Genomic DNA, 115,343 nt, shown 5'->3' with positions numbered 1-115,343 from the left:
ACTATGTTAAACTATAGAAATATACTCTGATATAAAAATATGTAAAATAGCAAAACATCATAAATTACAAATATCAAATCCGATAAAAAATATCTTATCTGATTAACTATTACTTTTCTGATAGATTGTTTAAATGATACAATCTAAAAAAACGAAGTAATTCATACTTTACTAAAAGACTTCTATATTCCATACAACACTCAATAACCAACTATTTTACAGCTACATATTTCATAAAATAATAGCGACATAGTTACATTGATCAAGATATGTAGTATAATTTTATGAATTTCGTATACATCAGTAATTTCTTTAATACAACTTTTTTATCCAAAGTAATCCCTTGTTGTCTTTAACCAAAGATTCAGATGGCAAATTATCTATGTTACCAAACATCAAGTCAGTAACATACAAAAACAATCCTTTCCATATTCAGCTGATTATAAATCATTTAGAAAGAACAACTTTAACATTATCACTATCAGAAATTCAATATTACTTTTTCTATTTAAAACGACAATAAGAAAAGGACTCTTTTGACTTACCTTTTAATTCTATAAGTTTACAAGATAGTTTCTTATAATATTTTCTAGACTCAATATTCCTACAAATCAATATTTTTCTTTACCATCGCTACCAAATCATTCGTTTCCTCCTCTACCCATCTATCCGTACTTATTAGTTCGTTAATTAAATGAATCTCTTTGGAAGTAAAATAAGATTGTTCCAAACCTGAAAAAGGAAGCGTAGTTTTCCACTTACTATTATGTTTTTTCATATTGACTAGATATTTTTTAATTGGTTCTGAAGGATAAAGTAGCTTTATATCACAGCCTTTCTCCTGAAATATTTTTTTTAACCGAACATAGATTTCCAAACCATTATAATCCCAATCACAAGAATAGAATAAGAGTTTATCCAATTTCTTTTCATCAATAAAATGAGTTCCTTTTGTATTATTTCCACCTACATACCATAACTCGATTTTATGCTCACGAGCAACGCGAGGCATTTTCAGAAAATTGAGGTTTTCACAAAGCACTATACAACGCGGTTCACCGACATCTACAACGAATCTCCACTGGTGCATTTTAGGATCTTCCAATGGGTAATCCTCTACTCCCAAGATGGAAAGTACCAAATCGTTCAGACTTTGATAAGTATCCAAATGCTTGCTTCCACCATGTTCAAAGAAGTCTTCACTAAATGTATGTCGAGTCGTGAGAGAGTTCCGGATTTGTTCCCTGTTATCTGCAACAAACTGTAAAGAGCGGATATCATTAACCGTATATGTCTGTCGACCAGTCACATCTGGTTGTACAGACTTCAAAAAACGATCATATTCCAAATAATCTTCCAGATAGCGTTTAGCAAAATAAGCATCGTACTTTTCACTTTTAATCAAATAATTATGATTGCCTGGCTGATATTGCACCAACTTTCTACTTATCAGGTTTCGGAATTTATTATCACTTTTCTTTGTCGCCGGTATTTTATTCCCCTCATAAAGAGAATACATTGCAGTGAGCGTTCTCCAGGTCAGTTCAGCTTCCATAATCATTTACATTTATAAAATTTGCCAATTCCGAATCAATATCATTTCGACTACGTATTTCTATCGGAGCATAATTAACTTCTTCTTCTACGTCAGGATTACGATTGAGGATATATACATGCTGTTCATTATATTTTCCCAAAGGATTAATTGAAAAAGTCAGTATCTGATAATCATATTCTTCGGCGATATCACTCAATAAGTCAAAATTACTACCTAACCCCTCTGCCTCATCAATGGGCATAAACCGCAATCCATCTTCTTGTGCATTGTTTTTGTTACCAACAATAGAGAGGCGGGCTATACACAACAGCGCAATGGCAGCATACGTCTGCCCGGTACTTCCTTTATTATTCCGTCCAGCACGATTTTTCATATCAAGGCTCAGTTCTATATATGAATTAGGATTCAGTAAGTCTTCTAACGTTATGTCATTGGAATTATTATTGGTTATTTCACAGAAAGCTTTCATGATTTTTTCACGAATAGATACTTGCGTATTTAATTCGTTCAAAATGGAGACATCGAACATATCTGTCATATTATCTAAAGTTGTCTTATGTTTAAATTGGCTTAACCAGCTAACAGGAAACCGTAAAGAATCTGTTTTTTCAAGTTTCATATTATATGCACCAGATATCTTCTTTTTACTACTCGTAAAGAAGCGATTTATACGACGAATCTCATCCCATTGTGCTTCTACTTGGCGTTTCACTTCGGTTAATAGATCCTGTATTTTACCTATTTTCTTACTATTCAGTTCCCTGTTTTTTTCATTAATATCTTCAAGCCTTTTTTTGATTCTACCGACAACTTCCTCTTCAATAATCATATCTTCTGGGAATAAGTCAGGTAACAAATTTGCTATTAATTCTTTAAAATTATGGCTAGTTTCAAATTTGTATTGTTCATTTGGCATAAAGCTTTTTACCATATTTACATACTGATTAATATAAGTGGTGTTCTTTTCGAGATAAAACACTTTTGCTTCTTCCACCGACTCCTCGCTCACCGCTGGATAACTATCGATGGAAGGCAAATCCGTATAAAGTGATATATATTCAGTTTGAATCATATTCAAGTAATTCTCCTGATTTTTTAAGTTCGTCATCGACTGTATTAATTCATCGCATTTATCCAAAGTGTTACTTAAAATAGTTAATTCATCTTTAAAGAACTCAGTTTTATTATCAGCATTTATATAATCATCTTCTTTATACGCTTGAATAGTCTGTGCTACCAAAAAGGTATTCCACTCTGCTTCATACGGTTTTATTTTCTTTGATATTGAGATTAATAAACGGGTAGCCTTTTGTATAAGATCAGGAAATATTTCAACTATATTTTTAAGTTGTATAAATTGGTTATACAATAATATTTGTTCTTTTTTCGCATTTTTCACAGACTGTTCTATTAAGTCTTTTGTTGCTAAGCTCTTCACAGACTGCTCCATTTGTTCAGGAGAGATATTTAAAACTTCTATTTCCTGAAATTTTTTTATTTCGGGCTTATGGAAAAATATATCTACAGAACGAGCAGGAGCATCAAGGGTATTTACTATATCATATAGTTTTTTCCAAAGCTCCAATTCTTCTTCAATTGCTTTTTTCTCTTGTCCTATATTGGCCACCTGTGATTGAAAATACTGCAAGATCGTCTCTCGATCATTATTGAGACTTTGCTGTTTTTCTGTTACGTAGTTTACAAATTCGTTTACTCCACCGAAGCTTATCCAGAATCCATCTGCATCAGGTTCTATGTTTGTGTTTCTTAGTAATTCTTCCGGGGAGCAAACATAACGGTCAAGGGGTTTAGGCTGATTAGGTTTATTCATTCCATACTTCTGAAAATGATAAATTAGGCTTTCTTCTTCTTTTGTAAAATTACGTCGCAACGATAGAGCCCAACGGATAAGTGAATTAGGATTATTTATATCATGAAACTGCTCTACCACGTGCAATTGTGATAAACGGTTACGTAGTTCATCTGTCTTTTGGAGGTAAAAATCATTTCCTGCTGCTAATCCGCCTTTCCAGCCTGAATTTGCAAAAAGATCAATCACACGTGAACCAACTAATTTGTCCTTCAATTCTTTATAGTAAATGTATTCTTTTTTTTGAGTTCTGTATTGTTCATAATAAGTTGCCAAGTCTCCAGGAAGAATATTTAACTGTTCAATCATTTTATTAACATCATCCAGCAAATTTTTCTTTTGTCTCCATTCATCATAAATATCCCTTATTTTTTCATAAGCAGACTCTTTCTTATCCCGACATCTTTGAGCCTCTTCTAACTCGTGCCGGACCAAAACTTGTAATCCTAATAAATCTTCCTGGGCCTGTAAAAATGTATAGAGTTCTTTTTTAAGAATTTCTTTATTTGAATAATAAGCTCTTAGCAAAAATACATATTGAGAAGTTCGATATATTTTTTCTGCTTCTTTTTTTTCGATCAACACTTTATATAGATCACTAACTTGAAAGCACTTTTGTGTCAACAAAAGAATTTCATTGTTATTTCTTCCATAGTCCACCGCATTTTTTTCTATTTCTTCTACAATTGACCTGTATTTATTCATGAAGTCTTTACCCCTTTCTTGCCCGAATAAGAAATCCAACAAACTAGAACTTCTTGTAGTATCAAGTTCTTTCCCCCTCGAAAATGACTGAATGATCTTCGCATAATCTTTTAATACTTTATCTTTGTCGGTGAGGTCAAGTGGTAGTATTTTATTCTTATATAGCACTTTATGAAAAAAAGAAATCCGTTGCCAATCCTTAAAAACTAAGTTTTTTTCCTCCATGTATTCTATAATATCCTCTAATGGAATAATACATTCGTCATCCTGAAAATCGGCAGCATAAAGAGGTTTTGTCATAGGGGTAAACTCACCTTGTTCAATAGCAAGCCCTGCCTGTACAACAAAAGGGTGTGTGGCTTTGGAAGTACTTTCAAGATAGGCTCCTGCTGTAATAAATTGCCCATCGGCAACTTCTATATTCACAAATGCATATCCATAATCCAATGATTTACCAGGTGATCGCAAAACGAGGCCATCAGGTTCCCGTTTACCCTGAACCGGAATGGTTGCGGAACGGAAAGCGGAAGCCCCTACAAATATAAGTTGTAGTAAATCGGCTATGATACTTTTACCAGAACCGCTATCACCAATAAAATCGGTACGGGCAGGATGAAAAATGTAATCGTTTTCCTGATGGTGTATGATACCGACAGTAGACAAACTGTAAATACGAGGATATTTTTTCATATTTATTCTTCTTTAAGCCATTTGTCAATATAATTAATATAATCAGCAAATTCCCGCGTTATACGCTGAAATGCAGGGAGGATTGTAAAATCATCTTCTTTCAAATCAATCCATCTTAACTTATGAAAATTCTTGAATGCACGTTGTACTTCTTGATCAATACGAGCATCATTTGATTCAGTAAAACGTTCTTTGGTGCCTTTTGTCTTTACCAGTAGACGCTGCACATGCTTCTTAAGATCAGGCATATCTACGCGTATTAGAGCAACAAACTTTTTTACAGAAGTTAATTCTATGTTGTGATCAATATAATAAGCTTTGTACAGCAATAAGGCAATAAGAATATGTTCTTTAGGTAAAGACGACCGTTCAACAGAATAATTACTTCTTGATACAGGGTGATAGAGTGGGAAATAATAACTATCGTTTCCACTACCGGATGGAACGATAGTTATGTTCTCATGTCGTTTGAAATAGACAGTCAGATTATCTATATATTTTTCCAGATAAAGAAAAAGCTTCTTATCTCCTTCATATTGTATATGAGCACCTTTTTTCAGAGCGTCGACCAATTGTGAAAACAGCTCCGCACCGTCTTCACATTCGAGGAAATCATATTTTTGAGTCATTTGCGTTTCATCCATATATCAGATATTGTATGTTTTGAACTGGGATTATCTATTTTTTCACTTGTATCAATCTGTATTTTCCAATGTGGATCTTCCTTATATTTTTTAATACTCTGGTCAATCACCTGTATAGCGAGTTGCAAATCATTATCGTGTTTTTCCAGAATGTCGAAGAAGATTTCAGAAAGATGTATGACATCGGTTTCCAAAGATTTCCGACGAATAAACTCCAGCCACCATTGGATATGAATCTGGCGCATCATTTGCACATGACCTTTCTGATATGCTTCTTGTTCTTTTCGCGGGTCTTTTTTATATTCGGAACGCAGTTTTCGTTCCGGAGGGAAAAGACTTTCAGGTCTATCCACAGAGATAAAAATGGGAAATGAATCTGCCAATTGAATTTTTCCGTCATAGGGAAAAGGAAACTGTATCTGTTTATCTGTTACATGGCTTTTTTCGAGCAGGAAATACAAAAATTTCTCGACTTTGGTATTAAATATATCTCGGTTGAGAGAGGCAAAAAACTGTTTTATTTTAGGCTGTATTTTATCAATACGTGAATCTACCATCGCTAAACGGAGATGGATACCTTCAAAATACGAAACGGCCTCACTAATGAGATCATCTATTTCTTCACTTCTGTCGCGTACCGGATGTGAAATAAGAATATCATTCATGCGATCAGTTTCCCGAAAAGCTGCTCTTAACTCCCTGTTTTGCTGACGTATGGTATCAATTTGCTTTTCTATTTCCTGTAAAGCTACAAGCAAAGTTTCTTTACGCCTTTTAGCTTTTTCACTTAAAGCTGTTACGGAACGGTCAATCTGTTGATTAAGATAGTCGACTTGTTCCAATAAAAGAGTTCGAGACTTGAACAAGTCTACTGTAAGCCAATTTTTTATTTGTTCTTCTGTGACGGCAACTTCAAGCTTCTCATATAGTTCCTCACAGGTCATTTCGATAAAGGTGGGATTAAAGCGCTGAGATATTAGACGATGTATCTTATCACATATCTGAAAACCAAAATCAGTAAACATATAGGTCTGATTTTCATCATTATATATAAGATAAAACTCCTGTAGTTCTAGAATATAAGCTGTATAAGTCCCCCATTGTAACCGTATAGGCTCACGTTCGATAAGACTTACAGCTTCAAAAGCCCGATGTATATCTTTTTCCTTAAAAACCCCATGTTCAAATTCTCCATTCTTCACCCGTTCATACAACCAAATTACAGCCAATCCTTTCTTTTTCTCTGGAAAAAGATGTTCATAGGTCTTTTCTATTTTTAATTGCTCGAATAAAGATTGCATTATAGTAAAGATTAAAAGATTATTTTCTCAAACACCATTACCACAAATTTACTAAAAAAAATATTGAAAGAATCATCTAGAAAGAAGAAAATAACTGTTTTCGTTTCAATCAGGTCATTTTGTATAGCTTTTACACTCGAACACTTACAGAAAAAGTAGATGGTCTAAAAAGAGCTTCCCTGTGACAGGATAGAGCAAGCCTATTTATACGTTTTAATTACATATAAATATATAGTACACTTTTTTAATCTTAAATTGAGACATTGCGATCTACAAAAGTCTAATGAGTATAATCTAAAAAACGAATACCCTCAGGTAAATCATTCTCAATTAACATTTTCATTTTCTTGGCGAAAGGGCATGGGTAACCTAATGGAGTACCTTTCTGAATACACGAGGCAAATGCAATAGTATCGGCACCTCTTTTCACAAGCTCTCTTGCCCTTAGTAGAGATTTCTTTGCAGGGCATCCTCCACAATTGCAGAAACCGACAATTTCTATATCTTCTGTTATACCTTCAAACGCCCCTTTTCTTTCTCTGATCACCTTAAAATCTGTCGTACCCGGACAGTAATCTTCTGTCTGCATACATCTGATAATTCCAACTTTCATAAGTCATTATTTAGATTCTATTTTCCACTCCTCTATATTGCGTGTCTTTGCACTGAAATTCACTCCTATCTTAAATAATTGACGGGGATCGGCTGCAAAAGGAAGCGCATAACCTTTCTCATTGATTTGGCGCAGAGCGTCATCGGCTGTTCCATTCAGTTTGAATTCCATCAGGTAAATAAAACTGTCCGTTTGTAATACCAAGTCAATACGACCTTCCGAAGTATGATATTCTGCTTTTACATAGAAGCCAATCAACTTGAACACAATAAACAGGACATTTTGGTAATGTAACTCCAAATCACGAACCAACTCGTAAGGAGTATCAGCAAAAAGACTTTGCAAACGACGGAAGAAGGAATCATAATCGCCGGAACGTATCTCACGAACAAACTTCTGAATATGGAAAGAAGAATCGACTTTATCCGTATTAGCATAGAAAGGAAGCAGATATTTCATAAAACCCTCCTCCACTTCACGATTAGGAAATCCCAGACGATAAATACCAAATTCACGATCATATCCTTTGATGGTAAGATATCCACTCTGATAAATCACAGGTATTGGATTAACAGATGTGGAGTCAATGCCATTCAAAACATCGGCATCCGTTTCCGTATGCGCCATGTTATACAGGTTATAATGAGAGTGCTTTAACAATTTCACCAAATAGGTTGGTGTACCTGTTTCAAACCAATAGCTACCGAATTGTAAATACTTAAAGGTATTAAGCAAACTGAAAGGATTATACATACCAGGACTATTCGGCACAAAATGATAACCGTCATAACATCCTTTTAATTCCGTACAGGCTTCTTCATTTGTTAGGGAAAGAGATGAAGCAAGAGCTTTAATATCTTCATCAAAATATTCGTGCAATTCATTTTCAGTAATACCACAAATAGAGGCAAAAGGTCCTTTCATCGAAATATCGTCCAAATTATTCAGATCACTGAACACACTTACTTTCCCGAACTTAGTTACCCCCGTTAGGAAAGCAAACTTGATATCCCCATCCATGCTCTTCATCACTCCATAAAAAGCCTTCAAAGTATCACGATATATCTCTTGCAGTTCATCATTATCCAATGCCTGCAACATCGGCTTGTCGTATTCGTCAATCAGGATTACAACGCGTTGACCGGTCTGCTTGGCTGCTCTGCGAATTACTCCTTTAAAGCGCAGTGAAAGCGTCGTTTCATCCGGTCCATGACCATAAAGTTCTTCCCACTGAGTCAACTGATTACTTAACAAAGCATCCAGACGCTCAGGACTGTCAAATTTTTCGGCGTTCAAATCCAAATGAAGTACAGGATATTCCAACCAATCTTTTTCCAGCTTTTCGATAGCCAAGTCTTTAAACAACTCCTTTTTTCCCAGAAAATAAGCTTCCAGGGTAGAAATAAGCAAACTTTTACCAAAACGGCGTGGGCGATTTAGTAAATAATAGCATCCAGTTTTCACTAATTGATAAACCAGCTCCGTTTTATCAACATAGATATATCCATCCTCACGAAGACTCTCAAAATTCTGTATACCGATAGGATAAAGCTTTGCCATAATTTATCTGATTAAAATAATACCTTTTACGCAAAGTACGTAACAAAGATCGGCATTTACAAAAAAAGGACAGGTTAATTGGAGGTTATTCAAATCAAATTATGGTACAGGAATCCGAAGAGACCTGCACCATATAAATAGGAATATCAAAACGCAATGCGATAAACAGAGAAACTTAACGGGCGAAGTACTACTTCTGCAGCCGGAGCTTCCAGTTCGATTTCTGAAACAACAGGCACTATCTGGTCCGGTTTGCAGATCGTATTTTTAACTTCCAGATCAGAGGCGTGAAGTACGGTTACTGTACCTTTATGTTTTCCACCGGAAAGGCCGTTTAAATCCAGTTTCACTCTTCTGTTTTGAATGCCGGTATTGGCGATCTTAATGATCAACTCATTTGTCTTCTTATCGACTGCTGCTGTTGCATACAGATCATTTTGTCCGGTAACCGGTTCGTTCTGCATAGTCAAAGGCACGACATTCGTACCGACATTATGACCGTAAAGTTGCTGCACATAATAATTCGGCGTCTTCACCAAAGAAAGATTATCGAACCAGATCAAATCCGGACGCCACTGCCAGGCATCCACATGGGCAAACAGAGGTGCATAAGTACAGATATGTACTACATCAGCATTACGCTCAAAGCCAGTCATAAAAGCAGCCTCAGCCAATGCTGTCAGGAAACTATTCTCGCGATTGTTCGGATGACAGGCATATTCACCGGCAAAAACCTTAGGACCGTTACGATCGTATGAATCATAGCGTTTGGCACCATTCAGGAACCATTCGGGAGAACGATAAAAATGTTCATCGACCAAATCGACTTTCATCCGATTCATTTCAGGCCATAAGAAGTCGAAATCTTCCCCTTCCGCTTGTGGACCGGAACTACCAATAACGTTAATATCCGGATATTTGGCACGAATAGCCTTTACAAAAGGTTCCAGGCGTTCAGTAAACAAAGTACCCCACTGCTCATTACCAATAGCAATAAACTTCAGGTTGAAAGGAGCCGGATGTCCCATATCGGCACGCAGTTTTCCCCATTTAGAGGTTACAGAACCGTTGGCGAACTCGATCAGATCAAGGGCATCGTCAATATAAGGTTGCAATTTATCGACCGGACAGTTTTCTTTCGGATCATCATTTTCATACTGACAGGAAAGACCGCAGTTCAATACAGGAAGCGGCTCGGCACCAAGATCCTCACTCAACTGGAAATATTCGAAGAAACCTAAACCGTAAGACTGATAATAATCGGAGAACTTCTTATGAGGAAATGTATAATTCCAACGATTGATATTGATCGGACGGTTTTCGACCGGACCAACCGTATTTTTCCACTGATAACGGGTGGCCAGGTTCGTTCCTTCCACGATACAACCTCCGGGGAAGCGGAATACACCCGGTTTAAGATCTTTCAATGCCTGTGCAAGATCGGCACGCATACCGTTCGGACGGTTATTGAATGTTTTCTGAGGGAATAAAGATATATGTTCCAGATCCGCCGTTCCCTGTGTAAGCATCGTGATACGTAAACGGGAATGGGCTTCCGTTGCCTCAGGAGTCAGGACTACGGAATACTTTTTCCAATCCTTACCGTTTATCTCAACTTCCTTTGTTTCATAAATATCATGCTCGCTATTTACCAGATTTATACGAAACTTGATCGGGCCGTTAGTTACCGTACGGGCATAGAAAGAGAAGTCATACTTCTCCCCTGCCTTAATACCAATGCCTTTAAAACCTTCGTTATCCAGCCCTGTACCGGTCAATTCTTTATTATAAGAAAGACGTACATAATGCGGGTTCTTGTCAAAACAGGGGGATTTGGTCTGTACCGTTACATTTCCAAAAGGAACCCAGCCCCCGAAAGGATTTTCAAACTCAAAAGAACGGTTCTTAATCAGCTCTGCATACAATCCTCCGTCTGCTCCGAAGTTGATATCTTCAAAAAAGATACCGTACATGGTGGATTGGATAGGCGCACCCGTTTGCTGCACGTCTATTTTGAACTCATTAGTCTGTGCCATCAGACTACTTACCCCCATACTTAAGAGGAACAGGAAGATAGCGTTTTTCATGCTTCTTCTCATATCAAGTGTTTTTCCGTAAATAAAAGATTTATTTAGTTGCAAATGTACACTAAATACATATTTAAAAGGTGGACTAATACACTAAATTGGTAGACAAAAAGCGGCTTTATGCTCTATAACATCTTTTCGTGCATCCTATTTACGAAGAAGTAGGCTAATTTTACACGCAATTTTGATAACATTACATACATGAAGAACAAGAATACACTGTCTGGCTTGACTGTGGCTAATTTCAGCAAGCAAATAGACGGGAAGGAGACGATGCTATGTATCCTGACCAATAAGAAAGGAGCAGAACTTACCATTACCAACTACGGTGCAAAAATTGTATCGCTTATGGTACCGGATCGGTCCGGCAAGTTAACCGATGTTGTTACCGGACATAATTCAATCGATGATTATCTGGTTTCTGAAGAGCCTTACTTCGGAGCTATCTGCGGTCGCTACGGGAACCGTATCGCCAAGGGTTCATTTACACTCGACGGCGTTGTGTACGATAAGTTGGCCATCAACAATGGCCCCAACAGCCTTCACGGAGGACTCAAAGGTTTTAATTCTGTTGTATGGGATGCCAATCAGACCGATGACCAGACCGTAGAACTGAAATATACGTCAGCAGACGGTGAAGAAGGTTTCCCCGGAACATTAAAAGTGACTGTTACATACCATCTGACAGACGACAATGAAGTCGTAATCATGTATCATGCCGTAACAGACAAACCGACCGTATTGAACCTGACCAATCACTCCTACTTCAACTTATCAGGAGCAGGCGATCCGTCAGTAGCAGATCATACACTGACAATCAATGCCGATCAATATCTTCCTACGGATGAAACAGCCATACCTTACGGAGCACCGGAAAAGGTGGAAGGTACCCCGATGGATTTCCGTACCCCTTATCTGGTAGGTGCACGCATAGACGAACCGACCGACCAGTTGACTTGGGCAAGAGGCTACGACCATACCTATATATTAAATAAGGAAGAAGGCGAACTGGGTTTCTGTGCCCGTTGTCAATCGCCGAAGACCGGTATTGTCATGGAAGCATATACAACCGAACCGGGTGTACAATTATATACAGGTAACTGGATGACCGGTAATTTCGAAGGAAAGAATGGACAGCGTTACCCGGCAAGAGCTGCTTTATGCCTGGAAACACAACATTTCCCCGACAGCCCGAACAAACCGGAATACCCCTCTACCGTACTCCGTCCGGGAGAAGTTTTTGAAAGCAAGACCATTTATAAATTCTCTGCTGAATAACAAATAACAAAATTAATATATCAATAATAATAAAAATATCAATCAATGACTCAAGAAAAAAAACAATGGGGTGCCATCATCATTATGATTGCACTGTTTGCAATGATCGCATTCGTGACTAACCTTTGTTCACCAATGGCTATTATCGTAAAGAACGACTTCGGGGCTAGCAATGTTCTTGCCCAAATTGGAAACTATGGTAACTTCATTGCCTATTTGGTAATGGGTATTCCTGCCGGTATGCTTATCGCCAAATATGGCTATAAGAAAACAGCTCTTATCGGTCTTGTTGTAGGTATCGTAGGTATTTTAGTTCAATGGCTGAGTGGTCATGTGGGCAAGGAGAGCGCTTTCCTGGTTTACCTGGTCGGAGCATTTATCAGCGGTTTCACTATGTGTATTCTTAACTGTGTGGTTAACCCGATGCTTAACCTGCTCGGTGGCGGTGGTAACAAGGGTAACCAGCTTATCCAGCTCGGCGGTGTATTCAACAGTACTGCAGCCGTTGCCTGCTACATCCTGATGGGAGCTCTTATCGGTGACGCAGCCAAAGCACATATTGCCGACGCAACACCGGCATTGATGATCGCTCTTGCTATCTTCGTTATCGCATTTGTAGTTATCGTATTTACTAAAATTGAAGAACCTGAACAGGCACCTGTTGACACCAGCTTGATCAAGGGCGCTTTGAGCCATCGTCATTTTGCACTGGGAGCACTCGCTATCTTCCTTTACATGAGCGTTGAAGTAGGTACTCCTACTTATATTCTTCAATACCTTACAGCAAAAGGTATACCGGCCAGCACCGTGGGTCTTATCGTAGCTGTTTACTGGCTTATGATGCTTATCGGACGTTTCGTAGGAGCTAGTATCGGAGGTAAGGTTTCCAGCCGTACGATGATCACCATCGTATCGATTGCAACTCTTCTATTGGTTAGCTTCGGTATGTTCTCACCTGAAACAAATACAGTTGAAGTTCCTGGTGTAGACTGGGCTTCATTAAGTGTGATCTGGCAGGAAGTTCCCGTTGGTATTCTGGCATTCCTTCTCGTAGGTCTTTGTACCAGCGTAATGTGGGGTGGTATATTCAACATGGCTGTAGAAGGATTAGGAAAATATACAGCTATTGCCAGCGGTATCTTTATGACAATGGTATTCGGTTGCGCTGTAATGGTTGCTGTTCAGGGTTGGGTTGCCGATATGACTGATTATATGACCAGCTACTGGGTTGTACTCTTCAGTGCTGCTTACATTTTATTCTATGCGGCTATCGGTTCTAAACCATCGAAAAAATCAGAATAAAATAAACAATATGCCAATTTATGAAATTATCCGGTTTTACCTTATAACCGGATAATTTCTTCATTTATAACCTTTAAAAGAAATAATATCATGCAGAAAAAAATTAGAAATAAATTTCAGGAGTTATTTAATACAGAAGGTAGTGTATATGCTTCTCCGGGCCGTATCAACCTGATCGGTGAACACACAGACTATAATGGTGGTTTCGTATTTCCGGGTGCTATCGATAAAGGCATGATCGCTGAGATCAAACCGAACGGCACAGGTAAAGTTCGCGCATTCTCTATCGACCTGAACGATTATGCAGAATTCGGACTGAACGAAGAAGATGCACCAAAAGCAAGCTGGGCAAGATATATCTTCGGTGTATGCCGCGAGATCATCAAACGTGGCGGTCAGATCCAGGGATTCGATACCGTATTTGCAGGCGATGTTCCTCTGGGTGCCGGTATGTCTTCATCAGCCGCTCTGGAAAGTACCTATGCTTTTGCTTTGAATGACCTTTTCTCTCTGGGTATCGACAAATTCGAATTAGCTAAGATCGGTCAGTCTACAGAACACAACTATTGTGGTGTTAACTGTGGTATCATGGACCAGTTCGCTTCCGTATTCGGTAAAGAAGGCAGCCTGATCCGTCTGGATTGCCGTTCTTTGGAATATAAATATTTCCCGTTCAATCCGGTTGGCTATAAGTTGGTATTGCTGGATTCCGTAGTTAAACACGAACTGGCTTCTTCTGCATACAACAAACGTCGCCAGTCTTGCGAAAATGCAGCAGCTGCTATCCGTCGTAATCATCCGGAAGTAGAATTCCTGCGTGACGCTACAATGGACATGCTGAACGAAGTGAAAGGCGATATCAGCGCAGAAGACTATATGCGTGCCGAATACGTAATCGAAGAAGTACAGCGCGTACTCGACGTTTGCGAAGCTCTGGAAAAAGGCGACTACGAAACTGTAGGTCAGAAAATGTACGAAACTCATCACGGCATGAGCAAGTTGTACGAAGTGAGCTGCGAAGAACTGGACTTCCTGAACGATGTAGCCAAGAAATGTGGCGTAACAGGTTCACGTGTGATGGGCGGTGGTTTCGGCGGCTGTACGATCAACCTTGTAAAAGACGAGTTGCATGATGATTTCATCAAAGAAGCATTCGAGTCTTATACAAAGAAATTCGGTCACGAACCTAAAGTTTACGAAGTAGTAATCAGCGACGGCGCACGCAAACTCGCATAATAAATTAATTCAATATCCATAAAATATCATGACAGCCGCATTTTATCAGAACGAAGTCAAATTTTTTGTTGCAGTAGATTGTATTATTCTGGGATTCAACAGTGGTGAACTCAACGTATTACTTTACAAACGGAATTTTGAACCACTAAAAGGACAGTGGTCTCTGATGGGCGGCTTTATCAAATCGGGCGAAAGTGTAAACGAAGCGGCTTCCCGCGTTCTTACCGAATGTTCCGGTATCGATCGTCTTTTTATGGAGCAGGTAGGTGCTTACGGAGATGTTACCCGCGATCTTGGAGAACGGGTTATCTCCGTAGCATACTATTCATTAGTCAATATGAACGATTTCAATCCGGAGTTGCTGAAAGAACATAATGCCGAATGGGTTAAAATCAGCGATATTCCCGAACTAATCTTCGACCACAACCAAATGATCGACGACACCCTATCGCTCCTGAAGAAAAAAGCAGCGACACGCCCTGTCGGATTTAACCTTCTTCCGGAAAAATTTACCCTCCCCCAGCTTCAAAGCCTATATGAAGCGATCTATCAGACCCCGTTAGACAAACGTAATTTCCGTAAGAAGTTAAACTCGATGGACATTCTCGAAAAACTGGACGAGAAGGATAAAAAGAGTTCTAAAAGAGGCGCTTTCTATTATATGTTCAATAAAGAGAAATACGACCGTTTACTGGATCAAGGATTCTATTTCTCCTTGTAACATACCATCCGAATCGCGAAAATCGCCTTGCATATCCGGCTCTCTATGAGAAATATCGCTAATTAGGAAACTTTACAGAAAATGAATTGTTTGTATGATATAGCGGTCTATAAGAAGAGATTCCCTATCTTTGTGCAAAAATTAAAATAATTCATCAAAATGAACGATATCAAAGTAATGAACAGAGCAGCGGATAATATCCGCGTCCTGGCAGCGTCAATGGTAGAAAAGGCTAAATCCGGTCATCCGGGCGGTGCAATGGGTGGTGCTGATTTTATCAATGTACTATTTTCAGAGTATTTAGTCTATGATCCCAAGAACCCGGAATGGGAAGGTAGGGACCGCTACTTCCAGGACCCGGGACACATGTCTCCGATGCTTTATTCAGCCCTCGCCCTTACCGGCAAATTCACGATGGAAGAGCTGTCGCAGTTCCGCCAGTGGGGAAGTCCTACTCCGGGCCATCCTGAAGTAAACGTCAAGCGAGGAATCGAAAATACCTCAGGTCCGCTGGGACAAGGCCATACTTACGCAGTAGGTGCTGCGATCGCTGCCAAGTTCTTGAAAGCCCGCCTGGGAGATGTAATGAACCAGACTATTTACGCATATATATCCGATGGTGGTATCCAGGAAGAAATCTCACAAGGTGCCGGACGTGTTGCCGGAACACTGGGACTGGACAACCTGATCATGTTCTACGACTCCAACAACATCCAGCTTTCTACAACCGTAGAAGAAGTAACGACTGAAAATGTTGCTATGAAATACGAGGCATGGGGCTGGAAAGTGATCAGCATCAATGGAAACGATGTAAATGAAATACGTAAGGCTTTGGATGAAGCGAAGGCTGAAACCCAACGTCCTACCCTGATCATCGGTGATACCATTATGGGTAAAGGTGCCCGCGGAGCCGACGACAGCAGCTACGAAAACAAAGTATCCACACACGGTCAACCCTTGTCTGCTGCAGGTGCATCGATCGAAGAGACAATCAAGAACCTGGGAGGCGATCCTAAGAATCCGTTTACTGTATTTCCGGAAGTTGCCGAACTGTATGCAAAGCGTGCAAAAGAACTGGAAGCTATCGTAGCCGAACGTTATGCTGCTAAAGAAGCATGGGCGAAAGCCAATCCGGAACTGGCTGAGAAAATGCAATTCTGGTTCTCCGGCAAAGCTCCTAAACTGGACTGGGAAGCTATCGAACAGAAAGCAAACCAGGCAACACGTGCCGCATCCGCTACCGTATTAGGCGTATTGGCAACCCAGGTTGAAAATATGGTTGTTTCATCTGCCGACCTTTCCAACTCGGACAAGACAGACGGTTTCCTGAAGAAAACACATTCATTTATAAAAGGAGATTTCAGCGGAGCTTTCTTCCAGGCTGGCGTTTCCGAATTGACCATGGCATGTGTATGTATCGGTATGTCACTGCACGGTGGTGTGATCGTGGCTTGCGGTACCTTCTTCGTATTCTCCGATTATATGAAGCCAGCCATCCGTATGGCAGCATTGATGGAGCAGCCGGTTAAGTTCATCTGGTCGCACGACGCTTTCCGTGTCGGTGAAGACGGACCTACTCACGAACCGGTTGAACAGGAAGCACAGATCCGCCTGATGGAAAAACTGAAGAACCACAAGGGACACAACTCTATGCTGGTTCTCCGTCCGGCCGATGTTATTGAAACGACAATTGCATGGAAGATGGCAATGGAAAATACCGCCACTCCTACCGCTTTGATCCTTTCCCGTCAGAACATTAATGACCTGCCCGCAAAAGGAAGCCGTTACGACGAAGCTCTGCAGGCAGAAAAGGGTGCTTATATTGTAGAAAGCGATGAAAACCCGGACGTTATCATGGTCGCTTCCGGCTCGGAAGTAGCCACATTGGTTGAAGGAGCTGCATTGCTTCGCGCCGATGGCGTAAAGGTTCGTATCGTATCCGTTCCGTCTGAAGGACTGTTCCGCAGCCAGAGCAAGGAATATCAGGAATCTGTTATTCCGACAGGAAGCAAGATTTTCGGTCTGACAGCCGGTCTGCCGGTCAACCTGGAAGGATTGGTCGGAGCCAACGGTAAGGTATGGGGACTCGAATCATTCGGATTCTCCGCTCCTTACAAGGTTTTGGACGAAAAACTGGGCTTCACCGGACAGAATGTATACAATCAGGTAAAAGAATTATTAGCATAAGAAACTATTAGTAAAAAGGGGTGTAACAGCCCCTTTTTGTCTACCTCTAACAGATAAAGATGAAAACACTAGGTTTATGTTGTGACCACGCAGGTTACGAACTAAAAGAGTATGTGAAACAAATACTGGACTCCAAAGGATTATCCTATAAGGATTTCGGAACCTGTTCAACAGAAAGTTGCGATTATCCCGATTTCGCCCATCCGTTGGCTTACGCTGTAGAAGCCGGGGAAGTATATCCCGGAATAGCGATCTGCGGATCAGGAAACGGTATTGCAATGACTTTAAACAAACACCAGGGAATACGGGCCGCTTTATGTTGGCAGGAAGAGATTGCACGACTGGCTCGTGAGCACAATGATGCCAATATACTTGTCATGCCCGGTCGGTTTATCAGTCAGGAGGAAGCTACCCGCGTTGTCGAAGCCTTTCTGGACACTCCTTTCGAAGGCGGTCGGCATATACGAAGAATAAATAAAATCCCGTTGTAAAAACAACGGGATTATTATATTAGTGTCAACCCCTGTGACACTATAGAGTTAACAGTTGTAGGATTATAGGGCTGATACCTATAGGTATATAATGCCAACAGCCCCATAGACCTTTGTGCCTAGGAAAACATATTATCCTTGAATTTTTCCTTTTTACGTTTCGTCAGGAAATTACGGGCCGACATCGGAAAGAGTTCCAGCAACAAGACTTCTTTCTCATTTTCGGCTACCAGGATACCGACTTCATCTATCATCGGGTTTTCCTGCATCTCATAATCCGAAGCATCATAACATTGTTCTTCCCGTTTGCCGGTTATTTTCAAACGAAATTCCGGATCTATCGGTAAAGGTGTTTTTCCAAACTCTCCCCGGATCAGGGAGATAAAAGGATATACAGGTTTACTGTAGAGAGGGCGACCATTCAGCTCATCCAATGCACAGGCAACAGCCTGCGAAGCGATCACCTGACTTACCGGGGTAACCAAAGGAGGTAAACCGGCATCCATACGTACCTGAGGAATCAGCGACATCGCTTTCTCCAACAATTCAGGATGTCCCTGTTGCTTCAACAAAGCTACAATCTGATTATACACATTTACCGGAATCTGCGACTTCTGAACCAATTCATTCGGTTCGGGGAAGTTGAAATATTCCTCGATAGCACGACAGAAAATGATCAGGTCGTCTTCCTTGTCATGGCGGGCAGCTTCGATAGCGTCATTGAAGAAACGGTCTATTTCGGTAGGTAATTTATCGGTCAGAGGGTTAAAGGGATTAGGAAGTTCTTTGGCGGAATCGTAAGCCCGCAGCTCCTTGCGTATCTTGAAAAGTTCGGCATTGATACGGGCGACAGCTTCCATATCGATCTCCAACTCTATTCCCATCTTCTTGCAGAAGACATAGATCAATTCGATAGCGGGTGCAGAGCAACCTCCGGCAAAATACCAGATATTCGTATCGACGATATCCACACCGTTGACAATAGCAGCCAGCATAGAGGGTAGGCCGTATCCGGCAATACAACGGGTATGGAAGTCAACGGGAGCCTTCAGATTCTTCTTGAAAAGACGTATCAGCTCGGCTGTCTTTCCCGGAGTGATCAGGCCGTTGGCATCTTCCAGAGTAATAATGTCGGCACTATAATTTTCCATTTGCCGGGCTTTTTCCAGGAAATAGTCATTCTTAAAGATCGGCTTATGCAACGGGCGGCCATGCAGGGCGGCTTCTATCCGTTCCAAAGCGGAATGGTGTGGATCGATGGCATAGCAGACGGCGCAATCGGCCATTCCTCCATAACGATCGGTATATTTGATAGCCGGCTTCATATTGTCGACATCGTTCATAGCATCGAAGATACGCATAATATTAATGCCCGACTCGACAGCGTTACGGCAAAGACCTTTGACGACATTGTCCGGATAAGGATTGTAACCGAACAGGTCACGCCCACGGCATAAAGCGGCGAGCTTGGTTGTCGTACCTACGGCTGCTTTTATCTTTTCCAGTCTCTCCCAGGGATCTTCATTCAGATATCGCATGGCAGCATCGGGAACTGCCCCACCCCACACTTCCATTGCGTAGAAACCAACCTCTTTATAGAAAGATAATACACGGTCGATTTGTTGTTGTGACATGCGTGTTGCAAATGCTGACTGCTGCCCGTCACGGAGGGTGAGGTCGCGGATTAATAATTTATGTACCATATTTGTGTTTGTTTAATTTTACTTTTCTCTTGATAGAAAAGTAAACAAAAGTAGTTAATGTTGATTCCACCAAAGCGGGGTTGTCGTCAGATCCGGTCCCCCCAGCAATTCCAATGCCTTCTGATACCCTTCCAGGTTATTTGTCTGGATATTGGCAGGATAACGGTAGCGTTTAGGGTAGAAATCCCAGCGACATTCTTTGGCTGTTGCCATGGTCAGAGGAACCTGGTTCAATGGGTTGTAGTCTTTTTCTACAGCTTGATTCTCAAAGAACGGCAGACCGAGACGGCGATGATCGCTCCAAGCTTCTTCCGGTAACCAGGGTACCTGTGCAATGTATTTCTGAGTGATAATCTTCGTCAGTGCATCGTTGTTGTAAGAGCCACCGCGATAGATGGAATTCTTCGGATAATTATATGTCATTGTCTTATTTTCCTTTGTATAAGGATCGACATAATTGACTGTGTACGGTTGCGCTTCTGTCGTATGGTCGAAGCTGACAGAGGTACCTACACGATTATAATCCGTCGATGTCAGATATTGTGCAACCTGGTTTTGCAAGCCATGATATTCGAAACTGGCAGTGATGCCACTCTCATAATTCGACTTGGCGGTACCCGGAACCGTCCAACCCTTCAGAGCAGCTTCCGCCAACAGGAAATAACTTTCCCACGGACCGAAGAAGACACGTTTCTGAGTATTCATACGATACTGTTTCGACATGGAAGGATAGTTATAATTCTTTCCTGTCAATGCACTGACCAGACCGGATAGATTATTCCATTCTCCGGCTACCCAGGTACCCCAGGTATAACGAGGATCGACCGTCAGCATCGGTTTAGCATTATCGTTCGGGTCCATCAATTCGACCGGCTGTACTTCACTAGCTGCACCGATATAATCGGAATAAACAACCCCGTCATTCCAGCCTACCACGCTGAACAGTTTAGGTCCACGCGGATCGACATACTGAGGGATCGCATCAAAATAGAATCCGGCACACGGATCGTTCGTCTTCAGCGGGAAATGTTTGTCCAGATATAACCCCATATAGGTATGAGGATCTTTCAGATGACTCTTCAGTGAGTCGGGAACGGGAAATTCGATACCGCCTAACCCTTCTGCCAGATTCTTGAAAGTGACAGACATCGCCTGTACATTCCAGGTACGCGACATGACACTTGTTAAATCGTTCCAACCATCTTTTTCCTGTACGCCAGCCAGGTCGTTCAGTGAAGAGATAAAGGTCTTGCCCGCCGCATCTTCGAACTCAGTCTTTGCCAGTTCCGGAGAGACAGCCGAAATACGCATGGCGTAACGCATACGCAAAGAGTTTGCATATTTCTTCCATTCATTGATATTTCCGGCATAGAAAGCATCTTCACCAGCCATCGGTTCCATATTGATGGAAGGATCGAGAGCGGCTTCCGCTTCTTTCAGCTCTTTCAGTATAAAGCCGTAAATAGCTTCTACGCTATCATATTCGGCAGGTACACCCGTGAAAGCCGACAAAGCCGGGATCGGTCCGAAGCCATCCGATACTTCCGCATTCAGGTAAGCACGCCAGATACGTGCCATCTGTATCACATTCTTATAATAAGGATACTGTTCGGCTTCGCCTTCGGCAACCTTCTTTTCACCCAGTTCGATCGCCTTGGTGGCTTTGTTCAACCAACCTACAGCATATGAGTTACTCAGATATAGGGTAATATAGTCGTTATTGTCCGTTCCGATCGTAAAACCGCTACCCCGGTTGAAGCGGGAAGCACGGTTCCACTCGGCAATGAAGATACGTTCGGCAATCTCCGGGTTCATCTGTGCTCCGACAATAGAGCCGTTCAGGAACCATTCAGGCTTCACTTTGTCCTCACCTACCTGGTTAGGATCTTCATTTATTTCCTGAAAATCATTACAGGATGTAAACAAAGCGGCTATCGAGAACATGCCTGCCAGTAATATATTCTTGGTGTTCATCTTGTTTTATTTCTTTATTGTTCTTATTAAACCATCTTTAAAATCCTACCGTAACGTTGAACGTAAATGAGCGGCTGGTCGGTGCAGCCCCGTTTTCAAATCCGGTGGCATTCGTATTGGTTGCCGATACGGATTCGGGGTCGATACCCGGCAGGTTATAATGGATCATCCATACATTGTTACAAGTGGCCGACAGACGCAGGCGCTGGAACGGTGTCTTTTGTAACATGGCCCGGTTAAAGTCATAGCCAAGCGTGATGTTACGCAGACGGATATTGGTAGCATCATACGTAAACATTTCAGGCAAACCGTAGTTTCCGGTCGAACCGATACGTTCCCAATAGTTCTGATGAGTTACAGGGACTTTATTGTCCGCATAACCGTTAGAGGTCTGTACCACAGAGTTAGGGACCACGAAGTCCTGACGATTACCGTTGACTACTGTTCCGGCAGCATTACCACGGACATACAGGTTGGAAGCCGTAGCCGAATACAAGTCACCACCGATACGGAAGTCTACCAGGAAGCTAAGATTGAAACCTTTATACGCAAAGCTGTTCGTCCATCCCAGCATCCAGTCGGGACTTTGATTACCGACCTTCGATTTGCCGGTCGTGATCAGCGGCAGACCGTCTTCACCTACAATGATCTTACCATAGTCAGGATCGTTCTTATCTTCTACACGCTGGAATGTTTGTCCGTAGATATCACCGTAATAACTACCTTGTACGGCTACGATCTGGATAGCATCCAATGTTTTTATATCATAGAGGGTAACACCCGGATACAGGTCGATGATCTTGTTCCGGTTCAGAGAGAATTGCGCCGTTGAATTCCAGCTCAATCCTTTCGGATTATCGAGGATCGCACCGTTCAATGAAATTTCGATACCTTCGTTCTGGATATTACCGGCATTTACTTTCCGTGAACTATAACCGGAAAACGGGTCCATCGGGAGGTTCAGCAACTGACGGGTGGCGTTTGTCTTATACCAGGCAGCATCCAATCCCAAACGATTATTGAAGAAGCGAACATCGAAACCGGCTTCCCATGATTTGATCAACTCACTGCGTACCGTAGAATCAAAGAGTACATTACCCGGAGCAGCCGTCGTATTCCCATTCTCATCTTTTCCTACCGTAAAGTTATTGTATAACTGATACGGATCGAGGTCGTTACCTACTTCTGCATAAGAAGCTCTCACCTTGGCAAAAGTAAACCATTCAGGCATCTGCCCGCCCAACTTCGGAACCATATCGGAGATAACGCCCGACAAGCTGACTGACGGATAGAAATAAGAACGATTGGCTTTCGACATAGTAGACGACCAGTCGTTACGTGCCGTCACATCGAGGAACAGATAACCGTCCCAGTTCAACTGCAACGATCCATACAGCGAATTCATCTTGCGGCGGATCAGTTCGGAGGTGACTGTCGGTTTATTGATACCATTGTTCAGGGAGAAGAGGTTCGGGACAAGCAGTTCGCCTGCCGAAGCATTCATCTTCGTTCGTTTCTGCATCATCAGGTTACCACCGAAAGAAACAAATCCACCCAGACGGTCGATCAGGTTATCCTTACGGGCCGTAGCCAGGAAACTATAGTTATTTTCGTAGAATGTTTCAGAACCTTCGTTGTACAGACCACTTGGCGTTGTATTTCCACCGGCATATACTTTTTCATTTTTAGTAGTCGTATAATAGTCGGTCCCCCCTCGGAGTTCAATATCGAACCAGTTCGTTGGAGCGTATTTCAATGCGATATTACCCAGCAAACGGTTACGGGTATCGTTGTTTTGCCGGTATTTGGTTACCCAGTACGGGTTTTCCTGCGGATTCTTCGAGGCATCCCACCAGATCATGTTTCCCTGTTCATCCACATCCTGTTTGAACTCAGCGACATTCAGTGAACGGGGCAAATTATAGATCGTGTTGAATGCATTGGAAGGATTGACACCCTGGATCGGGCGGTTGTGGGCATTCATATTGATGTAATTCACTTTGGCATCGATCTTCCACTTTTCGGCTTCATCGAGGAAAGTGGTTGCACGCAAAGTAATATTCGTCTTGTTCAGTTTTGATTCGGGAGTGATACCGGCATCATCCGAACGGTTGATAGAAGAGAATACCGATGTCCCTTTTATATTCTGCTGGAAGCTGACACCTTCATTGAAGGAAGTCCCGGTATTGAAAAAGGCATCTATATTATCATAAGTCTTTAAAGGTACCTGACGTCCGAGCCAGTCGGAGACCATCTGTCCTTCCGCTTTCGGTCCCCAGCTCAAACGCGACTGGTTATCGTAAGCACCGACCGAACCTTGTCCGAAGCTGTTCTGCAGATCCGGTTTAAGGAAAATCGACTCAGTCGTGATACCGGCATTGACCGTGATACCCAGACCTTCGTTTTTCTTTCCCGACTTAGTGGTGATCAGGATCACACCGTTACCGGCACGCGACCCGTACAAAGCGGCTGCAGAAGCACCTTTCAGCACCGTCATCGATTCGATATCTTCGGGGTTGATATCGGAAAGACCGTTACCCATATCGGCACCGGAGTTACCCCATACATCATCGACGCCGCCTGTGAAGTTATCCATCGGCGTACCGTCGACTACGATCAGCGGCTGGTTACTACCGGTCAGGGAGTTGTTACCACGCAGAACGATTTTAGAAGAACCTCCTACCCCATTACTGGAGCGCACGATCTGCAGACCGGAGACTTTTCCTGATAATGAATTGGCAAGATTCGGTTCGCGTGACGACAGCAATTCGTCACCTTTCAGTTCCTGCATCGCGTAACCCAGTGCTTTCTTGTCACGTTTCATACCTAAAGCGGTCACAACGACTTCATCCAGCTTCTGGGCATCTTCTACCAGTTTCACATTCAATGTAGCTTGTCCGGTGTAAGGAATATCTTGTGTGGCAAAACCAATAAAAGAGATTTGGATAATGTCTCCCTTCTTTACGCCTTCCAGAGTGAAATGACCATCCATATCGGTCATAGTACCTGTGGTAGTACCTTTTATTACAACAGAAGCCCCTGCGACGGGTCCGAACTCATCTTCTACTGTTCCCGTTACTTTCGTATCCTGTTGGGAAATGTCAATAGCAAGATTCCCGGTATTCGGATTGGCAAAGGCGTTTCCGTTGAAACCCAACGCGCCCGCCAGGAGAATCATGCTGACAGATTTGAATCTTTTCAACATACTGATGTTTTTTGTTTAATTTATTAGATTAAATGTGTTTGGCGTCAACCAACGTCATTTGGTAATATAAACAGAAAGAAACAAGCGTTGTTGCAAGATTAACATTGGGGAACAACGGGATTTGTTCCCCTTAAAAGCCTTCCCGGCGAAAGGCACAAGCTATAAATCAAAAGGAGGATGAGAACTCTTTTTGATCGGTTATTCAATCAGAGCATAACTTTTTTTTATTTTTAATCACAAATACTTGTAACGGATTTGTGAAAATAAAGAAGAAAGAACCTTCTTCCTACATAGTCTGGCAAAGAACTATCAATTTAGCTACTTGCCATGGATCATCAAAATGAATGGATTGCTCTTTTACCAGCTGACGGATGGCTTTCCGATGAGTATCGGGATAGAGTTTTAAGAATGATTTGAGGTTACTGAAAGATACTTGCTGTCCATCCAGATAAATTCGATAGGTATTTTGGTAATCCTTTTTATATACACTGTTATCCGGATTACTAAGTCCTTTGTTTTGCATCAAAGACATATCAAAAGATGCTTGTCCTCCGGCTTGAGAGACTACTCCCATAGCACCACGTTTACCTTTATAATATAACTTTATTTTCCAATCGACCAGCAATGTTCGGTTTCCGGCTGGAATACATTCAAAGAAACGGACACCTTCATGAGCCGGAACGAACTTCCGGTTCCCGATCCAGAGAGTATCTATATTCGAAGTGTTGTACATCATTTGGTATTCATTACCATCTTTGTAGTATAATTCCTGTTTTTCACAATCATAATTGAACTGAGTTTCTATATAGCTCTTATCGGTCAACAAGATCTTTCCATTGATAAACCGATCGAACAGGAAAACATCCGAAGACATTTCTACTGTTTCTTGCGCACTTAAAATGAAAGGGAATGTAAACAAAATAAGGAGCGTTTTGAAAAGAAAATATATTGTTTTCATTGTATATTATAGATTGAAATCACATTTATATAATGAAATAAAGGCTGCCGAAAATTTCTCGACAGCCTTTGTTATTATATAGCATTATGCTAATGTTTATTACAATGCATTACCATTATGATTCTCAGCAGCAGTTGTACGCCCTGTCCACCACACCGGTGTGTCATACGTATTTTTATAAGCAACCTTTGCAAAATTTTCTGCATTATTAGTCAACTCACTGGATGGGTAGAACATACGTTCCTGGAATACAACGTTAGGAGTAGCAACAAATGGCAATTCTCCGTCAAAGTCTTTCACCAAACGACGTGCTTCATTATAAATTTCATATGGATTCATGATATTCATATGGCAGAACTTCTGGTCGAAAATAAATTTTAGTTTATCCTTTGTTGATGCCAAAGCAACAAATTTATTAGCTGCGAATTCTTCATAATCAGCCAAATGTTCTTCATCCAACTCCGGAGCCTTAGCCTTTGCTTGAACGTACAAAATACTTGGCAGAGAAGATTCATTATAACTCATTGTTTTATTCACATTGTAATAGAAGCGAGTAGAAGCATCAATAGCTTTCTTAATACATCCTTTAACATCAATACTACCAAACTCACCCGGCCAACGCACTGCGGCTTCAGCTAATAGCAAGTTTGTTTCCGTTGAACCCATCACTGGAAATTTCATATCAAAATTGAAATAAGTACGACGATTATACATCGTAGGAATACGTTCCGGATTCCACGGATTTGTAACCACATCGTTAAAATTATACATATCAGTCAATTCCTGTTCTGTATAATATTTAGGAAGCTCTGCTTCTGCTTCTTCCATTGTTAATGGCAAACCTATATAACGTCCATGAATATCAGTTTGGAACATGGCATACAGACGTGGGTCAAAATCGTGACGAGTGATACCATTTTCATCGCCCGGTTGATATTCATAATTCATGATATCTTTAATAATTGTTGCCGGTGCCCCTGATTCATATCCACGTTCATCCAACCCACGGAAGAATGTCACCTCGAAAGCATGTGTCTTATCTTGTTCTTCAAAACCAAGATCATGTGAATATTCTGTCAACATACGATTTTCGGCAACCAACTCTTTAATAGTCGAAAGAGCTACATCCGATTTCACATGACAGAGACGCATTGCCATACGCAAACGCAAAGAATTAGCCATACGAATCCATTTGTCCAAATCACCATTACACAAAATATCTACGGATGAGAACTTCGACTTTTGTGCATCAGTCTGAAACTGGAAAGCTGTTAAGTCGGCAGCTGCACTTTTTAGAGTTTCCATGATATTCATGTAAATCTCTTCCTGCGTATCGTATTTAGGATAAAACAGTTCTTGAAAAGCACCACCGGCTTCCGAATAAGGCATATCGTCGTACAAGTCTGTTGCACGCTGGAATGCATAAGAACGGATGATATCACTACAAAGCATATACACTTTGTTTTGTTCCTGTTCCTCCTCCGTCATGTCTGCATATAATAATTTCATGCCACTGAGTTCTTTGCTATAATTGGTACAAGTCTGCGTAAAAATAAACTCATTAAATGGAGTACCTGACCAACCATCCCAAGGACGAACAATCGTATTATTTTGGGTCTTATCCAAATATAATGGGCTGACACCTAATCCCAACATCTTACCAAAGCCTCTCATATAATGGTAAGTCGCACCATAGTCATAACGGAACAAATGCCCTTTTGTTTGAGCAGATGCAAACAACAAACTGAAGTCAGCTTCTGTCAATTTATCCGGATTATAAAATTTTTCATCCAGCGTGTCACATGACACCATTGCTCCAGTTACGGCAACGCCCAAAGCTAAACTGGTTATATATTTTCTGATTGTATTCATACTTTGTTATACTGATTTAGAATGAAACATTAAGACCCAAACCAAAACTACGGACACCAGGGATACTACTAACCTCTGTAAACGAGTTAGTACCTTGTGTAGATTCCGGTGTTACATTCGGAATTGCCTTATAAATATAGCACAAGTTGTTTGCAAAAGCATTGATACGTGCACTTTGAATCTTGAATTTTGACAAGAAGCTTTTCGGTAAATTGTAATTAAACGACAAAGAACGCAAAGCTATATAATCACTTTTATAAATCTGATCTTCTGACAAATCCATACCTCCTTGCCAGTATAACTGGCTATAATATTGTTCAGCAGTAATCAGTTTTTCATTCTGTTTTCCATCACTCGTTACACCCGGTGTGATTACACCATCATGCAGGATGAATGGATAAAATGAATCAGCAGGAACAGCTGCAGAGTGGCTATCTAACAGGATACGCTCTCCAGCAGTATTCACATAATAAGGCAGACCGCCACGTGCTTCATCACGATACTTTAATGATTCAACACCGGAACCATTACCCAACAAAAACATGTTTGTCTGAGAAATCATAGTTGCCCCGAATTGGAAGTCAAATACAGCACTCAAAGAAAAATCTTTATATGAAAGACTAGTTGTAAGACCACCAACAACATCCGGAGTAATTTTTCCAACTTTGATCATCTGTGTTTTATCAAAGTCCCAAACACCGGTTCCCTGATTAACGATACGGTTGCCATTTTCGTCACGCTGATATGGATAAATATAGATTTCACCATATTCACCATTAGGAATACTCCGAACAGAAGCACCCGTTGCCCCCCACATATCCAACTGATTGATACCTTTACCTAACTTCTTTACTTTTGTTGAATAATTTGCCAAATTAAATCCGACTTCCCATGTCCAGTCTTTAGTCATGATCGGCTTTGTATTTACAGAAAATTCAATACCACTCTGAGCGATATCACCAGCATTCATACGAACCTCTGTCAAACCAGAAGAAGAAGGTACTGTTAACTTTGTGATCTGGTCATAGGTATTATTATGGAAGAAAGAGAAATCTACGCCGATACGGTTACCTGGTAAAAATGCACCTTCCAAACCAATTTCATATTCACGCTTACGTTCAGGTTTCAAATTGGGAACCGGGAATCCGCCATTGGCAGAGGCGAAGTCTGCAGGTGGCAAATAATCCGGTAAAGACATGGTAGGCTGTCCACCATACGCACCTAACGAGAAGTCTACGTTTCCATAATAACGAGGTCCAGGGCGACCTACATCGGCCCAAGAAGCACGTACCTTACCAAAGTTCAAGCTTGGAATATCGAATGCTTCCGTGAAGATCCATGATAAACTGGCTCCTGGATAAAAATAATGATTATTTTCAGGAGGAAGAATAGAAGACCAGTCATTACGAGCCTGAATTTCCAAGTAAACCTGGTTGGCATAAGCTAATTGAGCAGAAGCGAACACACTTAACAACAAATCATTTCCACGGGTACGACTTGAACGAGGACCAAAATCCTCACGAGTATTACTCAAAGAAAACCAGTTTTCAATAGCGAAAGTTTCCTGCACAGATTGTTCCTGATATTCTTCTTTATTATACTTAACAGCACCACCGACCATAGCTGACAAATCCCAAACATCATTAAATGTCTGATTGTAATTAAAAGAAGACTGGCCATACATAATCATATTACGTTTACTTGCAATCTGATACCAACCTTGCTTATTTTCATAAGACAACGGTTTGCTGACATGTTGCTTAATTTCCTGATCAGAGACCGTCCAGTCAATACCTCCCAACGTAGTCCAGGAGAACTTATCATTGAATGTAACATCAACGTTCAATGACTGAATCAAGTGATTACGGTCATAGTCATTTGAATTACGTAATTGTGACCAATAATAACCAGAGAAATAACTAGTATAAGGAGCCATCTGCGTAACTGAATTATTCATGCTGAAATAATTGTAACCTTCATCTGTCAAATACATATCTTTGATCAGGTTAACATCCTGTTCACGCGGGAAACCATAGGTTGCAAAACTTTGCATGGCGTACGGAGCATTATGATCCTTCGTATTCGAAAAGTTGGTGTTCATTTTCACCTTAATCCAATCGTTTGCTTTCAGGTCTGCAGCAAAACTAAATGAGTGAGCTTTGTTATCTGCACCATAAGAGATAGCATTGTAATCACGATAGTTGTATGACAAACGGAAAGATCCCAAATCACCTCCATTGCTCAATGCAAAATTCACATTAGTCTGACCACCTGTACGGTACAAATCCCTCTGATTATTTTTCTGAGCAGAATAAGAATGATACTGTCCATCCCACCATAATAACTGACGGCCATCCAAACGCGGACCAAAATTATAACTGGAACCTCTCCACAATGACTCAACTGTTTGTCCGGTATTTGGATCGGTCATTGTATAGAAACCATCTTTAGAGATTTCTTTTAAAGCAGCAGTACCTGCACTCGAACCTGTACCGAATTCATTCTGTAATTCAGGCAGATAAGCAGCAATATTCCAAGAATGATTGATACCAAAATCAATACCTAATCCTTTTTTACCGCCGGTTTTGGTAGTAATCAACATAACACCATTAGCACCTTCCGATCCATACAAAACGGCCGCTTTCGCACCTTTCAGGATTTCAATGGAAGCGATGTCTTCCGGATTAATGTCATTCAAACCTGTACCATGGTCACCACCGGTACGGCTGTTAGTAGACTGTCCTGTATTTTCATCATGAATAGGAATACCATCCACAACAATCAATGGACGAGTAGAAGAATCTTCTGTCAAAGAAATAGCATTACGAACTTTAATGTTCATACCACCAGAAGGACCGGAAGCAGTAGATTGTAACTGCAAACCAGAAGTTTTACCATACAAAGCTTGCATAGCATTCATCGGCGTACCAGCTTCAGTCAATTCTTCACCTTTCACACTACTTACAGAATAGCCTAACGCTTTTTTTTCGCGCTTAATACCCAAAGCTGTTACAACGACCTCATCCAATTTTTGAGCGTCTTCAGCTAATTTTACTTTCAATGAGGGTTGACCCGTGTATTTGATTTCCTGGGTAGCATACCCAATGAAAGAAATCAGAATAACATCACCACTCTTTACTCCTTCCAATGTAAAATTACCGTCCATATCGGTAATTGACCCATTAGTCGTTCCTTTCACTACGACAGACGCTCCGGCAACAGGGCCGAATTCATCTTCTACTGTTCCCGTAACTTTTCCGTTTTGTTGGGAAATGTTAGTACTTGGCATCGCTGTAACCGTATCCGCAAACATATATCCCGGAAAACCCAGGGTACCAGCTAACAGCAATAAACCTACAGGCTTAAAGTTTTTCAACATAATTGATGGTTTTTATTGAACATAAAATAGACACTGCTTTGGCGAAACAATGTTCTGTTCTAAAATCTCTTTTAGATATAATTCGCAGAAATCCTTATAGTACTGGCGTTTTTAGTTGGCGTTAACCTTAGTTCTAAAAGAACTCTGTACATTTTATATCCGCAGCAAATATATAAAATAATTATTACACAGTGTTATTTTTCGTCAAGAAATTATCATAAGATTACGTTTTTAACACATTGGCTAACAATAATCCATCGTAATTAAGTTAATAGAACAGTTGAATCATGGCTTATATGTTAATATAATTTTACGAGAATGCCACCTTGAAATAATATTGCATTTCTTTCTTAACATTTATAAAGCCACTCTATTTTACTCAAAAATCGGACAAAAACTAAATCTGTTCATAAAATAATATTTGAAGCGGATTTTGTATAATACTACAAAACAGAGATTTGCGTAACAAGCACATTTCTATATAATTAGCAATAAGTACTAAAGTTCTTTTAGTACTTATATCCATATTTTTATTTTCCTCTTGAATAACTATAGTTCTTTTAGTACTATGAACGCTCAAAAACGCCAAATCATTCAAGCGTTCAACAACAAAGTCTCTTCATAATTATATCAAATTAAGTTCAAAAGTGCTTTTTACGCCAAAATAGCACTGGAGTATTCTAAAAACCATCAATTATGTTGAAAAACTTTAAACCAGTTAGCTTAATTTTGGTTGCAGGGGTGTTATGTTTACCTAAAACATACGCCGAGACAACACCAGTTAGGCCGGAAGTGAATTTTTCCCAGCAAAACGGGAAAGTCACAGGAACAGTTGAAGATGAATTCGGTCCTGTTGCCGGAGCGTCTGTCGTAGTGAAAGGAACAACCAACGGTAACATTACCGACATGGACGGTAATTTTACATTGGAGGGAGTAAACAATGGTGACATCATCCAGGTCTCTTTTATAGGATATGCCACTCAGGAAATTCAGTATACAGGACAAGCATCTCTGCAGATTAAATTAGCAGAAGACACTCAGAAGCTGGACGAAGTCGTTGTGACGGCTTTAGGTATGAAACGTTCGACGAAAGCTTTGGGATACGCCATGACAGAAATGAAAGGCGACGACTTGAACAAGAATGTCATCAACCCGGTATCCGCTTTGCAAGGGAAGGTAGCAGGTGTGGAAATCTCCGGCTCTGATGGTGGTATGTTCGGTTCTTCCAAAATTTTGATTCGCGGTGCTTCTACATTAGGAGCGAACAACCAGCCTATATACGTCGTAGACGGTGTCATCCTGGATAACGGAATTAAAGACGGAGATCCTGAATATTCTACGACCGACGCCGACTATGGTAACGAACTGAAAAACTTGAATCCGGACGATTTCGAATCCATCTCTGTATTGAAGGGGGCTGCTGCAACCGCTCTTTACGGTTCACGCGGTCTGAACGGTGCTGTCGTTATTACGACAAAAAGCGGTAAAGGCATGAATGGTCTGGGTATCAATTTCTCTCAGACTGTCGGTATCGACCATATGTATAAACAACCGAATCTGCAGTATGAATACGGACCGGGACAATATGCTGGTAACGTTTCTTACGGCCAGACAGACGGCTCTGGTAATTACTATAAATGGGACAACATCGGCCAGTTCATGCTGAACAGCGCAGGACAGCATACCTTGATCGGTGCCAGCGGACGTCACTGGGGACCGAAATATGACGGTTCAGCAATCGAAATGTGGGATGGTTCTATGGGCGTCTACAGTCCGTATAAGAACAATATGAAAGATGCCTACGACCTGGGAGTAAACTCGAATACGAATATCTCTGTCAGCGGTTCAAACGAAAAGACCTCTTTCTACACCTCCCTTTCTTACAAATATGCAAACGGAACATTACCGAACAATAGCTTCCAACGTTTGTCTTTCATGGCAAAAGCTTCCCACAAAATCACCAACAAGGTCGAATTGGAAGCATCCATCAATTTCGCCAACTCAAATCCGAAAAATGCACAGCCTAATATCGGTGAATATTTTGTAGATACAAACTTAGGTCCGTTCGGCGGTTTGTATGACACCCGTCACTGGAGAACCCGTTATAAAGGTTCACACGGTGGTCTGGCCAGCTCTGCTTATGGGGATGAATATGCCAATATCCCTGGTATCGGATTATGGTGGAACATTTTTGAAAATGAATACAGCCAAAAAGAAACCTCTGTCCGTCCGGGATTAATCCTGAATGTAGATATTTTGGACTGGTTAAAGTTCCGTGCCGAAGGAAACTACAACTATTATTACAAACGGCACGAAAGCAAACAACCGGGTACAGGATACGCCAATACGAAAACCGGTTACTATGCATTAGGTTTATATAATAAAGAACAGACCAATTTCAATGCTATGTTTACCGTAAATAAACAAGTCGGAGATTGGAATTTCGGTGGTTTCTTACGAGGTGAATATTATAACAACTTCGAACAGACCATGAGTATGAATACTAATGGCGGCCTGGTTATCCCCAATCAGTATTTCATCGAAAACTCCATTAACCAGATTTCATATTCAGGTAAAGTACAGTATGAAAAACGAATGCTGTCGGTTGCTTTCCAGGCCAGTGCCAGCTGGAGAGATCAGGTATTCGTCGATGTAACCGGACGTAATGACTGGTCGTCTTCATTGGTTTATTCAGACACACATGGTAATTATTCTTATTTCTATCCGTCAGTAAACGGATCCTGGCTGATTTCCTCTACATTCCGGGATCAGTTACCGGAATGGGTATCTTTCGCTAAAGTACGTGGTTCATGGGCACAGGTAGGTAATGATACGGAAGCTTATATTATCAACTCCGCTTATTCGCTAAACACATCTACAACGGCGAACGGATCCAATATTTATGCATTGGAATTACCGACAAAAGCTTATTCTCAAGATCTGAAACCGGAACGTAAAAACGCCTGGGAAATCGGTTTGGACTGGCGTTTTATAAACAACCGCATCGGTCTTGACCTGACCTATTATAAGGAAAACACGAAAGATCAGATCATGACAATCGACGTACCCTATGTATCAGGTATCAGTCAGCAATTGATCAATGCCGGTAACATCCAGAATAAAGGTATAGAAATCGCGTTGAACACAACACCCTACCGAAACGATGACTGGCAGTGGGATTTGAATTTCACTTATACGAAGAATACGAGTAAAATCGTAGAACTGCATGAAAATGTAGCTGACTATATTACTTTAGACGGACAGGTGAGCGGAGGTAACTTCCGTATCGGTTCTGTTGCTAAAGTAGGTGAATCTTACGGTCTGTTGATGACTGACTCGAAACCGAAAGTAGACAAAGCGACAGGCTTACCGATACTGGACGCCACGACTCAATATGGAGCTATGCATGCCATGTATTACAAACGTTCGGGTACTGCCGAAATTATCGGCTCACTGGTTCCGGACTTCTTAGGTTCGGTCAACACTACTTTGAGATATAAAGACTGGAGCCTCAGTGCTTCGTTCGATATGCGTTTCGGTGGTTATATCGCTTCTTACGGTGACCGTTACGGTACGGCATACGGTATGACGGAAACATCTTTGAAATGGCGTGACTCAGAACATGGCGGTATGACTTATACCTCTATCTGGGACGGACAAACTTACCATGACGGTTTGATCCCGGTCGGTTTGGTTGAAGGCGGAACTTCTCTGCCGTTACCCGATGGTACGACATATACGGTTGCTGACGGAGGTGAAACTTATCAGGCTTTGTATGACAAAGGCTTGGTAGACCCGCAACATGGTTCTGCATGGCATTTCTTCTCTAACGGATGGTCGCAAGGTACAATTAACGACAGTTGGTATAAAAAACTGAACTATATCGCCCTGCGTGAATTGTCGTTAAGCTATCGTGTCCCGAAAACTTTCTGTGAAAAGTTCCATGCTAAGAATCTGAGCCTTTCATTTACCGGACGTAACTTAGGTTATTTGCTGAACTCAATGCCAAACAAATCGAATCCGGAATCCGTACGTGGTACTTCTGCATCTGAATTCCGTGTTCGTTCTTTCAGTGGTCTGACAGCCAGCTATATGTTTACATTAAATGTTGGTTTCTAAAATACAAGGTAATAAGAATATGAAAAAGATAAATAATTCAAAAAAAATATTGGTTGCTGCTTTGATGGGGGTGACCGCACTCACAAGTAGCTGCCGGGATGATTTTGCGGATATCAACTCAAGCCCGTCACAGGTTACGACAGCAGAACCGACCTACCTGTTTGCCCAGGCAGTATTGAAGTTTGAGCCATCCGGATATTTATATTGGTTCTATAACGCCCCGATGATGTATTCATGGGCACAGATGGCAACACCGACCAACGGATTCACTTCTACCTTTACAACAACGACGGCGACCGGACAACAGGGTACACAGTATCTGGAAACACTGAAATACGTACGCGACCTGGAGCACTACCGTTCAACGCTGAGTGAAGAAGATGCCGCTAAATATGCAAACATCGCCGCCTGCCTGGATGTCCTGACTGCTTATTTAGGCATTTTCGATACAGATATGTATGGAGATACACCCTTTACTGAAGCAGCAAGGGCCATTCACGGAGGTACATTGACACCGGCTTACGACACCATCGAAAGTTTGTACGACCTGTGGCTGACTCAGCTGGATGCAGCCATCAATACACTGACAACAGCGACCAATCAGATCGAGTTATCGACACAGGATGTAGTCTTCAACGGAGATGTTGCCAAATGGGCTAAGTTGGCCAACACACTGAAACTTCGTATTGCATCCCGCCTGATCTCACAGAATAAATCACGTGCATTGGAAATAGCACAACAGGTTACATCTGCTTCCTGCGGCTATATCGACAGTGCCAATGACGCGATGTTGTTCAACAAGGCTATGACGAATACAAGCTCTAACGACTATGTTTACCACTGGAGTAACGGCTTCCTGGAATCAACTGCCGGTAGTCAGCGCGTACTCGATTTCATGCTTGAAAACAAAGACCCCCGCGTTCGTTTCTGCTATAGTAAAAATGAATGGAACTCCATGATTATACAAGCTTTCTACGATCAGAAAAGAGAAATTCCATCTTACGTAGAAAAGAATGTTGAATATACGACAGATGCAAACGGCAAGAAAACATTCGTAAAATGGAAAGGCATGGGTGAACCCTGGGTTCGTTACTACGGTATACCGGTAGAATTCAACGCACAGGACAATGCTGCTTTATACGGAGATTACTTCAAGCCTGAAACACGTTTCAGACTGACAGAAGAAGGCGGTACGGCTAGTAAATATTATACGCCTTATTCTATGTTCCAGCGTCAGATGGTTATCGGTCGTAACTATAACTTTACCATGCCGACACCTCCGGGCGGACCGGTTATCGAAAGAAAAGAGGACCGTCCCTGGTATGGCTTATACTTCGGTGCCGCCGAAGCAAACTTGTTCCTGGCTGAATTTAAACTGTTGGGTGCAAACCTGCCTCAATCTGCCGAATATTATTACAACCGTGGTGTCAGATTCTCTGTAGAAGAATATGATAAACTGGCTGAACTGAACCAGATTGCTTATTATGGTACAACCTACGATTACGACCCGCATGAAGTCTCCATTGAACTGAAAGACGGCGAAATCGATACCATGATGGAGAATGAAGATTATAAACTGACAGGAAATGCAGCAGAACAATTAGAAAAAGTGTATATCCAGCAAATGCTGAATTATACGCTTTATCCGGATGAACTGTACGTAACAGCCCGTCGTTCAGGTTTACCCAAATTCGGATCGAATCTGATTTCACGTGAAAACTTCTCATTGGTACCGGTGACAAATATTCCTCGCCGACTGGATACAGACCTTCCTCTGGAAACAGACTTGATGTATAAAAACAAAGTAGAAGCATTCCAGCGCCAGGGCTTCACTCCTACCGCTGCCGGTCCGAACGGTCCGACTTTGAATGCCGAACGTGTATGGCAAGACAAGGGAGCTCCTCAATGGGGAGAAGGTCCGAAAGAATAAGGTTCACCTGTTTCTTGGATAACAGAAACAGTCCGATATTCAATCTATAGAAAGGTGACGCTGTCTTGTCGGGACGGCGTCACCTTTTCTTTTATGCTTCACCGGTTTTCTTCCTCTCCTATATTCGACTCCACCACCAGCGTATCCGGTAGTTCCACCGGCTCCGGTCGCCGGGTATAGATGCACATCCGTCGGGTCCCGTCCTCTATCAGAACACCGTCAGCCACAAATTGTCGGAGTTCTTTCCGCGCCATATATTGCGTGCAGCCATTCAATCCCTGATATGCCAGGGTCGTGATATAAGCATGACGTTCCAAATAGTGTAACAATCGTCTCTCCTTCTCCTCCAGTGAGAAGTCGGTCTTTTTAGGTTCCCGGTAACGCTCCAGATGCATCGTCTTCAACTCCCACTTCAACTGAGCACAACAACGGAAATTCACATTCTTGAAATGTACCGATTCACTGCGTAGCTCTTTCTTGTCTTCAACCGGACGCGATTGAAGGGAGACACTGAAATAACCGATCCCATCGAGATTCACATTATATCCCTCCTTCAATTTTTCCTTCAACAGATCGGCGATCAGCCGGACCGCCCCCTTCAAGTCCCCTCCGGTATAGGTGGAACGTGAAGAAGCCTCCTTGATCAAATGATCCGTACTCACTGTATCCCAAGGTATTATACGAGGATGCAATACGACTTTTTTCCCTGAACCCTTTTTCGGCGGGTTCTTCTCCATTTTGTAAACTGCTGTCATACTAGTGAACTTTTATCATTCGTACTATATACTTTTAAGGCTAAAGAAGTGACTCATTAAGTTTTCGACCCGGGCCAACCATATATTCGACCTGGGTCGAACTTCAATTTGACCTAGGTCAACTATATGTTTACCCCTGGTCGAACAGTTAAGAACATATGACCAAAGATACAAAATATAAGTACATAAACAACAGCTCTCCCCTTTATTTACAACAGATGAAATAAATGCAATATGCTTGATAATGATCGGCCCCAACATGCTTCAAACCGACACTCCGGCACTTACCTTTGAGAAAAAATCAATAAAAAAAAAGCCTATGAAAACAACATTATTCAGTGCCAACATGAAAGCACAACGAACTATCGGAATGGAAAAACTGATCGAACTGATCAGAAACGGGTACAAAGCAAAGCAGGTGACAGCCCTGCGCGAAGAGCTATGCCACACCCGACACGGGGTTTCCGTCAAACAAGCCAACCGGATACCGGTGGTCTACTTCTGTTCTACTTTCAGAAAGCAAGAAAAGAAGTTGGTGAGAAAAGAATACAACGGGTTAATTCTGCTTAAAATAAATAATCTGACCAACCGTAATGAAGCGGAAAAGGTACGCCGGCAGGTTTCCGCTTCTTTGCAAACGATGATCGCCTTTATCGGTTCGGGCGGGAAAAGTGTCAAAATCGTTATACCTTTCAGATTACCGGATAATACTGTCCCTCAGAATGATACCTTGATCCGATTCTTCCATGAAGAAGCATATAACAGGGCTTCCGCTTACTACAGGGAAACCTTGCAACAGGATATCGCCGTCGAAGAAAACGAATTGGATGCAGCCTGCCGCCTCTCTTTCGATCCGGATATTTATTACAATCCGGACGCACTGCCTATCCGGATCGAACAACCATGGAAGCTACCGGAAAAGCTACCCGTATCTACCCTGGAGCATACCGTAAAAGACCCGTTGCAGCGGCTCGCTCCCGGTCATGAACGAAGCCGCATCATCTCACTGCTCTTCGAAAATTCATTGCAGCAAGCGATGGAGACAAGCGGCTACCGCAGGGAAGAAAAAGACATCAAGCCTTTTCTGACCTGCCTGGCCGAAAATTGCTTCCGCAGCGGTATACCGGAAGAAGAAGTAATCAAATGGCTCCTCATCCATTCTCATTTCCGGATCTTTGAAACGGAGATACGGACTACGATCCGGAATGTTTACCGACTTTCTTCCGGTTTCGGTAGAAAGCCCTGCATCCGCCCGGAACAGGCACTGGCCATGCAGACGGATGAATTTATGAAACGGAGGTATGAGTTCAGATACAACCTCCTGAAAGAGGATGTCGAATACCGCGAAATATCCTGCAAAAACCGGTCATCAATGCCCGCCGGCCTTACAAGCGCAGTGTCCAGTCGATGAAGAGATACGCCTCTTTCATTGCGACCTCCAACAATGCAGACCTACTGAGCGACCCGACCGGAAGCCGCCGTTTCATCTGTATCGAACTGAACGGGACTATCGATCACAGCCTGTCGGTTAATCATAGCCAGCTGTATGCCCAGGCGGCTGCCGCATTACGTACTAACGAACGGTATTGGTTCACATCCGACGAAGAGACAGCCATTATCCGCAATAACCACCAGTTCCAGCAGATCCCGATTGAAGAACAGCTCTTCTTCCAGTATTTCCGACAGCCGGAGGTCGGAGAAAAGGGCGAACTTCTTCCTGCCGCTGAAATATTAAGGCGGATCGAACAACGCAGCAAAATAAAAACGGGTATCCGCAATATGGCTTTGTTCGGACGAATACTGCTAAAAAACAATGTGACCAAAAAACATACCAAAACAGGCAATTACTATCATGTGACAGAGCTTTTATAAAACAAGAGGGGTGACGCTGCTTTCTACCAGGGCGTCACCACCTATTTCACTATATTACAAGACATTAAAACCACTTCATTAAAGGGTGACGCCCAATTAAGTAAAATTTATATAAATAGTGAAAATCCGGACGTTGCCTCTTCTCCCAAAAATCGTTTAATAAATATTTACTAAACAAAATGTTCTCAAAAGCTGCAAAAAAGGTATGAACAGCGCTTGTTTTAAATGCAAATAAGTGTTTAATAATTTTACGTAAGCATTGAAATTCAGCTATTTAAATTGTTAATATCACCATTGTTCTTTTAGAACTATGAGGATCACTAATGATTTTTTTACACAGACGTTAAATTACATAGCTTAATACATTATTATCATTTTAAATAAAGAAGTGCTTATTCGCCAAAATAACACTTCAGTAATCTAAAAACTATCAATTATGTTGAAAAACTTAAAGCCTGTCAGCTTAATTCTGATCGCTGGCGCACTCGGTTTCTCCGGAAGCGCATATGCAGATCTGATGCCAAGTAAGCAAAGTTCCGGGATTACCCAACAGAATGGGAAAGTCACCGGAGTAGTAGAGGACAACTTCGGCCCCGTTGCCGGAGCCTCTATCGTTGTGAAAGGAACCACTAATGGTACAATTACCGACGTGAATGGTAATTTTACACTGGAAAACGTACAAAACGGAGCCACTATCCAGGTCTCGTTTATCGGCTACGCCTCACAGGACATCCGGTATACCGGACAGCCCTCCCTACGCGTGTCGTTAAAGGAAGATTCACAAGCTCTGGATGAAGTGGTTGTTACCGCTTTGGGTATGAAACGCGAAACGAAAGCATTGGGATATGCCGTTACCGAATTGAAAGGTGAAGAATTGCTGAACAACGCAATCAACCCGGTTTCTGCTTTACAGGGTAAAGTGGCTGGGGTTGAAATTGCCGGTTCTGACGGTGGTATGTTCGGTGCGACCAAGATTCAGATCCGTGGTGCATCTACACTGGGTAAAAACAACCAGCCTATTTATGTAGTAGACGGTATTATCCTGGATAACGCCATCCGCGACGGTGATGCAGACTGGAATGCCAACAACTACGACTACGGTAATGAGCTGAAGAACCTGAACCCGGATGACTTTGAAACGGTATCTGTACTGAAAGGTGCAGCCGCTACCGCCCTGTATGGTTCACGCGGTTTGAACGGCGCGGTCGTTATCACGACAAAATCGGGTAAAGGCAAGCAGGGTATCGGTGTGAATGTTTCACAGACATTCGGTATCGACCATATGTTCAAACAACCGAAGTTACAGAACAAGTACGGACGCGGACAGTACACAGGTAATGTCAGTTATGGTGAGACGGATGCCAGCGGCAACTACTACCTGTACGACAACATCGGCCAGTTCTATCTGAACTCAGCAGGTAATCATACCCTTACCGGTGGAACAGGTCGTCATTGGGGACCGGCGTTCGACGGAAGCAGCATTGAAAACTATGACTATTCAACTATCGCCTATAGCCCGGTAGAGAATAACTTTAAAGATGCGTACAATTTGGGATTCAACAGCAATACCAACGTATCTGTCAGCGGTAGCAGCGAAAAGACCTCTTTCTATACTTCTCTGTCTTATAAGTATGCAAGCGGTACACTGCCGAACAACAGCTTCGACCGTACATCGTTCCTGGCTAAAGCATCGCACAAGGTAACCGACAAGATTGAGGTGGAAGCATCCATCGCCTTCGCCAATTCAAATCCAAAGAACGCACAGCCGAATATCGGAGAGTTGTTCGTAGACGGTACCTGGGGACGTACGTATGATACCCAGTATTTCCGCAAACGCTACAAAGGTACTCACGGAGGTCAGGCCAATTCCGGCTATGGTGACGAATATGGTAATAACCCGGGAAGAGGTACCTGGTGGAATATCTACGAAAACGACTATCGTCAGAAAGAGACTTCCGTACGTCCGACATTGGTATTGAACGTGGAGCTGACCGACTGGATGAAATTCCGCGCGGAAGGTAACTACAACTATTACTACAGACGTTATGAAGAGAAACAGCCGGGAACAGACTATGCAAACAAGCGAAGCGGTTATTACGGAATGGGACTCTACTCGAAAGAACAGACCAACCTGAATGCTGCATTTACATTCAACAAGAGCGTAGGTGATTTCACATTCGGCGGGTTTATCCGCGGTGAGTATTACAACAATATACAACAGACTATGGCTGAAAATACAAACGGTGGTCTGGTTGTTCCTAACCAGTATTTTATTGCCAACTCTATCAATACACCGTCTTACAGCGGTAAGATAGAAGGGGAAAAACGTATGTTGTCCATATCCTTCCAGGCAAGTGCAAGCTGGAGAGATCAGTTATTCCTGGATGTGACCGGACGTAACGACTGGTCGTCTGCCCTGGTTTATTCGGATACACATGGTAACTACTCCTATTTCTATCCGTCTATTTCGGCCTCCTGGCTGGCTCACGAAACGTTCCGCGAACAGCTTCCGGAATGGATCTCTTTCGCCAAACTGCGCGGATCATGGGCACAGGTAGGTAATGACACGGATGCTTATACAATCAATTCGGCTTATTCATTATTGACAGCCCAGCTGCAAGGTGGTGGCAACGTATACGCGCTGAGCATCCCATCAACGGCTTATTCCACAAATCTGAAACCTGAACGTAAGAACGCTTGGGAGATCGGTTTGGACTGGCGTTTCCTGAATAATCGTATCGGTATCGACATGACTTATTATAAGGAAAATACAAAAGACCAGATCATGTCGATCAGCGTTCCGGGTATCTCCGGTATCAGCAGCCAGTATATCAATGCGGGTAATATCGAAAACAAGGGGTTGGAAATTGCCTTGAACACGACACCGTTCAAAAACAAAGACTGGCAGTGGGATTTGAACTTCACATACACCAAGAACAACAACAAAATCGTTGAACTGCACCCGAACGTAGCCGATTATATCACGTTGAGTGGTGAGGTGGCTTACGGTAATTACCGTGTCGGTTCAGTTGCCAAGGTGGGTGAATCTTACGGGGTATTGATGAGTGACTCGAAAGCCAAGATCGACGAAAAGACCGGTCTGCCTATATTGAACGCGACTTCTTATTACGGTGGCGACAGAGGTATGCATGCCATGTACTACCAGCGTAGCGGCGAAGCAGAAAAAATCGGTTCGATGGTTCCCGACTTCCTGGGTTCCGTAAGTACTTCGCTTACGTATAAGAACTGGAGCCTGCGCGCTTTGTTTGATATGCGCTTCGGCGGTTATGTTGCGTCTTATGCAAACCGTTATGGTCTGGCATACGGCTTCACGGAAAGCTCTCTGAAATGGCGTGACGCAGAAAACGGCGGTATGAGCTATACTTCCATCTGGGACGGCCAGCAGTATAACGACGGCTTAATCCCTGTTGGTCTGATCGAAGGCGGAACATCTATTCCTCTGCCGAACGGAAGTTCTTATACGGTAGCCGACGGTGGCGAAACCTACCAGGCGCTGTACGACCAGGGACTTGTTGACCCGCAACACGCTTCGGCATGGCATTACTGGAACAATGCATGGGGAACAGGTACAGTAAACGACGACTGGGTGAAGAAACTAAACTACATCGCAGTACGTGAAATCACCGTATCCTACAGAATGCCTAACAAGATTGCGCATAAATTGGGTGCACAGCATCTGAACCTGTCGGTGTCCGGACGTAACCTGGGCTACCTGCTGAACACGATGCCGAATAAGATCAATCCGGAATCTGTCCGCGGTACATCTGCTTCCGAGTTCCGTATCCGTTCTTTCAACGGCTTGACTGCTAACTACACATTTACTATTAATGTCGGATTCTAAACTAAACAAGAAACTTTAAATTAATTGAAATATGAACAAATATAGTAATATATTAATGGGATTCGGCCTGGGTGTAGCCTTAGTGTGCACGACCGGATGCCGTGACGATTTCGCAGATATCAACTCCAGCCCTTCGCAGGTGACTGTGGGTGATCCCTCCTATCTGTTTGCAATGGCTGTGATGGATTTCGATCCGTTTGATTACACCTACTGGTTCTACGACGCACCGATGCTGACATCATGGACGCAGATGGCGGTACCGACAGGCAGCTTCACGGAAAGTTCTGCACTGACAACCGTTACCGGTGGCGTTAATTATGTGAGAGTATTGAAACTGGCTCACGAAATTACCTACTTGCGCTCCAACATGAGCGAAGAAGATGCAGCCAAACATGCGACAACAGCCGCTTGTGTGGATGTGCTTACAGCCTATCTGGCTCTTTCCAGCAGTGATATCAACGGGGATATTCAGTTTACGGAAGCGGGTAATGCCCTGCATGGCGGTACGCTGACTCCGGCTTACGACAGAATCGCCGACTTGTACACCTTGTGGCTGAGTCAGCTGGACAATGCCATCACCGTATTCACTACGGCTTCTGCTACCGAGCAGATTTTTGAAAGCGAACAGGATATTGTCTTCAAAGGTGACCGTGCCAAGTGGGCAAAAGCGGCCAATTCAATGAAACTGAAAATCGCAGCCCGTCTGATTTCTCAAGATAAGGCACGCGCACTGACGATTGCTTCGGAAGTGGCCAATGCCTCTTGTGGCTATATCGACTCTTTGGCTGATGCCATGCTGTTCAATAAAGGTATCGTAAACTCAAGCAATAATGATTACATTTACCACTGGAGCAACGGCTTTATGGATGGAATGGCTTCCAATCAGCGCATAGTCAATTTCATGCTTAAAAACAAAGACCCTCGCGTTCGTTTCCAATACCGTAAAAACGACTGGAACTCTAAAATCGTTCAGGAATTCTACGATCAAGGCAAGGCGATTCCTTCTTATATCGAGGAAAACGTTGAATATACAACCACTGGCGGAAAGAAAACATTCGTGAGATGGAAAGGAATGGGCGAACCTTGGGTACGTTATTACGGTCTTCCGGTTGAATATAATGCCAGCAATAATACAGCTGTCTACGGTGAATGGTTTGACTATAGCAACCGCTACAAAATTACTGACGAAAACGGTCAAAGTGCAAAAACGTATCGCCCCTACTCCATGTATCAGCATCAAATGGTTATCGGACGTAACTATAACTTTACAATGCCGACTCCTCCGGGCGGTCCTGTAATCACTAAAAACGACAGCCGTCCCTGGTACGGACTGTACTTAGGCGGTGGTGAGGTAAACCTGTATCTGGCAGAGTTCAAATTATTGGGAGCCAACCTGCCTGGTACGGCTGAAAGCTATTTCACACAGGGTGTCAAACTGTCTGTTCAGGAATACGATAAAGCAGCTGAATTAAACCAGATTGCTTACTATGGTACTACGTACGATTATGACCCGAACGAAGTTTCCATCGAACTGAAAAGCGGAGAGATCGAAGCGATGCTGGCATCAGCCGATTATCAGCTGACCGGTTCAACCAGCGAACAACTGGAAAAAGTATACTTGCAGCAGTTGATCAACTTCACCATGTATCCTTATGACCAGTTTGTTACAGCCCGCCGTTCAGGCTTGCCTAAATTCAATTCACAGTTTATCAGCCGTGAGAATTTTGCATCTATTCCTGTGACCAATTTCCCTCGTCGTTTCCAGACAGGTGTTCCTAACGAAACGAGCCAGTTGTATCAGATCCAGAGAGATGCCTATGCAGCACAGGGTTATACCATTACAGGTGCCGGCGATGCAAACACATCTATTCTGAACTCAGAACGTACCTGGCAGGATCAGGGTGCTCCGCAATGGGGTGAAGGACCAAAGAATTAATTCTTTTATTAATAACCGCGGAAGAGTAGTTACAGAATTGTAACTGCTCTTTCCCATATTCTACTACAATGAGAACATACCTGTTAATCACCATCCTGTGCTGTATAGCAACCGTAGGTAGTGTTAATGCACAGAAGAAACGTCAGATGCTTTTTGAAGATTACTCGAAAGGTGTCGTGTTAATGAAGAACAACTCCAAGACAATGGCAGAGCTTAACTACGATGCCGGCAATCAGAAGATGATGTTCAAAAACGGTTCGGAAGAAATGCTCCTTACCAACGTTGCCCAGATCGATACGGTCTATATTGGGAATGCCAGATTCATTCCGACCGGATCCGGTTTCTATGAGATACTGCAGATACCGAATGGTCTTATCGGTATAAACTGGTTGTTGAAGAATGCATCCCAGGGATATAAAAATGCTTTCGGCGTAACGCAACAGGCTAAAGTGGAAACTCTGAATACGAATCAGTTAAACTATAGCACTTACGAAAATCAATACACTGAAGTTTATAAACTCGCCAATCAGAATGAGTATTGTATTTTCCGTGATGGCACTCCGCTCAAATTCAAAAATAAGAAATCGCTATTAAAACTCTTTCCCGGCAAAGAGAACCTCATCGAAACTTATATCAAAGAGACGAAAACAGACATGAAGAATGCAAAGGATGTCATCACACTTGTTAATTACTGCCTGGGATTATAATCAGGTTAAATAAAAAACGGGTGACGCTACTTGCACACAGTGTCACCCGTTTTTTATTCTATATCGAATTCCAATTACTTAAACTCTTTCACTGTAAAAGTAAACTGAAGCGTTGAACACAAGGGTATATATGGATTGGAATAATTTTTTTCCCCGTATCCCAACTGATAAGGGATTATAGTTTCTACCCTCTCTCCTTTACGAATTTTTAGTAAAAGAGCAGATAAACCTTTAATAAGATTCGGACTATCCAAATCCAATTCTTCATCTATCGGATTTCCATCTTCGGTGCCCACGATAATCGTCTTTGAAACTGGAAGTATTCCCAACATAGAAACTTTTACTTTAGAATCTAAAGTCGGAAAAGAATCTACCTGGCCAGTTTCCAGTATACGATACAAGAGTGTGTCTTCTTCTACTACCAATCGGCTATACAACAATTGCCCATCATCTTCCAAGTACTCCTTTCTTTCCTGAAAATATTTCTGATTATCAGCAATCCATAATTTCTCTTCTTCCGTATGGGCCGGTATTGTTTTCCCATCGTCATCACTACAAGCCGGTAAACCGAGCATCATCACCACCACCCAACATAGGGCCACATAAATTGATTTCATTCTTTACTCACATGATTAAATTCAACATTAATATTTCTTTTCATTCGCCAGATTCCACATGTTAAGGAAAGAGGCTTTCGTTATATCGACAATCTTGTTCCAGTTAATCTTTTCGACATGGTCGCTTGGCATGTGATAGTCCGGATGGCCGTTGGTATGATACCAGATAATAGGTATCTCACGTTTGGCAAAAGAACCATTGTCGCTCCCTCCTACCGGCTTGTCCCAGGCATGATAGATCGGCTTCAGGTTCAGACCGTATTTCTTGATGTCATTCTTCAGCCAGTCGCCGAAAGCCTTGTTGGCTTCCGTATAGAAATAATCGACCTGTTCGGGAACTGATTCATTCGAGTTACGGCCGATCATATCATAGTTCAGATATCCCTTAATATCTTTCAGGAAAGAACAGTTCTGTACAAAATATTCGGAACCCAGCAATCCCTTTTCTTCCCCATCCCAAAAAGCAAAGATCACGGTACGTTCCGGTTGCTGGCCCGATGCCAGAAAAGCTTCCGCTACCTGCAGAACTGCCGATATGCCGGAAGCATTATCGTCGGCACCGTTATAAATCTGATCCCCCTCCAGCATCGGATCGAAACCCAGGTGATCATAGTGTGCTCCGATGATAACGTATTCATTCGGATTCTTTCCTTCTATCTTTCCCAGGATATTGCGCAAGGATAATTTCTGATGTACGCCTTGTTTCAACTGCGTGATCGAATCCGGATGCACTTGGAAACGTCCTCTCTTCTGACGTTCCTTATTATAAGCTTCAAAAGGCTGATAATAAGAATCATTCAAAGGGGCAATCCCCATGGTCTTCAGATTGGAAACGATATATTCAGCGGCAATACGTCCTCCCTGAAAACCGGCTTCACGCCCTTCCAGTTCATCACTGGCCAAAAAACCGATATATGCCTCAGCATTCTCTTTATTGATTACATTCAGTCCTTTTTCAATAGGCGACTGTGCCCAAAGGGTTGTAGATAGCATGACGGATGCTACAAATAAACCTGCTCTTTTCATCGTATGATTGTGTTTTATAGATTTGTTCCGTGCACAAAGATAGAAGATAAATTGAAGAATTGTAAGGGCTATAAAATAAAAAAAGGCTAATCTTCACTGATCTACCAGTGTCGAATGCCCATCTTTTGTCTCTCACCAGTCTTTAAAAGACTTTGGTGAAGAGAAAACATCTAATAATATACTAATCTTTTTGTTTAATTTTTTGCGTTAGCGCCCATTTCTTCTAATAGGCGGCGGATTTCAGCATTTACTCGCTGACTCATTGTACCATTTCTCATTGACTGATAACGATCAGCCTGATAACGCAACATCGCTAAAGCACGAAGATTTTCTTCATTTCTACTTGTCATCATAATCTTTACATTTTTATGTTTCCCACGCTTGGGAAACTTATTAATAATTAACCTAAACTCTAATCTTTTCTTTTTGTTTACAATGCAAAGATAGACACTTTATTTGAAACTATGCTATAAAACATATAAATAATTTCTATCTTTACATTTATTTAATTTATAGTCAGATCTTTTTAGATGCTAAACATTCTGTTTTACCTCCGTCAATTCGCCTGTAACAGAATCAATTACAAAGCCTCTAACCGTTACATCGGAGGGGATCAGCGGATGATTGACAACCTGGTTTACTGTATTCCTCACAGAGCCTTCAGACGAATCAAAACCATGCAGCCATTCTTTAAAGTCGACTCCGCAATAACGTATCATATCGATACGATCTGACGGAATACCCCGCTTCTTCATGGCTTCTATCATGGTATCGCTGTCCATATGTTGTGCCCCGCAATCCGAATGCCCGATGATCATGATCTCAGTAACTCCCAAATCATAAATGGCAACCAGCAGACTGCGTATCACACTACCAAACGGATGCGAGATAACAGCACCGGCATTCTTGATCACTTTCACATCACCATTCTTGACCCCCAGTGAGGCAGGAAGAAGTTCTGTCAGACGGGTATCCATACAGGATACGATCGCTATTTTCTTGTCCGGATACTTATTCGTGATAAACTTTTCGTATCCTTTGTTCTTTACGAACTCTTTATTAAATACTAGTAATTCGTCAATCATATGTTTACTTCTTAGTATAGAAACAACTTACGATCAGATAATGTTCAAATGTTTTAATGCTTTGAATATTCCGTCCTCATCGACAGAATCGGTTACATAGTCGGCATATTGTTTCACATCGTCCTCTGCATTGCCCATAGCCACTCCTATCCCGGCATGTTCAAGCATCGCCACATCGTTACCACCGTCACCGAATGCCACGCATTCGTTTAACGGTATCCTAAAATATTCCAGCATTTTATCGATCCCTATGCGCTTGCTGCTTCCGGCAGGCACCACATCTGTAAACAAAGGATTCCAGCGAGTGGATTCACAATGCGACAATATCGGCATGATCTTTTTTTCCTGGTCGGCAGTAAAGAAAGAGACAAGCTGGTAAACAGTCTCACCGCGTATCTCACTCATCGGGCGGATCGGCGGTTCCGGGAAGTTCAGCATATTGAATATCTCTTCTACTGTCTCATCTTTATAATTCATATAAATATCTTTCTCCCGGACAAAGGCACACGGGAAAGATTCTTCCGTCTCCATATACCGGATCAGGGCTTCGACATCCCGGTCAGGGATACTGTGCTTATAAATGACTTTATCACCAGCAAAACAATATCCACCGTTCAACGTTACATATCCGTCAAAGTTCAAATCGCCCAGATTATTTATGGAACTGAAATGCCGCCCCGTAGCTATAAAAACCTTAATACCCTTCTTTCTTAAAAGATCCAACGCTTCGATAGTAGATTGCGGTACTTCGTGAGTTTTAAAACTGACCAATGTTCCGTCTATATCGAAAAAAACTGCCTTAACCATACTTTTTATTATAACCTAAATTTGATACAAAGATACGAATAAATAAATACATGCATATTTTATATACCTTTGTAAGTAAGATCTTAATAACAATTTAATAGGTAAGCTATGGAATACAGACAATTAGGAGGTTCAGGGCTATATGTACCCGTACTCTGTTTAGGGACTGCCACTTTTGGAGGCACAAACGGTTTTGAAGGTTGGGGTCATACCCAGGTGGAAGAAGCCAGACGCATGATAAACCGCTGCCTGGATGCGGGCGTAAATCTGTTCGATACCGCAGATGCATACTCTGACGGATTATCTGAAAAAATATTGGGAAAAGCAATGGAAGGGCTGAGAAACAAATTATTGATCTCAACCAAAGCGACATTCAACCTGAACCCGGAAAGCCGCAATGCGATGGGTTCTTCCCGTTTTCATCTGATCGAAGCTTGCGAAGCCAGTCTGAAACGGCTGAACACGGATCATATAGATATTTATCATATGCACGGATTCGATGCCAATACGCCGGTAGAGGAAACGCTTCGTGCACTGGACGATCTGATCACGGCAGGTAAGATACGGTATATCGCCTGTTCCAATTTCTCCGGATGGCATCTGATGAAAGCTTTATCAGTATCCGAACGATATGGCTGGAGCCGCTATGTGGCACAGCAGGTTCATTATTCTTTGCTGAACAGGGAGTTCGAATGGGAGTTGATGCCGCTCGGTATCGATCAGAAGGTTGGCTCTATCATCTGGAGTCCGCTTTCTGCCGGCCGCTTAGGCGGGAGATACAGAAGAAACAATCCGATACCGGCTGACGGACGTGTAGCTCGCGGCGGCAGCCCTATTCCTGACGAAGCGACATCTTACGAACGGTTGTACAATATTATGGATGTATTGGATGAAATAGCCGAAGAGACGGGACATACTGTTGCACAATGTGCGTTGAACTGGTTATTGCAACGTCCTACTGTTTCCAGCCTGATTATTGGAGCCAGCACAGAGGAACAATTAAAACAAAACCTGGAAGCTGTCGGGTGGAATCTGACACCGGAACAGGTAAAACGTTTAGATGAAGCCAGCCAGGTCACTCCCGTTTACCCGTATTGGCATCAGGCACAATTCCCGTTCCTGAATGCACAGATTCAGTTTTAGAAAATAGTGACCCCGCCCCTACGGTCGAACCTGCCTGTTCCATTGTGACGGCGCCTGTAAGGGCGGTTCGCGAACCGCCCTTACATTCAAAACTGATCCTTCCGCTCTTATTCCAACCTCTTACACCAAGAACTATAATACTTCTGATTACGTTCATAGATATCGATCAACTTTCTTTCTCTGAGAGGTTTTTCTTTAGCGAGTATATCTTCTTTCACGACTTCCAAAGTTCCACAGGACATTTCATCCACATCACAAACTTCAAAAAAGTCCTCGATCTCCGGCAATAACTCCTCAGGGCAAATATCCAGCATCTCAGCTATCATCAAGCCACCCAATCCGGCTGAATAGATTGAAAGATCGGTCGCATTCTCCTTAAAAAATTGCATCAACTCGCGGTACCACTCCAGTACATCTTCCCGCCTTCCAGGTTCATCGGATATCAAATTCATTGCTATGAACACGACGAATTTGAAATACATATACAGTCCGGGTTCCTTGACAAATGCCAGTAACTCCGGTAATTTGTTACGCCCTACATAATAAAGAGTCAAACCCAAAACATCATCGGTCGAATCTCCAAAATTGATATCCATAAACTCAGAATCCTGACGCATCACTTCGAGGACTGTGTCCAAAGCCTCTTCCGCCCTCAATTCCCCCAGGAAGAAAAGAGCATGGATCAACGCAACATCCCCATTATTCTGTCCGATCATATACAATACCATTTGCTGCAAATCGGCTATCAGACTTTCACGAGGAAGGGAAAGGATTTGCTTTATATCCTCCGTCGATAATAGAAAATCATTGTGTGAACCTAAAAGAATCTGCAGTTCCTGATGAAACAGATTCAATTCAGACGGATACATCGGAGGATCATAAGTATAAGGTGTTTCCGGATATTCTTTAAAATCAGGGAATAAATCAGAAAAATCATCTTCCTCCTCATCTGCTATCATTAGTCTAAAATTACCATTCGTACTCTTTTCCAGAGCAGGAAGATATTTGCTTGCTTCCAGATTGCTCTCTACCACCAGATAAGGAGAACCATCCCTGCCATATTCATATTCGATTAAAGGAATATCATCCGTATCTTCTTCCAATATATATTGTGTCAAATCAAAACTCTTATCTGCTTTAATCCCCAGATCCTCCGCATAAGAAATCGCTCCGTAAATAATATTATGAGCCTCATTATAACTTATCTCAGTATGATTTTCCACCATCAGATCCTCTAGTATAGAATCAAAATCAGCCGGTGTTATATTAAACTTAAATATAGAATCTTTCAATCCGAGACAGAGAGTATCGACCAAATAGATCCCGAATGTATAATTTCCACCGGTATGACGACGGGAAACAAGAACTTCTGCTAATCCGACCTCTTGCCAATCAGTTGAAACAAAACACTTGTCTATTGATAGATTCCTGGCTTTCAGGCGAATGTATTTTTCAGGTGAAAGCTGTTGCTGCTGTTGAGCTGGTTTACTTTTCTTCTTAGCCATTTGCTTATTTGTTTAGTCCGTTAAAGATACGATGATTTATTTACTCTATAAAAAAAGCGGGACCTTCTTTCGAAGATTCCGCTTTTACTATTTAGATGATCATTAATCAATTATTCCTCAACACCCCATTGCTGTTTAGCCAGACGCTTGTAGTTATTAAGTCTCCACTTAGCGTTGTCTTCAGCAGCCTGGAACAATTCGCCAGCTTCAGCCGGGAACTGTTTTGTCAGAGATGCGAAACGTACTTCACCCTTCAGGAAGTCCTGGAACTTACTCCAATCCGGTTCTTTGCTATCCAAAGTGAACGGATTCTTGCCTTCAGCTTCCAATGCAGGGTTGTAACGCCACAAATGCCAGTAACCGCATGCTACTGCATCAGCTTCTTCCTGCTGGCTCTTACCCATACCCTTCTTCAAACCGTGGTTGATACAAGGAGCATAAGCGATGATCAATGAAGGACCGTCGTAAGCTTCAGCTTCGCGGATAGCCTTCAATGTCTGTGCCTGGTCAGCACCCATTGCGATCTGAGCAACATATACATAACCATAAGTTGTAGCCATCAGACCCAGGTCTTTCTTACGTACTCTCTTACCAGCAGCTGCAAACTTAGCGATTGCACCGACCGGAGTAGCTTTAGAAGACTGACCGCCTGTGTTAGAATAAACTTCAGTATCCAGAACCAGGATGTTGACGTTCTTACCGGAAGCAATTACATGGTCGAGACCACCGTAACCGATATCGTAAGAAGCACCGTCACCACCGATGATCCACTGTGAACGTTTTACCAGGAAGTGAGAAAGTTCCTTGATCTGTGCGCTAAGCGGACAGCCGTGAGTGATACCTTCTTCAGCAATAGCGATTATCTGAGGAGCCAATTCTTTTGTCTTATCCGCATCGTTCTGGTTTTCAACCCATGCTTTAAGTACTTCTTTTACTTCAGCAGGAGCATTTTCACCAGCAATAATTTCGTTCATTGCATTCGTCAGACGAGCACGCATCTTTTCGTTAGCCAGTTCCATACCCAGACCGAATTCACAGAAGTCTTCGAACAATGAGTTAGCCCAAGCCGGACCCTGTCCTTTATCATTTGTTGTATACGGAGTTGAAGGAACAGAACCTGAATAAATAGAAGAACAACCTGTTGCATTAGCTACCATTTCACGGTCACCGAACAACTGAGTTACCAACTTCACATACGGAGTTTCACCACAACCGGAGCAAGCACCGGAGAACTCAAACAACGGAGTTGCGAACTGAGAGTTCTTCACGTTAGCTTTGATGTCAACCAGGTGTTGTTTGCTTGAAACCTTTTCTGCACAGAAATCCCAGTTCGGAGCTTCAGCCAGCTGAGTTTCCAAAGCAGCCATCTTAAGTGCTTTACCACCCTTCTTCGGATTACCCGGACAAACATCGGCACAGTTACCACAACCCAGACAGTCAAGAACGTCAACCTGGATACGGAACTGCATTCCTTCAAATTGCTTTCCTGTAGCTTTCAAAGAGTTAGAGAACGGAGCAGCAGCCTGTTCAGCAGCATCCAACACAAACGGACGGATAGAAGCATGAGGACAAACATACGCACACTTGTTACACTGGATACAGTTGTCCGGTTCCCAAACAGGAACAAAAGCAGCTACACCGCGTTTTTCGTATTTAGCTGTTCCCTGATGCCATGTACCGTCTTCGATACCTTCGAATGCAGAAACCTTCAACAGGTCGCCATCCTGAGCATTGATAGGACGAACTACTTCGTTGATGAAAGCAGGATCGTTGTTTGCTACAACCTCATCATCCGGCAGGTTAGCCCATGACGGATCGACAGCAAGCTGAGTATATTCGCCACCACGATCGACAGCAGCATAGTTCTTATTAACTACATCTTCACCTTTCTTACCGTAAGACTTCACGATGAATTTCTTCATCTGTTCGATAGCCAGGTCAACAGGAATTACACCTGTGATACGGAAGAATGCAGACTGAAGGATTGTATTGGTACGGTTACCCAAACCGATTTCCAATGCAATCTGAGTAGCATTGATGTAGTAAACAGTAATGTTTTTCTGAGCGAAATAACGTTTTACCTTATTCGGCAGGTGTTTAGCCAACTCTTCGCCATTCCATACGGTATTCAGCAGGAATGTACCGTTTTCACGCAGACCACGAGTTACATCGTACATACGCAGGTAAGCCTGAACGTGGCAAGCAACGAAGTTCGGAGTATTTACCAAATAAGTGGAACGGATCGGATGGTCACCGAAACGCAGGTGAGAACAAGTGAAACCACCAGACTTCTTAGAGTCATAAGAGAAATATGCCTGGCAATATTTATTTGTATTGTCACCGATGATCTTTACAGAGTTCTTGTTAGCACCAACAGTACCGTCAGCACCCAAACCGTAGAACTTAGCTTCGAACATACCTTCGCCACCCAAAGCGATTTCTTCTTTCTGAGGAAGAGAAGTGAATGTAACGTCGTCTACGATACCAATTGTGAACTGGTTCTTCGGCATCGGCAATGCCAGGTTTTCATAAACAGCAAGGATCTGAGCAGGAGTAGTATCCTTAGAACCCAAACCGTAACGGCCACCCACAATAACAGGAGCGTTTTCTGCTCCGTAGTAGCAGTCTTTTACATCCAAATACAAAGGTTCGCCTGTTGCACCCGGTTCTTTTGTTCTGTCAAGAACTGCGATTCGTTTTGCAGTCTTAGGAACAGCAGCCAGGAAGTGCTTAGCAGAGAACGGACGATACAAGTGAACTGAAACCAAACCAACTTTTTCACCCTGAGCTGTCAGGTGGTCGATAGCTTCACGGGCAGCTTCCGTTACAGAACCCATTGCGATAATTACGCGTTCTGCATCTTCTGCCCCGTAATAATCGAACAAACCGTATTTGCGGCCTGTCAGCTTGGAGATTTCGTTCATATATTCTTCTACGATAGCAGGAACTGCTTCATAGTATTTGTTTGAAGATTCTCTGTGCTGGAAGAAGTGATCCGGGTTTTCAGCCATACCGCGAGCTTCCGGTTTTTCCGGATTCAATGCACGTGCACGGAATTCAGCCAACGCCTTCTGGTCGATCAGCGGAGCCAGATCCTCATTTTCCAACGCTTCGATCTTCTGGATTTCGTGTGATGTACGGAAACCGTCGAAGAAGTTCACGAAAGGAACGCGAGACTTGATAGTAGCCAAATGAGCTACACCTGCCAAGTCCATAACTTCCTGAACAGAACCTTCTGCCAACATTGCGAAACCAGTCTGACGTGCAGACATAACATCCTGATGGTCACCGAAGATACACAAAGCGTGTGAAGCCAGTGTACGGGCAGACACATGGAATACGCAAGGAAGCAACTCACCAGCGATCTTGTACATATTAGGGATCATCAGCAACAATCCCTGAGAAGCTGTGTAAGTTGAAGTCAGGGCACCAGCCTGCAAAGAACCGTGAACTGCACCTGCAGCACCACCTTCTGATTGCATTTCCTGTACCAAAACCGTTTCGCCGAAAATGTTCTTACGTCCGGCGGCAGCCCATTCGTCTACATATTCTGCCATTGTAGACGACGGAGTGATGGGGTAAATAGCGGCTACTTCGCTGAACATATATGAAATATGAGCAGCAGCCTGGTTACCATCACAGGTCAAAAATTTCTTCTGTTTTGTCATAGACTCTTACTATTAGTATTTAAAAGAATTTTATTAGTATAAAAAGCCAAAAAGCCAAAGCGGGATCATATTGCCATCTCCTACTTCAACCTTGTCTATTGCATAGTATAAATCGGGATTATTTTTCACCTTCATACTCTCCTCTATCCTGAAATTATACTTTTCATTTACCAAAAAGTGAGCGTTCTTAATTCCTTCGTTCAGTTTATTGTCTTTCAAAAGCTGGTTATAGAAAAAAGATTCGCGCACAGCCTGTATGTTCACCTCCATCGGACGGATGGGGTACATCAGATTCGAATTGTACATATATACGGTAGAGGGTTTTTTCGGAAACGATTCGCCTACCGGATACAGCATATTCATCAAACGGGCATCGGTCAGATATTTAATGTAATTCATCACAGTTGCCCGTGAAGTTTCTATGTCTTTACTTAACTGGCTGACGTTTGGCGTACATGGCGCACTGATCGCCAGCAAATATAATAATTTTCGGAGCTTCGGCAGATAACTTTGCTCGATTTGTTTAATATAAAGGACATCTACCTCCAGCATCATATTCATTGTCTTTAGCAGATTCTCCGAAAAATTACGTTTCTCCAAGAAAAAAGGATAAAAACCATGGTGCAGGTAATCCTGAAAATAAGCCATCGGTTTGGCTACCGAGCAGATATTACGGGCAATTTCCTGATGCTTTTCGATCACTTCCTCAAATGTATACGCCGGAAAATTATTTCCCGACATCAGATTCAGAAACTCACGGAAAGAAAAACCACGTAAATTATAAGAAACAACTTTACCTGAGAGATCCGGATTTTCCTCTTTCAGCCGCATTACAGACGAACCGGAAAAGATAATCTTCAGATCTTCAAAATTATCATAACAGTAACGTAACTCTTTCGACCATCCGGAATATTTAAAAACCTGGTCGATCAACAAAACTTTCCCTCCTTTCGCCCTGAACTCAGAAGCAAAATCGACTAAAGTACGTTCCGTAAAATAAAAATGATTCAGATTAATGTATAGGCACTCCTTATTATCAGCACCAAAATGTTCGCGAGCATAATCCAGTAAAAAAGTAGTCTTTCCTACCCCACGAGAGCCTTTGATACCGATCAACCGGTCATTCCAGTTAATCTCATCCATCAGCCCCCGGCGTACCGGTGCATGCAAATGTTCTACAAGGTATTTATGTGTTTTAAAGAATGCTTCCACCTTACTGTCTTACTATATAGGCCACAAAGATAGAAAATATCCGCTACTTTGCAATACCGAGATAGCAATTTTATTTTCAGTTGGCAATCCAAAGTTAACAATGCGTATTGACGTTTGAGAATTCGGAGTTGGCAGTTAATGGTATTTTTTAGAAATAACCACTAACTGTCAAACCTTTATCTTATTTATTCAATTATCGTTACCCATCCGTATGTATCAGGTTCATCACCATACTGGATACCACGCAGTTTATGATATAATTTTTCACAAACAGGTCCCGGCTTGCCATCTTTAGCAATTACATAAGACTTGTTGATGTCCAGATCGTCGATTTGTGAGATCGGAGCGATAACAGCTGCTGTTCCGCATTCCGCTGCTTCATCAAATGTTGCGAGTTCTTCCACCGGAACCGGACGACGTTCAACGGTCAGTCCCATATCTGCAGCTAATTGCTGCAAACTCTTGTTGGTGATTGAAGGCAGGATAGAATGAGACTGCGGAGTGATATAGCTATTACCACGGATACCGAAGAAGTTTGCCGGACCACATTCGTCCAAGTATTTCTTTTCTTTCGGATCCAGATAAAGAACGGCTGCATATCCTTTTTCCTTTGCTTTTTCACCGGCAACAAGGCTGGCGGCATAGTTACCACCGACTTTGATCGTACCTGTTCCCTGAGGCGCAGCACGGTCATATTCACGCATGATACAAACCTTCGACGGTTTGAAACCACCTTTGAAATAAGGTCCTACCGGTGTTACGAATATCATAAACATATACTCGGGAGCCGGCTTCACACCAACCTGTGCACCCAGACCGATCATCAGCGGGCGGATATATAGGGCTGCTCCACTCTCATAAGGAGGAACAAAACGTTCGTTCAATTTCACTACTTTGCGAACTGCTTCTTCAAACATTTCTACAGGAAGTTCAGCCATCTTGATGCCACGGCTGGAAGCTTGCATACGTTTGCCGTTTTCATCCATACGGAATACACGGATCTTCCCGTCTTTCCCCTTGAATGCTTTCAAACCTTCAAACGACTCCTGTCCGTAATGGAGGCAGGTTGCTGCCATGTGGATATTAATAATTTCAGAAGAGCTAACTTCCAATTCACCCCACTTACCATCGCGATAGTAACACCGTACATTGTAGTCTGTCTTCATATAACCGAATGCAAGATCAGACCAATTCATATTTTCCATATCATTGTCGTAATTAGATTATGAACGCAAAAGTAAGCTATTTCAGATGATAATTGTTACTTTTGCAGCAAAAATAATTAAAATATGAAAGTAATTGATCTGATCAACGGCAGTAAAACGACTGCTTTCTCATTCGAAATACTTCCGCCCTTGAAAGGGAACAGCATACAGAAAGTGTACAATGTGATTGATAGACTGAAAGAATTCGATCCTAAATACATTAATATTACTTCCCATCACAGCGAATACATTTATAAAACGCTTCCCGACGGAAGTTTTCAGAAAGTGAATATCCGCAAGCGTCCGGGATCGGTGGCTATTGCTTCCGCCATTCAGAATAAATACGGCATTCCGGCGGTTCCACATATTATATGTAAGGGATTTACGAAGGATGAAACGGAATATGCACTGATCGACCTGAATTTCCTGGGCGTATACGATTTGTTATTGCTTCGCGGAGACGTAAAAACACTGGAAGCCGGACAGAACACCGATTTGTATCATGAGCATGCTACCGACCTGCAGCAGCAGGTGAATGATTTCAATAAAGGGATTGCTATAGACGGTTCTACTTTTGAGGCTAACGAAACGCCGTTCTCATACGGTATGGCTTGTTATCCGGAAAAGCATGAAGAGGCTCCGAATATGGAGTCGGATATCTTTTATCTGAAAGAAAAAGTGAAGAACGGGGCTGATTATCTGGTTACGCAGATGTTCTTCGATAATGAAAAGTATTTTTCGTTTGTGGATCGTTGCCGGGCAGAAGGCATTACGGTTCCGATTGTTCCGGGAATCAAGCCGGTCGTATTAAAAAGTCAGCTGACTGTATTACCGAAGATCTTCCGCTCAGACATTCCGGAACCTTTTGCAGCCGAATTGCGCAAATGCAAAAATGACGACGAAGTAAAAGCCGTTGGTGTTGAATGGTGTATCCAGCAATGTAAAGATCTGATCGCTCACGGAGTTCCAAGCCTGCATTTCTATACGATGATGGCTACGGACAGTGTCTATAAAGTAGCGAAAGAAATTTACTAAACAATAGGAATAAACGCTATTGAGCATCCGAATAATCCGCCTTTCGATAATTATGGAAAGACCTTTTGATAGCTTTCGAAAAGTCTTCCCATAGTTGTCGAAAAGCCTTCCCATAGCTATCGAAAGGCAGATTGTTCGAAACTATCTGAAAACAAACAGGATAGTTTTATTAAACAGTACGATTTAACTCCTTATCTTCGCAATTAAAAAAACCGTCAATACGAATGTTGTTGTTCACACCAATCTCAACAACAGCAAAACTATTATTCCCGGGTAACTCTCCCTCTATCATCCCTCTCATTGTCCAGTAATGGATATTATTACGGAAGCTGTAATGCCCCGAATGATGATGCCCCTGAAATACAGCAAGTATATTTCCATTTTCTTCCAGCAAGGGAACGACCTCATCCGCATTGCCGACACAAAGCGCTTTACTTATATCAGAGAAACTATCCAGCAACTGATGTATAAAAATCAGGATCGGCTTGTTTTTATCTTTTAATTCTTCCTGCAGCCATTGGATCTGGTCTTTAGGGATAAAAGCTTTTGTCCAATCAAAATTACCTTTATCGTAAGGTGTTCCGTCCGGATTATGATTTGCATCCAGAACAATGAATTTTACCTTGTTACAGGTAAATGAGTAATATGTTTTCTTATCGGCATCACCATGATTGGAGGTATGTTGTAAAAAGTCTTCCTTGGAAATACTATCCATGTCGTGGTTACCCAACACATGATAAACAGGTCCCCGGAAAGTTTGGAACTCTTTTTCTATTTCATCCAGATAAGTAATTGTCTGCTCTCTCTGAGGAACATTGTCCTGATCCTTCAGATCCCCCAGCTCTATCACAAAATCCAAGTTTGAGTTATTAAAGACCTTTATAGCTTCTTTCAACTTCTCCATAGTTTGAGGGAAATAACGTGTTCCGTAAGGTTCACGCCTCGAATAATGCAAATCGGTAACAACCCCAAAACGGACTGCCCGTTGCTGCTGATCGCAGGAAATCAAAGAAGGAGAAGCAGCCAGAAGCAACACTCCTCCACAGGTTCTTTTTAGAAATAAACGTCTGTTCATCATATTGTCAGTCTCATGGATTTGAAATAAGACCATAAAGTTAAGAAAAAGTGAATATGACAAACACACAGAACGGTTAAATCATTAATAATTATGCCTGACTCAAATCCTAATGCAGCTTTTTTATACCTTTGCGCGTCATTTATGTATAAAAATCTGTTATACCGATAGGGGTTTTTGAAAGATCTCTGTCTTACAGATAAAATTTAAAAGAAGACAAAAATGAAATACGTATTATTTATTGCAATGGACCTTGCAGTATATCCTTTCCTATTGTTATTCTATGTCGCAAAATGTATCTTTGAGAAAATACAACCGATACACTAATGACTATTTCTTATTTCTCCCGATTATTCGTACCTTTGTTCTGACAACACAAAAGGGACATTCATGTATTTCAAAGATATAATCGGTCAGGAAGAAATAAAGAAACAACTTATCCATTCGGCACATACAGGTGTCGTACCACATGCCCAGTTATTTACGGAACAGGGAGGTGCTGGTGCTTTTCCTTTGGCTCTGGCTTATGCCCGCTACCTGAATTGCACCCACCGGACAGAGACGGATGCTTGCGGAACCTGTCCATCCTGCCTGAAATATAATGAACTGGCACACCCTGATTTGCATTTTGTCTTTCCTATCGTTGCCAAAAAAGAAAAGAAAAAAGAAGTCTGCGACGATTATCTGAGCGAATGGCGTGGTTTCCTCAAAGATCGTCCCTATTTCAATATAGACGGATGGCTCGACTATATCGATGCAGGCAACTCACAGGCTATCATCTATTCAAAGGAAAGCGACGAGATCATCCGCAAGCTGAATCTGAAAATATATGAAGCCACTTATCGCATCCTGATGGTCTGGCTGCCGGAAAAACTACATCCTACCTGTGCGAACAAACTCCTGAAAGTGATAGAGGAGCCTCCTTTGAACACCGTCATATTGATGGTTTCGGAAATACCCGATCAGGTATTGGGCACTATCCTGTCACGTGCCCAGCGGATCAATGTCCGTTCCATCCACCCCGAAGCGATAACGGCTGCTATGATGGCACAATTCGGTTTGGCTTCAGACGATGCCAAGCATGTGGCTCATCTGGCAAACGGCAATTACCTGAAAGCCGTGGAAGCGATCAGTCTGAGTGAAGAGAACAGCTTCTACCTGGAGCAATTCAAAACAATGATGCGCAACTCCTGGGCGCGGAATGTAAAAGGGATGAAAGCAATGGGAGATATCCTTGCCGGCATCGGACGCGAACGCCAAAAGAACTTCCTGCAATATTGCCAGCATCTGATCCGCGAAAACTTCATGTACCGTTTCCAGTCGCCCGACTTAAACTATATGAATATGGATGAAGCCGGCTTCGCCGTCAAGTTCGCTCCTTTCGTAAACGAACGGAATGTGTTCGACATCATGGAAGAACTGGCTAAAGCGGAACGCCACATCACACAGAATGTGAATGCCAAGATGGTCTTTTTCGATCTTTCATTGCGGCTTACGGTTTTGATAAAACGATAATATTTATATCATAACCTTTTATTTCGCCAGTTTCCTTTCCACAAATAAAAGAAAGAAATCAGCAACATCATATTATAAACATGCTCCGTTGTCCAGCAAACGGCAACATCGGCATGTAACCAGATACCGACCATAAACGTGTAGGACACATACACAAAGATACTTGCCATATCGATCCATAAAGCCACCTGCGTATTCCCCGTACCCGAAACACTGAAAAAATAAATGAACGCCGGTACGGCTAGCAGATAAGAAGAAAGCATCACCCACAACGAGGGTACAGAATTTTGGATCAGATCCGGATTATCCGTATAGATGCGCAAAACCAAATCCGGGAACAAGGCGATCAATATAGCTAACGGCAGCACGAAGAAATAACAAAGCCGTATCATACGTCCGCATAATCCCAGGACCTGATCCGATTTACCGGAACCGATCAGGTTACTTACCAGCGAGCTGGATGTGGAAGCAAACGCATTCACAAACATAAAAAGAAAAGAAGAAATACTCCTCACCACATTCGTAACAGCCAACGGACGTTCTCCCTGATGCTCCATCACCACAAAGAAGATAAACCACCCCACGAATGCAATACCATGCTGTACCATAATCCAGACAGACACATTCAATATTTGTTTGAGCATCCTGAAATCGATCCCCACAAAACTGAACATCGCATATTTCTTATAATCGATCTTCTTCCAGGTATAAATAATAAAGAACAGGACCGACACCGCCTCTGAAATAGAGGAAGCAATCGCAGCACCGGCAATTCCCAATGCAGGAAAACCGAACTTACCGAATATCAGGATATAATTCAGGACAACATTGGTCAATACCATCACGACTGAATTGGCAGTCAATATCTTTGTCTTGGTGATACCCACATAAAATGCCCTGAACATGACGGCAATAAAAGAGAAGAAAAAGCCATACACACGCCAGTCGACATAACTCATGGTAGCCCGATACACATCGTCCGAACCAATCAGTTTCCTGAGGATCAACGGAGAATATAAATGAGATGCGGTAAATAAAACCGCCGCAAGTAACAACAGAAAAAGTGTCCCTTGCATAAAGACCGGACCGATCCGTGTATAATCGTGAGCACCGTTGCGCCGGGCAATCAGAACCTGCGCTCCGACACTGAAGCCGAACCCCAACATATAAATAACCAGGTAATACACACCGGCCAATGCCGATGCACCTAATTCAACCTCTCCTACCCGACCCAAATAAGCCGTGTCGGTCAACCCGATCATGTGCTCCATCAGCAAACTGATAAGTACAGGATAGGTAATCTGCCAGATTTGTTTATTCGTAAATTGCATAAAGGATATTCAAAAGGATTGCAAAGGTAGTAATAAGAAGTTTTCCACACAATATAACGGATAAATATCCGTTTACCAATTTAGTCATGTAAGCATTCGATGTAACGCATAGTCATATCCCTACATAAAAAGTGTTTCACCCTGATGAAACAGTTGTTCCACCTAGGAGAAACAGTTGTTTCATTAGGGTGAAACACTTTTGGGAATACTATCTTCACATCTTCATTTGACCATATAACATAATAAAGATAGAGCAATGAATTGTAAAACACTCCTGACATTCCTTATGATCGTCTGCTTTTGTAGTTGTAACGGACAAAATACAAACGCAAACAATATCACGGATGCGACTCCGATGCCTGTTAACCGGTTCGATAAAGCGTTGTATGAACTGATTTGTTCCGATGACACCACGCTCAATCAGCAGTTATTAAATCAATATCCTCAAATGACAGAGATTCTGGGGAAAGGTATTCTGAATATGCAGTCACCGGATCTGCCCGGCTTTTTCACCAAGTTGGAAAACTTTTATTCGGAGCCGACCCTGAAAAAGCTCTATGCGGATGCTATTGCAAAATACGAATCGGTAACAGAGATGGAACAATCACTTAGTAATGCATTTGCCTGGGTACATGAAAAATTTCCGGCAATGCAGATTCCGGCTTTATATATGCACGTTTCCGGTTTAAATCAGAATGTGCTGGTCGGAGATAGTCTATTGTCTATTTCCATCGATAAATATATGGGGCAGGATTATCCGCTATACCAGGATTTTTTCTATGATTATCAACTTCGCAAGATGCAACCGTCACATATAGTTCCCGATTATGTCGCAGGTTGGCTGATGTCCGAATATCCTTTCACCGGCAAAGAGAATGTACTACTCGACCGGATGGTCTATGAAGGTAAGATCAAATATCTGGTTTTATCTGCCTTACCGGATATGTCTCCCGCCCAATTGTTCGGTTACACGGACGAAGCATGGGAATGGTGCAAAAACAATGAAGCAAATCTTTGGAAAGCGATTGTCGAACGTAAACATTTGTACACACCGGATCAGATGGCTACTACAAAATATTTTGAAGATATGCCCGCACAATTCCTGGCAAGCGATGCTCCCGGCAATATCGGAAGCTGGGTAGGACTGCAAATCATTCTGAAGTATATGAATGAAACCAATGCAACCCCCGAAGCACTGATGAAAAACGAAAATGCACAGGATATACTGACTCTATCCAAATATAAACCATAAGACATAAAAAAACCGCCCTATTCTCACGAACAAGACGGATAACCTAATCTAACTTAATTCTAATACCATGAAAAACACTATATCTTAATAACAGGGGTTGAAGAAAAAAGTTCAACGAACCTGTTTATTTTTATTTCTTTCACAAAGTAAAGATCGTGCGAAACCAAAAGCACTGTACCATTGTAGTCCTTGATGGCCGCTGTTATTATACTAACACTCCGGATATCCAAATTGTTCGTTGGTTCATCCAAAACAAATATATCCGGCGTGCTATTACTGACCATCAGGCAGCAGATAGCAAGCCTCATCTTCTCCCCACCGCTTAATTTTGAACAGTTTTTATCCCATGTACCGACCGGAAAAAGGAAACGGCTCAGGATCATTTTTAACTCATGCTCCGGTTTGGCGAACAGGTTGAATTGCTCCAACTGTTCAAAAACCGTCAGGTGAGGTTTCACGATCGAATATTCCTGGTCGATATATACATATTTGAAGTCTGCACGGGTAATCGTTCCCTCAGTCGGTTCCAATTCGCCCAGCAGCAACTTCAGCAATGTCGTTTTTCCCGCTCCGTTATTTCCGCTGAACTGGATACGGTCGCCACTCCGAACCTGCAGGTTCAACGGTTCTTTCCATAAACCATCCTGACCATAGCCAAAGTTCATATCCTTTACAGTGATCAATATTTTACCGGTATGAAGATTGGGGGAATTGAAATCCGTCTTCATCTGTTTCATATCCGGCAGCGTGTTCTGGATATCCGTAATGGTGGAATTGATCGAACCCATTTTCTCATCGTGTATATCCTTCAATTTAACGGTACTTTGTTCGGCATGCTGCTTCATGGCCCCCATCATTATCCGGGGAATGCCTTTCTTTATGGCGGCTTTCTCCCCTCTTACACTCGATTTGCTCTTTCTTTCAAGTGTTTCCCGGGCAATCTTCTTTGCCAACCGCAACTCTTTTTCTTTCTCGCTCAATTGATTCTGCAAGGCTGTCAATGCGACCTCTTTCTGTTCTTTATAAAAGTCGTAATTTCCACCATACAATGTAATCTTACTTCTTTCCAGTTCACAGGTGTAAGGCAGCAGGTTGAGCAGTGTCCTGTCATGGCTGACAATAAGCATGGTGGCACGGCTCGACTCGATAAAGCTATAAAGTTTCTTTCTGCTATTTACATCCAAATGGTTGGTCGGTTCGTCCATCAGGATGATCTCAGGAGAATGTATCTGAATACCGGCTAAATACACTTTCGTCTTTTCACCGCCGCTCAATGTACTCATCGATTGGTCCAGCCGGATATGTTCCAATCCCCAGGAGGAAAGAGCGGCCAAGCTTCGTTCTTCAATATTCCAGTCATCATCCAGAACGGTAAAATTATCGGCCGACGCATCTCCCGCTATAATGGCATGTAATGCATTGATTTTGGATTCGACCAACAAGGCTTGTACCACAGTCAACTGATCGTATTGACCGAAATGTTGCGGCACATAATAGGGTTTGGAAGAACAAACGACCTCCCCGGAGGAGGGTTTCAAACTTCCTTCAATAATACGTAGCAAAGTTGATTTACCGGAACCGTTATTTCCCACTAATGATAATTGCTCCCCTTCGTTTACCGTCAAACTGATATTTTGAAATAGTGGTTCTTTATCCGCATGGATATAGCAAAGCTGTTGTACTGATATGCACATAGTCTATCTGCTTTAAAAATGTTAGAAACTAAAATCTGGAAATAAAAAATGCGCCAGGATACAGCGCAGGACATAGCCGGAAGGTTATACAGAAACTTACTCCCATTCGGATCGGGAGCTACTCATAAATATGTTCTGAAACCGGCTTACTTGGATATTTTCATCGGACTATTTATAAAATTATGGGGCAAAGATAGGCGTTTTTTTGAAATAACAAGAATGTTCTGCACTAAAACCGTAAAATACACGATATTATCAGCAGGATCAGTGCGATTCCTGCTAATATATATCGAAGATTTTTATTTGTCACCGTTGCCCCTAAACAGGCTAATGCCGTAGCAAATGATATACATTTCAATGTCATATCATATTCTTTAAATATACTTATGGCTATACTTGATAACGCTATCAGTATCAATATTATATTTAATATTATCTTCATATTATCCCTACTATCTGATATTCTTTACATTCCTCATTACCCTTTCAATAGCATCATCCATCTGGGCAATCGACTCCAGGCCGAGCGTCATACAATGCAAATTGCTCCCGGTAACAGCAAAACGGATCGAACGTTCGCGTTCATCGTCTGCAACATGCTTTCCTTCACCAAATATTTTCATACCCATGATACCTTTCCCATTCTCGCGCGCTTTACCTAAAAGAGCATTCACATCTTCAGGTGTTCCGTCCATATGGCTTTGGAAAGGATTCAGACGGGCCAGAATAATATCGCACCACGGATTATCGGCTGCTTCCTTCATAGCCTCCCAGTTATGGCAAGATATTCCGACAGCCTTCACAATACCCTCTTCTTTTGCCTGGGCAAGACCGTCCATATAGAATTTACGTGTTTCAGGCCAGTCACCGCTGGTCATGCAATGCATCAGTAAGATATCGAAATATTCGGTACCGGCTTCCTGACGGAAACGGTCGAGGGTTTTCCTGACTGGTTCTCTTTTCTCCGATCCATCATCATACGTCCACATCTTTGTCATCAGAGTTACTTTTTCACGAGGCAGTTCTTTTAAGGCCTTACCCACGAAAGGCTGGGAACCGTACATATCGGCCATATCGAAGAAACGGATTCCCCTTTCATAGCCGTGATGAGCCAGTTTCAGGAAATTATCCATTCCGATACGGGTTTGGTTGGATTCATAATTCCATCCTTTTGTTCCGGTACCCAAAGCGATACGGGAAACTTCCAGTCCTGTTTTACCTAACTCCACTTTATCGACCGTCACATCGGAAGGAAGTACCCGCTGCATATCAGCCCAACCAACCTGTGCCAGCGACAAACCAGCTACTCCGGCAACACCTGTCCGGATAAATTTTCTTCTGTTCATCATTTTTATGTTGCTCATGGTAAAAGAATATTGAGTATTATTTTAATACAACCAAGACATTCATCGGTCCATGTGCACCGAATACCAATGCCTGTTCTATATCGGCTGTTTTGGACGGACCGGAGACAAAAAAGCCATATTTATAGTCTGTACCTTCCACCCGCTGATAAGCTTCGTGCATATTATTAACCAAATCTTCCTTATTGATAAGGATCACCAATCCGGTCGAGATGAAATAAAGTGCTTTATGTTTTACTTGCTGCGTAATCCATACGGCACCATTCTCGGCAACCCCGAAACAACCCTCCACAATAGCAAGGTCCGTATTATTCAATTCCCTGGGGTCGGATACCGAATCAGGATCGAAAGTGGCACAAGTTATTTTAGACAGATTCGACGCAATACGTTTCGCGTCAGGAAAATGTTTCCGGATCAGCTCATTGATATCTTCCCCCACTTGCAGAACAACGGCCGCACCACCCGCAGCCTTTAACGATTCGGAAAACTGTCCGGTTTTATCTTCATAATGAATGGCATCCAATGTGATTTCCGGCTGCTCGTAACGAGTACCGGTATGACTACGGATACGGGATAATATAGATTCTTTACTACTCATTCTTTCCTATGTTTTTACAGGCAGGCAACCCCTACCCCTACGGTTTTTGTATCTTGTTTTTCTTCCACATATCATTGAACGATTCTTTGGCAAAGGTCGGTAACTCACGCCCCTTTCCCCAGGCATTCAATCCATTATAGATCATAAAACGAGGTGATTTATTTACCAGAGGAGCAAACTTCAATGATGTATTGAACAGTGCCGGACGTTCCATCAGGAACTTCATACCGCCCGACATTACTTTCTTCTCCGAGCTAGCCTTTCCAATCTTGTCCAGATCCTGACGCCAACGGTAAATCTGTTCGCCCAGGTCTATCTTTACAGGACAGACATTTGAACAGGATAAACACAGGGAACAAGCCGAAACATTATCAGAATACTCTTCCGGATTTTTCAACATGCCCAGATTGATGCCGATCGGACCGGGTATAAAATAGGTATAGGAATAACCGCCAGTCCGACGATATACCGGGCAGGTGTTCATACATTCGCCGCAACGGATACAATTTAGCGTACGGATATGATCCGGCTTTGCCAAAATATCGCTACGCCCGTTATCTACGATGATTAGATGAAACTCACCGCCATCCTGAGGTTTACGGTAATGAGAAGTATAAGAGGTTATCGGCTGTCCGGTACCGGAACGGGCGAGCAGGCGGGTAAAGACGCCCAAAGCCTCTTGGTTGGGAACGATCTTCTCCATCCCGAATGTAGCGATATGAACTTTAGGGAATGAAGTCCCCATATCTGCATTTCCCTCATTGGTACAAACCACAATCTCACCGGTCGAAGCAACGGCAAAGTTGGCTCCCGTCATAGCAACATCAGCCGTCAGAAATTTTTCACGCATATTCTTACGAACAGCATGTGTCAGATAAGTTGGATCTGAATTGCCTTTCTCCGTACCCAGCACACGTTCCATCATCTCGCCAACCTCCTGGCGTTTAATATGGATAGCAGGCATCACGATATGGCTCGGATGAAGGTGCATCCATTGAAGGATACGTTCACCGAGATCACTCTCGACGATGTCATACCCCTTCCCGAACAGATACTCATTCATACCGCATTCTTCCGTCAGCATGGATTTGCTCTTGATCAGCGTATGCGCATTATGCTGCTGAAGGATCTTTTCGACGATCTCATTGTGCTCCTTCGCATCTTTCGCCCAATGTACGATGGCTCCGTTGGCTATGGCGTTCTTTTCAAACTCTTCCAGCAACGTATCCAAATGGCTGTTGGAATACATTTTGATATCACAGGCCAACTCACGCAAACGCTCCCATTCGGGAAGCGAATGACTCATCTTATCTCTTTTGACACGTACCATCCAAAGGGTCTCATCGTGCCAGGCTTCCTGTTTCCTGTTAGCTATGAAACGGGCAGCTGCTATTGAATGTTTCGTACTCATAATCCTGCGGCTAATATTTGAGTGATATGAATGGTCTTTATCGGCAGGTGTTCACGCTCGATGACACCCTGCATATGCATCAGACAGGAACTATCGGCTCCGGTGATATATTCGGCCCCGGTACTCATATGGTCTTTCACCTTGTCATGTCCCATACAAACAGAGACTTCCGGCTCTTCAACGGCAAACATTCCTCCGAAACCGCAGCATTCGTCGATGCGCTTCGGTTCGAGTATCTCGATGTCTTTTACCAACTGCAACAGATCACGCAGTTTGGAAAAGTATGGGATATTCATTTCGCTGGGAGATGACAGATGCAACTCGCGCACCCCGTGGCAACTGTTATGAATACTCACTTTATGGGGGAAAACAGAAGGCAGTTCTTCCGGTTTCACTACATCATGCAGAAACTCGCAGATATCGTATATCTTACTGCTGTTCTGACAAACATGTCCGGCCTTTTCCAGGATGCCGGGATGATTCTCTTTTACGAATGCAACACAACTGGCAGACGGTCCGACCACATAGTCGTACTGTTTAAATAAATCTTCCATACGGAGAGCCAGTTTCAGGGATTCGTTTTCAAAACCGGCATTTGCCATCGGCTGGCCGCAACAAGTCTGGTCTAAAGGATAATCGACGTCCAGGCCCAAATGCTTCAAGAGTTTGTAGGAGGCTACGCCAACCTCCGGATACACCGCGTTGATATAACACGGGATAAATAGTCCTATCTTCATATTGGTTGAATTATAACATAAGTATAACTGTTCTCTCTTAAGAGATGTTTTCCAACAAACTACAAAATTAAAATAACTTCTTAACTATTCTCCATATATTTGTGCAACTAAAGCTAATAAATTTAAATGGATATTTTAATTTTATATGCAAACCCATATCATCGGTTTCCACACCATCCGAAAGGATGATTCAGCTTCCATAAAGTTACATAAACCATTTGCTGTAATTCTGTTTTGATATCTCATGCGGTGTAAAATATTATACTTACATTTGTCGCATAGTATAAACAACTTAATCTATAATCTTTATGACAACAAAGCCTTACAAAAATGAGAACAAGCCATCCGACAAGGTTTCCGAACCTATAGCATCTTATGCCAACCCGGAAAAGACCAGCATAATAGAAACCTATTGGGGATTATTGAAAAACCTCAGTACAGACATAAAGCTAAAACTAATAGCCAGACTTTCTAACTCTATCCTGGAAGATAAAGCAAAAGAAGAATATAAAGATTTGCCTGATAAATTTTATGGAGCATGGGAAGATGATAAAAGTGCCGAAGAGTTAATCAACGAAATACGTAACAGCCGGGTATTAGGAACACGCTAACAATCTAGTTATGGTCACTGATAATGAAAAGCATTTTGATCGAATATCGAAACTTACTGTTATTAATTGGATTGAAAGATAAAACAAAAGGAGGATGCTGTAACATCCTCCTTTTCATTTCGTTCTTACCTATATTCCTGCCAGCTCTTAATCTGTATATCATCTACCGTCAGCGTACAGAACGCTTCGATAAAGGCACTTGCCAGACGGGCATTTGTGATAAGTGTCGTATTCAGGTCGATAGCGGCACGACGGATCTTATAGCCGTTATCCAACTCACCGGCGGAAAGGTCACGCGGGATATTTACTACCATGTCGATCTTTTTTTCGTGGAGCATGGTGAGTGCCTGCGGCTGTTTACCTTCCTCGCTCGGCCAGTAAACACGGGTGCTCGGGATGCCGTTCTCTTTCAGGAAACGATGTGTTCCGCCTGTCGCAAAGAGATTGTAACCCTTTGTCGCCAACATCTTGGCAGCATCCAGCATCGCCACCTTCTGTTTCGGCGTACCGGTCGAAAGCAGAATATTCTTTTCCGGGATACGCAGACCGACGGAAAGCATACTCTTCAGGATCGCTTCGGAGACATCATCGCCGATACACCCCACCTCACCGGTCGAAGCCATATCCACACCCAGTACAGGGTCAGCTTTCTGTAAGCGGTTGAAAGAGAACTGGGAAGCCTTGATACCTACATAATCGAGGTCGAACTCATTCTTATTCGGCTTTTCGACAGGCAAACCCAACATGATACGGGTAGCCAGCTCGATAAAGTTTATCTTCAGGACCTTGCTCACGAACGGGAAGCTGCGCGAAGCACGGAGGTTACATTCGATCACCTTGATCTCGTTGCCTTTAGCCAGATACTGGATATTGAACGGGCCGGAGATATTCAATTCCTTCGCAATCTGCTTGCTGATACGTTTGATACGGCGAACCGTTTCCACATACAACTTCTGCGCCGGGAACTGGATCGTTGCATCACCGGAGTGTACGCCTGCAAACTCGATATGCTCGCTGATCGCATACATCACGATCTCCCCATGATCGGCTACGGCATCCATCTCCACCTCCTTGGCATGTTCGATGAACTGGCTTACTACCACCGGATGCTTCTTGCTGACGTTAGCCGCCAGTTGCAGGAAGCGTTCCAGCTCCTCCTGGTTGGAGCAGACATTCATGGCCGCACCACTCAGTACGTAACTCGGACGAACCAATACCGGGAAACCTACTTCCTCCACAAACTGATTGATATCTTCCATACTGCTCAACTCTTTCCAGCGAGGCTGATCCACCCCGATACGGTCGAGCATGGCTGAGAACTTCTCACGGTCTTCCGCATTATCGATACTCTTGGCCGATGTTCCAAGGATATTGACATGCTGTTCGTCCAGACGCATCGCCAGGTTATTCGGTATCTGGCCTCCGGTAGAGACAATCACACCGTGCGGATTCTCCAGTTCGAGAATATCCATTACACGTTCGAATGTCAGCTCGTCGAAGTAAAGACGGTCGCACATATCGTAGTCGGTCGAAACCGTTTCAGGATTGTAGTTAATCATAACGGAGCGCCAGCCCTCCTTGCGGATCGTGTTGAGCGCCTGCACACCGCACCAGTCGAACTCTACCGAACTACCGATACGGTAAGCCCCCGAACCCAGCACCACGATGGAGCGTTTATCTCCCAGATAATGCACATCGCTTTCCGTACCGCTGTAAGTCAGGTACAGATAGTTGGTCTGTGCCGGATATTCGGCAGCCAGTGTATCGATCTGTTTCACCACCGGAAGGATGCCGCGGTATTTACGGTCCTGACGAACCTGAAGGATCGCCTTTTCACCGTCTTCCATCTGATCTTTGAAGATAGCACGGGCAATTTGGAAATCAGAGAAACCTTGCTTCTTCGCCAGACGGAACAGATTGTCGGGGATATCGACTATCCGGCTAAAACTTTCCAAAGCTCCTGCGGTCTGGATAATATTATATAGTTTCTGAAGGAACCATTTGTCGATCTTTGTCAGGTCATGGATCTGGTCGATCGTATAACCGGCACGGAAAGCCTTGCTTATTACGAAGATACGATGGTCGGTCGGCTCATTCAGCGCCTTGTCGATATCCGGGATGAGCAGCTCTTTGTTTTCCACAAAGCCGTGCATACCCTGACCGATCATACGCAGACCTTTCTGAATAGCCTCTTCAAATGTGCGGCCGATAGCCATCACCTCTCCTACCGACTTCATGCTGGAACCCAGTTCGCGGGCAACGCCATGGAATTTACCCAGGTCCCAACGCGGTATCTTGCAGACCACATAATCGAGTGCCGGTTCAAAGAAGGCACTGGTCGTTTTCGTTACCGAGTTCTTCAGGTCGAACAAGCCGTAGCCTAAACCTAATTTAGCAGCGACAAAAGCCAGCGGATAACCTGTAGCCTTCGATGCCAATGCCGATGAACGGCTCAGACGGGCATTCACCTCGATCACTCGGTAATCCTCGCTTTCAGGGTCGTAGGCATACTGCACGTTACATTCTCCCACAATTCCGATATGGCGAATGATGCGGATAGCCAGTTCGCGCAGTTTGTGATAATCCGTATTGTTCAGTGTCTGTGAAGGAGCGATCACGATCGATTCGCCGGTGTGGATTCCCAGCGGGTCGAAGTTCTCCATGTTACAAACCGTGATACAGTTGTCGAAACGGTCGCGCACTACTTCGTATTCCACCTCTTTCCAGCCTTTCAGGCTCTTCTCAACCAAGACCTGCGGAGAGAAAGAAAAGGCTTTTTCAACCAGTACATCCAGTTCTTCTTCATTATCGCAGAAGCCCGAACCCAAACCACCCAGTGCATAAGCGGCACGCACGATCACCGGGTATCCCAGTTCACGAGCAGCACGGCGTGCGTCTACGATGTTCTCTACCGCTTCGCTCTTGATCGTCTTCACATCGATCTCGTCGAGCTTGCGAACGAACAGTTCGCGGTCTTCCGTATCCATGATGGCCTGTACCGGAGTACCCAGCACACGCACGTTATATTTTTCAAGCACGCCGCTCTGATAGAGAGCCACCCCGCAGTTCAGCGCCGTCTGTCCGCCGAATGCCAGCAGGATACCCTCGGGACGTTCCTTTTCGATAACCTTTTCTACAAAGAAAGGAGTAACGGGCAGGAAATAAACCGTGTCCGCAACCCCTTCCGAAGTCTGTACCGTTGCAATGTTCGGATTGATAAGCACCGTCCGGATACCCTCTTCCTTGATGGCTTTCAACGCCTGGCTGCCTGAATAATCGAACTCGCCCGCCTCACCGATCTTGAGAGCGCCGGAACCTAATATCAGGACTTTCTTTATATCTTCTTTCATATTGACCTTATTTTCCTTGTTAACACTTTTTAGGCGCACCGACTAACCAACGTTGGTGAGCTTGCCTCACTGCCTCCGGAGAGACACTGTCGCTGCCCCCACTTAGGAGGTGTCGCTGCCGTTAGCGAAGATGCTTTGCTTGTTCACGCAAAGGTGTGTTGCCTGATCGCGCAAAGATGCATCACCTGCATTCCTCTTTATAGTAACTCGACAAATTTATCGAACATAAACTCTGTATCCGTCGGCCCGCTACAAGCCTCGGGATGGAACTGCGACGAAAAGAAAGGTTTCGTTTTATGCTTGATACCTTCATTCGTACCGTCATTCATATTGATAAAAAGCGGTTCCCAATCGGCACCCAGCGTCGTGTTATCCACCGCGTATCCATGATTCTGCGAGGTGATGAAACATTTCTCCGTTCCAACCATCCGAACCGGCTGGTTGTGGCTGCGGTGTCCGTATTTCAGTTTATAGATAGAAGCACCTCCCGCTTTTGCCAGCAACTGGTTTCCCATACAGATACCACAAATAGGTTTGTCGCCTGCCAGCGCTTTGCGGATATTCTGAACGGCTGCGTCGCAGGTATCGGGGTCGCCGGGACCGTTACTAATGAACAGGCCGTCATATTCCAGTGTATTGAAATCATAGTTCCAGGGGATCCGGATCACAGTCACATTCCGTTTCAGCAGGCTGCGGATGATGTTATGTTTCACGCCGCAATCCACCAGGACAACCCGTTTCTTTCCTTCACCTTCCCCATAAGTAATGACTTCTTTACAAGACACTTTGTCTACATAATTCACATTTCCGTATTGTCCGAAATCCGTAAGGTCGGTCTTTGCATCACCGATCACGATCTTTCCCATCATGACACCGTGCTCACGCAGTTTCTTGGTCAGCGCACGTGTATCGATTCCGTAAATTCCGGGAACACCCTCTTCTTTCAACCAGCTTCCCAGGCTTCCGACAGCATTCCAATGACTGTATTCATGACTGTAATCACTTACAATAATCGCCTCCGCATGGATCTTTTCACTTTCCATAAACGTGGCGATCCCGTCCGGACCGAATGTACGGGGAGGTACACCGTAGTTACCCACCAGCGGATAAGTCAGAACCATCAGCTGACCGGCATAAGAGGGGTCGGTCAAACTCTCCGGATATCCCGTCATGGCCGTGTTGAACACTACTTCGCCGGTAACCTCCTTCTCGCTGCCGAAAGAAAGACCGCGAAAAACAGTCCCGTCGTCTAAGATCAATGTTGCTGTTTTTTCTGTTTGCATAAACTTATGTTTGAGTTGACAGTTATCTGATTAAATATTCTTCTTCCATATAATTGATAAAAGCCTTGTTCACCATCCGTGCACCGCCCGGTGTCGGATAATCACCGGAGAAATACCAGTCTCCCGGATGATTCGGACAGGAAGCATGCAAGCCGTCCAATGTCTGGTAAACGATCTCTACCTTGGCACGTGTACCCGCCGGAGTAAGCAAATCGACCATCTTGCCCGAAATCTCCTCATCGGTGAACAGTGCGTAAATTTCCTTTACAAAATTCACAATCGTACCGTCCTCCTGTGCCTGTTGTTTCTTGGCTTTCCAATAAGCATCCGTTATCACCGACTCCATTCCCCGCTCTTTCAGCAAAGCCACCGCTGCCCTGAAAGCGATAAACTCGTTCATCCGCGACATATCGATCCCGTAATAATCCGGATAACGCACCTGCGGAGATGAAGATACGATCACGATCTTCCGCGGATGCAGACGGTCCAGGATACCGATGATACTTTGTTTCAGGGTCGTTCCGCGAACAATGCTATCATCTATTACAACCAGATTATCAACGAATGGTTCGATACTTCCGTAAGTAACATCATACACATGGGCTGCCAGGTCGTTACGGCTGTTACCTTCGGCGATAAAGGTACGCAATTTTATATCTTTTATCGCTACTTTTTCAGCACGAACGCGCATGGAAAGTATCTGATCCAGTTCTTCTTCCTGCAAAAGATGGCTGCGGTCGGCGATCCATTCTTTTTTCAGTTTGTTCAGATAGTTATTCAGTCCTTCCTGCATACCGAAATAGGCGACTTCCGCCGTATTGGGAATGAAAGAAAAGACAGTATGTTTGAGGTCGTAATCGACAGCTTTCAGTATCGGGTGAACCAGATTCTCTCCCAACTTCTTACGTTCGCGGTAAATATCCACATCGCTACCGCGGGAGAAATAGATACGCTCGAAAGAGCAGGCTTTATTCACCTTCGGCTCCACGATCTGCGAAGTGCGGAAACGGCCGTCTTTACTGATAAACATCGCTTCGCCGCGTTGCAATTCCTTTATATCTTCGGCCTGCACGTTCATCGCCGTCTGGATGACCGGACGCTCGGAAGCCAGTACCACGATCTCATCATCCGCATAATAGAACGCCGGACGGATTCCCCAGGGGTCACGCACGCTGAACGATTCGCCGCTACCGGTCAGACCGCAGATCACAAATCCGCCGTCCCAGGTCGGAACACAACGTTTCAACACGTTCGACAGATCGACATGTGCCTCGATCGCATGAGTTATATCCATCCCTTTCAGTCCTTCGTCTTCATACTTCTGGTACAAACGTTCGATCTCCCGGTCCAGACGGTGTCCCGTCTGTTCAAGCATGATATACGTATCGGCAAACTTACGCGGATGCTGGCCGATCGCTGTAATTTCTTTAAAGATGTCGTTTACGTTTGTGAGATTGAAATTTCCGCAAAGAGCGAGGTTCTTGGCTCTCCAGTTGTTGCGGCGTAAAAAAGGATGGACGTAGGAAATACCGGACTTACCGGTCGTACTGTAACGGAGGTGACCCATATAAAGCTCTCCGGCGAAAGGAAGATTTGATTTTGCGAAAAGCGGATCATTCAATTTACCGGGCGGTAAATCTTTGTAATGTTCATGAACGGCGGCGAATATCTCGGTTATAGCTCCTGTTCCCAATGCTCTTTCCCGAAACATGTATTCTTCACCGGGGGTTGCTTCTAACTTCACGCAGGCTAAACCGGCTCCTTCCTGTCCCCTGTTATGCTGCTTCTCCATCAGTAAATAGAGTTTATTCAGCCCATACATCCAGGTACCATACTTTTGATGATAATATTCTAAAGGTTTCAGTAACCGGACCATGGCGACTCCACACTCATGTTTAAGTTGTTCCATCTGGTTCTATCTTGTTTATTTCGATCACAAAGATACGCACTTTATCAAACACAATGTTCATATTAATGCAAAATAATTGACACATTAATAGAAATAATCATTTTATCCGGCATTTAGTTAAAATATTATATATTTCCGTATTGTTTCGACAAAGTTACAATTACATAGCCGAAAACCACTCCCGACATAAAATTTGTAAGGAGAACGGGGATATACGATATAATTAATAACACTTATTTATAATAGCTCTTCCCAATCCTTATCCGTCAGCGACTTGAACGGGTCGTTTTCCGTAATAAATGTTTCAGCCAGCTCATTCTTGGATTCCTGGAGGTTGCGGATCTTTTCCTCGATCGTATCGGCAGTGATGAAACGGTAGGCAAAGACCTGTTTATCCTGCCCGATGCGATGGGCACGGCTTTCCGCCTGCATCTCAGCCGCCGGATTCCACCAGGGATCGATAATAAATACATAATCGGCATCCGTCAGGTTCAGTCCTACCCCACCCGCTTTCAGCGAGATGAAAAAGGCGGACACATCCTGGCGGGTTGAGAAACGGGCAATTTCGCTCTCCCGGTCCAATGTACTGCCGGTCAGCATCGCATACTGCCATCCATGTTGCGTAAAAGCATCCGCCAACAATTTCAGGTGTGTGACAAAAGAAGAAAAGATCAATACTTTATGCCCTTCGCTCACCAGTGTTTCAAAAGCATCCAGCACCTGTTCCATCTTTCCCGAACCACCCGTATATTCCGGTAAAACCATTTGCGGATGATTAGCCAGCTGACGTAAACGGGTGATACCATTCAAAGCGACAAAAGAATTCTTGTAACGTTCCTGCAAGATCGTGTTCCGCAACGCATTCTTTTCTTTCTGATACACTTCGCGTTGCTCCGGTGTCATTTCGCAATATACGACCTCTTCCGTCAATGGCGGAAGTTCCGGTGCCACCTGTTGTTTGGTCCGTCGCAAAAAGAAAGGACGGATAATTTGTTGTAAACGTTTACGGGCATTCTCATTCCCCTCCCTGGTAATCGGATGGATGAAATGTTTCCGGAAACCGTCTGCCGATCCCAATAAACCGGGATTGATAAAATTGAATTGTGCCCATAGATCTTTCAGTGAGTTTTCGATAGGTGTTCCGGTCAGTACCAGCCGGTGTTCACATTGCAGACGGACCACCGAATGATAGGTCATGGAAGCCGGATTCTTTATGTTCTGGCTTTCATCCAGTATCACATAAGTATAACGATACTTCTCCAGCAGCTCGATATCACGCCGCAACAGTCCATAAGTGACCAGCACGATATTATACCGGTTGAAGTTTTTACAGGGATCTTTCCTTTTCTGATCTCCGGTATAAGTATAGACACTCAACGTACTGAACTTGCGGATTTCCCGTTTCCAGTTAGGCAATAAAGAAGTAGGTACAACAATCAGGGAAGCGGGAATAGTCGCTGATTCTTCCTGTCTGTCCTTCACTTCCTCATAGGGTTTGTCATCCGGCGAATCTGTTCCGAAAAAGGAAAGTTGCCCGCTTTGATCGACTGTAACATTCTCCGAAGCGGATGGAGAAATCGTAACCTCTTTAGGTTCCTCCGGATCATATATCTGTTGCAGCAAGGTAATAGCCTGCAATGTCTTCCCCAATCCCATATCATCCGCCAGACAACCACCGAAACCATTCGCCGCCAGATGGACCAACCAGGAAAAACCTTCCTGCTGATACGGACGTAACGTCGTCTTTATCTTTGGTGGAATAGCAACCGATTCTTTCTGCACATACTCCTTCGATACGGATTCATCCTGCTCCAAGGCAGAGACAATTCCCAAATGCATCTTACGGACTCTGATCTCCCCGGGCCGGTCATCGCCGAAAGCAAACAGATCGCTATATTTCTCAAACCAATCTTCTGGCAATAAGGCGACTTGCCCGTCCGGTAAAACAAACTCACGCTTCCCCTCCAGAATATGTTTTCTGAAGCGGATAAAAGGGAATTGAAAATCACCCATACGAACCGTGATACGAATATCGAACCAATCGGGAGAAGGGGAAATTTCCTGTGTCAGCGAAATATCTCCCAGATAGAACCGCAGAGAGGTATCGGTCTGCACAAAAGAGAAACAAGCCTCCAACTCACTTTTATGTTGTTGCAGCCAATCGATAAATGTATAACCACCCGCTTCTGTGGTCCGAACGAACTGTACATCGGTTATCTGCTTGAAATGCCATTGTTCAAGTAAGCAGATGTACGTTTGTTCCAATTGCAAATCACGTGTAAAATAATAAATGACCGGTTTCCCTTCGACATGTTCCAACCGGGGATAAGCGAACTGGTTTCTTTTTCCCGGCGAAAAAGAACGTTCTCCATACCTGAAACGCAGTTGAAGTGCCGGTTCATCATTGATAGAACGCTCCACAGATAATTCCGGGACACAAGTGCGGGGTTCATGGATCATATCAAACCCGGAAGAACTGGCCGGATAATCGCTGATCAAAGGAAGTGCCACCAGTTCCAGATATTTTTCAGTCTCAGCCAACGAAACTTCCACGTATTTCCGTGAAAGGAAAGGTGTAACTTTCGCCGCTTCTATACGTTTGAATGCTAACAACTGGTCATCCAGCAGGAATATAGCAGGCTTTGATGACAACAACAGAAACCGCCTCTTTTTCAATAAAGACACTTCCACTCCATTCATGTGACATAAGGCTGTATACCGAAAAGAATGATCTGTTATCTCAAAACGAAAAGAGATCTCGGCCTCCTCCCCGGAAAAGCGCACCCGGTCATGTTCATAAAGCAACTTACTTCCTGCTTCCTTTATATATACAGACAAATGGTTTGCCTGTATCAACCGGACCATCTCCCTTATCTTCTTATCGATGAACGGTCGGAGTTGTTTCTTCAGCATCTCCGGCGTCACCGAATTCAGAAAGCCGGTAACTGTCTGTTGCCGGGAATACACCTGCATCAGTTTCTTTTCCGAGTAACTCTGTGCAATCGCGATTGCCCGTTTCTCCATATCAGACAACCCCGCTTCATTTCCGGCATGCGTGGCTTGCTCTTCCACGCTGATCACTTCCGGCGATACAGTTCTGGCAAAATAAGGAATAAGCAAAGGTCCCAAAACAGGATGGTTACTTAACGCAATGATCAATATCTGATTTTCGGGCATCAACGGTTCATTTTTATTAAAACTACAAAGTTACAAGAAAAACAATTATCTTTATCTCCCATAACAAACAAAACAGAATTTATGTCCTATTGCGAATATGTAAAAACATCTAAGGATTCAGCCATCGAGCTTAATAAAGCCTATCATGATACAAGTTACGGTTTCCCTATCGAAGACGATAACGAGTTATTCGGCAGACTTCTCCTGGAGATCAACCAGGCGGGCCTAAGTTGGTCGACGATATTAAAGAAAGAACCGAGCTTTCGTTCTGCTTACGATAATTTCCATATTGAAAAGGTTGCAAACTACACGGAAACAGATGAAGCCAGACTTTTATCCGATTCCGGCATCATCCGGAATAAATTAAAAATCAAAGCTGCCATCCACAATGCCCAGGTCATTGTACAACTGCAAAACGAATACGGCTCATTCAAAAACTGGCTGGACCATCATCACCCTAAAACCAAAGATGAATGGACCAAATTATTCAAAAAGACATTCAAATTCACCGGAGGTGAGATCGTCAACGAATTTCTGCTAAGTACCGGCTATCTTGAAGGAGCCCATACACCGGATTGTCCCATATATCAAAAGATTCTGGAAAAGAATCCGGCATGGAACAAACGGTAAAAATGAATGACATCCAAATTATAGTACTCCATATTATAAGTTTTGCCATCTCTTGCAGTTGTCGCAAAATTTGCGACAACTGATAAATTCTTTAATTCTTCTTTTAAAGCATTATTGATATGTTTACCTATTGTTTTGATATCACGTTTGAATAACTCTGCCATTTGATGGCGATTAAGCCAAACAGTCTCGTCTTCTAAACGAACTTCTATTTCGAGGGTATTTTCGGGATGGTAAAGAATGATTTCTCCTTTATTTTTCATAGCCTAACGTTTTTGTTGGCTACAAAATTAAAACTATTTCCGAATATATTTAATATTTTATTCGGTTTTTAGTTAGACATGTTTTCTCATTGCCGGAACAAGGAACAGGACTGCCCCCAATAAGAAAAATAAAGTCCAAATAATTGTAGAAACTTCTCCCTGTTTCCAAAATACAAATTGCTGAACTACCCTGACAAACCAAAACCCTGCACTACCTATCAGGAAACACTTTCCAAGTTTTGTTGTCAGAAGTTCTTTCGGAAACACAAAGCAAATAAAACTATTTTGTTCTCCATTTTTTAATTCCGCCGATCAGATATAATAGTCCAACGAAAACAGCTATCAATGAATAACAAGTATCTAAAGTAGGATATTTTGATTGACTTGCAATTATGGGAATAAATCCAGCGATACCTCGAAGTAAATAGATTCCCGCAATTATAAAAATAGCCGGTTTCAAAAATGGTAACTTCCTGAATTTGTCGTCAGCCGACAAACCATATAATCCAAAAATAAGAAAAGCGACCACAACTAAAATAGTCAGTAAATATGGCAGCGTTGAATGTATTTGCATTAGATATGCCATCTCATCAGCAACACCTGTCAATTCAAATACTTGCTCAGCCCACAAAAGGCTGACTACATGCCCGATTGCTATTAAAATATTAATATATCCTCCAAGTTTCAGCATAACTTATTATTTAAATTTTGTTGTGATGAATTGAGTGCTAATCATAATGCAAAGATATGGAAGGCCGATAGTATGATTATTGAAAATAAAGCCATATTTTTGTCCTTTTACGACAAAAATGATTTCACATGAAGAATGTCTCAGTAGGATTACTCAATGTTTTCTTAACGCAATTTAGAGAGTTAAATATTGATCTGAATCGGATTTTAAATGAGTTCGAAACAAATCGAAGTGTACTCGACAATCCAATCAACCAAATAGAGATGGGAATCTTCGGTCGTTATATGGAAGAAATTGTAAGATTATCCGGGAATCAACATGTTGGTTTTGAAGCAGGTTTTATGATCCCGTTTATGGTGACTACCACCTACTTCAATTTATACCATGATTGCAAAACGGTCGCCGATTTTTTCGATAAATTAGAGAATATCGAAGACGTTGATTCAATAACACGTCACAAGACATTTACTGATGGTGAATATTTTCATTATCAGATCATTTCCTCCGAAAGTTTTACAGAAAAGTACCCCGTCGCCGCACGACAATGGAACGAAGCCCAGTTTGGTATTGGACTTCAATATGCTTACGGTTATTCCGGTAGATTCTTACGACCTAAATTTGCATATACAATTTATAGCGAAGACAACAATGACAAGCTGATAGAGGAGTATCTGGATTGCCCTGTATTCTATGAAAAAGAACGGATGGGTATGGCATTCAAAAAAACGATCTTGAATCTTCCTATTCGAACTGCAAACAAAGAGTTATTGCCGATCTTTGAAGAAATGATGGCAGAAATGAAACATATGCAAAACAAGGACTTGCTGTCGAGTAGTGTCCGCAGATATCTTACACATAGCCTTTTAACGTCTGACCTTAACCTTAAACCAATCGCAGAAAGATTCAATATGAGTGAACGAAATTTCCAGCGAAAACTGAAATCAGAGGGAACTTCGTACCAACAAATTCTTGATAATTTGCGTATAGAATTAGCTCGGAAATACCTTCGGGAAAGAATACCATTAGTTGAAATAGCTTTTTTGTTAGGATTCGAGAGCCAAAGTGCCTTCAACAAGTTCTTCAGCAAACATTTTCATACAACACCAAGCCAATTCAAATAAATAGATTTATTGATGAGTTATCTAAATACCCCTTCATAGGCAATCTCATCTTTGCCAAGATACCCGCCAAGCGTACCGATCTTGCTGCAAATCTAAAAACAGATCAAAAATGATTACGCACTACCCGATACAGATCAGCCGTACTTTCATCGCCGCAGGAACGTTTATCCTCTTCCTGCAACAGCATCTGTCTATAAAAATCTCTTTTTTTCATACTCTTCCTCCATTTTATTCGGATTAATCAAAAAGATAAAGATAAACATTCATTGCTTTCAGAATGTTCGATTTTTACTATTCAGGCTAACAGCGGTTTTCAGTCACATACCCGTTCCGGAAGAAAAACCCGCCTTATCAGCCTGTTTTCCACTCTTCATAACTTCTCCTTTCGGAAATCATTGTAATGATTCTTCCCTATCATCGCAATGTCCGGACGGAGTCATCACAATGACTTCACGCACTCATCACAATGAACCGGAACAATCATTGTGATGAAAATTTAACACTACAAAATATAAGGAAATTATCTTCGGGATTATACTCTAAAACCAGGTTTACGTGTCTTTCTGAAAGCTAGAAGCTCTTTCTGAACAGTTCATTTTCAGTTGACAGATTGCAGCAAATTTTGCTTTTTCCCTGTCACTAGCCCTGAAATCATCACGATGATTGTTTTATTGTCTTATTAAATTTCTTTTCTATCTCCTACAAAAATCTTTATGATAAACCTCAACCTCTGCTAAGGCCTCCCAAGAGCATTTCTCACCTACCCTTCTCCATACAAAGCAAGAAAATTAAGGGATAATTATCAAAATGACAATCTGTAATGATTAGACGAATCGTTAGGACGTGAGACTACTTTAAATTATCTTTGCAGCCATAATAAGAAATAAAAATTCAGACATGATAAAACCTCTTACCTCGTTAAGGTTTATATTTGCATTGATGGTATTTGCCGCACATTGTTATGTGATCGATCCTCATTTCTCCCATTTTTTATATAAAGAAGGGTTTGTCGGGGTAAGTTTTTTCTTTGTATTAAGTGGTTTTATCATCGCATATAATTATCAACGAAAATTTGAATCCAGAAATATATCTCGTCGTGAGTTTTGGATAGCCCGCTTCGCACGAGTTTATCCATTGCATATCGCCACTCTTATGTTGTATCCTCTGGTCGGAGGGGCTCTATTGGCTATGAACTGGGACACGGTATTAAAACTTGTGTCACAATTATTTTTGGTTCACCCGTTCATTCCGCAAACAGACTACTTCTTTGCATTCAACTCCCCCTCCTGGAGTTTGGGATGCGAACAATTGTTTTATTTCTTATTTCCATTTTTAGCTTTATGGCTAAACGATACCCGTAAGTTATTTTGGATATTGATTGCAACAGGTTTAATAGTTGCCTGTGGTATGTATTTCACTCCTGAAGAGCAGATACGGGCTTACTGGTATGTGAATCCACTGACTCGACTACCGGATTTCCTGGTGGGAATGTTGCTATTCAAGCTTTATAACAAAAGTACCGGTAATTGGAGTGTAAACCGGGCGACATGGTTTGAAATCGGGGCGGTAGCATTATTCATTGCGTTTTATTATTGCGGTTCAGCCGGTGTACTACCTAAAGTATATCGGTATTCGGTATATTATTGGTTGCCTGTCTCTTTGCTTCTTTATGTCTTTGCAATAAACAAAGGAATAATTTCCCGTTTTCTGAGTAATAAATATCTCGTAATCGGTGGCGACATAAGCTACGCCATGTACCTTATCCACCTGTTTATTATAGAATTATACAAAAGTACCGGATGGAATTATCCATGGCAAATAGTAATCCCAATATTACTCTTGATTACCATCTGTTGCAGCCTACTGTCGTACCGCTATTTTGAAAAGCCGGTGAATAAGTATATTCGGAAACATTTAAAATAGAAATCAAAAATAAGACAAATACGAACTCACACATTTATTACGATGTGTTAAATATAGATATTTACCCACTTTATAGTTGAATTTTATTGTCTATTTCAAAAAATAATTCGATCTTTGTCTGTTACTAAGTTAATCTATATGGCAACAGAAGATGAGGTCAGACAATTTTTAAGTCAGTTTCAAACTAAACTTACTATATTCAATATAGTATTTGTCGATCGAGAGAAAAACCGAAATGCACTAATGGAGTTAGGAATCACCAGTAATATGAGACTGGAAGTTATAAAAAATCTAGTTGTCGAGGATTACTCCCACACAATAACCGATAACCTGTTATATGGATACGGTGAAATGTGGGTATTTGGAAAAGATCTCAACGGAGAAGAAATATATATTAAAATTTCTCTCGGTAAAGCTAACAAATCAACGATTTGTATATCATTTCACAAAGCAGAGCAAAAGATGGCATATCCATACAAAAATAATTAATCATGAAAAAGGTTATTGAAAGTCCGTTTGCTGAAGGTAACGCAACTTTAGTGTATGAAACGAAAGAAGTTGAGTTCAGAGGTTCAAAATATATTGTAACGTCCTGTTATTACAAATGTGATACAACCGGTGAAGAGTTCACCACAACCGAACAAGATGAATTATGGATAACTCAACTACATAATCAATATAGAGAGAAATATGGTATTCCCTATCCTGATGAGATTTTTAGCATGAGAGAGAAATATGGTCTATCTTGCGCTAAGATGTCCAAAATTCTAGGTTTTGGAGAGAATCAATATAGTTTATACGAAAAAGGATTACTTCCTAATGAAAGTAATGGTAAAACATTATTCAGTATACAAGATCCTAAAGTTTTTAGAGCTCTAGTGGAGAATTCTATACACCAATTCACAGAAAAAGAATATAAAAATATAATCTGTAAATTAGATAGAATACCACAAACACCCTGCAACAAATTTGAAAGACTACTAATATTCAACAAATTACAAAGATCTATCAAAAATGGATATGTAAAACAAGATATAGTTAAACTAAAAAATATAATTACCTTTTTTCTGAATAAAAGCGGTTCCCTTTGTCCTACCAAACTTAATAAGTTATTGTTTTATGCTGATTTTTATCATTATAAAGAATATGCAAAAGGTTTGAGTGGTTTGGAGTATGTAGCATATCCTTATGGATGTGTACCCAATAAATATCAAACAATCTATGACAATATTGGAGGAATAGAAAGAGAGGCTGTCGAATTTGCAAATGGAAATATTGGAGAGTTATTAACAACAAAAGAATTTGTTGATGAAAATATATTTTCTGAAAGTGAATTAAGTACTTTGAATCACATATATGAAAAATATAAAAACTATACTCCCCAAATGATCTCGGATGAAAATCACAAAACGAAAGCCTGGATTGAAAATGTTAGAAATCAATCTATAATAAAATATGATTATTCTTTTGAAATAGAAGAATAAAACAAATAAGAAAAGAAAGATGGCATACCCTATAGAAAAAAAACTTGTAATAGCAGTTGCATCAAGCGCCCTCTTTGATCTAACTGAATCTGACAGCATCTTCAAAGCTCAAGGTGTACAACCATATAAAGAATATCAGAAAAAATATATAGATAAGCCTTTTGAAAAAGGAGTTGCTTTTCCATTTATAAGTCGTTTACTTCGATTAAATGAATCATTTCCAGATGAGCAACCCATTGAAGTGATTCTCATGTCCCGTAATAGCCCCGAAACAGGGATGAGAGCATTTAACTCTATAAAGCATTATCAGTTAAATATAACAAGAGCTGGTTTTTCTTCAGGTTCATCTCATTTCCAATATCTTCCAGCATTCAATGCTTCACTTTTTCTTTCAGCCAATGAAGCTGATGTCAAAAAAGCATTGGATAGTGGAACTGCAGCAGGAAGAGTTCTAAACAAAACCGCAGTTATGGATGATGAAGAAGATAAAGAATTAAGGCTTGCATTTGACTTTGACGGAGTTTTAGCTGATGATGAAGCCGAAAAAGTATACAAGACAACAAACAGTCTTCAGACATATCACAAATACGAAGTAGACCACGCTGCTGAACCTCTAAAAAATGGTCCTGTCATAGAATTATTAAAAAAAATCTCGGTTTACCAGAAATTAGAACAAAGAAAGGCAAACCAAGATCCCCAATATCAACGAATTTTGAAAACAGCCATTGTGACTGCCAGAAATGCACCTGCACATGAGAGAATGATTAATACTCTAAACTATTGGGATGTAGATGTTGATGAAGCTTTCTTTCTTGGAGGAATAGATAAGGCTAGAATTTTGAATATAATGAAACCTCATATATTCTTTGATGATCAAATGGTTCACCTAGATCATATAGATAAAATCCCTGCTGTTCACATTCCTTTTGGGGTTGCCAATAAAGAACCCACTCCCTAATAAAAACAGTTTAAAATCTATATTATCATAATCAAACACTCAATCCTTTCAATTTGCAAAAATAAGGTTGTCCCAACCAAACCTTTCCATCACCTACGGCTACGAACCGTAATTTAGCACGTGTCAAAGCCACATTCAGCAAATTGGGTTTGGATGAAGCCCAGGCAGCAGCGCCTTTTGTCTTTTCATCAAGTCCCAAACATAAAATGACACCTGCAGCCTGTTTTCCCTGGAAAGTATGGACCGTTCCGATATGAGCATCCAGCCATTTCTTTAGCTCATCATCTCCGATCGGTTTAAAGGGGGCAAGTGCTTGCTTTATCGGTTGACGCAATTCTTTTTTCAGGACAGATGGTATTTCCGAAAATGGAGAGATGACAAACAAATCCGGTAAATCCTGTAATTGACGGATCTCATCCATAATCATCAGTTTGATGACAGTTCCTTGTTCCGGCACATAATGACGACCACGCACCTGACCCTCAACCTGTACAAATCCATTCTGCATCATCAAATCAGACGAACCTCCCTGAGTCGAATTATACATCATATTATTATATGCGATCTCATTAGCAATGGAAAACATCGGATCGATACAACGGCGGTGAACCCGTAAAGGTGAACCGGTCCAGGTATCATTAGTAATCCAGCCATACGGATTCGCACGGTCAGCCATCGACTGAACGGAAAGTGAAGTATGTATCTGCGTCTTATCCAGTCCAAAATAACGGCTAAAATTATTGATGATCTGCTCCGGTATCGTTACGACAGGCTCTATCTGGAAAGGGTCACCTACAATAACGGCCCGTTTCGAACGCCAAATAGCCCCGGCTGCCGCCTGTGGAACGGCCTGTCCAGCCTCATCTACAAATAACCACGGAATAGAAGCCGCACCCAACGTACTGAACATACGCTGGATAGATGCAAAAGTAGAAGAGACGACAGGAACAACCAACCAAAACGTATTCCACATCGCCTGTATCTCCTTTTCGGTAAGGTCGCCACCCGTTTTCAGGTAATTGAAGAAACCATCCAATGTCGTTTTTATCCGACTCGATGTTGCATTTGCCCGGAGTATAAACAGTTCGTTCACCTTCATCGCTTCGATGAACAATTCGGATTGCAACTGCTTCAGTTTCTGAGAATACCAGGGAGAGGTTTCTTGTGTTTCCTTCGATTCGATTTGTTTCCAAAACGCAGCATCAGCATAGGCTCCTTTTAACTCCTGACGAGCTTTTTCTGTAGAATCTACCAGCTGAGTATATAATGCATTTACTTTATCATAATCCTTTTTACTCTTCTCCTGTCTCTTTTTCAGCTTCTCTATTTCTGAATAAAGCGCCCGTAACCGGGCTTTCTGCTCTGCAATAGTCTCTGTCTGCCTATTGTATTCCGACAAAACAGAAGCCACAGCCTTTTTATATTGAGTTCGTACTTCCTTGCTGAACCAATATGTAAAAAATCCGGGACGAGTAGACTGCAACAGTTGCATTTCACTCTTTATTTCATCCCTTCTTCGCATACCCTCTTCTATTTCAGCAGACAACAGAGCAGATGCATTTTCCCGTTTATTCAATTCTTCCTTATCAAAAGTCAAACGGTTCTCTGCATCTTCACACTGAATCCGAATCTTCTCTCTGTTTTCCTCATCTTTCATAAAACCGGTCAGACGGGATTTCTCTTCCCCGACTTCATGGAGCTTCTTTTTAAAAGACGATACAACATTTAACCATTCTTCTTCTGTGGGTTTATAATCGGCTAACTGTTGCTTTAGCGTATAGGTTTCCTTCTCCGAATTCCCATTCCAGATGCTACCGATCAGTTTTCGTTGATTTTCTTTATTTCCTAATACAGCAGCGATTATTCCCCAATATTGTTCATCCAGACATTCCTCACTAACCTGCCGGAAATATCCAACCTGATCAGAATAACCTTTTACTTCTCCTTTTAAGGGTAGTTCTTTTGAGATATTTTCTACCGCTCCATTATTCGAAGAAGCAACAACAATACCTCCATCACTGATGGAAGGATCCGGTGCATAAATAAACGGAGTATATTTATCACTGACCTGTACCTCACCTATTTTACGGAAAGCCTTTGCCGGATCAGTAAAACCAACCATCTTTTTAGCACGCTTCACCAGAATTGCAGCAATAATATCCCTTAGCAAGGTTGTCTTTCCTGTTCCGGGAGGTCCGTTTACAGAAAATAGTCCCTCTTGTTTCTCGCCGGCCAACTCTTTATTGACAGTATTTACAGCAAACTGTTGCATCAAACTTGCCCCATAAGGAGACGGCCAACAACCATCCGGGTAATTTTCCGGAATCAGACTTTCTTTCAGAATCTCAGGATGCAGGGATAGGTCCGAATGAGCGAAATCTTCATTCAAACAGGCACTCAAATAATTCTTAAATGCTGTATTATAAACTTCTTTTTCATAAGAAGCAATTATCCGCTCCAAATCGTCAATATAGAAACTGTTCAATATATCAGCATTCGATTCATCCGGATCCGAAGGATTATTTTTCTTGAAAACTTCTTCTGTCCGGATGTATATTTCCGTTTCAGGAGAAGTACTCCACTTCAGTTTCCGTATGATTAATGATTGAATATCTTGTAGATTTTCGAGTGTCTGGGTATTTGACAAATAACTCAGAAAGTCTTCAGCCAGTTCTTTCCGGTTCTCGGTTAATTGCTCAAACAGATTAGATTTTAACTGATTAAAATCCTCCGACCAAGTATCGGTTTCCACCTTATCTTCTTCCAACTGTTTCAATGCCCAGGGCATCGTAGAAAGGCCAAATGTATTTTGTATGTATATACCCTGACAATCCAGTTTAAAAGAAGCATAACAAACCTTGGCATTAACCGAATTTGGGTTGACGCTTTCATCCTTAAAGATTTTTTTCACAAAATCGGAAACAGATGTCAGAGAAAAGACACCCAGATAAATAGTGTATTGAATCGTCTTTCTCGGATCTTTTGCTTCCAATGGACGCATCCATGGAAGCTCCTCCCCCAAACGTTTTACACTATTATCTTTCGGAAGAAGAGCCGGAGAAAAATGTTCCAGTTTGTGCCAACAGGAAAGTATATGTTTATAATCTGGCATTGTATTATTTGTTAGCTGTTTCAATTAACCACCAACAAAATTACTAAATCATTTTAAATACAATGCATAGAGGTTTATACAATATCAGAATTTCTTTATTCCATCCTGGCTTTTACCTTTCCCCAGGCATGCGTATCGAACAAACAGCTACTCCGCATTGTATCGTACATTTCCCTGAAACGTGACATAGGTATCATAAAACTTAAAATATCCGGTTCAAAATAAGGACGTACGGAAGGATCGAAGAATCCGATAAAAGTGCGCTTTCCCCCTCTCGCATTCTCAATAACGGCTTGTGTGACTACAGAGCAACAACCGGAGCCAAATAAAGAAGTAACGGCATCCTGTGAATTATTATCGAAAAACGCCCAGGTAGCTAGGCCGGAAAGCATATCGGGTGTTGCCAGAAACAGAATTCCTTCGAGATTATCGAAATTCTCTACTTTATCCATTCGGGTAAAGTTCAGATAATCCATCTTTGCTCTCGGAACTTGCAATTCCTCCAAAAACTCAGAAACGCCTTCAGGGGTTTGTTTGTATTTTTCTTTTAAAGACACAAATCCGGGAATCCGTTCGGGCATCTCTGTAAAGCCGGTATAGAATTTCCCGCCGCCACAACCGATATTTTCCACACTCAAAGTAACCGTTTGCCCATCCCTGACATCCTTCATACATTTGAATAAACATCCTCCGATTTTATCAACAGAGTTTACCGGTTGCTCTGAATACCAAAAGACGATTGGAAGATCCACTTTTTCACCAAATGCTTCACGATAATTATTGAGAAATACCTTTATGTCCATGATCTGATTATTTATTGGTTTTGTCAAATATACGAAAAATTAAATTCTATAGAGTATCTTTGTATTTCCGTAAGAATAAAATTTAAGATTCTTGCGGATAATCACTTTAATAGAATATATAGTATACAGGAAAAGCATTCATTCACCCCATTAAATACAACATCATGAAAATTATATCTGTAAAAGAAAATCCGGCCTACAAAGACATAGCGATCAACTATCTGCAAAGTAAATGGCCTTCTGTGTATCCTGTCATGTATGAGGATAGCATCAATCATTGTATAGATTCTCCGAGTTCTTTTCCACAGTGGTATTTGTTGGAGAAAGATGATCAGATCATTGGCTGTGCTGGACTGATCACGAACGATTTTATCAGCCGGATGGACTTGTATCCGTGGGTTTGCGCAGTGTATATAGACGAAACCCAACGAGGAAATTTTTACAGCAGTCTTTTATTGGAGAAAGCCAAAGAAGATACGGTTAAAGCTGGTTTTAACAAATTATACCTCAGCACTGAGCATATAGGCTTCTATGAAAAGCTGGGATTCAAATATATAGGACAAGGATACCATCCCTGGGAAGACGAATCACGGATATACGAAATAGAAATAAAAGCATAATTCCAACAAATAAAAGATACATTAATTAAATTTTTCGGTAAAACTTCATGCTTTGATTTTGAATAAATACATATATTTGCTTCTAATAAAAATAAAGTTTATGAGAATCACGTATTTTATTATCACCCTCGCAATTTGTTTTTGTACTTCGCTTTTTGCGGAGAACAAAGCAAACGATTTAATGAAACAGGCACAGAACAGCCTGGAACAAAAGGACTTTACCAAAGCCCGTTATCTTTATATCCAAGCTTACAAAGCCTTCTCGAACGAAGGAGACTATACGCAAGCCATTGATTGTGGAACAAAAGCGACATATCTTTATTACCGCGAAAACTACTATCAGGAAGCGTTTGAGCTTTGCCGGCAAATGACCCAGTTTCTGTTGACCGAAGAACAAAAAGCACAGAAAACATTCTACGACCAGCGTTTCCAACTGACAAAAGAACGGCTACAAATGTACATCAAGCTCAAAAATGCAGCGCAGGCCCAACTTCAGTTGAATACTCTGGATAACCTGGTCAGTCAAGCCGGTAGCGACAAGCTCGCCGAAGATTTATTATATACCCAGGCAAGCTATTATTATACCTTCGGACAAAACGATCAGGGAGACGCCAGTTTTAACAAACTGATCAACCAGTTCAAAGACAAAAAAGAATACGACAAAGTGAGTGAATGTTACAGACATCTGATCTCCATTGCCCGTACGGCAAATAATGCTCCGTTAATGGAACGTACCTATGAAAAGTATATCGTCTGGACCGATTCAGTAAAGGCACTCAATGCACAGGATGAACTGGGTGCATTGCAACTGAAATATGATGAAAGCCAGAAAACCATACAGGAAAAAGATGACAAACTATCGGGCAAACAATACATGATAGTAGGTCTCTGCACATTGGTGGTTATTCTTATCGCGGCTTTGGCTTTACTTGCCTTCCTGTTGTTACGTTTCATTGTACTCAACAAAAAGCTGAAAAACATTATCCAGACAACCAACGAGCATAGTGAACAGCAAACCAAATTTATTCAAAGTATTTCCGAACAAATGGAGCCTACACTCAATATGCTTGATATGTCGGCTGGAGAATTACGTAATACAGCTCCCCAACAAGCAGCTTCTATCCAGAAACGTGTAGATGCTTTGAAACAATTCAGCCTGAACATTCAGGAACTTTCTTCTCTTGAAAGTTCTTTAATGGAGACTTACGAGACACAATCCTTCAACATGGGAAGTTTCTGCAAAAAAGCGATGGATAAAGTAAAGGATAAAATACACCCTGATGTAGAAGTGATCGTAGATGCTCCTCAATTGGAAGTAAAATCAAATCCGGAACAGCTGGAACGTGTCTTACTACATTTGTTGAATAATGCTGCTTCATACACGACATCCGGCAAAATATGGCTGGAATTCAAGAGAAAAGGAGCTCATCTTTGCCATCTTATCGTAACAGATAACGGTACAGGAATTCCTGATGAACAAAAAGAGAACCTGTTCAAGCCATTCAACGAAGTCAAAGACCTGGCAGATGGCGACGGACTCGGATTGCCAATCTGTGCTCTGATCGCCAATAAACTGAATGGAAACCTGTCGATCGATAAAGACTACAAAAAAGGATGCAGGTTTATTCTGGTATTACAGATCTAAGAGAAACATTAATCACTTTATTTTCTATATAAAAGCCTTTCAGGAAAACTGGAAGGCTTTTTTGTTATTTATTTGATCATTTCAAAAAGAACTTCTTTCAGATTAAAAGCAAAAAGAACTATACACATTTCACATTGATACCAAAACAACAATTATCATATCAAATAAAAACCATCCATTCAGATAAAGCAAAAAAACGTCACACTTTAACACCACAACGTATATCACAATGAAAGAAACATTCTATATTTGTAAAACAATTTGACAACAAAATAGGCATTACACAAACATAAGGTCAACAAACAATGAAAGAACAGATCTATTTGAATAGAAAGCAGGGATTATATGATCCAGCGAATGAACATGACGCCTGCGGTGTAGGAATGTTGGTAAACATTCACGGAGGAAAGTCGCACGACATTGTAGAGTCAGCCCTTAAAGTATTGGAAAATATGCGTCACCGTGGTGCAGAAGGTGCAGATAACAAGACGGGGGATGGTGCAGGTATTCTATTGCAGATTCCTCACGAATTTATTCTGTTGCAAGGGATTCCCGTACCGGAAAAAGGGAAATACGGTACAGGTCTGGTCTTTCTTCCTAAAGACGAAGCACAGCGATCCGCCATCCTCAGTATTATGATCGAAGAGATTGAAAAGGAAGGACTTACCCTGATGCACCTGCGGAAAGTTCCGGTCAACAGCGATATATTGGGGAAGGATGCCCTGGCAACTGAACCGGATATCAAGCAGCTCTTCGTGACCGGATGCGATAACCAACAGGAACTGGAATTGAAGTTGTACGTTATCCGTAAACGCATTGAGAATAAAGTAACAACCTCTGACCTGCCAGGCAGAAATGACTTCTATGTGACCTCGTTATCCACTAAAAATATTGTATATAAGGGAATGCTGGAGTCGATGCAACTTCGTCATTATTTTCCCGACCTGACAAATAATTATTTCACAAGCGGACTGGCATTGGTTCACTCCCGCTTCAGTACGAATACGTTCCCGACATGGAGCCTGGCCCAACCGTTCCGTCTGCTGGCACATAACGGAGAGATTAATACGATCCGTGGAAACAGGGGATGGATGGAAGCACGGGAAAGCGTACTCACCTCACCTACGATCGGGAATATAGAAAGTATCCGTCCGATCATTCAGCCCGGGATGAGCGATAGTGCCTCACTGGACAATGTGCTGGAGTTTCTGGTCGCTTCCGGATTGAGTCTGCCTCATGCCATGGCGATGCTGGTACCGGAAAGTACAAATGAGAAGAATCCGATATCGGATGAACTGAAAGCGTTTTATGAATATCATTCTATCCTGATGGAACCGTGGGACGGACCGGCAGCTCTGTTATTCAGCGACGGACGGTTTGCCGGAGGTATGCTGGATCGTAATGGTTTGCGACCGGCACGTTACCTGATCACGAAAAACGACATGATGCTGGTAGCTTCCGAAGTGGGCGTAATGGATTTTGAAGCAAACGAGATCAAAGAGAAAGGCCGTCTGCAACCGGGAAAAATATTGATGGTCGATACAGAGAAAGGCGAAATATATTATGACGGCGAACTGAAAAAACAACTCGCCGAAGCCAAACCTTATAAGACATGGCTGTCAAACAACCGCGTGGAACTGGATGAACTGAAATCAGGACGTAAAGTACCCCATACAGTCGAAAACTACAGTAAAATGTTACGCACCTTCGGGTACAGCCGCGAAGATGTGGAAAAGATCATCATGCCGATGTGTACCGGAGGTGCCGAACCGGTCGGTTCTATGGGGAATGATACGCCATTGGCCGTTCTATCCGATCGTCCGCAGTTATTGTTCAATTATTTCCGTCAGCAATTTGCCCAGGTGACCAATCCTCCGATCGACCCGATCCGAGAAGAACTGGTCATGAGTCTGGAAGAATATATAGGAGCAGTAGGTAATAATATCCTTGTGCCGAGTGAAAGCCATTGTAAAATGGTACGGCTGAATCATCCGATCCTGACCAACACGCAATTAGATTTGCTCTGCAACATCCGCTATAAAGGATTCAATGCAGTCAAACTGCCTATGTTGTTTGAAGTGGAAAAAGGACGGGAAGGCTTGAAAGCAGCCCTCGACGAGCTGTGTAAACAAGCGGAACAATCCGTTACCGACGGTGTGAACTACATCATCCTGAGCGATAAGAACGTAGATGAAAAGAGGGCACCTATCCCGTCGCTGCTTGCCGTCAGCGCCGTACATCATCACCTGATCTCCGTACAAAAACGTGTACAGACAGCTCTGGTCGTTGAAACCGGTGAGATGCGCGAGGTTATGCATGCCGCCCTCCTGCTGGGGTACGGAGCAAGTGCCATCAATCCGTATATGGTTTTTGCCATCCTGAAAGAGCTGGAAGGGAAACATGAAATCCAGCTGAACTACGAAACGGCACGCAAGAATTATGTAAAATCCATTTGCAAAGGACTTTTCAAAGTGATGAGTAAAATGGGGATCAGTACTATCCGCAGTTATCGCGGAGCCAAACTGTTCGAAGCCGTCGGTTTGGATGCCGGACTGGCACGCACCTATTTCGGCGGTACGACCAGCAACGTCGGCGGTATACGCCTGGATGAGATCGCCCGCGATGCGACCGTGCTACATCAACAAGCTTTTAACCTTCCGGTTGATGAGATGCTGGAACATAAAGGGATATACAGCTTCCGGAAAGACGGGGAGAAACATGCCTGGAACCCGGAAACCATTTCTACCCTGCAACTGGCTACACGCCTGGGCAGTTACAAGAAGTTCAAAGAATATACCCATATGGTGGACGAAAAAGAATCGCCCATCTTCCTACGTGACTTCCTTACTTTCAAGAAACAAAAATCTATTCCGATCGAACAGGTGGAACCCGCCTCCGAAATTATGAGGCGTTTCGTCACAGGCGCCATGAGCTTCGGCTCCATCAGCAAAGAAGCACATGAGACGATGGCCATGGCGATGAACAAGATACACGGCCGGAGCAATACCGGTGAAGGAGGTGAAGACCCGGCACGTTTCACGCCACGTAAAGATGGCTCGTCACTCCGCTCCGCGATCAAACAGGTGGCATCCGGACGTTTCGGCGTTACTACGGAATATCTGGTCAACGCGGATGAGATACAGATTAAGGTCGCCCAGGGTGCCAAACCGGGAGAAGGCGGTCAGTTACCGGGATATAAGGTCAATGATATCATTGCCAGGACTCGTCATTCCATACCGGGTATTTCGTTGATCTCCCCTCCTCCCCACCATGATATTTATTCGATCGAAGATCTGGCACAACTGATCTTCGACCTGAAGAATGTCAATCCGAAAGCAGAGATCAGTGTCAAACTGGTATCGGAAAGCGGCGTCGGAACGATCGCCGCCGGAGTTGCCAAGGCGAAGGCCGACCGTATTGTCATCTCCGGGGCAGAGGGAGGAACAGGTGCGTCACCGATCAGTTCGATCCGTTATGCGGGATTACCCCCCGAACTGGGTTTGTCGGAGACGCAGCAGACATTGGTTATGAACAATCTGCGCGGACAAGTCCGCCTGCAAACCGACGGGCAACTGAAGACCGGACGCGACATCGTCCTGATGGCAATGCTGGGAGCCGAAGAATTTGGTTTTGCCACCTCTGCCCTGATCGTCCTGGGTTGTGTCATGATGCGCAAATGTCATATGAATACCTGCCCTGTCGGCGTTGCGACACAAGATGAAGAGCTGCGGAAACGTTTTCACGGACGGCATGAGTACCTGGTAAACTTCTTTACTTTCCTGGCGGAAGAGGTGCGCGAATATCTGGCGGAAATGGGCTACAGCAAACTGGATGATATTATCGGACGGACAGATTTTATAATTAGAAAAGGGACGCAGATGACGCAGACGGGCGCGGACCAGAAAGCAACTAATTCCAAATATGATTTACTGGACTTCACGCACCTGTTACATCTTCCGGAACAAGCGGCTCACACAGCTATCCATCATGTGATCAACCAGGTACATCAAATAGAGAATGTGAAAGATGTGGACATCATCCGTCATGCACAGGCAGCCATCGAACAGCAGCAGGAAGTATCGCTCGATTATGCCATCGCCAACACAGACCGCAGCGTCGGCGCCATGCTTTCCGGTGAAATAGCCAAACGTTACGGAAATGCCGGACTACCGGAACATACGCTCAATATAAAATTCAAAGGTTCGGCCGGACAGAGCTTCGGCGCCTTCCTTGCCCACGGCGTTCATTTCCGCCTGGAAGGAGAAGCGAACGATTATCTCGGAAAAGGTCTTAGCGGCGGACGTATCAGCCTGATGCCACCGGTACGCTCCACCTTCGTTGCCGAGGACAATACGATTGCCGGCAATACCTTATTATACGGGGCAACCGGTGGAGAAGTCTACATCAATGGTCGTGTCGGCGAACGTTTCTGCGTGCGTAACAGCGGAGCCATAACCGTAGTGGAAGGTGTAGGAGATCATTGCTGCGAATACATGACGGGAGGCCGCGTGGTCGTGCTCGGACAAACAGGCCGCAACTTTGCTGCCGGAATGAGTGGCGGTGTGGCCTATGTATGGAACAAGGCGGGCGATTTCGATTATTACTGCAATATGGAAATGGTCGAACTCTCCCTGATCGAAGACAGTGCCACCCGCAAGGAATTGCATGAACTGATCCGTAAGCACTACCACTACACAGGCAGCCATCTGGCCGGAAAGATGCTGGACAACTGGGATAAACAGGTAGATGAATTCATCCGGATCGTCCCGATCGAATACAAGAAAGTCCTACAGGAAGAACAGATGAAAAAGTTGCAGCAGAAGATTGCGGAGATGCAGCGAGATTATTAAACTGATTTTTTTTGACATTAGACATTTAAACATCATGGGAAATCCAAGAGCATTCCTCACCATACATAGACAAGAAGCAGGCTATCGTCCTGTAGAAGATCGTATCGACGATTTCAGCGAAGTAGAACAAACACTCAACAGCAGCGACCGCCGCCGTCAGGCTTCCCGTTGCATGGACTGTGGTGTTCCTTTCTGCCATTGGGCTTGCCCGCTCGGAAACAAACAACCGGAATGGCAGGACTTCCTTTATAAAGGACAATGGCGTGAAGCCTATCACGTATTGGAACAGACCTGCGACTTTCCGGAGTTTACCGGCCGCATCTGCCCTGCCCTCTGCGAAAAAAGCTGCGTGCTGAAACTGAGTTGCGATGAACCCGTTACCATCCGTGAAAATGAAGTGGCCATCATCGAAGCAGCCTTCCGCGAAGGTTTTGTTCAGCCGGTCACCCCCGTACGTAACGGTAAACGTGTCGCCGTCATAGGCAGCGGTCCGGCAGGACTGACCGTCGCCAACCAGTTAAACCGCAAAGGATACGAAATCACAGTCTTTGAAAAAGACGAACTACCGGGTGGCCTGCTCCGTTTCGGCATCCCGAACTTCAAACTGAGCAAAAACATCATCGACCGGCGTATCCGCCTGATGGAAAAGGAAGGTATCCGTTTCCGGGTCAACACCATGGTAGGAAAAGAAATCCTTGCCAAGGATATAGTAAAGGAATACGATGCCGTCTGTGTCGCCATCGGAGCTGAAACACCCCGTGACCTGCCGATCGAAGGCCGTAACCTGAAAGGCGTCCATTTCGCCCTCGAACTGCTGGGACAGCAAAACCGTCTTTTGGAAGGTATCGTCATCCCTCCCAAAAGCATCATCAACTGTAAAGGCAAAAAAGTTCTCGTCATCGGCGGCGGTGACACCGGAAGCGACTGCGTAGGAACAGCCAATCGTCACGATGCAGCAAGTGTGACACAGATCGAGATTATGCCGAAACCGCCTATCGGTCATAACCCTGAAACTCCCTGGCCCATGTATCCACAGGTACTAAAGACCAGCAGCAGCCATGAAGAAGGTTGCCTTCGCCGGTGGAATCTCGCTTCCTGCCGTTTCATCGGAGATAAAAATACGTTGAAAGGCGTAGAAGTAGAGGAAGTAGAATGGCATTCATCTGCAAACGGAGGCCGTCCCGAAATGAAACTGACGGGAAAGAAAGAGATCATCGAAGCCGACCTCGTATTCCTGGCCATGGGCTTTGTCCATCCCGAACAGGAAGGTCTTGTCAAAGAGCTTTCACTGGCAGTAGATACCCGTAAAAACATTGTCGTCGACCATAAGCACCAGATAGCCGACAGCAAACTATTCGCCTGCGGCGATGCCGTCAGTGGTGCCAGCCTGGTCGTTCGCGCCATGGCTTCGGGCAGGGAAACGGCAAAAGCAATAGACAACTATCTAACAAAATAAAACAATAACGATTATGTGTGGCATTACAGCAATCTTCAATATCCGTGAAGAAGCCTCCGCCCTCCGTGGCCAGGCATTGGAAATGAGTAAACGAATCCGTCACCGCGGACCGGACTGGAGCGGCATCTACCAGGGACGCACTGCCATCCTTGCCCACGAACGCCTCTCCATCGTCGACCCGGCCTCCGGTGGTCAGCCTCTGAAAAGTAAAGACGGCAAACTGATCCTGACCGTAAACGGTGAAATCTATAACCACCGTGAAATCCGTGAAGAGCTAAAAGACGAATACGAATTTCTGACCGGTTCCGACTGCGAAGTCATCCTCGCCCTCTACCGCAAATACGGTACCGGTTGCGTCGAACGGCTCAGCGGCATCTTTGCCTTCGCCCTCTACGACGAAGAAAACGATACCTACCTGATCGCCCGCGACCCTATCGGTGTCATCCCCCTTTATATGGGTTACGACGACCACGGCCATCTTCTCATCTCTTCCGAACTGAAAGGTCTGGAAGGTTTCGCTACCATGTACGACCAGTTCAAACCCGGCCATTATTTCTATAGCAAAGATATCGACCTCACCCGATGGTACGTCCGTGACTGGATGGATTATGAAAATGTAAAAGAGAACCCCGCCCGTGCAGAAGAATTACATGATGCCCTCGAATCCGCCGTCCAACGCCAACTGATGAGCGATGTTCCCTACGGTGTCCTCCTTTCCGGCGGCCTGGACTCTTCCATCATTTCAGCCATTGCCAGGAAATACGCTGCCAAACGTATCGAAACCGATAACAAAGCCGATGCCTGGTGGCCGCAACTCCACTCTTTCGCTATCGGCCTGAAAGGTGCCCCTGACCTGGCCGCAGCCAGGAAGGTAGCCGACTACATCGGCACCGTCCACCACGAAATCAACTATACGGTACAGGAAGGGCTCGATGCCATCCGCGACGTAATCTATTATATTGAGACGTACGATGTAACGACCGTACGCGCCTCCACTCCGATGTATCTCTTGTCCCGCGTGATCAAAAGTATGGGTATCAAGATGGTATTGAGCGGTGAAGGAGCCGATGAAGTTTTCGGTGGTTATCTCTATTTCCACAAGGCACCCGATGCCAAAGCATTCCACGAGGAGACCTTACGTAAACTAAGCAAATTATACATGTATGATTGTCTGCGTGCCAACAAAAGCCTTTGTGCCTGGGGTGTGGAAGGCCGTGTCCCCTTCCTCGACAAAGAATTTCTGGATGTGGCAATGCGCCTGAACCCAGCAGCCAAAATGTGCCAGGGCAAGACCATCGAAAAGAAAATCCTCCGCGAAGCCTTTGCCGGCATGTTACCGGAAGAAATCGCCTGGCGTCAGAAAGAACAGTTCTCCGACGGTGTAGGCTATAGCTGGATTGACAACCTAAAGAAGATCACATCCGAACTGATCACCGACGAAGAGATGAAACATGCGGCAGAACGTTTCCCGATCAATACGCCTCAAAACAAAGAGGAATATTATTACCGTACTATCTTCGAAGAGCATTTCCCCAGCGAAAGTGCCGCACGCAGCGTTCCTTCCGTTCCGAGCGTCGCCTGCTCCACAGCTGAAGCATTGGCGTGGGATGCTACTTTCAGTAATATGAACGAACCGAGCGGACGTTCTATCAAAGGAGTACATGAAGCGGCTTACTGACCGTGACAATAAAAGTGTTTCACCCTAATGGAACAAGTGTTTCATTACGTTGAAACAACTGTTCCATTAGGGTGAAACACTTTCAAGGTTATAGTCGTCCGGATAACATTCCGGCAGTTATAAAAAATCTTCCCTAACCGGACTAAACGTATCGATCAACACACCGGCTTCCACACATTCGCATCCATGTAAAACACCCGGTTTCATATAAACGCCATCTCCTGTCCTGACGATCTTTGTTTCCCCGTCCGTCGTAAACTTAAACACGCCACTGGCCACATAAGTAGTCTGTGTATGCGGATGTGTATGAGGTGCCCCGACTGCTCCGGTCTCAAACTTCACCTTTACCATCATCAAATCATCATTATATCCCATGATCTGACGCTGCACACCTCCACCGAGGTCTTGCCATTCTATCTTTTCTTCAAATTGAAAATGAGCACTTTCCTGATTCATAATTTCCTTTTCATTAATTCGTTGTTCAATGCGTAAAGATAACTGATAATGTAGTTTTTTCAAATATCCATAGGGTATTCACTATATTTACACGTCAATTATCCGGTATATTAGAATACCACTAATTATTTTACACATGAAAAACATTATATATTGAATACAAAACAAGTTTTTATCAAATGAAATTACGACTGATTTTATGTTGCCTTTTACTATCCCTCGGAAGTATATGGGCAAAAGATGATGTAAGAAAAGCCTCCGAGGCTCTGATCAAACGGGTTATCCCTGAAAAGGCAGCCTCATTTAAAGTGGAAACGATTCAAGCGGAAGACGGTAAAGATCGTTTCGAAATCGAATCCAAAGGCAGTAAGATTATATTACGGGGAAACAACGGTGTATCTGTAGCGTCTGCACTTTATCATTATTTGAAATATTATTGTAACGCGCATATGTCATGGAACGGGGATAATCTGAATCTCCCGTCACGTCTTCCAAAAGTTCCGGAAAAAGTGGCGTGTCCGACCGCTTTCGATCATCGTGTCTATCTGAATTATTGTACCGTCAGCTACACAATGGCCTGGTGGGACTGGGAACGTTGGCAACGTGAAATTGACTGGATGGCCATGCACGGTATCAATATGCCCCTGGCCGTAATCGGGCAGGAAGCTGTCTGGCAAAATACTTTACGCCGGTTTAAAATGAATGACGATGAGATCCGTACATTCCTGGTCGGTCCGGCTTTCCAGGCATGGCAATGGATGACGAATATTGAAACATACGGAGGTCCGCTGCCACAATCGTGGATTGATTCCCACAAAGAACTCGGACAGCAAATCCTGGAACGTCAGCGTGAACTGGGAATGACTCCTATCCTACAAAGTTTCACAGGTTTCGTGCCGATCAAACTGAAAGAGAAATATCCCGAAGCCCGCATCAAAGACAAGAATCGTTGGTGTAATGCGTTTACCGCCACCGTACAACTGGACCCGCTCGATCCTTTATTCAAGGAGATGGGACAAGCCTTTCTGGAAGAACAGCAAAAGCTATACGGCACAAACCATATTTATGCCGCCGATCCTTTTCACGAAGGGGCTGCTCCCAGCAATGAGAAGTCATATCTTGAAGCAGTAGGAAAAGTGATATGGGAAGTTGCCTCCGGTTTCGACCCCGAAGCCATCATAGCGATGCAAACCTGGTCGTTACGTGAAGCTATTGCCCGCACGTTCCCGCAAGATCGTCTGCTCTTATTGGATTTAGGAGGCTGGAACGTAGAGAAGTTCGACAGTTTTTGGAACTACCCGTATGTAGCGGGTGTATTGCATAATTACGGCGGACGTGTTTATATGGGAGGAAATCTGCCATTATATGCCAAAAATGCACATGAATTGAAGAAAAACCCTAAAGGAGGGAATATACAAGGTATCGGTCTCTTCCCGGAAGCAATCGAACATAATCCGGTCGTTTACGAACTGTCTACAGAAATAACCTGGATGCAGAATGCTCCGGTATTGGAACAGTGGGTCATGGATTATGCACGTGCCCGTTACGGAAAACTACCCCAAGGAGCCGAACAAGGCTGGAGAGTATTACTGGAAACGGTATATAGCGATAAAGCAGGTAGATTACCTAGTACAGAAAGTGTTATGTGTGCCCGCCCGGCTTTAAACATCCAAAAAGTGGCAGCCAATGGCGACTTGAGCCGCCCCTATTCTACTTCCCGTTTATGGGATGCCGTCAATTATTTCCTCCAGGCATCCGATGACCTGAAAGCAAGCGACACCTACCGATATGACTTGGTCGATGTCATGCGCCAATGTCTTTCCGATCTTTCCCTGCCTTTACAAAAACAAATAACAGAGGCTTATCAGTCTGGAGACAATGAGAAATTGCAACAGGCAGGAGATCAGTTCCTCACATTAATCGATGACTTCGACCGGTTACTGGGAACCCGTTCCACGTTCTTGCTGGGTAAATGGATAAAAGAAGCGCGTCAATGGGGAACAACCGATGAAGAAAAAGATTTATATGAATGGAATGCACGTACATTAGTAACGGTATGGGGTCCGAAACATCCTTCTGCCCACCTGTTTGAATACTCGAACCGCCAATGGGCAGGCTTAATGAAAAGTTATTATAAACCTCGTTGGGAAAAATTCATCAGTTATCTGAAAGTCCAGCCTAAAGGCGAATGGCGTTATGATGAACAGTATATCCGTAAATCATTGGCAGAACGCCCGGCTTTGGATGCGAGCGATTTCTATACCCGTCTGACCAATTGGGAATATGAATGGGCCTTCAATAAAGAAACCTATCCGGATACACCGCAAGGGGACGAAATCGAAATTGTAAAGGAGCTATATGGCAAATGGCTTCCGGTAATGAAACGAGTAAGTAAATAAGAAAACTGCTTTGCTAATACAAAAGATGCAATAGGGTCATTCAACTATATAATAAAAATTGCATCTTTTGTTTCAGTTCTTGAAGAACTATTGCATCCACGTGGTGCAAATATAGGACATTTTCACAATAAATCGTTAAAAATCTGAGGCTAATCAAATGTGTCTTTTTTTTAACATTTTCTATCCGTGATAGCCTTTTATATCTATCTTTTTTCGTTACATATTGATAACCAATCGATTCGCATTTGTGGTTTTTACCAGAGTTCTTCAAGAACTACATACTATTTAAAAATCATAGCTTCCCCGCCATAAACAAAATGAAGGAAAAGGAAACAAATTTTATTGACAGTTTATTTTGGAAAATTGCGATAAAAGATGATGAAATAGCATTTCGTACTCTTTTTTTTCAATTCTTCTCTCCTTTATGTGTCTTTGCCCACAGATATATCGACCGTTGGGAAACATGTGAGGATATCGTACAGGATACCTTTTTCAAAATATGGAAAAACAGAAAAAACATAGAGATCAATACATCCAGTCGTAACTTTCTTATTACCAGCGTCAAGAACACATGCATAGATTTTCTTCGTAAACAGGAAACAGAACAAAACTGGCAGCAAAAAGAAATCGAGAATAATACGTTGCAATATACGTCCGGAGACATTTACTCGACCATAGAACTGGAACAGATGCTTTCTTCAGCATTAGCCAAACTTCCGGACAATATCCGGATCGTCTTCGAGAAAAACAGATTCGAAAGTATGACATACGCCGAAATTGCCCAAGAGTCCAACATATCAGTCAAAACAGTTGAGGCCTATATGACAAAAGCATTAAAACATCTCCGGATCGAATTAAAGGATTATTTACCGCTGATGATTTTGCTGCTTTGGTAATAAAAACACTCTTTAACATAGGGTCTCCCATAGGTTATACGTCTAATTTATAAAAAGCAAAAGTGGACATTCATACAGAACATATAATAGCATATCTTGAAGGTAAGCTTTCCATAGAAGAAAGAATAGCTTTCGATCAACAAATGCAATCCTCTCCCGACTTCAAAAAAGAAGTAGATGACATTCGTTTCATCTGGGAAACCACGGCTGAACTCAAATTACATAAACAGATAAACACTCAGCAGAACTGGAAAAAAATCTCAAAACAGATTGCTACAGATAAATATAAAAAGAAAATTCTGAGTTTTATTCGGACAGCAGCTGCGGTATTATTAATTCCGGTTTTATTTGCAACGTATACCTTATTCAACACAGTAAGGGAATGGAACAATATACCAGTAGAACAAGTGGAACTGAATACGGCTTATGGCCTAATATCCAAAATCACACTTCCCGATGGTTCTGAAGTATGGTTGAACTCCGGCTCTTCTATCTCCTATCCTAAACGCTTTACCAAGAATAAAAGAAGTGTGCAACTGGCTGGCGAAGCCTATTTCAAAGTAACATCCGATAAATCAAACCGATTTGATGTAACAACAGCCAATGGACTGCAAGTCAGCGCCTATGGCACTGAATTCAATGTAAAAGCCTACGAAGATGAAGATAAAATAGAAGCCACTTTGGCAAAGGGACATATAGAAGTGTCAGAAATTGGACAACCGGTTTCCAGGACACTACGCCCGGGAGAACAAGTGACATATTATAAGAATACCAGTAGAATGGAAGTCGACAAAGTCAATCTGGCAGTAGAAACTTCATGGAAAGACGGAAAGATGATATTCAGACGTGCCAACATGAATGAAGTTGTACAACGTCTTGCCCGACATTTTAATGTTGACATCAAACTGGAAGGAGAAGAATTATATGATTATAAGTATTCTGCCACATTTACGACGGAGACACTAAATGAGATTTTACTTTTGTTAGAAAAAACAGCTCCTATAAAATGTACAGTTATAGAACCGGAGCAAACGTCTGATTTTACGTATTCACGACGTGTAGTTATCATAAAAACAGTAAAGTAAAAATCACCCAAAAAGAAAAAAGTTCATTTTCTCATAGGGTGTTTGCCCACACGTTACGTCTAATATCAAAATAAAGATAAATGTTATAATTGTTAACTTAAAAAAGTATTGTATGAGAATGGAAACCTAAAAGAAAAGCAGAAAAATGCTGGTCACATTTTCCTGCTTCAATCAAAAGAATTACCAATCCGAAAATCTCACCTGACGAATGGTAATCCCCAACCAAGTTATTTTTCAAACCTAATTAAATTTGATAATGTGAATTTATGAAGAATTTATCAAACCCAGAAGGTTTTAAGTCAAATTTTGACTTATTACCAAAAATTCCAATGCGTATGAAACTTGCAGCATTATGTTTGACTTGCTTTTTAAGCACGGCAAGTGCAAGCTCATTGTACTCCCAGTCTGCCAGAATTTCTTTAGACATGAGGAATGCTTCTGTAGAGCAAGTCTTACAGGAAATCGAAGAAAGTTCCGACTTTTATTTTATGTATAATAGTCAACTTATTAATGTTGACCGTAAAGTAAACATTAAAGTAAAGGAGAAATCGATCGAAACTATTTTGAATGAAATTTGTAAAGCCGCAAACATTGAATATAGCGTCAATGACAAACAAATCATTCTACGTCCGAAAAATATGGTAGCAGAAGCTACACAACAAAAGACAAAAACAATCAAAGGAGTAGTCAACGATCAATTCGGTCCTATCACCGGTGCGAACGTATCTGTCGACGGTACTACCATTGGCACAATCACCGACATGGATGGTCGCTTCACTTTGGAAGTTCCGGAAAATGCAACATTACAAGTATCTTTTATCGGTTACCTGACTCAGACCGTAAAAGTGGCAGGACAAACCGATTTTACTATCAACCTACGGGAAGATACACAAAAGTTAGACGAAGTAGTCGTTATCGGCTACGGTACGCAGAAGAAAATGAACCTAACAGGTTCGGTTGCCACCATTTCGGCCGAAAATATTGCTACTATTCCAGTATCCAATATCTCCAATGCCATGGCCGGACGTATGCCGGGTATCTTCTCTTACAATAAATCAGGTATGCCCGGTGCTTCTTCCCCAATCACCATCCGTGGAACCAATACACCCAACAATACAAACCCAACTTACGTAATCGACGGTGTTGTTCGTGAAAAAGCCGACTTCGATGCATTGGATCCGAATACAATCGAAAACATCTCTGTACTGAAAGATGCAGCCTCAGCAGCCGTTTATGGTTCGCGTGCAGCAAACGGTGTGATTGTTGTTTCAACCAAACGCGGTAAGAATCAAAAACCACAATTCAGCTATTCAGGATTATTCGGTACCGAACGATCGACACGCAAGCCAGAAGTGTTGAGCGCATACGATAGAACGGTGTATCTAAATAACAAATTCATGTACAACGGTATTCCTGAAACCGATACTCGTTACTACACCGCCGACGAACAAGAATATTTCAAGACGCATAGTACGGACTGGGTGGATTTAGCTTGGAGAAACCCATTCACAATGCAGCATAACCTGAGTGTCAATGGCGGTAGCGACCGTATTAATTATTACATGTCAATCGGCTATTTCGATCAAAGCGGGACATTCGATAATTTGGATTTCCAACGCTACAGTTTCCGTTCGAATGTGGATGCCAAAGTAGCTGAAAATTTTACGATCGGTTTGGACGTTGACGGAAACATGGGCGATCAGAGGACTCCTTATTGGCCTTACGATTCCGACCAGGAATTGATGAATGATATGTACCGTGCTTTATTGAACTTTCCATCTACAGAACCTGCTTATATCAATGGACAACCCAATGCAACCATTTACAACTGGAATGTATTGGAAGCCATTAAGAACGGACATCGATCTAAAAAGAAGAACACCCTGAATACCAAATTAAGTGCTAATTGGGATATTCCTTGGGTAGAAGGATTGACCGCCAATGCGATGTTCAACTACCGCCGATATTATGAAAACTACAAGACCGTCGGTAAAGCCTATACGTTGTATATGCACGAAACATCCGGTGAACATAACCACATCATCCGCGATGATGCACCCGTTACCGGAACACGTACAAGAACTGAAAACGGGAACTTTGTTCGTAAAGATTTCAACGAAACCAGTTCATACACATTGAACCTGCAATTGAACTATAACCATACATTTGGAAAACATGACATTGGAGCCATGTTCTTATATGAACAATTCGAACAATGGGGAGATAATTTTTGGGCTCAACGCAAAGAATTGCTTTCACCATCTTTGGAACAACTGTTTGCAGGTAGTGCCGATAGCCAATGGAAAGATGCTAGCGGTAACGAATCTGAAATCGGGCGTATCGGTTATGTAGGACGTGTCAATTACGGCTTTGACAACAGATATTTGTTAGAGGCCAACTTTCGTTACGACTCTTCCGTAAAATGGATCCCGGGAAAACGTTGGGGATTCTTCCCGTCAGTATCTGCCGGATGGCGTGTAACAGAAGAAAATTTCTTCAAATCAAATGAAAAACTAAGCTTCATCAACAATTTGAAACTTCGTGCATCTTATGGAACCTTAGGTAATGATGGAGGAAGCGATGTTGCTTATTACCAATATTTGAGTAAATTCAACACTGGTAGCAACGTTGTATTTGGAAGTGGAGCAACCGGTATTCTACCTGGGGTTTATCCTAGTAGAGGCATTACCTGGGAAACAACCACAACGGCTGATGTTGGTTTCGACCTCGGATTATGGAATGGATTATTGAGCTTGGAATTTGATTATTTCCATAAAAAGACAAAAGATATCCTGATGGCTCGTACACGTACGATACCAGAAACGTTCGGTGCCAGTCTTCCGAAAGAAAACTATGCCGAAATGATCAACCAAGGTTGTGAATTCTTAATACGTCACGACAATAAAATTGGTGATGTGACCTACTATGTATCAACCAACTTTTCCTTCGCCCGCAATCATTACACTAAAATTGATGAATCTGCCAATGCTTACGAATGGGAATTAAAAACAGGTCGTCCAATCAACTTTATCACGGGTTATATCGCCAATGGTATTGCCCGTACAGACGAAGACCTTGTCGGTTTACCTCAATATAATGGTGGTTTCAATTGGTCAAAAGGAGACGTCATCCTGCAAGATATACATGGTGCCGGTGGTGTTGGTGGTCCCGATGGAATAGTCGATGGTAATGACAAAGCAGTTCTTTCACTATATAGTAAAGATCCTGAAATCATCTATGGTATCAGCTTAGGAGGTGAATGGAAAGGGTTTGACCTCACAGCATTCTTCCAAGGAGTCGGTCATCGTTCAATCATGTTCCCTAACCGCGGTGATACGTGGACAGAGCAAACGGTTTTAAATATTTGGTCGGATGCCTATTCTCCTGATAATATCAATGGCGAATATCCGCGTGTAGGAGGTACAGGGTCTGTAGGAGCCAATAGCCAAGCTTCTACATTCTGGCTGATGAATGGTAACTATTTCCGTTGTAAAAATATCGAAATCGGTTATACATTGCCTAAGCAATGGATGAGTTCAATCGGTGTAGACCGTTGCCGTTTTTATGTATCAGGGACTAACTTGTTCGTGTTAGACCACATCGGCATTTACGATCCGGAAAATAGTGGCGATCGCGGTGCTTACCAATATCCGTTGACAAAGAGTTTTAACTTCGGTGTTAATGTTAGTTTCTAATCATTTGAGTAATTCGATATGAAAAAAATATTTATTACATGTGCAGCCATTTTGGCTTTATCATCTTCATGTTCCAGCATATTGGATAAAGAAGACTTGAGTTCAATCTCAGAAGAGCAAGTTTGGGTTGATAAAACATTGACAACCTCTTTTCTGAACGCATTATATGCCTCTATTCCGGCATGGGACACCTCCGTAGCTGATGCCTCAGACGAGGCTACCGGTGGTGGATCTTGGACAAACGGTACCATTACCCCGGATAGTCCCATCTGGTACTGGCCGTATGCAAACATCCGCAATTGTAACATTTTTATACAAAATGCATCAAACCCGGAGGTATGTACCATTGACCGTGAACTGGCTGACCGTTTAATCCATGAAGCTCGTTTCATCCGGGCTTACCTCTATTTTGAAATGGTAAAACGCTATGGCGGTGTGCCTTTGATAACAGTACCCCAAGAGATAACAGACGACCTCTTTGTCAAACGTAATTCAACCAACGAATGCTTTGAGTTCATTATTAATGAATTAAATGCTTGTGCAGATAAATTGCCTGATGCATACGAAGCCACTGATTTGGGACGTATTACTAAAGGAGGTGTCAAAGCTTTCTTAGGACGAGTATTGTTGTTCCGTGCCAGTCCGCAATTCAATCCAAGCAATAATATTGAACATTGGCAAACAGCATACGACAGCAACAAGGCGACACTTGACTACCTGATCGGTCAAGGACATGCCTTATACGAAGACTACGGTGAATTATTCTTGGAAGAAATGAACAAAGAAGTAATCTTTGCTATCCGCTATGAAAACCCAACCCGTACACATAACCGCGATGCGGCAGTTCGACCAATCAAATTCTCACAAAATTCTACCGGTGGATGTCATCCGACACAAGAGGTTATCGACCGCTTCCCGACTATTGATGGTGGAACCTACACCTATGCCGATTGGGAAAAAGAAGGTAGCGGAGATATCTTTAAATTGTGGGAAAATCGTGACAATCGTTTCTATGCAACAATAGTTTACCAAGGTAGCACTTATTTCAACGAAAAGATGGAATTGAATGAAGATGCTCGAAATGACTATGCGTATGGGAAAAACATGGGTACTCGAACTGGATATTATTCCAAGAAAGGTATCAACCAAAGTTTGTCGATTGATGAATGTCAGAAATCAGGAACCGATTTCATTGACATTCGTTTAGCAGAAGTCATGTTGAACTATGCCGAAGCAGCAGTTGAGGTAGATAAGCAGAATGAAGCATTCGAGATGTTAAAACAAATCCGTAAACGTGCCGGTATCAAAGAAACCAGCTCCAATCCGGACATGAAAGGAATGCTGTATGGCTTGAATCCGAACATGAATCAAGAAGAAATGCGTGAAGCTGTACGTGAAGAACGTTTTATCGAATTGTTGTTTGAACAAAAACGTTTATGGGATATGCGTCGCTGGATGATCTACGACAAATTAATGACAGGGCAGGAAAAACGTCATGCGTTAGTAATGACCAAAAAGGAAGATGGAGGTTATTCCACTTATCTGTTTGATCGTGATAATACGCCAATGATCACAAACAAACAAATGTACTTCCTGCCAATGAAACGGGGTGAAATGAGCAATAACCCCAACCTGGAACAGACAAAAGGATGGGAAAACGGTACATTCGACCCACAAGCCGGCTTATAAAAACGGCCTTTTCAACTAGCTAAATAAAACGGGAGCTAAGAGTAATCTTTTAGTTCCCGTTCTTTTTACAAATAGACGTCATTTTGAACGATTCACTTACTTTTCGTTCAGGATGGCGTCTATTTCATCTCCTTTCATTGACAAATAGTCATACTTACCAGGTATAACAAGTGTCCTTTTAACGATATTTCAACAAGTTTTCACTTACGCCAACTTACAATATGCTCCTATTTACTGTTATATAGTTATAATTCATAACAAACAAAGGGGATTATTGAAACAATTTATTGCCACGCATCGTTTTATAGAACATTTAGATGCATTTATCGTATATAAAATACCAAAACGTCGTATATTTGCATTATAACAAAACAAAAAGAAATATCCAAAGGAGTAAAACAATCGAAATGACAAATCCAATTAGATTCACAAAGATGCACGGAGCCGGTAACGACTACATATACGTAAACTCGATGGCTTATCCGCTGGAAAATCCGGAAGAGCTGGCCATTAAGTTAAGTGCACCGCATACAGGTATCGGATCGGATGGATTGGTTTTAATCGGTTCATCGGAAAAAGCAGATTTCAGCATGCGGATATTCAATGCCGACGGCTCCGAAGCCAGGATGTGCGGAAACGCTTCCCGTTGTATAGGTAAATATGTGTATGAAGCAGGACTGACCAACAAAGAGATAGTCACACTGGAAACATTATCAGGCATCAAGATTCTCCAACTGGCGGTTTCCAACGGCACCGTAACCGAAGTAACGGTCGATATGGGAACCCCGGAAATAATTGAACCATCCATTGAACTGGAAGCCGACGGACAAACCTATACCGGCACTATCCTGTCGATGGGAAACCCTCACCTGGTTATTTTTGTTACTAATATAAACGATATCGACTTGCCGGCTATCGGACCTAAGCTGGAATGTCATCCCCTCTTCCCCGACCGGACAAATGTTGAGTTTGTACAGGTTTTAAAAGACGATGAAGTCCGGATGAGGGTATGGGAACGGGGATCAGGGATTACCCAAGCTTGCGGAACAGGTGCTTGTGCAACGGCCGTCGCAGGAGTCGTATGTGGCAAGACCCAACGTAAAACAAAAGTGATCATGGACGGCGGACCGCTCACCATCCACTGGGATAAAGACAATGGTAAAGTCTATATGACCGGAGGAGCAGTTACCGTATTTGAAGGGACAATAGAAGTATAACAAAAGGATAAAAGACAGGTATCCCCTGTCTCCACAAGACAACAACATAAAACAACAGAACGAATATGGCACTGATTAACGAACATTTCCTGAAACTACAGAACAGTTACCTGTTTTCCGACATTGCGAAAAAAGTAAATAGTTTCAAGATAACGCACCCTAAAGAAAAAATAATCCGCATGGGAATCGGTGATGTAACACAACCACTGGCACCAGCCGTTATCGAAGCGATGCACAAAGCCGTCGACGACCTGGCAACCCAGGAGAATTTCCACGGCTACGGTCCCGAACAGGGTTATCCTTTCCTGATCGACGCTATCATCAAGAATGATTATGCCAGCCGAGGGATATTTGTGGAGCCGGGCGAAGTTTTCGTCAGTGACGGTGCCAAAAGCGATTGCGGAAATATAGGCGATATTCTCCGCCATGATAATAGTATCGGGGTACTCGATCCGGTCTACCCCGTCTATATAGATTCCAACGTCATGAGCGGACGTACCGGAGTGTTGGAAAACGGGAAATGGAGCGATGTCGTTTATATTCCCTGCACGGAAGAAAACGATTTCATTCCCGAACTTCCGAGCCGCCGGGTGGATATCCTCTACCTCTGTTACCCCAATAACCCGACAGGCACAAGCCTGACAAAAGACGAGTTGAAGAAATGGGTAAACTACGCACTGGCAAACGATGTACTGATCATGTACGATTCAGCTTACGAAGCTTACATACAGGACCCGAACATCCCTCACTCGATCTATGAAATCAAAGGGGCGAAAAAGGTTGCCATCGAATTTCGTAGCTTCTCGAAGACCGCCGGTTTCACCGGAGTACGTTGCGGATATACGGTTGTGCCGAAAGAGCTGAACGGCTTTACCCTGGGAGGCGAAAAGGTACAATTGAACAAGCTATGGAACCGCCGTCAAACGACCAAATTCAACGGGACCAGCTACATCACCCAGCGGGGTGCCGAGGCGGTCTACTCTCCGGAAGGAAAAGAACAAGTGAAGGCAACGATCAACTATTATATGACTAACGCACGTATTATGAAAGAAGGTCTCCAGGGTTGCGGTCTGAAGGTATGGGGAGGTGAAAATGCTCCTTATCTCTGGGTAAAAGCTCCGAAAGGGCTCTCCTCCTGGAAATTCTTTGATAAGTTGCTTTACGAAGTCAATATCGTTGGCACACCGGGCGTAGGATTCGGCCCGAGTGGCGAAGGTTATCTGAGACTCACCGCCTTTGGCGACCGGGACAACACTTTAGAGGCAATGGCCAGGCTGAAGAAGTGGCTCTGAATAATTGAAAATTGAGAATTGACAATTAACAATTGACAATGTAGGAAGCAGGATGGAACAAAAGAGCTAAACAATGTATCAATTCAGGTTATCTCATGAAAAGGACCGTATAGAGAAGCCGGCCGCAGCTTTTCGATTTTATAGAATGTTATACCGCAATGCCAAGCCCCAACTATGGCGGGTAACTCTATACTCCTTTTTATAGGGCAGCAATCCCTCCACATATGTGATTACTGCATCAGGATGTGGAAAGGA

General features: G+C 42.7%; 76 protein-coding genes. 36 read left to right on the top strand and 40 right to left on the bottom strand.

Features of this window, described 5'->3' with window-relative positions:
- Nucleotides 1–604 precede the first annotated feature (604 nt).
- The 7 genes from P3L47_RS14080 to P3L47_RS14050 all read right to left on the bottom strand — a co-directional run bounded on the left by P3L47_RS14080 (nucleotide 605) and on the right by P3L47_RS14050 (nucleotide 11,040).
- On the bottom strand, nucleotides 605–1,555 hold the full coding sequence (locus P3L47_RS14080; RefSeq protein WP_277781202.1) for a hypothetical protein: 951 nt from the start codon (nucleotides 1,553–1,555) through the stop codon (nucleotides 605–607).
- Nucleotides 1,545–4,823, bottom strand: coding sequence for a hypothetical protein (locus P3L47_RS14075; RefSeq protein WP_277781201.1), 3,279 nt, complete (start codon nucleotides 4,821–4,823; stop codon nucleotides 1,545–1,547). Before P3L47_RS14075 ends, P3L47_RS14080 begins: the two co-directional genes overlap by 11 nt.
- 2 nt (nucleotides 4,824–4,825) lie before the next feature.
- Nucleotides 4,826–5,467, bottom strand: a complete 642-nt coding sequence (locus P3L47_RS14070; protein ID WP_277781200.1) for a condensin complex protein MksE — start codon at nucleotides 5,465–5,467, stop codon at nucleotides 4,826–4,828.
- Nucleotides 5,449–6,768 (bottom strand): hypothetical protein, encoded by a 1,320-nt coding sequence (locus tag P3L47_RS14065; protein ID WP_277781199.1) that lies wholly within the window; start codon nucleotides 6,766–6,768, stop codon nucleotides 5,449–5,451. The genes P3L47_RS14070 and P3L47_RS14065 overlap by 19 nt, the downstream gene beginning before the upstream one ends.
- Before the next feature lie 280 nt (nucleotides 6,769–7,048).
- The gene (locus tag P3L47_RS14060; RefSeq protein ID WP_277781198.1) at nucleotides 7,049–7,381 is read right to left on the bottom strand and encodes a CGGC domain-containing protein; all 333 of its coding nucleotides are present in this window, start codon (nucleotides 7,379–7,381) and stop codon (nucleotides 7,049–7,051) included.
- 6 nt (nucleotides 7,382–7,387) lie between these two features.
- Entirely contained in the window at nucleotides 7,388–8,941 is a 1,554-nt protein-coding gene (locus P3L47_RS14055; RefSeq protein WP_427910515.1) for an ATP-binding protein, read from the bottom strand.
- 146 nt (nucleotides 8,942–9,087) lie between these two features.
- Nucleotides 9,088–11,040 (bottom strand): alpha-L-arabinofuranosidase C-terminal domain-containing protein, encoded by a 1,953-nt coding sequence (locus P3L47_RS14050; RefSeq protein WP_277781197.1) that lies wholly within the window; start codon nucleotides 11,038–11,040, stop codon nucleotides 9,088–9,090.
- 189 nt (nucleotides 11,041–11,229) lie between these two features.
- Between P3L47_RS14050 and P3L47_RS14045 the strand changes: the two genes are divergently transcribed.
- The 6 genes from P3L47_RS14045 to rpiB all read left to right on the top strand — a co-directional run bounded on the left by P3L47_RS14045 (nucleotide 11,230) and on the right by rpiB (nucleotide 18,243).
- Complete coding sequence (locus P3L47_RS14045; protein WP_277781196.1) at nucleotides 11,230–12,306, top strand: aldose epimerase family protein; 1,077 nt, start codon at nucleotides 11,230–11,232, stop codon at nucleotides 12,304–12,306.
- A gap of 45 nt (nucleotides 12,307–12,351) precedes the next feature.
- On the top strand, nucleotides 12,352–13,608 hold the full coding sequence (locus tag P3L47_RS14040; RefSeq protein WP_122362548.1) for an MFS transporter: 1,257 nt from the start codon (nucleotides 12,352–12,354) through the stop codon (nucleotides 13,606–13,608).
- Between the two features lie 90 nt (nucleotides 13,609–13,698).
- Entirely contained in the window at nucleotides 13,699–14,844 is a 1,146-nt protein-coding gene (gene galK, locus P3L47_RS14035) for a galactokinase (RefSeq protein WP_183669366.1), read from the top strand.
- Nucleotides 14,845–14,872: 28 nt separating this feature from the next.
- Nucleotides 14,873–15,565: an NUDIX hydrolase gene (locus P3L47_RS14030; protein WP_122362549.1), complete on the top strand. Its 693-nt coding sequence runs from the start codon at nucleotides 14,873–14,875 to the stop codon at nucleotides 15,563–15,565.
- A gap of 159 nt (nucleotides 15,566–15,724) precedes the next feature.
- The gene (locus P3L47_RS14025; RefSeq protein ID WP_277781195.1) at nucleotides 15,725–17,752 is read left to right on the top strand and encodes a transketolase family protein; all 2,028 of its coding nucleotides are present in this window, start codon (nucleotides 15,725–15,727) and stop codon (nucleotides 17,750–17,752) included.
- 59 nt (nucleotides 17,753–17,811) lie between these two features.
- Nucleotides 17,812–18,243: a ribose 5-phosphate isomerase B gene (gene rpiB / locus P3L47_RS14020; protein WP_277781194.1), complete on the top strand. Its 432-nt coding sequence runs from the start codon at nucleotides 17,812–17,814 to the stop codon at nucleotides 18,241–18,243.
- A 119-nt stretch (nucleotides 18,244–18,362) separates the two neighbouring features.
- Here the strand turns inward: rpiB and P3L47_RS14015 are convergent, their stop codons facing one another.
- The 6 genes from P3L47_RS14015 to P3L47_RS13990 all read right to left on the bottom strand — a co-directional run bounded on the left by P3L47_RS14015 (nucleotide 18,363) and on the right by P3L47_RS13990 (nucleotide 31,334).
- Entirely contained in the window at nucleotides 18,363–19,946 is a 1,584-nt protein-coding gene (locus tag P3L47_RS14015; protein ID WP_277781193.1) for a carboxylase, read from the bottom strand.
- 54 nt (nucleotides 19,947–20,000) lie between these two features.
- Nucleotides 20,001–21,920 carry a SusD/RagB family nutrient-binding outer membrane lipoprotein gene (locus P3L47_RS14010; protein WP_277781192.1) on the bottom strand — a complete coding sequence of 640 codons (1,920 nt, stop codon included), beginning with the start codon at nucleotides 21,918–21,920 and terminating at the stop codon, nucleotides 20,001–20,003.
- A 37-nt stretch (nucleotides 21,921–21,957) separates the two neighbouring features.
- Nucleotides 21,958–25,125, bottom strand: coding sequence for a SusC/RagA family TonB-linked outer membrane protein (locus P3L47_RS14005; RefSeq protein WP_277781191.1), 3,168 nt, complete (start codon nucleotides 25,123–25,125; stop codon nucleotides 21,958–21,960).
- A gap of 286 nt (nucleotides 25,126–25,411) precedes the next feature.
- Nucleotides 25,412–26,083: a hypothetical protein gene (locus P3L47_RS14000; protein WP_277781190.1), complete on the bottom strand. Its 672-nt coding sequence runs from the start codon at nucleotides 26,081–26,083 to the stop codon at nucleotides 25,412–25,414.
- A gap of 99 nt (nucleotides 26,084–26,182) precedes the next feature.
- Nucleotides 26,183–27,955: a SusD/RagB family nutrient-binding outer membrane lipoprotein gene (locus P3L47_RS13995; RefSeq protein WP_122374227.1), complete on the bottom strand. Its 1,773-nt coding sequence runs from the start codon at nucleotides 27,953–27,955 to the stop codon at nucleotides 26,183–26,185.
- A 16-nt stretch (nucleotides 27,956–27,971) separates the two neighbouring features.
- Entirely contained in the window at nucleotides 27,972–31,334 is a 3,363-nt protein-coding gene (locus P3L47_RS13990) for a SusC/RagA family TonB-linked outer membrane protein (protein ID WP_277781189.1), read from the bottom strand.
- 696 nt (nucleotides 31,335–32,030) lie between these two features.
- Here P3L47_RS13990 and P3L47_RS13985 point away from each other — a divergent pair.
- Both P3L47_RS13985 and P3L47_RS13980 read left to right on the top strand, forming a co-directional pair.
- Entirely contained in the window at nucleotides 32,031–35,453 is a 3,423-nt protein-coding gene (locus tag P3L47_RS13985; protein ID WP_277781188.1) for a SusC/RagA family TonB-linked outer membrane protein, read from the top strand.
- A gap of 19 nt (nucleotides 35,454–35,472) precedes the next feature.
- Nucleotides 35,473–37,383 (top strand): SusD/RagB family nutrient-binding outer membrane lipoprotein, encoded by a 1,911-nt coding sequence (locus P3L47_RS13980; RefSeq protein ID WP_277781187.1) that lies wholly within the window; start codon nucleotides 35,473–35,475, stop codon nucleotides 37,381–37,383.
- A 98-nt stretch (nucleotides 37,384–37,481) separates the two neighbouring features.
- On the opposite strand, the gene P3L47_RS13975 is transcribed toward P3L47_RS13980, so the two are convergent.
- Nucleotides 37,482–38,138, bottom strand: a complete 657-nt coding sequence (locus P3L47_RS13975; protein ID WP_122362560.1) for an HU family DNA-binding protein — start codon at nucleotides 38,136–38,138, stop codon at nucleotides 37,482–37,484.
- Between the two features lie 319 nt (nucleotides 38,139–38,457).
- Here P3L47_RS13975 and P3L47_RS13970 point away from each other — a divergent pair, with 319 nt between their 5' ends.
- The 5 genes from P3L47_RS13970 to P3L47_RS13950 all read left to right on the top strand — a co-directional run bounded on the left by P3L47_RS13970 (nucleotide 38,458) and on the right by P3L47_RS13950 (nucleotide 46,515).
- Nucleotides 38,458–39,549: a BT4734/BF3469 family protein gene (locus tag P3L47_RS13970; RefSeq protein WP_277781186.1), complete on the top strand. Its 1,092-nt coding sequence runs from the start codon at nucleotides 38,458–38,460 to the stop codon at nucleotides 39,547–39,549.
- On the top strand, nucleotides 39,546–40,010 hold the full coding sequence (locus tag P3L47_RS13965) for a DUF3874 domain-containing protein (protein WP_277781185.1): 465 nt from the start codon (nucleotides 39,546–39,548) through the stop codon (nucleotides 40,008–40,010). The genes P3L47_RS13970 and P3L47_RS13965 overlap by 4 nt, the downstream gene beginning before the upstream one ends.
- Before the next feature lie 436 nt (nucleotides 40,011–40,446).
- Nucleotides 40,447–43,872, top strand: coding sequence for a SusC/RagA family TonB-linked outer membrane protein (locus P3L47_RS13960; protein ID WP_277781184.1), 3,426 nt, complete (start codon nucleotides 40,447–40,449; stop codon nucleotides 43,870–43,872).
- Nucleotides 43,873–43,903: 31 nt separating this feature from the next.
- Nucleotides 43,904–45,808: a SusD/RagB family nutrient-binding outer membrane lipoprotein gene (locus P3L47_RS13955; protein WP_122362564.1), complete on the top strand. Its 1,905-nt coding sequence runs from the start codon at nucleotides 43,904–43,906 to the stop codon at nucleotides 45,806–45,808.
- A 68-nt stretch (nucleotides 45,809–45,876) separates the two neighbouring features.
- Nucleotides 45,877–46,515, top strand: a complete 639-nt coding sequence (locus P3L47_RS13950; protein ID WP_277781183.1) for a hypothetical protein — start codon at nucleotides 45,877–45,879, stop codon at nucleotides 46,513–46,515.
- Between the two features lie 74 nt (nucleotides 46,516–46,589).
- Here the strand turns inward: P3L47_RS13950 and P3L47_RS13945 are convergent, their stop codons facing one another.
- The 5 genes from P3L47_RS13945 to P3L47_RS13925 all read right to left on the bottom strand — a co-directional run bounded on the left by P3L47_RS13945 (nucleotide 46,590) and on the right by P3L47_RS13925 (nucleotide 50,050).
- Entirely contained in the window at nucleotides 46,590–47,132 is a 543-nt protein-coding gene (locus P3L47_RS13945) for an FKBP-type peptidyl-prolyl cis-trans isomerase (RefSeq protein WP_277781182.1), read from the bottom strand.
- A gap of 27 nt (nucleotides 47,133–47,159) precedes the next feature.
- Complete coding sequence (locus P3L47_RS13940; RefSeq protein ID WP_277781181.1) at nucleotides 47,160–48,158, bottom strand: M28 family metallopeptidase; 999 nt, start codon at nucleotides 48,156–48,158, stop codon at nucleotides 47,160–47,162.
- A 194-nt stretch (nucleotides 48,159–48,352) separates the two neighbouring features.
- Nucleotides 48,353–48,511 (bottom strand): hypothetical protein, encoded by a 159-nt coding sequence (locus P3L47_RS13935; RefSeq protein ID WP_165359927.1) that lies wholly within the window; start codon nucleotides 48,509–48,511, stop codon nucleotides 48,353–48,355.
- Between the two features lie 180 nt (nucleotides 48,512–48,691).
- On the bottom strand, nucleotides 48,692–49,243 hold the full coding sequence (locus P3L47_RS13930) for a beta-class carbonic anhydrase (protein ID WP_277781180.1): 552 nt from the start codon (nucleotides 49,241–49,243) through the stop codon (nucleotides 48,692–48,694).
- A gap of 33 nt (nucleotides 49,244–49,276) precedes the next feature.
- Nucleotides 49,277–50,050: a Cof-type HAD-IIB family hydrolase gene (locus P3L47_RS13925; RefSeq protein WP_277781179.1), complete on the bottom strand. Its 774-nt coding sequence runs from the start codon at nucleotides 50,048–50,050 to the stop codon at nucleotides 49,277–49,279.
- Between the two features lie 108 nt (nucleotides 50,051–50,158).
- On the opposite strand from P3L47_RS13925, the gene P3L47_RS13920 reads away from it, so the two are divergent.
- Nucleotides 50,159–51,193, top strand: a complete 1,035-nt coding sequence (locus P3L47_RS13920; RefSeq protein WP_122362570.1) for an aldo/keto reductase — start codon at nucleotides 50,159–50,161, stop codon at nucleotides 51,191–51,193.
- A gap of 107 nt (nucleotides 51,194–51,300) precedes the next feature.
- Here the strand turns inward: P3L47_RS13920 and P3L47_RS13915 are convergent, their stop codons facing one another.
- From P3L47_RS13915 to P3L47_RS13900, 4 genes are all read right to left on the bottom strand, one after another.
- A complete protein-coding gene (locus P3L47_RS13915) occupies nucleotides 51,301–52,698 on the bottom strand; it encodes a DUF1186 domain-containing protein (RefSeq protein WP_277781178.1) in 1,398 nt (465 codons plus the stop codon).
- A 110-nt stretch (nucleotides 52,699–52,808) separates the two neighbouring features.
- Nucleotides 52,809–56,366, bottom strand: coding sequence for a pyruvate:ferredoxin (flavodoxin) oxidoreductase (gene nifJ, locus P3L47_RS13910; protein WP_277781177.1), 3,558 nt, complete (start codon nucleotides 56,364–56,366; stop codon nucleotides 52,809–52,811).
- 33 nt (nucleotides 56,367–56,399) lie between these two features.
- Nucleotides 56,400–57,578, bottom strand: coding sequence for an ATP-binding protein (locus P3L47_RS13905; RefSeq protein ID WP_075557002.1), 1,179 nt, complete (start codon nucleotides 57,576–57,578; stop codon nucleotides 56,400–56,402).
- A 185-nt stretch (nucleotides 57,579–57,763) separates the two neighbouring features.
- Nucleotides 57,764–58,783: a branched-chain amino acid aminotransferase gene (locus P3L47_RS13900; RefSeq protein WP_122362573.1), complete on the bottom strand. Its 1,020-nt coding sequence runs from the start codon at nucleotides 58,781–58,783 to the stop codon at nucleotides 57,764–57,766.
- A gap of 84 nt (nucleotides 58,784–58,867) precedes the next feature.
- Between P3L47_RS13900 and metF the strand changes: the two genes are divergently transcribed.
- A complete protein-coding gene (gene metF, locus P3L47_RS13895; RefSeq protein WP_277781176.1) occupies nucleotides 58,868–59,818 on the top strand; it encodes a methylenetetrahydrofolate reductase [NAD(P)H] in 951 nt (316 codons plus the stop codon).
- A gap of 169 nt (nucleotides 59,819–59,987) precedes the next feature.
- Here the strand turns inward: metF and P3L47_RS13890 are convergent, their stop codons facing one another.
- A complete protein-coding gene (locus tag P3L47_RS13890) occupies nucleotides 59,988–60,929 on the bottom strand; it encodes a metallophosphoesterase (RefSeq protein ID WP_277781175.1) in 942 nt (313 codons plus the stop codon).
- A gap of 354 nt (nucleotides 60,930–61,283) precedes the next feature.
- On the opposite strand from P3L47_RS13890, the gene P3L47_RS13885 reads away from it, so the two are divergent.
- A complete protein-coding gene (locus P3L47_RS13885; RefSeq protein WP_277781174.1) occupies nucleotides 61,284–62,408 on the top strand; it encodes a DNA polymerase III subunit in 1,125 nt (374 codons plus the stop codon).
- Between the two features lie 8 nt (nucleotides 62,409–62,416).
- On the opposite strand, the gene P3L47_RS13880 is transcribed toward P3L47_RS13885, so the two are convergent.
- Complete coding sequence (locus tag P3L47_RS13880) at nucleotides 62,417–63,739, bottom strand: MATE family efflux transporter (RefSeq protein WP_277781173.1); 1,323 nt, start codon at nucleotides 63,737–63,739, stop codon at nucleotides 62,417–62,419.
- A 256-nt stretch (nucleotides 63,740–63,995) separates the two neighbouring features.
- Here P3L47_RS13880 and gldB point away from each other — a divergent pair, with 256 nt between their 5' ends.
- Entirely contained in the window at nucleotides 63,996–64,991 is a 996-nt protein-coding gene (gldB, locus tag P3L47_RS13875) for a gliding motility lipoprotein GldB (protein ID WP_277781172.1), read from the top strand.
- A 77-nt stretch (nucleotides 64,992–65,068) separates the two neighbouring features.
- On the opposite strand, the gene P3L47_RS13870 is transcribed toward gldB, so the two are convergent.
- The 5 genes from P3L47_RS13870 to P3L47_RS13850 all read right to left on the bottom strand — a co-directional run bounded on the left by P3L47_RS13870 (nucleotide 65,069) and on the right by P3L47_RS13850 (nucleotide 70,795).
- Nucleotides 65,069–66,685, bottom strand: coding sequence for an ABC-F family ATP-binding cassette domain-containing protein (locus P3L47_RS13870; RefSeq protein ID WP_277781171.1), 1,617 nt, complete (start codon nucleotides 66,683–66,685; stop codon nucleotides 65,069–65,071).
- Between the two features lie 452 nt (nucleotides 66,686–67,137).
- Nucleotides 67,138–68,031: an aldo/keto reductase gene (locus tag P3L47_RS13865; RefSeq protein WP_122362710.1), complete on the bottom strand. Its 894-nt coding sequence runs from the start codon at nucleotides 68,029–68,031 to the stop codon at nucleotides 67,138–67,140.
- A 37-nt stretch (nucleotides 68,032–68,068) separates the two neighbouring features.
- The gene (locus P3L47_RS13860) at nucleotides 68,069–68,647 is read right to left on the bottom strand and encodes a LutC/YkgG family protein (RefSeq protein ID WP_277781170.1); all 579 of its coding nucleotides are present in this window, start codon (nucleotides 68,645–68,647) and stop codon (nucleotides 68,069–68,071) included.
- 37 nt (nucleotides 68,648–68,684) lie between these two features.
- Nucleotides 68,685–70,058, bottom strand: coding sequence for a lactate utilization protein B (locus tag P3L47_RS13855; protein ID WP_277781169.1), 1,374 nt, complete (start codon nucleotides 70,056–70,058; stop codon nucleotides 68,685–68,687).
- Nucleotides 70,055–70,795 (bottom strand): (Fe-S)-binding protein, encoded by a 741-nt coding sequence (locus P3L47_RS13850; RefSeq protein ID WP_277781168.1) that lies wholly within the window; start codon nucleotides 70,793–70,795, stop codon nucleotides 70,055–70,057. The genes P3L47_RS13855 and P3L47_RS13850 overlap by 4 nt, the downstream gene beginning before the upstream one ends.
- A 308-nt stretch (nucleotides 70,796–71,103) precedes the next feature.
- Between P3L47_RS13850 and P3L47_RS13845 the strand changes: the two genes are divergently transcribed.
- On the top strand, nucleotides 71,104–71,406 hold the full coding sequence (locus tag P3L47_RS13845; protein ID WP_277781167.1) for a hypothetical protein: 303 nt from the start codon (nucleotides 71,104–71,106) through the stop codon (nucleotides 71,404–71,406).
- Between the two features lie 125 nt (nucleotides 71,407–71,531).
- Here P3L47_RS13845 and carB read toward each other — a convergent pair whose 3' ends face one another.
- The 4 genes from carB to P3L47_RS13825 form a co-directional block, all read right to left on the bottom strand.
- Complete coding sequence (gene carB, locus P3L47_RS13840; RefSeq protein ID WP_277781166.1) at nucleotides 71,532–74,756, bottom strand: carbamoyl-phosphate synthase (glutamine-hydrolyzing) large subunit; 3,225 nt, start codon at nucleotides 74,754–74,756, stop codon at nucleotides 71,532–71,534.
- Nucleotides 74,757–74,953: 197 nt separating this feature from the next.
- A complete protein-coding gene (gene carA, locus P3L47_RS13835; RefSeq protein ID WP_277781165.1) occupies nucleotides 74,954–76,039 on the bottom strand; it encodes a glutamine-hydrolyzing carbamoyl-phosphate synthase small subunit in 1,086 nt (361 codons plus the stop codon).
- A gap of 22 nt (nucleotides 76,040–76,061) precedes the next feature.
- On the bottom strand, nucleotides 76,062–77,948 hold the full coding sequence (locus P3L47_RS13830) for an amidophosphoribosyltransferase (protein WP_277781164.1): 1,887 nt from the start codon (nucleotides 77,946–77,948) through the stop codon (nucleotides 76,062–76,064).
- A gap of 237 nt (nucleotides 77,949–78,185) precedes the next feature.
- Nucleotides 78,186–81,125 (bottom strand): DEAD/DEAH box helicase, encoded by a 2,940-nt coding sequence (locus P3L47_RS13825; protein ID WP_277781163.1) that lies wholly within the window; start codon nucleotides 81,123–81,125, stop codon nucleotides 78,186–78,188.
- Nucleotides 81,126–81,206: 81 nt separating this feature from the next.
- On the opposite strand from P3L47_RS13825, the gene P3L47_RS13820 reads away from it, so the two are divergent.
- Nucleotides 81,207–81,755 (top strand): DNA-3-methyladenine glycosylase I, encoded by a 549-nt coding sequence (locus P3L47_RS13820; RefSeq protein ID WP_277781162.1) that lies wholly within the window; start codon nucleotides 81,207–81,209, stop codon nucleotides 81,753–81,755.
- Here P3L47_RS13820 and P3L47_RS13815 read toward each other — a convergent pair.
- Nucleotides 81,713–82,018 carry a virulence RhuM family protein gene (locus P3L47_RS13815; RefSeq protein WP_277781161.1) on the bottom strand — a complete coding sequence of 102 codons (306 nt, stop codon included), beginning with the start codon at nucleotides 82,016–82,018 and terminating at the stop codon, nucleotides 81,713–81,715. The two genes, P3L47_RS13820 and P3L47_RS13815, sit on opposite strands and share 43 nt — an antisense overlap.
- A gap of 280 nt (nucleotides 82,019–82,298) precedes the next feature.
- Nucleotides 82,299–82,709 (bottom strand): hypothetical protein, encoded by a 411-nt coding sequence (locus P3L47_RS13810; protein WP_277781160.1) that lies wholly within the window; start codon nucleotides 82,707–82,709, stop codon nucleotides 82,299–82,301.
- Between the two features lie 128 nt (nucleotides 82,710–82,837).
- Here P3L47_RS13810 and P3L47_RS13805 point away from each other — a divergent pair, with 128 nt between their 5' ends.
- From P3L47_RS13805 to P3L47_RS13785, 5 genes are all read left to right on the top strand, one after another.
- Nucleotides 82,838–83,830, top strand: a complete 993-nt coding sequence (locus P3L47_RS13805; protein ID WP_277781159.1) for a helix-turn-helix transcriptional regulator — start codon at nucleotides 82,838–82,840, stop codon at nucleotides 83,828–83,830.
- Nucleotides 83,831–84,727: 897 nt separating this feature from the next.
- Entirely contained in the window at nucleotides 84,728–85,753 is a 1,026-nt protein-coding gene (locus P3L47_RS13800; RefSeq protein ID WP_277781158.1) for an acyltransferase family protein, read from the top strand.
- Between the two features lie 138 nt (nucleotides 85,754–85,891).
- Complete coding sequence (locus P3L47_RS13795; protein WP_258916288.1) at nucleotides 85,892–86,242, top strand: type II toxin-antitoxin system MqsR family toxin; 351 nt, start codon at nucleotides 85,892–85,894, stop codon at nucleotides 86,240–86,242.
- A gap of 2 nt (nucleotides 86,243–86,244) precedes the next feature.
- On the top strand, nucleotides 86,245–87,237 hold the full coding sequence (locus P3L47_RS13790; protein ID WP_277781157.1) for a type II toxin-antitoxin system antitoxin SocA domain-containing protein: 993 nt from the start codon (nucleotides 86,245–86,247) through the stop codon (nucleotides 87,235–87,237).
- Nucleotides 87,238–87,256: 19 nt separating this feature from the next.
- Nucleotides 87,257–88,195, top strand: a complete 939-nt coding sequence (locus P3L47_RS13785; RefSeq protein ID WP_277781156.1) for a 5'-nucleotidase — start codon at nucleotides 87,257–87,259, stop codon at nucleotides 88,193–88,195.
- Between the two features lie 31 nt (nucleotides 88,196–88,226).
- Here the strand turns inward: P3L47_RS13785 and P3L47_RS13780 are convergent, their stop codons facing one another.
- Complete coding sequence (locus P3L47_RS13780; protein WP_277781155.1) at nucleotides 88,227–91,307, bottom strand: DEAD/DEAH box helicase; 3,081 nt, start codon at nucleotides 91,305–91,307, stop codon at nucleotides 88,227–88,229.
- 95 nt (nucleotides 91,308–91,402) lie between these two features.
- Nucleotides 91,403–92,110 carry a DUF169 domain-containing protein gene (locus tag P3L47_RS13775; protein ID WP_277781154.1) on the bottom strand — a complete coding sequence of 236 codons (708 nt, stop codon included), beginning with the start codon at nucleotides 92,108–92,110 and terminating at the stop codon, nucleotides 91,403–91,405.
- Between the two features lie 164 nt (nucleotides 92,111–92,274).
- On the opposite strand from P3L47_RS13775, the gene P3L47_RS13770 reads away from it, so the two are divergent.
- The 5 genes from P3L47_RS13770 to asnB all read left to right on the top strand — a co-directional run bounded on the left by P3L47_RS13770 (nucleotide 92,275) and on the right by asnB (nucleotide 102,359).
- On the top strand, nucleotides 92,275–92,730 hold the full coding sequence (locus P3L47_RS13770) for a GNAT family N-acetyltransferase (protein ID WP_122374581.1): 456 nt from the start codon (nucleotides 92,275–92,277) through the stop codon (nucleotides 92,728–92,730).
- A gap of 100 nt (nucleotides 92,731–92,830) precedes the next feature.
- Nucleotides 92,831–94,375, top strand: coding sequence for a sensor histidine kinase (locus P3L47_RS13765; RefSeq protein ID WP_122354152.1), 1,545 nt, complete (start codon nucleotides 92,831–92,833; stop codon nucleotides 94,373–94,375).
- A gap of 305 nt (nucleotides 94,376–94,680) precedes the next feature.
- Nucleotides 94,681–99,225, top strand: a complete 4,545-nt coding sequence (gene gltB / locus P3L47_RS13760; RefSeq protein ID WP_277781153.1) for a glutamate synthase large subunit — start codon at nucleotides 94,681–94,683, stop codon at nucleotides 99,223–99,225.
- A gap of 34 nt (nucleotides 99,226–99,259) precedes the next feature.
- Nucleotides 99,260–100,681, top strand: a complete 1,422-nt coding sequence (locus P3L47_RS13755) for a glutamate synthase subunit beta (protein ID WP_277781152.1) — start codon at nucleotides 99,260–99,262, stop codon at nucleotides 100,679–100,681.
- 13 nt (nucleotides 100,682–100,694) lie between these two features.
- Nucleotides 100,695–102,359 carry an asparagine synthase B gene (gene asnB, locus P3L47_RS13750; protein WP_277781151.1) on the top strand — a complete coding sequence of 555 codons (1,665 nt, stop codon included), beginning with the start codon at nucleotides 100,695–100,697 and terminating at the stop codon, nucleotides 102,357–102,359.
- A 117-nt stretch (nucleotides 102,360–102,476) separates the two neighbouring features.
- On the opposite strand, the gene P3L47_RS13745 is transcribed toward asnB, so the two are convergent.
- Entirely contained in the window at nucleotides 102,477–102,815 is a 339-nt protein-coding gene (locus P3L47_RS13745) for a cupin domain-containing protein (protein WP_277781150.1), read from the bottom strand.
- A 179-nt stretch (nucleotides 102,816–102,994) separates the two neighbouring features.
- Between P3L47_RS13745 and P3L47_RS13740 the strand changes: the two genes are divergently transcribed.
- The 3 genes from P3L47_RS13740 (at nucleotide 102,995) to P3L47_RS13730 (ending at nucleotide 107,195) form a co-directional block, all read left to right on the top strand.
- The gene (locus tag P3L47_RS13740) at nucleotides 102,995–105,214 is read left to right on the top strand and encodes an alpha-N-acetylglucosaminidase (protein WP_277781149.1); all 2,220 of its coding nucleotides are present in this window, start codon (nucleotides 102,995–102,997) and stop codon (nucleotides 105,212–105,214) included.
- 317 nt (nucleotides 105,215–105,531) lie between these two features.
- The gene (locus tag P3L47_RS13735) at nucleotides 105,532–106,110 is read left to right on the top strand and encodes an RNA polymerase sigma-70 factor (protein WP_277781148.1); all 579 of its coding nucleotides are present in this window, start codon (nucleotides 105,532–105,534) and stop codon (nucleotides 106,108–106,110) included.
- Nucleotides 106,111–106,172: 62 nt separating this feature from the next.
- The gene (locus P3L47_RS13730; RefSeq protein ID WP_277781147.1) at nucleotides 106,173–107,195 is read left to right on the top strand and encodes a FecR family protein; all 1,023 of its coding nucleotides are present in this window, start codon (nucleotides 106,173–106,175) and stop codon (nucleotides 107,193–107,195) included.
- A gap of 244 nt (nucleotides 107,196–107,439) precedes the next feature.
- Here P3L47_RS13730 and P3L47_RS13725 read toward each other — a convergent pair whose 3' ends face one another.
- A complete protein-coding gene (locus P3L47_RS13725) occupies nucleotides 107,440–107,622 on the bottom strand; it encodes a hypothetical protein (protein ID WP_233577193.1) in 183 nt (60 codons plus the stop codon).
- Between P3L47_RS13725 and P3L47_RS13720 the strand changes: the two genes are divergently transcribed.
- From P3L47_RS13720 to P3L47_RS13705, 4 genes are all read left to right on the top strand, one after another.
- A complete protein-coding gene (locus P3L47_RS13720) occupies nucleotides 107,621–110,890 on the top strand; it encodes a TonB-dependent receptor (RefSeq protein ID WP_277781146.1) in 3,270 nt (1,089 codons plus the stop codon). The genes P3L47_RS13725 and P3L47_RS13720 overlap by 2 nt on opposite strands.
- Before the next feature lie 18 nt (nucleotides 110,891–110,908).
- Nucleotides 110,909–112,579, top strand: coding sequence for a RagB/SusD family nutrient uptake outer membrane protein (locus P3L47_RS13715; RefSeq protein ID WP_277781145.1), 1,671 nt, complete (start codon nucleotides 110,909–110,911; stop codon nucleotides 112,577–112,579).
- A gap of 407 nt (nucleotides 112,580–112,986) precedes the next feature.
- Entirely contained in the window at nucleotides 112,987–113,796 is an 810-nt protein-coding gene (dapF, locus tag P3L47_RS13710) for a diaminopimelate epimerase (RefSeq protein WP_277781144.1), read from the top strand.
- 65 nt (nucleotides 113,797–113,861) lie between these two features.
- Nucleotides 113,862–115,088: an LL-diaminopimelate aminotransferase gene (locus tag P3L47_RS13705; protein WP_277781143.1), complete on the top strand. Its 1,227-nt coding sequence runs from the start codon at nucleotides 113,862–113,864 to the stop codon at nucleotides 115,086–115,088.
- The last annotated feature ends 255 nt before the right edge of the window (nucleotides 115,089–115,343 follow it).

Origin of the sequence: Parabacteroides chongii (assembly GCF_029581355.1) — a bacterium.
GTDB lineage: Bacteria > Bacteroidota > Bacteroidia > Bacteroidales > Tannerellaceae > Parabacteroides > Parabacteroides chongii.
The sequence above is the reverse complement of the archived record's forward strand: the minus strand, read 5'-3'. Positions and strand labels throughout refer to the sequence as shown.

Bases quoted from the DNA above. Each gene is read 5' to 3' on its own strand.
- P3L47_RS14080 (WP_277781202.1), bottom strand. From the start codon at position 1,555: ATGGAAGCTGAACTGACCTGGAGAACGCTCACTGCAATGTATTCTCTT.
- P3L47_RS14075 (WP_277781201.1), bottom strand. From the start codon at position 4,823: ATGAAAAAATATCCTCGTATTTACAGTTTGTCTACTGTCGGTATCATA.
- P3L47_RS14070 (WP_277781200.1), bottom strand. From the start codon at position 5,467: ATGGATGAAACGCAAATGACTCAAAAATATGATTTCCTCGAATGTGAA.
- P3L47_RS14065 (WP_277781199.1), bottom strand. From the start codon at position 6,768: ATGCAATCTTTATTCGAGCAATTAAAAATAGAAAAGACCTATGAACAT.
- P3L47_RS14060 (WP_277781198.1), bottom strand. From the start codon at position 7,381: ATGAAAGTTGGAATTATCAGATGTATGCAGACAGAAGATTACTGTCCG.
- P3L47_RS14055 (WP_427910515.1), bottom strand. From the start codon at position 8,941: ATGGCAAAGCTTTATCCTATCGGTATACAGAATTTTGAGAGTCTTCGT.
- P3L47_RS14050 (WP_277781197.1), bottom strand. From the start codon at position 11,040: ATGAGAAGAAGCATGAAAAACGCTATCTTCCTGTTCCTCTTAAGTATG.
- P3L47_RS14045 (WP_277781196.1), top strand. From the start codon at position 11,230: ATGAAGAACAAGAATACACTGTCTGGCTTGACTGTGGCTAATTTCAGC.
- P3L47_RS14040 (WP_122362548.1), top strand. From the start codon at position 12,352: ATGACTCAAGAAAAAAAACAATGGGGTGCCATCATCATTATGATTGCA.
- galK (WP_183669366.1), top strand. From the start codon at position 13,699: ATGCAGAAAAAAATTAGAAATAAATTTCAGGAGTTATTTAATACAGAA.
- P3L47_RS14030 (WP_122362549.1), top strand. From the start codon at position 14,873: ATGACAGCCGCATTTTATCAGAACGAAGTCAAATTTTTTGTTGCAGTA.
- P3L47_RS14025 (WP_277781195.1), top strand. From the start codon at position 15,725: ATGAACGATATCAAAGTAATGAACAGAGCAGCGGATAATATCCGCGTC.
- rpiB (WP_277781194.1), top strand. From the start codon at position 17,812: ATGAAAACACTAGGTTTATGTTGTGACCACGCAGGTTACGAACTAAAA.
- P3L47_RS14015 (WP_277781193.1), bottom strand. From the start codon at position 19,946: ATGGTACATAAATTATTAATCCGCGACCTCACCCTCCGTGACGGGCAG.
- P3L47_RS14010 (WP_277781192.1), bottom strand. From the start codon at position 21,920: ATGAACACCAAGAATATATTACTGGCAGGCATGTTCTCGATAGCCGCT.
- P3L47_RS14005 (WP_277781191.1), bottom strand. From the start codon at position 25,125: ATGTTGAAAAGATTCAAATCTGTCAGCATGATTCTCCTGGCGGGCGCG.
- P3L47_RS14000 (WP_277781190.1), bottom strand. From the start codon at position 26,083: ATGAAAACAATATATTTTCTTTTCAAAACGCTCCTTATTTTGTTTACA.
- P3L47_RS13995 (WP_122374227.1), bottom strand. From the start codon at position 27,955: ATGAATACAATCAGAAAATATATAACCAGTTTAGCTTTGGGCGTTGCC.
- P3L47_RS13990 (WP_277781189.1), bottom strand. From the start codon at position 31,334: ATGTTGAAAAACTTTAAGCCTGTAGGTTTATTGCTGTTAGCTGGTACC.
- P3L47_RS13985 (WP_277781188.1), top strand. From the start codon at position 32,031: ATGTTGAAAAACTTTAAACCAGTTAGCTTAATTTTGGTTGCAGGGGTG.
- P3L47_RS13980 (WP_277781187.1), top strand. From the start codon at position 35,473: ATGAAAAAGATAAATAATTCAAAAAAAATATTGGTTGCTGCTTTGATG.
- P3L47_RS13975 (WP_122362560.1), bottom strand. From the start codon at position 38,138: ATGACAGCAGTTTACAAAATGGAGAAGAACCCGCCGAAAAAGGGTTCA.
- P3L47_RS13970 (WP_277781186.1), top strand. From the start codon at position 38,458: ATGAAAACAACATTATTCAGTGCCAACATGAAAGCACAACGAACTATC.
- P3L47_RS13965 (WP_277781185.1), top strand. From the start codon at position 39,546: ATGAAGAGATACGCCTCTTTCATTGCGACCTCCAACAATGCAGACCTA.
- P3L47_RS13960 (WP_277781184.1), top strand. From the start codon at position 40,447: ATGTTGAAAAACTTAAAGCCTGTCAGCTTAATTCTGATCGCTGGCGCA.
- P3L47_RS13955 (WP_122362564.1), top strand. From the start codon at position 43,904: ATGAACAAATATAGTAATATATTAATGGGATTCGGCCTGGGTGTAGCC.
- P3L47_RS13950 (WP_277781183.1), top strand. From the start codon at position 45,877: ATGAGAACATACCTGTTAATCACCATCCTGTGCTGTATAGCAACCGTA.
- P3L47_RS13945 (WP_277781182.1), bottom strand. From the start codon at position 47,132: ATGAAATCAATTTATGTGGCCCTATGTTGGGTGGTGGTGATGATGCTC.
- P3L47_RS13940 (WP_277781181.1), bottom strand. From the start codon at position 48,158: ATGAAAAGAGCAGGTTTATTTGTAGCATCCGTCATGCTATCTACAACC.
- P3L47_RS13935 (WP_165359927.1), bottom strand. From the start codon at position 48,511: ATGATGACAAGTAGAAATGAAGAAAATCTTCGTGCTTTAGCGATGTTG.
- P3L47_RS13930 (WP_277781180.1), bottom strand. From the start codon at position 49,243: ATGATTGACGAATTACTAGTATTTAATAAAGAGTTCGTAAAGAACAAA.
- P3L47_RS13925 (WP_277781179.1), bottom strand. From the start codon at position 50,050: ATGGTTAAGGCAGTTTTTTTCGATATAGACGGAACATTGGTCAGTTTT.
- P3L47_RS13920 (WP_122362570.1), top strand. From the start codon at position 50,159: ATGGAATACAGACAATTAGGAGGTTCAGGGCTATATGTACCCGTACTC.
- P3L47_RS13915 (WP_277781178.1), bottom strand. From the start codon at position 52,698: ATGGCTAAGAAGAAAAGTAAACCAGCTCAACAGCAGCAACAGCTTTCA.
- nifJ (WP_277781177.1), bottom strand. From the start codon at position 56,366: ATGACAAAACAGAAGAAATTTTTGACCTGTGATGGTAACCAGGCTGCT.
- P3L47_RS13900 (WP_122362573.1), bottom strand. From the start codon at position 58,783: ATGGAAAATATGAATTGGTCTGATCTTGCATTCGGTTATATGAAGACA.
- metF (WP_277781176.1), top strand. From the start codon at position 58,868: ATGAAAGTAATTGATCTGATCAACGGCAGTAAAACGACTGCTTTCTCA.
- P3L47_RS13890 (WP_277781175.1), bottom strand. From the start codon at position 60,929: ATGGTCTTATTTCAAATCCATGAGACTGACAATATGATGAACAGACGT.
- P3L47_RS13885 (WP_277781174.1), top strand. From the start codon at position 61,284: ATGTATTTCAAAGATATAATCGGTCAGGAAGAAATAAAGAAACAACTT.
- P3L47_RS13880 (WP_277781173.1), bottom strand. From the start codon at position 63,739: ATGCAATTTACGAATAAACAAATCTGGCAGATTACCTATCCTGTACTT.
- gldB (WP_277781172.1), top strand. From the start codon at position 63,996: ATGAATTGTAAAACACTCCTGACATTCCTTATGATCGTCTGCTTTTGT.
- P3L47_RS13870 (WP_277781171.1), bottom strand. From the start codon at position 66,685: ATGTGCATATCAGTACAACAGCTTTGCTATATCCATGCGGATAAAGAA.
- P3L47_RS13865 (WP_122362710.1), bottom strand. From the start codon at position 68,031: ATGAACAGAAGAAAATTTATCCGGACAGGTGTTGCCGGAGTAGCTGGT.
- P3L47_RS13860 (WP_277781170.1), bottom strand. From the start codon at position 68,647: ATGAGTAGTAAAGAATCTATATTATCCCGTATCCGTAGTCATACCGGT.
- P3L47_RS13855 (WP_277781169.1), bottom strand. From the start codon at position 70,058: ATGAGTACGAAACATTCAATAGCAGCTGCCCGTTTCATAGCTAACAGG.
- P3L47_RS13850 (WP_277781168.1), bottom strand. From the start codon at position 70,795: ATGAAGATAGGACTATTTATCCCGTGTTATATCAACGCGGTGTATCCG.
- P3L47_RS13845 (WP_277781167.1), top strand. From the start codon at position 71,104: ATGACAACAAAGCCTTACAAAAATGAGAACAAGCCATCCGACAAGGTT.
- carB (WP_277781166.1), bottom strand. From the start codon at position 74,756: ATGAAAGAAGATATAAAGAAAGTCCTGATATTAGGTTCCGGCGCTCTC.
- carA (WP_277781165.1), bottom strand. From the start codon at position 76,039: ATGCAAACAGAAAAAACAGCAACATTGATCTTAGACGACGGGACTGTT.
- P3L47_RS13830 (WP_277781164.1), bottom strand. From the start codon at position 77,948: ATGGAACAACTTAAACATGAGTGTGGAGTCGCCATGGTCCGGTTACTG.
- P3L47_RS13825 (WP_277781163.1), bottom strand. From the start codon at position 81,125: ATGCCCGAAAATCAGATATTGATCATTGCGTTAAGTAACCATCCTGTT.
- P3L47_RS13820 (WP_277781162.1), top strand. From the start codon at position 81,207: ATGTCCTATTGCGAATATGTAAAAACATCTAAGGATTCAGCCATCGAG.
- P3L47_RS13815 (WP_277781161.1), bottom strand. From the start codon at position 82,018: ATGAAAAATAAAGGAGAAATCATTCTTTACCATCCCGAAAATACCCTC.
- P3L47_RS13810 (WP_277781160.1), bottom strand. From the start codon at position 82,709: ATGCTGAAACTTGGAGGATATATTAATATTTTAATAGCAATCGGGCAT.
- P3L47_RS13805 (WP_277781159.1), top strand. From the start codon at position 82,838: ATGAAGAATGTCTCAGTAGGATTACTCAATGTTTTCTTAACGCAATTT.
- P3L47_RS13800 (WP_277781158.1), top strand. From the start codon at position 84,728: ATGATAAAACCTCTTACCTCGTTAAGGTTTATATTTGCATTGATGGTA.
- P3L47_RS13795 (WP_258916288.1), top strand. From the start codon at position 85,892: ATGGCAACAGAAGATGAGGTCAGACAATTTTTAAGTCAGTTTCAAACT.
- P3L47_RS13790 (WP_277781157.1), top strand. From the start codon at position 86,245: ATGAAAAAGGTTATTGAAAGTCCGTTTGCTGAAGGTAACGCAACTTTA.
- P3L47_RS13785 (WP_277781156.1), top strand. From the start codon at position 87,257: ATGGCATACCCTATAGAAAAAAAACTTGTAATAGCAGTTGCATCAAGC.
- P3L47_RS13780 (WP_277781155.1), bottom strand. From the start codon at position 91,307: ATGCCAGATTATAAACATATACTTTCCTGTTGGCACAAACTGGAACAT.
- P3L47_RS13775 (WP_277781154.1), bottom strand. From the start codon at position 92,110: ATGGACATAAAGGTATTTCTCAATAATTATCGTGAAGCATTTGGTGAA.
- P3L47_RS13770 (WP_122374581.1), top strand. From the start codon at position 92,275: ATGAAAATTATATCTGTAAAAGAAAATCCGGCCTACAAAGACATAGCG.
- P3L47_RS13765 (WP_122354152.1), top strand. From the start codon at position 92,831: ATGAGAATCACGTATTTTATTATCACCCTCGCAATTTGTTTTTGTACT.
- gltB (WP_277781153.1), top strand. From the start codon at position 94,681: ATGAAAGAACAGATCTATTTGAATAGAAAGCAGGGATTATATGATCCA.
- P3L47_RS13755 (WP_277781152.1), top strand. From the start codon at position 99,260: ATGGGAAATCCAAGAGCATTCCTCACCATACATAGACAAGAAGCAGGC.
- asnB (WP_277781151.1), top strand. From the start codon at position 100,695: ATGTGTGGCATTACAGCAATCTTCAATATCCGTGAAGAAGCCTCCGCC.
- P3L47_RS13745 (WP_277781150.1), bottom strand. From the start codon at position 102,815: ATGAATCAGGAAAGTGCTCATTTTCAATTTGAAGAAAAGATAGAATGG.
- P3L47_RS13740 (WP_277781149.1), top strand. From the start codon at position 102,995: ATGAAATTACGACTGATTTTATGTTGCCTTTTACTATCCCTCGGAAGT.
- P3L47_RS13735 (WP_277781148.1), top strand. From the start codon at position 105,532: ATGAAGGAAAAGGAAACAAATTTTATTGACAGTTTATTTTGGAAAATT.
- P3L47_RS13720 (WP_277781146.1), top strand. From the start codon at position 107,621: ATGAGGAATGCTTCTGTAGAGCAAGTCTTACAGGAAATCGAAGAAAGT.
- P3L47_RS13725 (WP_233577193.1), bottom strand. From the start codon at position 107,622: ATGTCTAAAGAAATTCTGGCAGACTGGGAGTACAATGAGCTTGCACTT.
- P3L47_RS13715 (WP_277781145.1), top strand. From the start codon at position 110,909: ATGAAAAAAATATTTATTACATGTGCAGCCATTTTGGCTTTATCATCT.
- dapF (WP_277781144.1), top strand. From the start codon at position 112,987: ATGACAAATCCAATTAGATTCACAAAGATGCACGGAGCCGGTAACGAC.
- P3L47_RS13705 (WP_277781143.1), top strand. From the start codon at position 113,862: ATGGCACTGATTAACGAACATTTCCTGAAACTACAGAACAGTTACCTG.